Source organism: Embleya sp. NPDC050154 (assembly GCF_044460165.1).
Taxonomy (GTDB): Bacteria; Actinomycetota; Actinomycetes; order Streptomycetales; family Streptomycetaceae; genus Embleya.
This window is the reverse complement of sequence record NZ_JBITJP010000029.1, coordinates 57,245-151,883: the sequence shown is the minus strand read 5'-3', so window position 1 is coordinate 151,883 and position 94,639 is coordinate 57,245. Positions and strand designations below refer to the sequence as shown.

Below are 94,639 nucleotides of genomic sequence, written 5' to 3'. Positions count from 1 at the left end.
CCACGAACTTCCTGGCCGGCCTCAAGAGCGTGGACATGTACGACTGGGCACCGACCATGGACGTCCTGTCCCTGGACAGCTACCCGGACCCGAACCTGGACCACGCCCACATCGACGCGGCGATGAGCTACGACACCATCCGCTCCGCCGGCGGCGGCAAGCCGTGGCTGCTCACCGAACAGGCGCCGTCCGCCGTCAACTGGCGCTCCCGCAACGCGGCCAAGGCCCCCGGCCGGATGCGGCTGTGGAGCTGGCAGGCCGTCGCACAGGGCGCCGACGCGATCATGTACTTCCAATGGCGCCAGTCCCGGGGCGGCGCGGAGAAGTTCCACTCGGGGATGGTCCCGCACGCCGGCGTCGACACCCGCGTATTCCGCGAAGTGTCCTCACTCGGAAACGAGTTGGCCCGCGTACCGGAACTGGTCGGCACCCGGATCCACAACCGGGTCGCGTTGTTGTCCGACTGGCACAGCTGGTGGGCCCTCGAACTCGACTCGCACCCCTCCGAAGCAGTCCGCCACCCGGACCGCGCACTCGACCACTACGCACCGCTGTTCGACCTGGGCGTGGGGGTGGACGTCGTGCATCCGAGCGCCGACCTCTCCGACTACCGCCTGGTGATCGTGCCGAGCCTGTATCTGCTGTCCACCGAACACGCCGACCGGCTGGCTCGCTTCGTCGCCGACGGCGGTTCGCTGGTCGTGTCGTTCTTCAGCGGCATCGTCGACGAATGCGATCGGGTGCACCTGGGGGGCTACCCGGGGCCGCTGCGCGAGGTACTGGGCATATCGGTCGAGGAGTTCTGGCCGGCCGACGCGGGCGCGGTGTTCCCCGTACAGGGGGTTTCCGGGTCGGGTGACGCGCCGCCGACGGGTACCGGCGACCTGTGGCGCGAGGACGTCACGCTCAAGGGCGCGCGGGCCGAGTTGGAGTTCGCCGGCGCCGAGTGGGCCGGCCGGCCCGCCGCGACCGTGCACACGCACGGCGCGGGCATCGCGCGCTACATCGCGACCCGCCCGGACTCCGCGACCATGCGCGGCCTGATCGTCCGAGCCTGCGCGGACGCGGGCGTCGAGCCGGTACTGCCGGTGCTCCCGCGCGGCGTCCAGGCAAGCATTCGCACCGGCGACGGGTACGACGTACTCGTCCTGCTCAACCACACCGGCCACGCACACGAGGTCGAACTCCCCACCCCACGCCGGGATCTGCTCGCGGATGGCCAACCGACGACGCGCCGCGTCACCCTCGCCCCCCAAGCCGTGGCCGTCCTGGGCTCGCACCCCACCGAGCCCGCACCCACCACCGCCCCCGAATCCGCCTGACCACCCCACAGCCGAACCACACCGGACTGCCGCGCACCGCAACAACCGCACGGCTGCACCACACCGCATCACCGCGCACCGCACCAGTCGCGCTGCCGCACCGCACACAACCCTCATCCCTCAATCGAGGCAGGTACCGATGCATCGCACCAGGCACCGACTACTCACCCGCCCCGCCCTCGCCCTGACCGCGCTGACCGCCATGGCCGCCGGCCTCCTGATCGGCCCCCAAGCCGACGCGGCCGCCCCCACCGCACAGGCAACCGCGCCGACCACCTCCCCGGCGTCCGCCCTCGCCGCCTCCTGGACAGCTCCCCTGTCCGCGAGCGGCCGCTGGATCGTCGACGCGAACGGCAACCGATTCAAGCTGCGTTCGGCGAACTGGGCCGGCGCCCAGGGCACCTGGAACGGCTCGGGCGACATCGCCGACCCCGCGAACCACCACAGCGGCGAGAACGCGAACGGCATGCCGCTCGGGCTGGATCGGGCGAGCCTGCCCGCGATCCTGGCGGGCTTCCACGCGGTCGGCGTCAACAGCATCCGGCTGCCCTTCTCGAACGAGATGCTGCACGCCACCGCGACCGTGCCCGACGCGGCCGTCGCCGCCAACCCGCAACTGCGCGGCAAGACCCCGCTCCAGGTGTTCGACGCCGTGGTCGCCGCGCTGACCGCGGACGGCTTCGCGGTCGTGCTGAACAACCACACCGGCACCACTCGTTGGTGCTGCGGTGTGGACGGCAACGAGCGCTGGAACACCTCACGAAGCACCGCCGAATGGGTGACCGACTGGATCACCATGGCGAACCGCTACAAGACCAACAAGCGTGTGGTCGGCGCCGATCTGTACAACGAGGTCCGGCGCAACATCACCGACGACCCGAACTGGGGCTGGGGCAACGACAAGGACTGGCAGGCCGCGTCGCTGGAGGCGGGCAATCGCATCCTGACCGAGGCCAACCCGGATCTGCTGATCATCGTCGAGGGCATCAACTGGACGGGCGTTCCGGTCGACTTCCTGCCGCACGGCCGCCCCACGTTGACGCCGGTGCGCACGCTGTCACACACCCTGGTCGACCCGAGGAAGCTGGTCTACTCGGCGCACTTCTACGGGTACACCGGCCCCAACCACAGCGGTGCGTACGGCCTGGGCGAAACCCACGACGCCCGCTACCAGGACCTGACGCGTGATCAACTGTTCGCCGAGATAGACCGATCGGCGCAGTACGTGACCACCGACGGGCAGCACCACACCGCCCCGGTGTGGATCAGCGAATTCGGCACCGGCGCCGAGGAGAGCGATCCGGTCGCCCGTGCCTGGTTCACCAACTTCACGGACTACCTGATCGCCCGTGACCTCGACTTCGCCTACTGGCCGCTGGTCGGCTGGAAGGGCAACGGCCAGGGTGACTCGTGGGCCCTGCTGCGCTTCGACCCGAACGGCGTGCGCAGCGGCATCGCGGACGACCCGACCGACTGGCGTACCGCCGCCTGGACCAGGCTGGTCGGCGCGACCGGGCGCACCGGCACGATCGCCGCCTCCGCGCGCTGGAACATGCTCAATCTGGACCACGCCGACGCCCAGCCCTCGCTGCGGATGCGGACCCGGCCGGACTGGGACTCCGGCGCCCGCAAGGGCGTCTGCCCCGACGGCGAACGCGTCATCGGCCTGGCGCACACCGGCAACCGAGGATTGTGCACCGACACCGGCGGCCCGGACCTGTCCCCGATCGGCGCCGGCTACACGGTCGTTCGCGACGAGTCGTACGTGCAGAACGACTGGGCCACCGGCTACACCAAGCTCGAATGCCCCACCGGCCGGATGATCACCGGATACAGCGTGCGCGGCGCGGCCGTCTCCGCGATCCTGTGCACCCAACCGACTACAACGCTCGGCTCCTCGTCCCGCACGCTGTGGTTCGACCGGGGCGACAACCGACCGGCGGGCAACCCCGGCGGCGAGTTCGCCCCCGGCGCGTACAAGGGCCAGTGCGGAGCCGACGAATACGCGGCCGGCGTCGCGTACACCGGCCGGATCGGCTCGACCAGGACCCCCGACGCCCTCCTGTGCAAGCGCCTGACCTGACCCGACCGACCCACCCCGGCCGCGTCGCCCCGTCTCAGGGGCGGCGCGGCTGTGTCCGGGCGGGCAGCCTCCGGTCCGGGCGCCCGGGCCCTCGGCAGGCATCAGGTGGCCCCTCCCGGCACCCGCCCGCTCAGCGGGTCGGGGTCGGCGGCTGTGGCGGACCGGCGGGCGGCAACGTGGACGTCACCGGCGGCTCCCGCGTCCAGATCATGTCGGGATCGAACGTCACCGGCACCTCCTTGAAACCGGTCACCTTCCCCCGCGCGGCCAGATTGACCTCGGGGTCCACCCAGAGCTGCCAGAACGGCTTCAGGGTGAGCTCCTTGAGCCGAGAGAGCGGCAACGGCGGCTTCTCCGACGTCGCGACGGCACTGTTCCCCACGTACTCGGTCGTCTCCGTGATGGAGACCTCCACTCCGTCCGGACGCACCACCCGCACGGAGCGGGTGATCTGTCCGCCCAACCCATCCTTCCCGTTCCCGCCCAGGTAGGTCGGGATCGTTTCCACGGCGTATCCACGCGTGCCGTCCGGTTCGACGATGGCCGTACAGCGGCCGGCCACGCTGTCCGTGTCGGGGCAATCGGGTCCAGTGGTCTTCGGGGTACTCGCCCACACCGACACTCGAAGCAGCGTCGTTCCCTTGCCGTTTTCCAGCGTCACGCCGGCAAAGGCGCCCACCCGGATCCCCGCACCGCCCGACTTCGGGGAAAGCACGCTTCCGACCGGAACCCGCTGCACGGCGCCGAACTCCGGCTGTTGCAGCAGTATCCGCGCGAGTTCCTGTGCCGAGACCGGCTCCTTCCCGGCCGGTGCGGAGATCCCGGATCCCGGATCCGAGGTCACACTCGGCGTCGGCGAACCTGTGGGCACCCCCGCCGCTCCCGACGCCACCCGGCTCCTCGGCGCGTCCTCCGTGCCGGTCGCCACCACCACGCCGGTGCCCGCCACGGCCAGCACCGCCGCGACGGCGGCGCCCATCCGGAGCCGACGGGCCCGCCGCATCCGCCGACCCCGAGCGATCCCTCCCGCGACCAACCCGGCCGGCAGCGCCAGTTCCGACGCCGCCGTCCGCATCGCGGCGGCCAGTTCCTTCTCCTCAGATCTCGGGGTTCCCATCGGCCTGCTGTCTCCTAGACGTCCGTTCGACCACATGTCCTACCCCACCCGGAGGCCGTGTCGGCAGGCCACCCGATGCCCTCTCGGATCGCGCGCCCGCACCGTTCCCGCCCGGCACGCCGCGATGCCCGCACCGCCCCACTCGGCGCGGTGTCCGACCCGGCGAGCGTCCCATCGAAGCCCGCCCCGCGTCGCACGCATACCCACTAACTACAACGCAGTGGACCCCCCGGCCCGTCACGTGATTTCGCCCGGAATATCAAGTACGGCTCATATCCTGGCGATCGCACGAGACAACCGTGACCTGCCGGCCCGACCCGGCGCCACGCCCCACCGGCTCCGGCGTCCACCAGGACGGTCGGCTCCCACCGCCTTGCCCCGAGGCAACGGGATTCGGCCGCTCGGGACCGATGACGGCGCGCCACCGCGGGAGTCTTACCTGCGGACCCTCGACCGCGTTCCCGCACGAGAAGGTGGCCCGATGACCAGCCCGGCAGGCAATCTGCACGAACTCCTGAAGTCCCACGTCGACACCGGAGCGCTACCGGGCGCGGTGGCCCTGATCGCACACCACGACCGCGTCGACGTCCAGGCGGTCGGTTCGCTCGACGCCGCCGGCACCCTCCCGATGGGCCGGGACACCATCTTCCGCGTCGCGTCGCTCACCAAGCCGGTCGTCGCCGCCGCGATCATGACCCTGGTCGAGGACGGTCGATTCGCCCTGGGCGACCCGATCGGCCGCTGGTTGCCGGAGTTGACCGCGCCGAACGTGGTGCGTACGCCGGGCGGGCCGATCGACGACGTGATCCCGGTGACCCGTCCGATCACCGTGTTCGACCTGCTCACCTTCCGAGCCGGATACGGCTTCCCCTCCGACTTCTCGCTGCCGGCGCTCGCGCCATTGTTCACCGAGTTGGGCCAGGGACCGCCGCGGCCGCAAGCGGTCCCGGACCCCGACGAGTGGTTGGCCAGGCTGTCCCGGATCCCGCTGCTGCACCAGCCGGGCGTGGCCTGGCTCTACAACACGTGCTCGGACATCCTGGGCGTGCTGATCGCCCGGATCTCCGGTCGGTCGTTGGCCGATTTCCTGGCCGAGCGACTGTTCGAGCCCCTGGGCATGGTGGACACCGGCTTCTCGGTGCCGGCCGCCGATCTCGATCGATTCGCGTACTGCTACCGCACCTCGCCGACCGGCGGCCTCGATCTGATCGACGCCCCCGAGGGCCAATGGAGCAGCCCGCCCGCCTTCCCCTCCGGCGCCGGCGGCCTGGTGTCCACCATCGACGACCTGCACGCCTTCACCCGGATGTTGCTCGCCGAGGGCGGCGCCGCCGGCCGGCAGCTGCTGACCCCGGCGTCGGTGCGCCGGATGACCACCGACCACCTGACCGCGCCGCAGCGGGACGCGTCCCGGCTCTTCCTTCAGGGCCAGGGCTGGGGCTTCGGCGGGTCGGTCGACGTCGAGCCCATCGACCCCTGGAACGTCCCGGGCCGCTTCGGTTGGGTGGGCGGCACCGGTACGGCGGCACACGTCGTCCCGTCCACCGGCACGGCGACCGTCCTGCTCACCCAGGTCGAACTCTCCGGTCCCACACCCCCCACCCTGATGCGCGACTTCTGGCGCCTCGCCTCCGGCTGAGCCGACGCCCGCCGGCTCGCCGGGTACCGGTCATCCGCGGGCGGCGACCGGCCGTCGGCGTGCACCCGACGCCCGACGGCCGGTTGCCGGCGCATCGTGCCGCCCCGGCCCGCGCCGAACGTCGCCCACCCCAGGAATGTCTCGTCGACACCACGCGTTGGGCCACGACATGACGACACCGGACGCCGGAAAACCCCTCCGCTACACCGCCTTCTCCGCCGACCCGGCCGGCGGCAACCCCGCCGGCGTCGTCTTGGCCGCCGACGGTCTCACCGATTCGGCGATGCTCGCGATCGCCGCCGAACTCGGCTACTCCGAGACCGCGTTCCTCACCCGGTCCACGGCGACCGACCCCGCCGCGCCGGCCGCCGACGCCTCCCGCGTCTTCGACGTGCGCTATTTCAGCCCGCTGGCCGAGGTCCCGTTCTGCGGGCACGCCACCGTCGCCGCCGCGGTCGCCGTCGCCGAGCGGATCGGCCCCGGCGCACTCGTCTTCGCCACCCGCGCGGGCGTCGTCCCCGTCGACGTGATCGCCGAAGCCGACGGCACCCTGCGCGCCACGCTGACCAGCGTCGAGCCGCGGCATTCCGCGGTCCCGGCCACCGACGTCGCCGAGGCGCTGGCCCTGCTCGGCTGGGCCGTCGACGACCTCGACCCGGCCATCCCGCCGGCCTACGCGTACGCCGGCGCCCACCACCTGGTCCTGGCCGCCGCCGGCCGGGCCCGGCTGGCCGATCTGCGCTACGACTTCGACGGCCTGGCCGACTTCATGCGGGCCCGCGACCTGACCACCCTGCAACTGGTCTGGCGCGAGAGCGCGGACACCTTCCACGTCCGCGACCCGTTCCCGATCGGCGGCGTCGTCGAGGACCCGGCCACCGGCGCCGCGGCGGCCGCCCTCGGCCACTATCTGCGGGCCCTGGACCTGGTCCCCGCGTCGACCACACTCACCCTGCATCAGGGCGACGACCTGGGCCGGCCCGGCGTACTGACCGTCGACCTCCGGGCCGACGACCCCCGGGTCCGCGTCTCCGGCGTGGCCGTCCCGATCCCGGACTCGCTCGGCTGAGGTCACCGACCGTGACCGGCCGCGGGGTTCGCCAATTTGTGCCGGCACAGGTCCAGACCATTGACCGCCTCGAAGCGGGCCTCCTAGCGTGATCGAGCGCACCCCGGTAACGAAGGCACGCGACTCGCGCAGGTCGCACCGATGCGGTCCGCACCCGGACCGTGTGGCTGCACGTTCGGATGCGGATTCGACGGTCCCATCGACTCGACGACCACGTCCCGCGGTACCCGGGCGGGTCGGTTCGAGGCCGCACCGAGCGGGTCGGCCAGTCCCGGCACGACTTCGTTCACGAGGAGAAGTTCCATGCGCAAGAGGACCATCCTGGCCACGCTGAGCGCGGCGGCGGTCGCGCTGCCCTTCATGATGCTGCCGTCCTCGGCCTCCGCCCACGGGTTCGTCTCCAGCCCCAAGAGTCGCTCCGCGCTGTGCGGCGAGGGCAAGGTCAAGAGGTGCGGCCAGATCCAGTGGGAGCCGCAGAGCGTCGAGGGCCCCAAGGGCTACCCGGCGGGCGGACCCGCCGACGGGAAGTTGTGTGCCGGCGCGGACGGCCGATGGGCCCCGCTCGACGACCCGCGCGGCGGCGCCTGGCCGACCACCACGCTCACCTCCGGCGCCACGTTCAGCTTCACCTGGGAGATCGAGGCCAGGCACTCGACCAGCACGTTCCGCTACTACATCACCAAGCCGAGCTGGAATCCCACCCAGCCGATCAGCCGCGCGCAGATCGAGAGCACGCCGTTCCTGACCGTCCCGTACGGCGGCGCCCTGCCGGCCGCGCACACCGTGCACACCGGCACCCTCCCGGCCGGCCGCACCGGCCAGGCGCTGATCTTCGCGGTCTGGGACGTCGCGGACACCGACAACGCCTTCTACTCCTGCTCCGACGTCAAGTTCTGACCCGGATCCGCCGGTCCGGCGGCCACGCCACGCCATACTGCGCCGCGCCACGCCGCCGGGCCGGCCCCCGAGGGCCGACCCGAGATCCGCGCTCATCCCGGCTGCCCCACCACCCGTACCCCACCACCCGGGCACCCCACCGCCCCGACAACGGCGGATCGTGGCTCACCGCCGACAATCCCGCATCACCGGACGCGCGATACCGCTCCACCACACCCACCGGCGCGGCGATGGTCGACGCAGCCGACATCGAGCTCATCTCATCGCCCACCGGACACCTCGGCCGCAACACCAACGCCCTCGCCAGGCAAGCGCGTTGAAGCCGACCATCGCTCACCTGATCGCGGCGCGGCACGAACGCGCACCCGGCCCGCGGCGCACTCGGTTCCGGCGGCATGCCGGGAATCGGTACGAACTCCCGCTCGGGCAGCGCCGCGAGTAGCCCGCGCGTCCGGATGCCGAGGCCCGGCACGCCGAACGGCGCGTCGGCCGGCGCCGTCTCGACGGTCCTCCCCGCGTACATCACCGCCGCCCGATCCGTGATCCGCGCCGCCCCGGCCGGGTCGTGATCGACCGGCAACACCGCGCGCCCCGCGTCCGCGGGTCGAGGCAACCCGTTCGCGGTCCGCGCAGGCCCGCGGCGTGCGCGAGCCGGTTGTCGAAGAGCTCACCGTCGTTGCCGTGGCCCGAGATCGGGCCGAGCGATTCGCGCTCCCGGCCCACCCCGATCACGATCGCGTGCGGACCCTTCGCCTCGCCCGTCGAGGGCACCGCACCCGCGCGGCCCGCCGCCGCGAGGGTCGCGCCGACGAGCCCGGCGGCGAGTACACCGCGTCGACGGTCGGTAAAGGAGAGGTAGCGCACATTTCGTCCTCGGTCGTCGCCGGTGGCTGACGATGGTTGTGGTCGAGCCCGGGTGGTTACACATGGTTCGCACCTTGCGAGGGGTTCGTAATGGGCGAACCCGGCGCAGCCCATCCGTCCGGCCGGACACGCCCCGGGGGACGGTTGGTGGACCTCCATCGGACAGCACCTGGAAGGATGGGCAGGATGGAGTGGGCACGGTTCGCACGGTGACGGGAGCAGGCGTGGTGGTCGGATCCGCACGACGATCCCTGGGGGTCGGCCTTCCGCTGTCGATCACGCTCGCGCCGCTGCTCCTGGCCGTGCTCCCGGCCGCGTTCGCCGGCGGCGAGACGCGCCCGTGGCGTCGCCGCAAGGACGCCGCCCGCTCGGCCGCGCTGGCCGCACGCGAGGCGGCGGGCGAGGCGTTCCTCCAGCTCGACACCGCGCAGCGGGACATGATGCTCTCGCTGGAGACGGTCCGGGCGGTCCGCGGCGCGCGCGGCACCGAGGACGCGCTGCGCGCCTTCGCCGCGGTGAGCCTGCGCATCGACGAGGCCAGCGCCGCGTACATCGCGCTGATGGACCGTCATCCGCTGGACGTCGAACTGGAGACCGACGAATACGAGGCGGCTCGCCGGGAGTTGACCGAGACCGCACGCAAGCTCGACGCGGTCCGCCAGGACCTGGACCGGTTCGCCGGTTCGCTCGGCCCACTGCTCGCCGACGCCGAGCACGCACTGGGCCAGTTGCCGCCGGCCGTGGATCGGGCCCGCCGCGCCGCCGCCGAGGCCGCCCAGGCGGTCGCCGACACCGAGCGGGCGGGACTGGGCACGAGCACGCTCACCACCCGCCTGGCCGCGATCCGTAGCGACCTCGCCGAACTGGACAAGGGCCCGGCCGCGCTCGGCATCCCGGGCACGCTGGAGGTGGCGGGTCGGATCGAGACCTCGGCCGGCGAACTGCGCGCCGAGGCGGAGCGGCTGCCCCGGCAGCGCGAGGAGGTGACCAACCGGCTGTCCTCGCTGCGCACCCGCGCGCAGGCCCTGGAGTCGCGACTGGCCGGCGTGGAACCCGCCCTGCATCGGCTGCGCCGCGACTACGTGCAGTCCTGCTGGACCGACCTCGAACAGGTGCCGGCCAAGGCCCGACAGTCACTGGGCGTAGCGCACGCCCGCCTGGAAGAGGCAGGCGCCTCGGCCGGACGCGGGGAGTACGCCGACGCGGTGAGCCGGTTGGCCACCGCGCGGGCCACCCTCAAGGAGGCCGACGAGGCGATGGCCTCGGTCTCCGACCGCCTGCGCGCGCTGGAGGAGGTGGCCCGCGACCCCGAGGCCGAGTTGGAGCGCACCCGGTTCGCGCTGCGCGACGCCCAGCGGCTCGCGCTCGGCGGTCGGGCCAATGCCGAGGAGCGCTACGCCCGCCGCCTGGACGCGTTGGTCTTCCGCCTGGAGGCGATCGCCGCCGAGCCGGAGCAGCCGCGCCCGAACTGGTGGCGCTTCCTCAGCGAGACCCGCGCCATCCGGGCCGAGGTCGCGGCCACGGTGCAGGTCATCCGTGAGGACCGAGCCGGCCCCGGACCGCACTGACATCACTCGACATCACGTCGCGTCAGCAATGAAAATCAGAAAAGCGACATTAGCCGCATATACCACACTTTACGCAACTCAGCGTAGTGAAATCGTTGCGATGTTCGACCAGTCGGGTAAAGAATCGGCACCATCACCCACCTTCCCGAAATTTAAGGTTTAAAGTCGTCGGACCGGCCGACTTCGGGACCTTGATCCCGATTCACGGGTCCGACACCCCCGTGTGCCGCGCCGTCGACCACGATGCTGACACCGGGAAGTCGCACATGCCCGTGCTCTTGATGCTCTTGTTCGCGCTTCTCCTCGTCGTTCTCGCGCTGCCGAACCTGCGCGCGCTGCGGCGGGAGCCGCGTACCGCCCCCACGCTGCCGCTGCACACGAACGACATGACCGACATGCATCGCATGATGGTCCTCGCCTACGAGGAGGAGCGCGCGGTATTGCATCGCCAGGCGGTCACCTGGCTGCACTCGCTCGGCCGCGGTCCGCTGCGGGTGACCGACGCGCAGGCGGCGAGCGGCAATCGGGGCTGCGACCTGGTGACCCTCGGTGACGGAACGGTGCTCGGCCTGTCCTCGACCGGGCTGGTGATGCACGAGCTGTGCGGCGCGCTCGACCGGTTCACCGAGGTGGCGCTGACCCGGGTGCGGGCCGCGCGGGACGGCTTCGAGCTGACCTTCGACATGGAGTGCGGCCGGCAATTGCACGCTCGGGCCGAACTACTGACCGTCCGCGGCGCCTGCGTCTGACCCGGCCGGCGAGCCCCGCTCCGAGCCTCGCTCCGGGTCCGGGTGGACGCCCTGCTCCGAGCCCGTCTCCCGGGTCGGCGACACCCCCGCCCACCGCTCCACCACCGCGTACCGCCCGAGCCCACGCAGCGCCACGGTCGCGGCATAGCCCACCCCCGGCGTCAGGTCGTACATCCGCACCGCCTCCTGCTCGCGGTGCGGATGTCGGCTTTCCGGGTCGGCCCACGCACCGCCCGAATCCCCCGCGGCCGGCACGGTCGACGGCGGATCCGGCCAGTCCAGCAGCCGAGGCGGCTCACCCGCTCCGGACACCGTCAGCGTGCGCGGATCCACCGTCAGGCCCAGCCCGTACACCTTCAGCAGCGCTTCCTTGCGGGTCCACCGGGTGATCGCGTCCACGGCCCGCGACCGGGTCGGAAGCCGGGCCTGCGCGGCCAGTTCGGTCGCCGACAAGGTGCCTTCGACGGTGGCGATCCGCTCCACGTCCACGCCGACCTCGGCGCCCTCGATCACCGCGAGCACCACCCGCTCGCCCGCGTGCGAGATGGAGAAGTCCAGGTCGGCCGGGCCGCCGAGGACCCGCGGCTTGCCCCGGTCGCACCCGCACAACCGACACGTGGTGTCGAAGCGCACGTCGCCCGGGGCCACCTCCAGCCGAGCCGCGAGCACACCCCGGGCCAGCGCTCGGGCGGTGGCGAACCTGGCCTGATCGGCGGGCCGCCGATAACGCTCGTACCTGGCCCGCTCGGCGCCGTCCAGCCAGGCCCGCGCGACCGCGTCCGGATCCGGCTCCGCCCACCACACCACACACTCGGCAGGATCCACGGCGCTTCCTCTCCCTCGTCGCGGCCCATTCAACCGCGCCGGACCCGAGGCCGTGCCTTCAATCCCCGCCAAAACCACCGACACCACCGAGCGCACCGACCACCGACGACCGACAACCACCGATCACGGAGACCACCGCGATCATCGACCGCCGGCGCGGTGACCACTGGTCACCGGTCACCGACCACCCGTCACCGCACCGGCGACCGGCTCCGCTCCAGCAGCCAGGCCGCGATCCGCTCGCCCGCCGACACCCCCTGCTCGGTGAGCGCCTCGACGTGCGGCGCACCCCAGTTCGTCTCGGCCAGCTCGCCGTGCCCCGGGCGCACCCCGGCGTCCGCCGCGCGCAGCAGTTCGATGTCCAGGAGCGAGTCGCCCGCCGCGAACACCGCGTCCGCGCCCGCCCGCCGGGCGACCTCGCGCACCGCATCGCCCTTGGTCAGGGCCTCCGGGACGAAGTAGAGCTTGCGGCCCTGGAGCGAGACGCCGTAGCCGCGCTCGGCCGCCCACGCGGTCGTCTCGGGTACGAACTCGGGCGGCAGGTCCGCGCGTTCCACCACCAGATAGGTGAACAGGTCCTCGGCCACCCGGAGTTTGTGCGTCCACTCGGGACGGGCGACCCGTTCCAGGTGGGCGACCACCTCGGGCAGCGGTGCGGCGTTCGCGGCCAGCGTCTTGCGCACACCCGCCTGCCAGTCCGGGTCGCTCTCGCCGTGCACGAGCAGGTGGCCGCCGTTCGCACAGATCGCGAACTCCGGCGCCCGGCCCGGCAGGACGATCCGCGCGTACTGCTCGCGGGTGCGGGTCGTGGTGGGCACGAAGGTGGTGTGCTCGGCCAACTCGGCGAGCAGCACGGCCGCGCCGCCGGTGACGAACGACATGGGCGCGCCGTCGTACACCTCCACGCACACCAACTCGGGCGTCGGGTCCGCGGCCGCCAGGCCCAGTCGGGCGGCGGCCTTCGAATAAATGAGGGTGCGGTCCAGGTCGCTGGCAACCACGATGCTCACGCGTTGCCCCCGTCCCGACGAAAGCCCGGTTTGACCAGGCCCACGCACGAGTACGGCAGGTCGTCCACGTCGACCACCGGCACTTCGCGCTGGGCGGCGAGCATCCGCACGTGGTCCAACTCCGCGCCGACACCCTTGCGGGCCAGGATCTGCCACGGAACCCGGCGCAGCAGCACCCGCGTGGTCTCGCCGACGCCGGGCTTGATCAGGTTGATGTTGTCGATCTCGTACTCGGCACCGATCCGCTCCACCGCGCGCCATCCCTCCCAGGTAGGCGACCGGTCGCTCGCGGCCAGCAGCGGCTGGTCGCGCGCCACGTCCTGGGCCACCGCGCCGAACCGCGCCGTGACGGCGTCCAGGAACAGACCGGAAACGTCGACATCGGCCAGTTCGGCGTAGAACTTCGCGCCGTGGAAATCGTCCGGACCGATCAGGTCCTCCCGCAGCACGGTGCGTGAAACCAGCCCGGACACTGTCGAGTTCAAGCACGCGGAGGGGATCAGGAAGTCGTCGCGGGTGCCGTAGGTGCGCACGCACGAGCCCGGGTCGGCGAGCACCGCCAGTTCCGGGTCGAAGCGCATGCCGGTGGTCTGGGCGGTCAGTTCCAACGCGTCGGACAGTTCCCGGGTGATCGCGCCCTTGCCGGTCCAGCCGTCCACGAAGACGATCCGCGACGGGTCGAACTCGCGACCCAGCCAACGCAGCGCGGTGGTGTCGATGCCGCGTCCGCGCACGATCGACACGGCGAAGTGCGGCAGCGTCAGGCCGTGCGCGCGCTCGGCCCAGCGGCGCATCAGCACACCCACCGGGGTGCCCGCCCGGGCCAGCGAGACCAGCACCGCGTCCCGGCCGCGCTCGGCCAGGATGGTCTCGGTGACCACGCCGACCGCGTGCGCGATCCGGTCCGCCGAAGCGTCCAACGCGGCGTGGAACAACGCCTGGTACTCGGGCGAGGGCTGGTATTCGATCGGCAGCGACTCGGCGTAGTGCGCGCCCGCGTGCTGGATCGCCTCCTCGCGCTCCTCCAGCGGCGCCTCCAACTCGACCGCGGACAGGTCCTTGAGCAGCCACGCGACCTCGTCGGCGGCGTACGAGGAGAACGCGGGCCCGTACAGCGGGTCCGGCAGCTTGCCGGTGTCGTGCCCGTGCGGGCTCGGCTGGTGGTTCATGACCTGCGCACCTCGGGGGTGAAGGAGGGGACAACGAGCAGACCGACGTGGTCGGTGACCCGGGACAGCGCGTCCAGCAGGCCACCGGGCGCGTGCAGTTCGGGGGTGTCGGCGACCGAGTCGACGACGATCAGCACCTCGTCGAACCGCCGCGCGGGGTCGGTGCCGGCCGCGACGTTGTACGCGTAGCGGGCGCCGGGACCGTCGGCGGGGTCGTCGTGGGACGGGAATTGCAGCCGGGTGCGGATCGCGTAGCCGGGATCGTCGACCGCGAGCACCGGCGAGCGGGTCGTGGTCGAGTAGCGCACCTCGACGTCCGCACCCACGTGTTCGGCCAGCGCGCGGGCCAACCGCAGCGGCGTGTACATCAGTTCCTCGAAGCCGAGCACCAGGATCCGCCGACCGAGCACCCGCTCGGCCAGCGCCGCGCCCAGCGCCGGCAACGCCGCCTCCAGCGCGTCCTGGTCGGCCTGGGTGAACCCGTGCCGGCCGCCGTCGGGCAGGTCGGCGGGCCAGTCCAGGTCGAGCGTGCGCACGCGACCCGCCCCGCCGCTCTCGGACCGCTCGTCGTCGTGCGCGGCCACCAGTTCGGTACCGCGCACGAGCACGTCCTCGGGCAGCGCGACGGTGCCCGCGGCCAGGGCCACCACATCCACCCGGGCGCCGAGTTCGGCCGCGAAGACCTCGAACTCGGCCCGGTCGGCCGGGCCGCGCACGTCGATCAGCGCGGCGATCACGTAGTGCGCGCGCGGCGCGACCGCGTGCAGCGCCCGGATGGTGTTGGCGACCGTTCGCCCGGTGGACAGTTCGTCGTCCACCAGGACCAACGGCCCACTTTCGGTCAGCAGTTGCGGATCACTCGGCAGGATCAGGTGCGAGGTGGCGTGCGAGTGCTCCTCCTCGAACGCACCGAACTGCGCCACCCCGGCCACCGGGCGCCGGGTCGAGTGCAGGTAGGTCGCCCCGGGCAGCACCTCGGCCACGCAGTGCCCCAGCCCTGTGGCGGTCTCCGCGTACCCGAGCACCACCGGCGTCGGCTCGCCGGCCAGTACCGCCGCCACGCGCGCGCCCAAGTCGCGACCCGCGTCGTGGACCACCTCGGGTCGTTGCGGGATGTGCTTGCCGAGCACGGTGGACACCAACAGGTGGGCCCGGCGCGGGTTCCGCCGCAGCGCGAGCCCGACCAAAGCGTCGAGTCCGTCCCCCGCGAGCGTCACGTCGAGCCGCTCGGCGACCCAACTCCCCGACCAGGTTTCCATCCGATGTTCCCTCAACCCACGAACCCGCTTCCCTGATACCCGATCGAATCCCACCGCCCCGAGACGCCAGGCCCCGGCGGCCGGTTCACTCCATGCCGGCCGCGAGCAGGTCGACGAAGGTGACCTCCTCGCGCGCGACGCCGAAGGCGTGCGCCCGGCGCAATATCGCCTGGGCCCAGGCCCGGTGCGGCTTCACCTCGTTCATCTTGTTCGTGTACGCCGAGCGCAGCACCCCGCCGCCGGCCGCGCTCTCGGCCAGGATGTCGGTGGCGTCGCAGTACTCCTCGTGGGTCACCACGGACATCGCGTGGATCACCGCCACATGGCTGGGGTGGATCGCGGTCTTGCCGAGCAGGCCGTTGGCCTTGTCCAGTTCGAGTTCGCGGATCAGCCCGTCCAGGTCGGCCGAGATCAGCCGGGTACGCAGTTCGACCGCCTCGTCCGGGTCCTCGGCCTCGGCGAACGGGGTGCGCCGCAGTTGCGGTTTGAACAGCCGCTCGCCCTGCGGGAAGTACTCCCACACCGGTCCACTGATCACGTGTCCGGTGCCGTCCGCGCGGCCGAACACGTTGACGATGTCGCCGATCAGACCGGCCACCAGGTGCACGTCGTACGCGGTCAGATCGCGCGAGCGACGCAGCGCGTACGCCGACTGGAAGTCGGTGGCGCCGATCCGCACCGCCAGGATCCGGTCCCGGTGCGCGCCGATCAGTTCGGCGAGTTCGGCGAGCACGGCGCGCCGGTGTTCGATGTAGGCGATGGACGGCGATTCCAGCACCGGCATCGCGTACAGCGGGCGCCCGCTCATCGCGATCGCCTCGTCCAGAGCCTTGAGGTAGCGCGCGCCGCTGTCCGGCTCGAACTTGGGCAGCACGAACCCGGACAACACGCGCAGGGTGTCACCGAGCCGCTCGGTCAGGTCGGTGATCTGCTCGGGGTGCCGAACCCGGATGAACAGCAGCGGGCCCTCGACTCCGGAGCCTGCGAATTCGGCCAGTTGCTCGACCAGGTTCTGCTCGGCGCCGACCACCTCGCGGTCGTCGATCGAGTCCTCGAGGCACAACACCATCGAGGTCACACCGCGGGCTGCCTGCTTGACGATGTCCGCCGCGAGCGTGCCACGCGTAGCGGGGCTGTAGAGCGTCGCACCGAGCGCGGAGGCCAACACGGCGGGGTCGCTGTCCCGGTCGAAGGCCCCCGGCGGGCGGTGGAACAGATGATCGCGGACCGCATCGTCCAAGTAGCCGAAATGCCGCATCGTGTTCTGATCCCCCTCGACTGACGGTGGTGGTGGCAAAGGCGCGACGGGGCGGGAACCCGTACGCGCCCTGGTTTGTTCCGAAGGCGCATTCGCGCCGAGCCGGTGAGCCGCCGGCAGGCGCTGCCTACGGTAACCGAAAAGCAAAATCGAAGACGTACGATCCGGTTATAGGACCATGTGTTCACACAATCGTCACGAGCACGCCCCACGTTGAGCGCACCTCCTTCGGGACGGCAGGATGGGCGCATGACCCAGGTGATGTCCAAGGGAGCGAATACGGCCCTCCCTGCCCGGTCCGTGCGCGTGGTCCTCGAATGGCGGCCGGGAGCCGGTGTTCCGGACATGGACGCCTCGGCTCTGCTGCTCGGCGCGGACAACAAGGTGCGCGGCGACCACGACTTCGTCTTCTACAACCAGCCCCGGCACCCGTCCGGCATGGTGGTGCACGAGGGCAAGAAAACCGGGCCCGACCGCTGCACGGACGGTGTCCGGGTGGACGTCGCCGCCCTCGGCGCCGATGTGCAACATGTGATCGTGGCCGCGTCCGCGGACGGTGGCACCATCGGTTCGGTGCCCGGCCTCGTCCTTCGACTGTACGACGCAGACGGCGGCGGCGAGCTGCTCAACTTCCCGATCGCCGGAGCCACCAGCGAGACGGCCTTCGTATTCGGCGAGATCTACCGGCGCGGCGACCAGTGGAAATTCCGCGCGGTCGGGCAGGGCTACGCGAGCGGTCTCGCGGGCCTGGCGACCGATTACGGGATCAGCGTCGACGACGAGCCGAGCGCCTCGACACCGGCTCCCGTGCCGACGCCGCTGCCGCCGGTGCACCAGTCCCCGCCGAGCGCGCCCGCCCCGCCGCCGCCCCCGACGTACCGCGACGGCCCGCCCGCGCCGCCCTCGTACCAGGAGCCGGCTCCCACCGCCGTGTTGCCGCAGCCGCACTACGGCCAGGGCACGCTGCCCGCCCCGCCCGCGCACCGGCAGGCCCCACCGCAGGGCGTGCTGCCCCTCTCCGGCAACACGCCGTACGGCGGCGCGCCCGTGCCGCCTCCGCCGCCGCGCCACGACGGCCCGATGATCCCGCCGCCACCGGCCCCGCACACGATCGGCGGGCCGCCCCCCGGCTACCCGCACACCCCCTCCGGCGGCGCGTCGGTCCCGCCGCCCCCCGCACACGGCGGCACGCCGCCCCAGGGCTTCCCGCCGCAGGGCACGCCGGCGCACGGGATGTCCTTCCAGACCCCGCCGGGCGTGATGCACATGCCTCCGGGCGGCCCGCAGCTACCCGCGCCGGGCCAGTACCCGCCCGCCCCCGGCGGGCCGGGGCAGCCCGGACCGTACACGCCCTCGCACGGCGCTCCCATGCCGCCCGGGATGACCCCGCCGCAGGGCATGGGCATGCCGCCCCAGCAGCAGTACCCGGGCACGCCACCGCAGGGTCAGGGCGGTCCGCCCCAAATGCGCCGCCTGGACACCCCGCCGCAGGGCCCGCAGTTCCAGGGCTGAGCAAACGACGCCCGGACGTGAAGGCCGCCGCACACGCGGCGGCGTTCACGCCCGGGGCCGCCACCGGCAGGCGGTCACCAAGCGGTAACCGGTCGGGCGATCACTTGTAGCCGCGCGCCCACAGCAGCCCCCACCCGTACTCACGGTCCAGCTCGGCCTGGTATCCGTGCACGTAGCGCACCTCGCGCCGCACCACGATCTCGTCGCCGTGGTTCTCCACCACCGCGACCGCGCAGGTGTGCGCCTCGCGCGCGTGCTCGTCCAACCGCACCTCGATCGGCAGCCCGGAGTTCGGGAACAGCGTGACCACCCCGTTGACCTGGTCGAACGCCGGGATGCCCTCGTAGATGTAGACGAAGATCAACAACCGGCGCACGTTCCGCGCCTGGTCGATGTTGATGAACAACGTCTCGCCCGAGGCCGAGCCGGACCGGTCGTCGGTGTCCAGCCGCACGTACGGCGGCTGGCTGAAGGCCCCGTAGAGGTTGCCCAGGGCCTGCACGACGCCCTTCGAGCCGTCGCTCATTTCCCACATGCAGCCGAGGTCGAGGTCGATCTTCTGCGGCAGCGGCGGCGACTGCACCGCCAGCGGGCGGAACAACCCGCCGCTGCGCTGGCGCGGCGGCGCCTCCTCGACCTGTGGGTTCCAGTGCAGATTGACCCGCAGCGTCCCGGTCGCGGAACCCGCCTGGGTCAGCGAGACCTCGGGCGTCGAGCGGGTCAGCGCGACCTTGTGCCCGCCGTGCTCGGGCTCGCGCTCCATCAATCCCCGACGCCAGTCGAAAAGCGGCATCAAGCCCTCCCTGATCCCCCGGCCGGTGCGCGTACGCGTAGTGGCGGCTTCAGTACACAACATAACGGGGCCGGAAAAAACCGGTACCGCGCCCGAAGCGGTGCTCGGGCGCGGTACCGGTCGTGATCCCGCGGCGGGACGCGGGGTGCGGTCGAAGGCTAGGCGTCGACCTTCACACCGCTGTTGCTCTGCCCCGGAACATGGCCGATCCGCTTGTTGCGCATGATCGAGGAAACCAGCGCGACGCCGATGAAGCCGACCCCGACCAGGCCGGTGATCACCTCGTGGATCTCCCACTTGATCGACACCAGCAGGATGGTCGCCAGCGCGCCGATCGCGTACATCGCGCCGTGCTCCAGGTACACGTAGTCGTCCAGCGTGCCCTGGCGCACCAGGTAGACGGTGAGCGACCGGATGTACATCGCGCCGATGCCCAGACCCAGCGTGATCATCAGCAGGTCCTGGGTGATCGCGAACGCGCCGACCACACCGTCGAAGGAGAACGACGCGTCGAGCACCTCAAGGTAGAGGAACATGAAGAACGCGGCCTTGCCGGCGGCGAGCTGCACGGGCTTGGGACCGCTGCGACCCTCGGCCTTGGCCGGCTCCGCACCCTCCTCGGCCTCGTCCTCGCCCTCCTCCTCGTCGTTGATGTGCGCCAGCGTGCCGTGCGTCTCGAAGTAGTCCGAGAGCCCGCCGACGCCCAGGTACGCGATCAGGCCGAGCACGCCGGCCACCATGACCGTGCCCTCCTTGTGCGCGGGCGAGAGCGTCTGCGCGGTCACCACGAGCGCGATCAGCGCGATCAGCGTGGACAGCACGTCGAAGTTGCCGAGCTTGCCGGTGACGCGCTCCAGCGGGCCGATCCACTTGTGTTCACGCTCGTCGTCGAACATGAAGTCCAGAAAGATCATCAACAGGAACAGGCCACCGAACGCGGCGATCGCCGGGTGCGCCTCGTCCAAGTGCTCCGCGTAGGTCATCCCGTCGATCATCTTGTCGTCGTGGAACGCGAGGTCCACCACATCCACCGGACCGATTCCGGCGGTAAGACTGACGATCAGCAGCGGGAAGACAAGCCGCATGCCGAAGACGGCGATCAGAATACCGATCGTCAAGAACATCTTCTGCCAGAAGGCATTCATTTTCTTGAGGATCGTGGCATTTACTACAGCGTTGTCGAAAGACAACGAGATCTCGAGGATCGACAGGATCAGCACGATGCCGAATCCGGTCGCCCCCCAGAAATACGCGGCGACGGCGAGACCGGCCACCGTCACGCCGAACGACCAGCCGAACGTACGGATTACCACGGATGAGGTCCTTATCTACCTGGGGATTGCATCTCCGGGTGGGTCATCAGGAAGACCGGCCCTCACTCCCCCACCCGAGAGACTCGGAAAAGGCGTCAGGGCCGGCCCCACCGGGTGACCGACCCTGACACACACCGTCAGTACGTACTCATTGCACGCTGACGCCGAAGTCGAGTGCGATCCCCCGCAGGCCCGAAGCGTACCCCTGCCCTACCGCGCGGAACTTCCACTCCCCCTGGTAACGGTAAAGTTCTCCAAAGATCATGGCTGTCTCGCTTGACGCATCCTCGGTAAGGTCATATCGCGCGAGTTCGTTGTTGTCCGCCTGGTTCACAATCCGGATGTAGGCGTTGCGGACCTGTCCGAAGGTCTGCCCACGCATCTCGGCATCGTAGATCGAAACCGGGAAAACCACCTTCTCGACCTGGTCGGGAACGGCCATCAGATCGACGAGGATCACCTCGTCGTCACCGTCACCGTCACCCGTGAGGTTGTCGCCGGTGTGCTCGACCGAAGCCTCGGGGCTCTTGAGGTTGTTGTAGAAGACGAAATAGTCGTCGCCGAGCACCTTGCCCGCACCACCGCACAGCAGCGCACTCGCGTCCAGGTCGAACGAGGCGCCCGTGGTGGCGCGCGCGTCCCAGCCCAGACCCACCAAGACATTGGTGAGATTGGGTGCGGCCTTGCTCAACGAGACGTTTCCGCCCTTGGCGAGGGTGACCCCCATCGATTCCTCCTGATCGTCGTACATTCGCTTCAACCTTGCCATGCCCCCGACCCGGCGGGACCCCCTTTTCGCACAGCTCACAGCGTGCGGAAGGGGGCGTTCCGACGGCGGCGCGCACGACCCCACCCCGGTCCGGGACGACGAACGCCCGCCGACCGCGGGTGCGGTCGGCGGGCGTTCGTGATGTCTCGCCTATCAGACGTTGACCCCGAAGTCCTTGGCGATGCCGCGCAGGCCCGAGGCGTAGCCCTGGCCCACCGCGCGGAACTTCCACTCCGCGCCGTTGCGGTAGAGCTCGCCGAAGACCATCGCGGTCTCCGTGGACGCGTCCTCGGTGAGGTCGTACCGGGCGAGTTCCTTGTTGTCGGCCTGGTTCACGATGCGGATGAACGCGTTGCGGACCTGGCCGAAGCTCTGCTGGCGCGTCTCGGCGTCGTAGATCGAGACCGGGAAGACGACCCGCTCGACATCCGCCGGGACACCCGCCAGGTTGACCTTGATCGCCTCGTCGTCCCCCTCGCCCTCACCGGTGAGGTTGTCACCGGTGTGCTCGACGGAGCCGTCGGGGCTCTTGAGGTTGTTGAAGAAGACGAAGTGGCCGTCGGACGGCGCCTGACCACTTCCGTTGAGCAGGATCGCGCTCGCGTCGAGGTCGAAGTCCGTGCCGGTGGTCGTACGCACGTCCCAGCCCAGGCCGACCAGAACAGCGGTGAGGCCCGGAGCCTCCTTCGAGAGCGAGACGTTGCCGCCCTTGCTCAGGCTGACGCCCACGAGTCCTCCAAAGGTTCATGGAGCAACTGGTGCCCCGGAATTTTCGCCTACAGACGAGACAACGCGCCGATCCTAGTCATGAGTTCCTGACCGCCGGGAGTCTCGCCGCGGCATGGGTACCCCGACCCGGCCCGACCTACGCCCGAACCCGCCGGAGAACCCCCGACCGCGCCGAATCAGACGCTCGCGAGCGCCTTCAGGTACTCCGCCTGGTCCCGCGCGTCCGGGATCGCGTTGACCACGCTCCACTTGACCACGCCCTCCTTGTCGATGACGAAGGTCGCGCGCACGGCGCAGCCCTTGTCCTCGGCGAAGACGCCGTACGCCTGCGCGACCCCGCCGTGCGGCCAGAAGTCCGACAGCAGCGGGTACTCGTAGCCCTCCTGCTCGGCGAACACGCGCAGCGAGAACGGCGCGTCGCAGGACACGGCCAGGACCTGCACGTCGTCGTTCTGGAAGTTGGGCAGGTCGTCGCGCAGCGCGCACAGCTCGCCGGTGCACACACCGGTGAACGCGAACGGGTAGAAGACGAGCAGGACGTTCTTCTCACCGCGGAAGTCCGCGAGTCGAACGACCTCGCCGTGCTGGTTCTTGAGCTCGAACTCGGGGGCCTTGCTACCGATCTCGACGGCCATGATGCGCATCTCCTTGTCCCGGGCGGCGACGTCCGCCTCTCGGCGCGAGCCTAGCCGGGGGCTTCGGACGGGCTCGGGGCGGCCGGGGTGCGGCGTTCGGGCACCGGGCGAGCGGGCAGTATGCGGGCATGTCCTCGATCGAGATCGTGAGCGGCCCCTGGGGCACCGCCTCCATGCCCGCCCGAACGCAGCGCGAGCGGGCCCTCGCCGCGTGGGACGCCTTCCGTGACCTGGCCGCCCGGGTCGACCCGAACGCGCCGTCCCGGCTGCCGGGCTGGGACGGCCGCGCCGTGATCAGCCACCTCGCGTCCTGGCCGGACGCCCCGCTGCTGGCCCGCCTGCTCGCCGAGGCGAGCGGCCGACGGGCTCCCGACGCCGCCCCGATGAACCAGGACGACGTCAACGCGCACCTGGTCCGGGCACACCGCGACGCCGGTCTCGAGGACCTGTTGGCCGCGCTCGACGACGGCCGCCGGCGGCTGGCCGCCGCGTTCGACGCCACCGCCGCGGACCCGGAGTTGGCGCTCGCCCGCACCGGCTCACAGGTCGGCCCGGTTCCACTGCTCACCCAGTTCGGCGCGATCGCCTACGAACTGGCCGTACACGCGCTGGACCTGGCCCCGTGCGGCGCCGGCGAGCCCGCCCCCGAACTGCTCGACGCCGGGGTGCTGGCTCTGGCCGACATCACCGGCGCGCTGGCCGCCCGGCACGGAGTCCGGACCCGAACCGGCCTGGCGGTGCCCGGCGGCGGCTGGGGCTTCGCCGCGCCCGGCACCGACGGCATCGGCTGGGAGGTCTTCCCGCTCCCGCCCGGCCGGCCGAACCTGCCCGCCGTCGAGGCCCGCACCGCCGCCCTGCTCCTGGACGCCTCCGCCGGCCGCCGCGCCGCCCCCGCCCTGCTCGCCCGCCGCGACCTCAAGCCCCACAACCTGCCCGGCCTGCTCGCCCTGGCCCCGCTCCTGGACCACGTCCCCGGCCTCCCCGGCGGCCCCGCCCTACGCCTGACCGCCGGCGCCCTCACCAACGTCGCCAAAATAACCTCCCTACTCCCCACCCTGACCCGCCCCCGCCCCTAACCCAGCCCAGCCCACACACCCCCACACCTCACCCCGACCCCGACCCATCAACGCCCCGACCCAGCCCACCACCCCCGCCCCACCCCCGGCGCGTCAGCGCCCCCGACCCCGCCCCATCCCAGTGATCGACGCGCGAAGCGCGGAGAGCGGCGGAGCCGCAAGCGTGGGCTTCGTGCCCCGGAGCGAAGCGGAGGGACACGAAGCCCCGAGCGAGGCACCGCTTTTTCTTGGAGGAGCGAAGCGGGGGAAAGAAAAAGCGGTGCCTCGCGAGCCGGCGACGAAGTCGCCCAACAAAGCGGTGCCTCGCGAGCCGGCGACGAAGTCGCCCAACAAAACAGCAAGCCCCGCCCGGTGACCTTCATCACCGGCCGGGGCCGCATTCGTCTGCTTACCGCAGTGGCATCGGGTTACTTCTTGCCGCTGCGCACCGCCTTGGGCGACACCAGACGGGTCGCCGACCAATCCTTGACGGCGCCGAAGCTCGTCGTGCGGGCCAAGCCCGCCGTCGGCGCGGCCTCACCGATGTCCGAGGGTTCTACATATCCGTCACGGCCGGTCTTGGGGGTCAGCAGCCAGATATGGCCACCATCCGTGAGCGTGGCGAGGGCATCCACGAGGGTGTCGACGAGGTCGCCGTCGTCCTCGCGGAACCACAACAGGACGACGTCCGCGACGTCTTCCTCGTAGTCCTCATCGACGAGTTCGTTTCCGGTGAGCTCCGCGATCTCCTCGCGCAGCTCCTCGTCCACGTCGTCGTCGTAACCGAGCTCCTGGACCACCTGTCCGGGCTGGAACCCAAGTCGAACGGCCGAGTTGGCCCGCTCTTCCGCGTGGTCCGCGGTCGCGCTCACGAATTAACCTCCCTTGTCCGGCCCCACAACGCTTCGGGGCTCACGCGCGTAAGTCCACACGCGCCAGGCTGTTCGCGCAAGTACCCAGGTCACGTACTCGCGCAAACGCCACACCGCGCCCTGTGCGGAAGCTACCCCCGCCAGGTGTGGATCACGCAACGTATTCGAGGGTCCAGCGTGACAGACGAATGCTCACCAGGTCCGCCGGGGCCGTCCCGCGGCCGGGTCGGCGCCGCCTGCGGTCTCGATCACCGCGTCCGCGCCGGGGATCACCAACCCGGTGTGTCCGTCCTCGAACCGCACCACATACGGCGGTGCCCCGTCCGGCCCCCTGACCTCGACGATCTCCCCGAATCGGTCGCCTCGACCGACCGTCTTCCCGTGCACGTGGAGCCGGTCGCCAATTCGTGCCCGCATCGGCTGTGACCTCCTTCTCGAACGGGTGCGAAACCACTCACACCCCCAGGGAACTACGCCAGTGCGCCGCGCGTAAGACAGTCGGCGTAAGGTCTTGGAGGTTCACGGTTGCATCACCCCGCAATCGCGAACCGCCGCGTGGAGCGTCCGGCGACAGTCGGACGATCAGGGCAGCTCCGCTCCTTTCGCGGTAACCGAACACGGATCGAGCTCGGTACATGTGGCGCAGGCGGGCACCCCGCCGGTCCATTACCGGTCGGTAGAGATGACGGATCCAACGTCCGGGTACCACGATGGGGACGGCGCGACACCGCTCAGGGTGGTCGACCCCGCTCTCGCGGGGAGGGTCCCCATCTACCGATAAGGCGAAGGAACAGCGTGGCTTCCGGACGAGAGCGCTTCTCGATCATCAGCGACGGCCTCCCGAGCCAGCTCCCCGACATCGATCCGAACGAGACCGGGGAATGGCTGGAGTCGCTGGACGCAGTCATCAACGAGCAGGGCCGCCAGCGAGCCCGCTACATCATGCTCAAGCTGCTCGAACGGGCCCGTGAACGACAGGTCGGCGTGCCGGGCCTGCGCAGCACGGACTACATCAACACGATTGCCCCGGAGAGCGAGCCCTGGTTCCCCGGCGACGAGAACATCGAGCGGCGCATCCGTGCGTTCGTCCGGTGGAATGCCGCGATCATGGTGTCGCGGGCGAACCGCCCGGGGCTGGGGGTCGGCGGACACATCGCCACCTACGCGTCCTCGGCGAGCCTGTACGAGGTCGGCTTCAACCACTTCTTCCGCGGCAAGGACCACGGGGAGTCGGGCGACCAGATCTACTTCCAGGGACACGCGTCTCCGGGCATCTACGCACGTGCCTTCCTGGAGGGACGCCTCACCCAGGCCCAGCTCGACGGCTTCCGCCAGGAGAAGTCGGCCGCCCCGAACGGGCTGCCGAGCTACCCGCACCCGCGGATGATGCCGGAGTTCTGGGAATTCCCGACCGTCTCGATGGGCCTGGGCCCGCTCGGGGCGATCTACCAGGCCCGGTTCAACCGGTACCTGCACAACCGGAACATCAAGGACACCTCGCGCAGCCACGTCTGGGCCTTCCTCGGCGACGGCGAGATGGACGAGCCGGAGTCGCTCGGCAACATCGGCCTGGCCGCCCGTGAGGAGCTGGACAACCTCACCTTCGTGATCAACTGCAACCTGCAGCGACTCGACGGTCCGGTGCGCGGCAACGGCAAGATCATCCAGGAGCTGGAGTCGTACTTCCGCGGCGCCGGCTGGAACGTGATCAAGGTCGTCTGGGGTCGCGACTGGGACCCGCTGCTGGCCCAGGACACCGACGGCGCGCTCGTGAACAAGATGAACACGACGCCCGACGGCCAGTTCCAGACCTATGCGGTGGAGTCCGGCGCGTACGTGCGCGAGCACTTCTTCGGCGACGACGCGCGGCTGCGTCGGATGGTGCAGGACCTGACCGACGAGGACATCCAAAAGCTCGGTCGCGGCGGGCACGACTACCGCAAGGTCTACGCGGCCTTCAAGTCGGCACGTGAGCACGTCGGTCAGCCGACGGTGATCCTGGCGCAGACGGTGAAGGGGTGGACGCTCGGCCCGAACTTCGAGTCGCGCAACGCCACGCACCAGATGAAGAAGCTCACCAAGTCGGACCTGAAGGCGTTCCGCGACCGGCTCTACCTGCCGATCTCGGACGAGCAGCTCGAAGGCGACGTCCCCCCGTACTTCCACCCCGGTGAGAAGTCCGAGGAGATGGAGTACATGCGCGAGCGGCGTGCCGCGCTCGGTGGTTCGCTGCCGCAGCGGCTGGACCGCTCCAAGCCGCTCAAGCTGCCCGGCGACCCGGTCTACAGCGTGCTGAAGAAGGGCTCGAAGCAGCCGGTCGCCACGACGCAGGCGTTCGTGCGCCTGCTCAAGGACCTGATGCGCGACTCCGAGATCGGCAAGCGCTTCGTGCCGATCGCGCCGGACGAGTACCGCACCTTCGGCATGGACGCGATGTTCCCGACCGCCAAGGTCTACAACCCGCACGGGCAGACCTACGACTCGGTGGACCGTGAGCTGCTCCTGTCGTACAAGGAGTCGGCGCAGGGTCAGATGTTGCACGACGGCATCTCCGAGGCCGGCTGTGTGGCGTCGCTGATCGCCGCGGGCTCGACGTACTCGACGCACGGCGAGCAGATGATCCCCGTGTACGTCTTCTACTCGATGTTCGGGTTCCAGCGCACCGGCGACCAGTTCTGGCAGATGGCCGACCAGCTCAGCCGCGGCTTCGTGCTCGGCGCCACGGCCGGTCGCACCACACTGACCGGCGAGGGCACCCAGCACGCGGACGGGCACTCGCAGCTGCTGGCCTCGACGAACCCGGCCTGTGTCGCCTACGACCCGGCCTTCTCGTACGAGATCGCGCACATCGTCAAGGACGGTCTGCGGCGGATGTACGGCGAGAACGCCGAGGACGTCTTCTACTACATGACGGTCTACAACGAGCCCATCGCGCAGCCGGCGGAGCCCGCGAACGTCGACGTGGACGGCATCCTCAAGGGCCTGTACCTCTACCAGGACGGTCCCGCCAAGGAGGGCGCGCTGCGTGCCCAGATCCTCGCCTCCGGTGTCGGTATGCCGTGGGCGCTGGACGCGCAGAAGCTGCTCGCCGAGGACTGGAACGTGGTCGCCGACGTGTGGTCGGTCACGTCCTGGAACGAGCTGCGGCGCGACGCGGTCGCGGCGGAGGAGCACAACCTGCTCCACCCCGAGGCCGAGCCGCACATCCCGTACGTGACCCGAGTACTCGACGGCCGGCCCGGCCCGGTGGTGGCGGTCAGCGACTGGATGCGGGCCGTACCGGACCAGATCTCGCGTTGGGTCCCGGCGGACTTCGCGTCGCTGGGCACCGACGGCTTCGGCTTCGCCGACACGCGCGGCGCGGCCCGGCGCTTCTTCCACGTGGACACCGAGTCCGTCGTGGTGGGTGTGCTGTCCGAGCTCGCCCGCCGCGGCGAGATCGAGCCCGGCGTGGTCGCGGACGCGATCAAGCGCTACGAACTCCTGGACGTCAAGGCGGCCGGAGTGGGCACGGTCGGCGGCGACGCCTGATCGGCACGTAGTCCGGCCGCGGCCCCGATCCTTGCCCGGGATCGGGGCCGCGGCCGTTATTGCCGAGCCTTCGGGATCGCCCCGGGTCTAGACTCGCGGGGCCGGCCGCGGGACTTCGGCTGCGACTTTCGGAATCGCCTCTTAAGCGTCACTTCGCTGTTCGCGCCTCCATTCCCCGGCCGGCGTCAGCTTTCGTCCGGCCGAGGGGACGCGTGGTGGATCGCCGGGAAGTGGCGGCGTGCGAAGACGTGGTGATGTTCGTCAACGCCGCGGTGACCGCCACCGGCCAGCGCGAGTTCCGCGACGACGCGGACGCGCAACGGCTGTCGGTCGGGTTCCTGCACGAGTACATCGCGGGCAACTACCGCGAGCTGTACGCCGCCACCCTCGCGCTGGGCATCAACGACTTCAACGCCGCCCTGATCGTCCGGAACCTGCTCGAGAGCAGCCGCGACCTAACTCCCGAGGTGCGTCGCCGCGAGGGCGAACTGATCGCGCGCCGGCTGGAACTGATGGCCCCTCAGCGAGTCTGGAAGCTCTTTCGCGAGTTGGCCCGACGCGGCGTCAACAACCGCCGCACGCGCGCGATCATGCGCGAGTGGACGGCGGGCCGCCGTGATCCGGTCTTCGACGCCGTGAAGTACCGGACCGGGGTCAAGGCCACGCTTCGGCACGCACACCTGCGCACGCCCGCCGAGACCGGCACGTTCCTGTTCACCGCGCCCCGCAAGGTGGCGGCCTTCGAAACCCCGCTGTTCGAGACCTGGCGCCAGGCGCACTACGCGCAGAGCGCGCTGTACGAACTGCCGTACACCGTCGCCGAGGGGCTCGCGTCCAAGCACGGCATCAAGCGCGCGACGTTCCTGGAGCGGATCGCCCCGCAACTGACCCGGCTGGAGCGGTTGCGGTTGCAGGGCGCCGGCGAGCGGGCCGAGGTCGGCGCGGTGCGGGCCGACCTCTCCCGGATGCCGCTGACCCGGCTGGCGTCCTACGTGTTGTCCCTGCCGCGCGCCGATCGCACCGCCCGATACGACGAGTTGCGGCACGCGCTGACCGAATCCGCGCGGCGGGCGGCGGGAGACGCCGCGGGAACCTGGGGCCGGGTCGTCGCGGTGCTCGACGACAGCTTCTCCTCGTTCGGGTCGACCGCGAAGCGGCAACGGCCGCTGGCGGTTGCGCTGGCCTGCCGGTTCCTGTTGAAGGCGCTCGCCCGGGAGTTCACCGGCCTGTGGACCTCGGGGCTGCACGACCCGCTGCTGGTGCGACCGAGCGGGCCCACGCCGCTGGGCGAGCGGCTGATCGACGCGCTCGAACTGGCCCCGGACCGGCTGGTCGTGGTCTCCGACGGCTGGGACAACAGCCCGCCGGGGCTGGCCGCCGAGGTGTTGCGGGTGTGGCGCGAAAGGCTGGATCCGGGCGGGGCGACCACCGTGGTGCATCTCAATCCCGTGTACGACGCGGACGGCTTCGACGTCAAGCGGCTGTCGGCGAGCGTGCCGACGGTGGGTGTGCGCGACGCGGAGGACGTGCCGGCGCTGGTCGAGTTGGCCCGGTTCGCCGAGGGGCGGGCCGGGTTCGAGGAACTGCGGCACTACCTGACGGATCGTCAGGACCGATTCCGGGCCCGGAAGGCGGCGGTATGAGCGACACGTTCGCAACGACCGGCCTGACCGCCCGACCCGCACAGGTGTGGGGCGCGATCCGACTGGTGCCGCTGGTGCGCGAGGAGCCGCTGGTGGGCCTGCGGCTGGATCGGCGGGTGTACGGGGCCGGTGACCCCTCGATCGTCGACGTCGGCGACGGCACCTGCTACCAGGCCTTCATCCCGCACGCGTTCGTGGCGTCCTGGGGCACCGACGCCGACCCGTCGGCGGCGTTCGGCACCCAGCTCCAGGAACGGCCGGCCACGCCCTCGAGCGCGCGAATGCGGGCGCCTCGGCGGGCGTTGCGCCGGATGGCTCACCGGGAGAGCAGCAACCGGCTGCGTTTCCTCCCGATGCACCTGGCCATGGAGGGGTATCTCTCGTTGCACTTCGGCGGGCCGTCGATCGTGTGGGAGGAATGGACCGACCGGGCCGTGCGCAAGGGGTTGTCGCCGCGCACGGAGGAGGCGTTCTGCGGCTGTGTCGTGCGCGGTCTGGCCGACGCGCTCAAGGTGTTCGAGATCCATCGCGGGCAGTGCGGGGTCGCGCTGTACGTCGCGGACACGCTCGCGAGCGTGTTCGTGGTGCCGCACCCCGCCGACTACCGGGCCCTGCACACCACGCTGCTCGAGGATCTGTACGGCGAGGTGCTGTTCCACTACGCCAACTACGTCGAGGCGGTACCGGACTTCGTCGTGGCGATCGACGGCGAGCGGGTGTCCTCGCTCGCGAACCTGCGCCGCGAGGCGGCGGAACAGTCCCGCGCGTGGGAGCGGTTCCATCACCTGATGCTGGCCGGCCTCACCGGCGAAGGTGCCTACACGAGTGAATCGGTGTACCGGATGGGCTCGTTCGAGCTCACCCGGTTCCTGCCCTCGTTCCGACTCGACGAGGAGAACCACATCGGCGAGCGCATCACCCACGAGGACGGCCGGCTCGCGTACTGCAAGACGTTTCGGCTGTCCCCCGCGCAGACCCGCAGGGGCCACCTGCTCGCCAACCTGCGCGCGCACGAGTGGGATCTGGTCGCGACGGCGACCGCGTTGCACACCACGCCGTCCGAGTTGACCCGTCGGATCCGCGACTCGGGCTTCGAGGGGCTGCTCCGGCAACACGTGGTGGATCGCCTCGATCGCGACGGACGCCGCCGCGGCTGAGACCGCCCCGCGTCGGCGAGGCGGCCTCGGGCGTGTCTAGTCGCGGTCGTTGAAGGTGGCCGCCATGTCCGGGTACCGCGCGCCGGTGACCTGCCCGGCGATCGGCTCCAGCGCGGCCAGTTCGGCCTCGGTGAGCACCAGGTCGACCGCGGCCACGTTCTCCTCCAGGCGGTGCCGCTTGGTGGTGCCCGGAATCGGCACCACCGACAGGCCCCACGCTTGGGTGCGCGACTGCACCCACGCCAACGCGACCTGCGCAGGCGTCGCGCCGTGCGCCCGCGCGATCGCCCGCACCGGCTCCAGGATCGCCGCGTTCGCGGCGGCGTTGTCGCCGGTGAAGCGCGGCTGGAAGCGGCGGAAGTCGCCCTCGGGCAGCGTCTCCGCCGCGGCCCAGGCACCGGTCAGGAAGCCCCGGCCGAGCGGCGAGTAGGCGACCAGCGCCGCGCCCGCCTCGCGGGTGGCGGGCACCACGGAGTCCTCGATGTCGCGGGTGAACAGGCTCCACTCCGACTGCACGGCGGCGATCGGGTGCACGGCCGCCGCCGCGTGCAGCTCCTTCGCGGTCACCTCGGACAGGCCCAGGTGCCGGACCTTGCCCTCGCGCACCAGCTCCGCCATCGCGCCGACGGTCTCCTCGATCGGCACCCGCACGTCGCGACGGTGCATGTAGTACAGGTCGATCACATCGGTGCGCAGCCGGCGCAGGCTCGCCTCGGCGGCCCGCTTGACGTAGGCCGCGTCGCCGCGGATCTCGCGCACGCCCTCGGGCGAGATGTCGATCGCGAACTTGGTCGCGAGGGTGACCCGCTCGCGCCGGCCGCCCTCGGCGAGGAAGGCCCCGAGCAGTTCCTCGTTGGTGTGCGGGCCGTAGACGTCCGAGGTGTCGAACAGGGTGACGCCCAGGTCGAGCGCGCGTTCCAGGGTCGCCACCGACTCGCCGTGTTCGGCGCCCACGTAGAAGGCGCTCATGCCCATGCAGCCCAGCCCCTGGGCGAAGACCTCGGGACCGTCGTCACCCAGCCTGAGAGTGCTCGTCCTGTGAGTGCTCATCATCGTTACTCCGCTCCGCGTCCGCGTACATCTCGATCTTGTGGTCGATGACGAGCAGGCAGCTCTGGAGATCGCTGATCCGGTTGCGGACCTCCTCGCGGTGGTCCTGCAACAGCTCTCGGCGCGCGGCCCGGGTCTCGTCGCCCAGGCGGACCAGCTCCGCGTACCGGAGCATGTCCGCCACCGGCATCCCGGTCAGCCGCATCTTGCCGACGAACTCCAGCCAGTCGAGATCGTGGTCGCTGTAGCGACGCCGACTCCCCCGCCCGTTCCCGTCTCGTCCCGTCCCGGGGCCCTGCCGGCTCACGTGCCGCATCAGGCCGATCCGCTCGTACCAGCGCAGGGTGTGCGCGGTCAGACCGGTGCGGGCGACCACTTCGCCGATCGAGTACTTGCCGACCTCGTAGTCCTGCGGTGCGGTGACCTGCTGCGTGGCCGACATCGTTGAGCCTCCGGTGGGGAGCCCGCCCCGGTGGGGCGGGCACGACATGAACGCTACGGAGTTGGAGCGCACTCCAAGCAAGCACGAATCCTCACGCGTCGGTCAACCCGGCGTGCATCTCCCACACCAGCACCTCGGCCGGGCCGTCCGGGAAGGCGGTGATCCGCTGCCCCTGGGCGGCCGCCAGACGCACCGCGTCACCCGCCGCGAGCACACCGGCGCCCTCCAGCTCGACGATGCCGCGCGCGACGAACACGTGCGCGAACGGCGCGTCCGGCAGCGTCGCGGTGCCGCCCGCGGGCAGTCGCGCCACGTGCAGCGCGGCGTCCTTCTGGTGGATGCGGATCGCCGCGTCGTGCCCGGGCCGCCCGGACGCGATCGGCACCAACCCGCCGCGCTCGAGCTCGGCCCGCACGTCGCGCTGCTGGTAACCCGGCGTGATCCCGGTCTCGTCCGGCACCACCCACATCTGTACGAAGTGCACCGGCTCGGCCGAGCCGGCCGCGTCGTTCTTCTCCGAGTGCAGGATGCCCCGGCCCGCGCTCATCCGCTGGGCCAGCCCCGGATGGATGATCCCGTTGTGGCCCTCGGAGTCCTGGTGCACCAGGGAGCCGGAGAGCACCCACGTGACGATCTCCATGTCCCGGTGCGGATGCGTGTCGAAGCCGGTACCGGGCGCCACCACGTCGTCGTTGCTGACCAGGAGCAGTCCGAAGTGTGTGTTGTCCGGCGCGTAGTGCCGGCTGAAGGAGAAGCTGTGGTGCGAGTCGAGCCAGCCCGCGCGCGTATGGAAGCGGTCGCCGGCCCGGCGCACGTCGAAGGTGGTCATGCCGCTTTCAACCGCGGACCCGGCGCGTGCTGTTCCCGCGCCCGGTCCGGCCCGGGCCCCTCGGGTGCGGGCGGATCACCCGCAAACCGGCCCCAATCACCGAGGGTGAACAGCCCCGTTGATATCGTTCGCGCGTCGGCGGCCGGTTTGTCGCCGACGGCGTCGAACGCAGCGAAGTCCGGTGGGATCCCGGCGCTGTCCCGCAACTGTGATGCCCCGCCCCTCTCCAGGGTGCTCGGGGACAAGCCAGGTCGCCTCGTCCGCGCCGACGACATCGGCCTCGCAGGAGGGGCGATCCGTCTCCACGGGTCCCGACACCTGCCGTGTCCCGGGACCTGGAGTTTTCGTTGAGATCCGTACCCCTGCTTCGTTCCGCCGCCGCGCTGCTGCTCGGCGCGCTCGTCCTCACCGGGTGCGGTGACTCGGACGACTCGAAGGACGGGAAGCCCCAGGACACACCCGCGGCGGCCGGCGGCTCCACCGGGGCGGGTCCCGACGCCAAGGCCTTCCCGGCGACGGTGGACTCCGGCGGCACCAAGGTCACCATCGCGAGCGCGCCGAAGAAGATCGTCTCGCTGACCCCCACCGCCACCGAGATGTTGTTCGCGATCGGTGCCGGCAGTCAGGTCACCGCGGTCGACGACCAGTCGAACTTCCCGGCGAGCGCGCCCAAGACCAAGTTGTCCGGCTTCAAGCCGAACATCGAGGCGATCACCAACTACACCCCGGACCTGGTGGTCGCCTCGGACGACATCGACGGCCTGGTCGCGGCGCTGAACAAGCTCAGGATCCCGGTCGTGCTGACCCCCGCGGCCAAGACCTTCGACGACTCGTACGCGCAGCTCACCACGCTGGGCACGGCCACCGGCCACAGCCGGGAGGCCGGCGAGGTCGCGGCGAGGATGCGGACCGACATCGCGGGCATCGTCGCCGCGACGCCCAAGCCCGCGAGGCAGCTGAGCTACTTCCACGAGTTGGACAACACGCTCTACACCTCGACCTCCAAGACCTTCATCGGCCAGGTGTACGCGCAGTTCGGCCTGAAGAACATCGCCGACGAGGCGGACAAGGCCGGCACCGGCTACCCGCAGCTCTCCGCCGAGTACCTCGTGCAGGCCAACCCCGACCTGGTCTTCCTCGCCGACACCAAGTGCTGCGGCCAAAACGCCGACGTGGTGGCCAAGCGACCGGGCTGGGACACGGTGAACGCCGTGCGCAACGGCGGCGTGGTCGGGCTCGACGACGACATCGCCTCGCGCTGGGGGCCGCGCGTGGTGGACCTGGTCCGGGCCGTCTCCGGCGCGGTCACCAAGGCCGGCGCGACGCAGGGCTGACGGCCGGCTCGTGCGGGACCTCCTGCCCCACCGATCCCGACCGGCGGTACTGCCCCTGTTCTGCGCGGGCGTACTGCTGGTCGGCGTCGTCGTACTCGCGCTGACCGTCGGTGCGGCAGATCTGCCCGCGAGCGGGGTGGTGCTCGCACTGCTGGACAAGCTGCCGTTCGTGGACCTCGACCACGGCCTGTCCCCGGTCCAGTACGCGGTCCTGATGGACCTGCGGCTGCCCCGGGTGCTGGCCGCGGTGACCGTGGGCGGGCTGCTGGCCATGGCCGGCGCCGGCTACCAGGGCGTCTTCCGCAACCCGCTGGCCGACCCGTACCTGCTCGGCGCCGCCTCCGGCGCGGGCCTGGGCGCGACGCTGGTGATCGTGTACGCGGACGGCAACAGCGTGGGCGGGATCCCGGTGGTGCCGCTCGCCTCGTTCGTCGGCGCGATGGGCGGGGTGCTGCTCGCCTACGGACTCGGCACGAGCACGGGGCGCTCGGACGGCACCGCGAACCTGGTCCTGGCGGGGGTCGCGGTCGCCCAGTTCCTGGCCGCCGCGCAGACCTACGTGCAGTCCGCCAACACCGACGAACTGCGCCGGATCTACTCGTGGATCTTCGGCCGACTGTCCGGGATCGGCTGGGCCGACCTGCGGATGATCCTGCCGTACGCGCTGGTGAGCACCGCGGTGCTGCTCGTACACGGACGCCTGCTCGACGTCATGTCGGTCGGCGACGAGGAGGCCGCGGGCCTGGGCGTACGGGCCGGCCGAGTGCGCCTGGTGGTGCTGCTCGCCGCCTCCCTGGCCACCGCGTCGGCGGTCGCGATCAGCGGCCTGATCGGCTTCGTCGGCATCGTGGTGCCGCACATCGTGCGCCGCTTCGTGGGCGGCAGCTACCGCCGGGTCCTGCCCATGTCGCTGCTGTGCGGCGCGGCCTTCCTGGTGCTCACCGACCTGCTCGCGCGCACCCTCACCGCACCCGGCGAACTGCCGATCGGCGTGGTCACCGCGTTCGTCGGCGCGCCGTTCTTCGTCTTCGTGCTGCGCGGCACCCGCAAGGTGGACGTATGAGCGCCCGGTTGCTGCTGTGCGACACCGGCGTGGACCGCGACCGGGTCCCGGTCCTGCGCGGCGTGCACGCCGACGTCGAGCCGGGCGAGTGGCTCGCGGTGATCGGCCCCAACGGCGCGGGCAAGTCCACGCTGCTCAAGGCGGTCGCGGGACTGCTGCCCTATCTGGGCTCGATCAGCGTGGCCGGGCGCCCGGTCCGCGAAATGTCCCAGCGCGAACTCGGCCGCGGCATCGCCTACACCGCGCAGAGCCCGGTGGTGCCGGCGCAGATGCCGGTGCACGAGTACGTCCTGCTCGGCCGCACCCCGCACCTGGGCTATCTGGCCCGTCCCGGACGGCGCGACCGGGCGATCACCGACGAGGTGATCGAGCGGCTGGACCTGGGCCCGTTCGCCGGGCGGGACGTGGGCCGGCTCTCCGGCGGCGAGCGGCAACGGGTGGTGCTGGCCCGGGCGCTCGCCCAGCAGGCACCGGTGCTGCTCCTGGACGAGCCGACCACCGCGCTCGACCTGGGTCATCAGCAGCAGGTGCTGGAGATCGTGGACGGGCTGCGCCGCGACGACGGCCTGACCGTGCTCACCACGCTGCACGATCTGGGCGTGGCCGCGCAGTACGCGGATCGGCTGCTGATGCTGGTCGATGGGCGGCCGGTGGCGTCGGGGTCGGCCACCGAGGTGCTCACCCCCGAGTCGATCGCCGAGCACTACCAGGCTCGGGTGTCGGTCGACACCGGTCCGGACGGCCGCCCGCGGGTGCACCCGGTCCGCCCCGGGCACCTGGGCCGGGACACCGCCGAGGAGTCTCCGTGAGCACCCTGCCCCGCCCACGCGAGACGCCGGCCGCCTTGCTCTGCCCGCGAATCGTGTGGCGCGACGAGGACACCACCCGTCGCCCGGCCCTGCTGTGGCGGGCCGGCCCCGGTTGGCGCATGGCCTCCTCCGCACTGCTGGGCGGCGGCATCGGCGAACGCGCGTGGGTCCTCAACCTCCAGGTCCGCGCCGGCTACGACCGCATGGACCCGGTGACCCACCTGGAGGAGGTGGCCGCCCCACTGGATCTGACCGGCCCGGGCGTGGGCCTGATGACCGCCGCCGACGTCACCGCGTGGACACACGGCGCGGACGAGGGCGTCGAGGCGGCGGTGACCACCGGCATCGGCATCCCGACCTGGGCCGCCGACCCGGCCCCGGGCCGCCCCGGCGCACCCCCACCCGGCACGATCAACATCCTCGCCGCCATCCCCGCCCCCCTCTCCGACGCGGCCCTGATCAACGCGGTGGCCACCGCCACGGAAGCGAAGGTGCAGGCCCTGCTGGACGCCGGCTACGCCTGCACCGGAACCCCCTCGGACGCGGTATGCGTCGCGTCCCGCACCCCCACCCCCAACACCCCCACCGAACCCTTCGGCGGCCCCCGCTCCCTATGGGGCGCCCGCCTCGCCCGAGCGGTCTACACCGCCGTACTCCACGGCGCCCACACCGACCGCCACCGCAGACACCAAAATCCCCACGCCACGCCCACGCCCACATAACCGCCGCCCACCCCCCGGCGCGTCAGCACCCCCGACCCACCCCCACCCCAGCGATCGACGCGCGAAGCGCGGAGACCGGCGAAGCCGCAAGCTTCGACCCCCTGCCCCAGAGCAAAGCCCAAACCCCCGGCACGTCAGCGCCCCACCCCAGCGATCGACGCGCGAAGCGCGGAGACCGGCGAAGCCGCAAGCTTCGACCCCCTGCCCCGGACCAAAGCCCAAACCCCCGGCGCGTCAGCGCCCCCGACCCACCCCCACCCCAGTGATCGACGCGCGAAGCGCGGAGAGCGGCGGAGCCGCAGAACTTTGACTTCGTGCCCCGGAGCGAAGCGCAGGGACACGAAGTCACGAGCGAGGGGCCGCTTTTTCGCGGAGGAGCGAAGCGGGGGAGCGAAAAAGTGGTCCCTCGCGAGCCGGCGACGAAGTCGCCCAACAAACAGCAACGCCGCGGAACACGACTCCGGCCCACCACCCCGCGCCCCCACGACCCAGGCCCACCCCCCACGCCCCGCGCCCCCACCCCCACCCACGACACCCGCCCCGCCACCCCGCGCCCCGCCCCCACCCCCGCCCCCACCCCCACCCCCGAGCCGGCGACGAAGTCGCCCGACAAGCAGAGGATGATAGGCAGGTGAGTTCCAAGCCCGATTTGCGCGCCGCGACCGTCCGCCGGCTCGAGAAGTCCGCCGGCGCACTGGCCGGCGCCGCCCTGGCGAGGATGGACGAGGCGCTCCCCTGGTACCGGAACATGCCCGCCGACAACCGCTCTTGGATCGGCCTGGTCGCGCAGGCCGGCATCTCCGCGTTCACCGAGTGGTTCCGGCATCCGGAGACCCCGCAGAAGGTGAGCGCCGACGTGTTCGGCACCGCGCCGCGCGAACTGACCCGCACCATCACCCTGCCGCACACCGTGGAGTTGATCCGCACCACGATCGAGGTGGTCGAGGCCGAGATCGCCACCCTGGCCGCGCCCGGCTACGAGCAGGCGCTGCGCGAGGCGCTGCTGTTGTACTCCCGGGAGATCGCCTTCGCGACCGCGCAGGTGTACGCGCACGCCGCCGAGACGCGCGGCGCGTGGGATGCCCGACTGGAGGCGTTGGTCGTGCACTCGCTGCTGCGCGGCGAGGCCGACGAGGGCATCCTCTCCCGCGCCTCGGCCCTGGGCTGGGGCTCGCCGGACTCGGTCATGGTCGTGGTGGGCAACGCCCCGGACGCGGACACCCAGGCGGTCGTGGACGGCATCCATCGGGCCGGCCGACACGCCCGACTGAACGTGCTCACCGGCGTCCAGGGCGAGCGGCTCGTGGTGATCCTGGGCGGCACCGACGACCCGATCCGGGCCACCCGTTCGCTGATCGGCCAGTTCGGCCCGGGCCCGGTGGTGGTCGGCCCCGAGGTACCGGATCTGCTGGCCGCCGTCCGCTCCGCGCAGGCCGCGATGTCCGGACACCGCGCGTGCGTCGCGTGGCCGGACGCCCCGCGCCCGGTGTCCGCCGACGATCTCCTGCCCGAGCGCGCGCTCGCGGGCGACGAGGAGGCCAGGGACCAGTTGGTGGAGGAGATCTACATACCTCTGCACGCGGCCGGCTCCGCGCTGCTGGAGACACTCTCCGTGTACCTGGAGCAGGCGGCGAGTCTCGAGGGGGCCGCCCGGATGCTCTTCGTACACCCGAATACCGTGCGCTACCGGCTGCGACGTGTCGTTGACGTTACCGGACTCGTACCGACCGAGACGCGTTCCGCGTTCACCCTCCAGGTCTCGCTGATCCTCGGCCGGCTCGCCGCAATCGAGAGCTAGCCCGAACACCATTTGTAGGAAACCCACAAAGTCGCCATCGGATCTTCGTCCCTGCCGATAAGGGGCTCACACCCCTGGCAGGAGAGAGGCTTGACCTCGTGCTCGTACTCGTCGCTCCCGGACAGGGTGCCCAGACGCCCGGATTCCTCGCCCCTTGGCTCGACCTCGACGGTGTGGCCGATCGGCTGCGCTGGTGGTCCGCCGTCACGGGCCTCGACCTGATCCATTACGGCACCAAGGCCGACGCGGACGAGATCCGGGACACGGCGGTGGCCCAGCCGCTGCTCGTCGCCTCGGGTCTGGTGGCCGCCCTCGCGCTCTTCCCGCACCCCTCCGACGCCTATCGCGTGGTCGGCGCCGCCGCCGGTCACAGCGTCGGCGAGCTGACCGCCGCCGCCGGCACCGGGGTGATCACCGCCGAGTCGGCGATGACCCTCGTCCGCGAGCGCGGCAAGGCCATGGCCGCCGCGGCCGCCGTGACGCAGACCGGCATGAGCGCGGTGCTCGGCGGCACCCCGGAGGCGGTGCTCGCCAAGATCGCCGAGCACGGCCTGACCCCGGCGAACATGAACGGCGCGGGCCAGATCGTCGCGGCCGGCACCCTGGAGCAGCTCGCCGCGTTCGCCGCCGACCCGCCGGAGCGGGCGAAGGTGCGACCGCTCGCGGTGGCCGGCGCCTTCCACACCGAGCACATGGCGTCCGCGGTGAGCCGGCTCGCCGAGTTGGTCCCGGGTGTGACCGTGCGCGACCCGCGCACGCCGTTCATCTCCAACTCCGACGGCGCCGTGCTGCACGACGGCCGCGACGTGGTCAAGCGGCTGGTCACCCAGGTCTCCAACCCGGTGCGCTGGGACCTGTGCATGGAGACCATGAAGGACCTGGGCGTCACCGGGCTGATCGAGGTGGCCCCGGCCGGCACCCTGACCGGTCTGGCCAAGCGCGCCCTGCCGGACGTGGAGAGGGTCGCGCTCAAGACCCCGGACGACCTGGAGGCGGCCCGCAAGCTGGTCGAGCGGCACGGCAGCCCCAGCACGATCGACGCCTCGCCCACGTGGCGCCTGGTGGTCGCGCCGTTCAAGGGCATCGTCGAACTCACCGACGTCAAGGCGGGCGACTCGCTGATGCCCGGCTCCCGCGTCGCCACGGTGCGCTCGCACCGTGACGAGCAGACCATCACCGTCCCGCACGGCGGCACCGTGGTCGAGTGGCTCGTCGAGGACGGCGACCCGGTCGCGCCCGGCATGCCGCTGCTGCGCATCCACCCGCAGAGCTCGCTGTGACGTACGTCGTGACAGTCGCTCCGCACCCGGCCGCGAACCCACCCGGCCTCGAACCCGTACGGGAGGACCACGCGTGACCGCTACCATCACCCCCCGCGCCGGTGCCGCGCACGCGCGCATCCTCGGCGTCGGCGGTTACCGCCCGGCTCGGATCGTGCCCAACTCCGAGCTGGTGGACCGGATCGACTCGTCCGACGAGTGGATCCAGAGCCGGTCCGGGATCAAGACCCGGCGCTGGGCCTCCCCCGAGGAGACCGTCGCCGAGATGTCCATCGCGGCGGCCGGCAAGGCCCTCGCGCACGCCGGCCTGGACGCCTCGCAGGTGGGCTGCGTGATCGTCTCGACGGTCACCCACCTCAAGCAGACCCCGGCCATCGCGACCGAGATCGCGCACCGCCTGGGCGCGGGCGGCGGGCGGGCGGCGGCATTCGACGTCTCCGCGGCCTGCGCGGGCTTCTGCTACGGCGTCTCGCTGGGCAGCGACATGGTCCGCGGCGGCAGCGCCGAGTACGTCCTGGTGATCGGGGTCGAGCGACTCAGCGACCTGACCAACCTGTCGGACCGCGGCACCGCGTTCATCTTCGGCGACGGCGCGGGCGCCGTCGTGATCGGTCCCTCGGCCACGCCGGGCATCGGCCCGGTCGTGTGGGGTTCGGACGGTGCGCAGTCCGAGGCGATCACCCAGACCGTCGACTGGAACGACCTGCGCGAGGATCGCGAACAGGAATTCCCCACGCTCAAGATGGAGGGCCAGAAGGTCTTCCGCTGGGCCGTGTGGGAGATGGCCAAGGTCTGCGAGCAGGCCTTGGACGCCGCCGGGATCAAGGCCGAGGACCTGGACGCGTTCATCCCGCACCAGGCCAACATGCGGATCACCGATGCCATGATCAAGGCACTGAAGCTGCCCGCCGAAGTGCCGGTCGCCCGCGACATCGCCGAGAACGGCAACACCTCCGCCGCGTCCATCCCGCTCGCGATGGAGCGCATGCTCGAAAGCGGCGAAGCGGTCAGCGGAGGCACCGCCCTGATCATGGGATTCGGGGCCGGCCTCGTCTACGCGGGGCAGGTCATTACGCTTCCGTAGTCCCCCGTCGGTCGCCGCCGACCGGACGAGCAACATCAGCAGTACCCGTCACCGCAGAAGATTCGAATCAAGGAGCAACATGGCTGCCAGCCAGGAGCAGGTCCTCGAGGGCCTCGCCGACATCGTCAACGAGATCGCCGGCGTCCCGCAGGACGAGGTCGAGCTGGACAAGTCCTTCATCGACGACCTGGACGTGGACTCGCTGTCGATGGTCGAGGTCGTCGTGGCGGCCGAGGAGAAGTTCGAGGTCAAGATCCCGGACGACGACGTCAAGGGCCTCAAGACCGTCCGCGACGCGGTGGACTACATCGTCAAGGCCGCCGCCTAGGTCGAAAGCAGCGCCGGCCGTACCCCGGGCCGGACCCGCACCCGCGAGTCCGGCCCGGGCGGTCGCAGCACCACCGGCACCGGCACCCCAGCCGCCGGATCGCCCGAAACAACAGCGTGGGAGTGAGAAGACAGTGAAGTCGACCGAGCGCAACGACGCCGCGCGAACCGTGGTCGTCACCGGTCTGGGCGCGACCACGCCGGTCGGCGGGGATGTCGCGAGCACGTGGTCCGCGCTGCTCGCGGGCACGTCCGGCGCGCGGGCGCTGACCGAGGAATGGGCCGCGCAGTTGTCGGTCACCTTCGCCGCGCGCATCGCGGTCGAGCCGCTGGAGGTCATGCCGAAGGTCGAGGCGCGTCGCCTGGACCGCTCCGGCCAGTTCGCGATGATCGCCGCGCGCGAGGCCTGGCTGGACGCCGGCTACGCGGCGAAGAACACCGCGCCCGAGGACGCCCCGGACGCGCTCGTCGTGGACCCGATCCGCCTCGGTGTGGTCATCGCCTCCGGCATCGGCGGCGTCACCACCCTGCTCGACGCGTGGGACATCTTCAACGACAAGGGTCCGCGTCGCGTGGGCCCGCTCACCGTCCCGATGCTCATGCCCAACAGCCCGGCCGCCAACGTCGGCATCGAGTTGGGCGCGCGAGCGGGTGTGCACACTCCCGTCAGCGCGTGCGCCTCGGGCGCCGAGGCGGTCGCCTACGGCCTGGAGATGATCCGCTCGGGCCGCGCCGACGTGGTGGTATGCGGCGGTACCGAGGCCGCGATCCACCCGCTGCCGATGGCCGCCTTCGCGAACATGATGGCGATGTCCAAGCGCAACGACGAGCCGCAGCGCGCATCGCGCCCGTACGACAAGGGTCGCGACGGCTTCGTGATGGGCGAGGGCGCGGGCGTCCTGGTCCTGGAGAGCGCCGAGCACGCGGCGGCCCGCGGGGCCCGCGTGTACGCCGAGGTCGCGGGCGCCGGACTCAGCTCCGACGGCCACCACATCGCCCAGCCCGAGCCGACCGGCCGCGACATCGCCCGCGCGATGGCACTGGCCCTGGAGGACGGCGGCCTCGCGCCGGAGGAGATCGTGCACGTCAACGCGCACGGCACCTCGACCCCGGCGGGCGACGTCACCGAACTCAGGGCGATCCGCGCCACGTTGGGCGACGCGGCGGCCGACAAGGTCACCGTCACCAGCACCAAGTCGATGACCGGGCACCTGCTCGGCGGCACCGGCGCCGTCGAGTCGGTCGCCACCGTGCTCGCCCTCTACCACCGCACGGCGCCGCCCACGATCAACGTGGACGACCTCGACGACGAGGTGGACCTGGACATCATCCGGGGCGAGCCGCGCACGCTGCCCGACGGCGACATCGCCGCGCTCAACAACTCGTTCGGCTTCGGCGGGCACAACGTCGTCGTCGCCTTCCGCCGGTTCGGGTGACCCCCGGGCTTCTCGCGCTCGTCCGCGACGCGCGCCGCCGGGCGGCACCATGCCCGACGCGCGCGACGCGGCGGGCAGGACGGACCGTATACACGTGACCGTGATGGACAACCGACCCGGTGGCAAGGCCGCATCCGCGCCCGCCGCCAGGCCCACCCGTCCGCACCGCGACGACGACCCGCGCAACCCGAGGCTGCGGCTGCGCAACCTGGTGGATCCGGGCTCGTACGAGGAGATCTCCGCCTACGAGACCACCTCCGGCACCCTCGCGTGCGTCGGCACGATCAACGGCGCCCGGGTGGTCGCCTACGCCTCGGACCCCACCGTCCAGGGTGGCGCGATGGGCGAAGAGGGCTGCGCCATCGTGGTCGAGGCGTACGAGCGGGCGATGGCCGAGCAGGCGCCGATCATCGCGCTGTTCCACTCCGGCGGCGCCCGACTCCAGGAGGGCGTGGCCAGCCTGCACGCGGTGGGCCGGATCTTCCACGCGATGACCATGGCCTCGGGCCGGATCCCGCAGATCTCGGTCGTGCTCGGCGCGGCCGCCGGCGGCGCGGCCTACGGACCCGCGCTGACCGACATCGTGATCCTGGCGCCCGAGGGCCGAATCTTCGTCACCGGCCCGGACGTGGTCCGCTCGGTCACCGGCGAGGACGTCGACGCGCTGCGCCTGGGCGGCCCCGAGCCGCACGGCCGACGCAGCGGTGTGGTGCACGTGGTCGCCGATTCCGAGCAGGACGCGATCGACCGGGCCCGCGGCCTGGCCGATCTGCTGGCCAACCAGGGCGAGATCGACCCGACCGGCCTGGACTGCCGCGAACTGGGCGCGCTGCTGCCCGAGTCCGCCAAGCGGGCTTACGACGTGCACCCGGTGGTCGAGGGCCTGCTGGACGAGCCCGGCCAGGAACTGCACCCCAAGTGGGCGCCGAACATCGTCACCACGCTCGGCCGGCTCGGCGGGCGCACCGTGGGCCTGGTCGCGAACAACCCGCTGCGCCTGGGTGGTTGCCTGGACTCGGCGTCGGCCGAGAAGGCGTCCCGCTTCGTACGTATGTGCGATGCGTTCGGGGTGCCGCTCGTGGTGGTCGTGGACGTGCCCGGCTACCTGCCCGGCGTGGGCCAGGAGTGGGACGGCGTGGTGCGCCGCGGCGCGAAGCTGCTGCACGCGTTCGGCGAGTGCGTCGTGCCGCGCGTGACGATGGTCACGCGCAAGGCGTACGGCGGCGCGTACATCGCGATGAACTCGCGCTCGCTGGGGGCGACCCGGGTACTGGCCTGGCCGACCGCCGAGGTCGCGGTGATGGGCGCGGTCGCCGCCGTGCGCATCCTGCACCGACGCCGGCTCGCCGAAGTCCCGGACGAACTGAAGCCGCAGGTGGAGCTGGAGCTGGCGGCCGAGCACGAGAAGGTCGCCGGAGGTCTGGAGCGGGCGATCGAACTCGGCGTCGTGGACGAGGTGATCGACCCGGACGAGAGCCGGATCGCGATCGCGAAGGCGATCGCCGCCGCGCCGCGCACCCGCGGCGCGCACGGCAACATCCCGCTGTAGGTCCGAAGGCGGAGACGCGTGGGGCCCTTCCGGATGATTCGGAAGGGCCCCACGCGTCGGTATGTCTATACGTATGTCTTCTCCCCGGCTGCTCCGGCCGCCGCCCCGGGTCCACCGCCCGGGCTCAGACCACCTGGTGCAGCCAGCGCACCGGCGTGCCCTCCCCCGCGTAGCGGAAGGGCTCCAGTTCGTCGTCCCACGGCTTGCCGAGCAGCTTCTCCACCTCGGAGCGCAGATCGACCTCGCCGCGGGCGGCCCGACCCAGAACCGCGCGCAGCCGATCCTCGGGGATCAGGATGTCGCCGTGCGCCCCCGTGACGGCGTGGAAGATGCCGAGATCGGGGGTGTTGCTGTAGCGCTCCCCCTCGGCGTTGGCCGAGGGTTCCTCGGTGGCCTCGAAGCGCAGCAGGTGCCACCCGCGCAGCGCCGAGGCAAGGCGCGACGCGGTACCGGGCGCGCCCTGCCAGGACAGCTCGGCCCGCAACATACCGGGCGCCACCGGCTGGCGGACCCAGTCAAGACTCACGCGCACGCCAAGAACGCCCGCTGCGGCCCACTCGACGTGCGGGCACAGCGCACGCGGCGCGGAGTGCACGTACAGAACTCCACGTGTCGTCACCGGGACCTCCAGGCTTCAAGGACGAGGTTCGCCTTCCCCAGCGGCCTCAACCCTTGTCTCGGACTGCCTGTTCGAATCCCGGTCTTCCATTGTGCCCCACAGACCACGGATGTACCACAGGCACCAGTTGCTGTCCGTAATCACATGTGGGCAATTGTCCGATGTGAAGGAACAATTCGTTACTCACCGTCTCGGAATGGTGAGCCACTGCACTCAACGTGCCCGGCCGTCGACAACGCCACTCCCGGCTTTGTCGGCCTTCACACGAAGGAGTGACGTACCGTCGATGGACATCGTCGTGTCGATGCTAGGGGTCGGGAGGGGCGGCGTGGGCGGGAAACGACGAGTAGGGGTGGTCACCGCGACGATGGTCGCGACGCTGTTGGCAGTGTCCTCGTGCAACGACTCGGGTGGCGGCGACGCCGCCGCCCCGGCCGCGGTCGGCGGTAAGCCGGCGGCCGAGCCGAGCGGAAGGCAAACCGGGAAACCGGGCAACCCGACCTCGGCCGAACAGCCCAACGGGAAGGCGATCACCCCGACACCGGACGCGCCGGCGACCGCGACCGCACCACCCCGACCGCGCTCGATGGCGGCCCTGGGCGACTCGATCACGCGCGGCTTCGACACGTGCTCACCGCTCCAGGACTGCCCGGAGAAGTCGTGGGCCACCGGCACCTCGGCCGACGTGAACAGTCACGCCAAGCGGCTGGGACTGCCCGCGGACGCCGTCTTCAACAACGCCGAGACCGGTGCCCGGATGTCGGATCTGGCCGGCCAGGCCCGCAAGGCGGTCCAGGAGCGGGCCGAGTACGTCACGATCCTGATGGGCGCCAACGACGCGTGCCGGCGCTCCGAGGCCGAGATGACCTCGCCGGGCACGTTCGAGAGCCAGTTCCGCGACGCGCTGGACGTACTGCGCGAGGGGCTGCCGCGCACGCGCGTCCTGGTGGTCAGCGTGCCGGACCTGGGTCGCATGTGGGAGACCGGTCACGACGAGATGATGGCCCGCGCGGTGTGGTCGATGGCGAACGTGTGCCAGTCGATGCTGGAGGATCCGCAATCGGCCAAGCCCGCCGCACTGGACCGCCGGCAGCGGGTGCGCGACCGGGTGACCGCCTTCAACGCCAAGCTGCGCGAGGTGTGTTCGACCTGGTCCAACTGCCGCTACGACGGCGGTGTGGTGAACACCCAGCGGTTCGGGAAGAACGACGTCAGCCACTGGGACTGGTTCCACCCGAGCGTGGCGGGTCAGCGCACGCTGGCCGAGGTCACGTCACGCCAGGGATATACATGGGGATAGCCCGTACGAGTGATTTCCCTCCCGGAATCCCCGGTGGGCCCGCTAAGCTCTCACTCGACTACGGAAAAGAGTCGCTCGACGACACACAGCGACGAAGCCAAGCGACGAAAGCTTACGATCGAGACATACGACGTGGGACACGCACAACGGGACGCCGACCTGAACGGGTGGGGCGGGTGGGACTCGAACCCACGGCCAAGGGATTATGAGTCCCCTGCTCTAACCAGCTGAGCTACCGCCCCCGTGCCGTCCGCTGCCGGACAGCCTGACGCAGCATAACCGGTCAGGCACGACCAACGCTTGGGGGGATCCTCACGAGCGTTGTCTCATCCTGCCCGAAAGTGTTCGCATCCCATCGCTCGATCGGGTCGAGGCCGCGTGCGCCGCATCGCACCGTCGGGTCCGGGCCGCCCTTGCCCGCCGGTCGTTTACGACGCGCCGCGCGCGGTCACTCGGGTGATCCCGGTCATCGTTGGAGTTCGTGCGAGGAGAGAACCACCATGCGCGCTGTCGCCGTGAACGAGTTCGGAGGCGACCCGAAGGTCGTCGACGTCTCGAAACCCACCCCCGCCAGGGGTGAGCTGTTGGTCGAGGTCGCGGCGGCGGCCGTCAACCCGTTCGACTGGAAGGTCGCGGACGGCATGCTCGCCGAGTCGATGAAGCACGCGTTCCCCCTCGTGCTCGGGGTGGACTTCGCGGGCACGGTCGTGGACGCGGGTTCGGACGCGGTCCGGTTCTCGGTCGGCGACAAGGTGTTCGGCTCGGCGCTGCGCGCGCCGGTCGGCGCGGTCGGCGCGTACGCCGAGTTCCTGACCGTGCCCTCGACCGGTCTGATCGCCTCCGCCGCCGATCTGGACCCGGCCCAGGCCGCCACGCTGCCCACCGCCGCGGGCACCGCGCTGGGCCTGCTGGAGGCCGGTGGCGTGCGCGCCGATCAGACCCTCCTGTTGGTCGGCGCGGCAGGCGGCGTCGGCACCTTCCTGACCCAGCTCGCGGCGGCGCGCGACGTCCGGGTGCTCGCGGTGACCCGGGGCGTCGGCGCGTCGAAGATGGGCGCGCTCGGCGCCGCCCAGACCTACGACGCGACCGGCGGGATCGTCGCGGACAAGGTGCGCTCGGACTATCCCGACGGCGTGGACGCGCTGGTCGACCTGGTCTCCGACGCGACCGACTTCGCCGCCTACGCCCGGCTGATCCGGGACGGTGGAGTGGCGCTGACCACCCAGTTCGTGGCCGACGCGCGGGAGTTGGCCGAGCGCGGGATCGAGGCGATCAACCACGACCAGAAGTCCACCGCGGAGTTGTACGACCGGCTCGCCGACGAACTTCGCGGACACCGGATCACCGTGCCGATCGAGGCCCGCCTGCCGCTGAGCGACGCTCCCACCGCCATCGCCCGCAGCCGCCTCGGCGGCGCCCGGGGCAAGACGGTGATCATCCCGTAGTCCCGGCGGGGCGCCTCCCGCCGACCTCGCCCGACCGCCGCCCGACCCGCGCCCGCGCGCCCGGGCGGCGGTCGGGAGCGCCGGCGCCGCGCCGTCCCGGCCGGCCCCGAGGGTCGGTGCCCGGGTCACGCCACCAGTGGCGCCAGTCGCGAACACAGCGTCGTCACGTGTGCGCGCGCCATCTCCTCGTCCATGCCGCTCAACGACGCGAAGAACCACACCGTCTCGATCGGCGTATCGGCCACGTACGCCCGGATCTCCCGGGCCGCGTCCTCGGGCGTCGCGTGCAGGAAGTGGCCCGGCGCGGCGGACAGTCCGCGCGCCCGCCACCGGTACGGGTCGATCGGACGCGGCGGTGCGGCGTCGGTGCCCTCGACCGCGTACCGGTGGTAGCCGTCCCACTGGTGCGCCAGGTGTCGGGAGACCACCGGCCAGTCCCGCTCGGGGTCCTCGGTGATCCATCCGTTCAGCAGCCCGGCCATCCGGGCGCCGGCCGGGTCGTGACCCGCCTCGCGCAGTCCATCCAGGTACGGGGCTGCCATCGCCGGATTCGCGGTCAGCAGCGATTCGCCCAGCAGCCCGGCCCGCCGCGCACCCTGCGGCCCCTGGTAGCCGAGCCAGATCCGCGGCCGGCGCTGGACCGGCCCCGGCGTGATCGTCCCGCTCTCCCACAGTCTGCGGATCTCGCGCGCGCTCGCGTCGGTGGCCGAGAACCGGGTCCCGATCAGGTCGGACCGGTCGAACAGGTCGTATTCGGGCTTCCGGTAACCGGTGCCGATGCCCAGTTCCAGCCGACCGCCGCTGACCAGGTCCACGATCGCCGCCTCCTCGGCCAGGTGCGCCGGGTGCCGCAGCGGCGCGATCGTGACGCCGGTGCCGATCCGGGCCCGCTTCGTGCGGGCGGCGATCGCGGCGGCCAGGGTGAGCGGCTGGCTGAGGTAGCCGTCGTCGAAGCCGTGATGCTCGGTGGTCCAGATCGAGTGCACTCCGAGCCGGTCCGCCTCCTCGCACAACTCCAGCGTGAACGCGTACAACCGGGACCAGTCCTGCCGCCACTCGACCGGGTTGCGCAGGTCCAGGTAGATGCCGACGTCGACCATGCGACCGCTCCCCACGGGTGGGTGCCGAACGCGCGGACCCGGGGCATCGTCCCGGCCGGGCATCTGACACGGTGATATCTGACTGACCGTCAGCTTACGGAGGCAGCATGTCGGACCCGATCACCACCCGGCTCGATCGCCTGGAGGCGCACGAGCAGATCCGCCAACTCGCCGCCCGCTACGCGCTCGCCCTGGACGGTCGGGACGTGCCGGCGCTGGCCGCGCTGTTCGTGGACGACGTGCGCACGGGTGACGGCGGGGTCGGCCGGGACGCCCTGGCCCGGTGGTTCGACCCGGTGCTGCGCCCGTACGGGATCACCTTTCACCTGATCGGGAACCACGTGATCGACCTGGTGGACCAGGACCACGCCACGGGCGTCGTGTACTGCCGCCCGGAGCACGAGGTGGGCGACCTGTGGGTGGTGATGCCGATGATCTACCGGGACCGCTACGAACGGCGGGACGGGCGGTGGTACTTCCGCAGCCGCAAGCCGAGCGTCTTCTACGCGGCCGACGTGCTGGAGCACCCGTTGGCCGTGCCCGACCGCTTCCACTTCCCGAACAACCCGATGATCACCGAGGCGGAGCTGCCCCAGGCGTGGGCGTCGTGGCGCGAGTTCTGGGCCCGCACCGGGAGCGAGTAGCCCGGCCGGGCAACGCGGAAGCGCCCACCAGGTGAACCTGGTGGGCGCTTCCGGTGGCTCCCGCAATTGGACTCGAACCAATAACCTGCCGGTTAACAGCCGGCTGCTCTGCCAATTGAGCTATGCGGGATTGCGTCGGACCGTTCGGCGGTCGCTGCGTGGAATACATTAGCGCATTCCGAGGGGTGGCCCGCACCAGGGTTTTTCCGGTAGGACCTCACAGGTTGCCTACGCACCGCGCCCGGGTAGGCGCTGACGTGCACGGGCGGGACACACGACCGCGGAGGACACCATGATCAACAAGCTCACCTTCGTCACCGGCCTCGCCATCGGCTACGTGCTGGGGGCGAAGGCCGGGCGTGAGCGGTACGAGCAGATCCGGAAATTGTCCGGCACGGTGGCGGGCAGCCCGCCCGCCCAGAAGGCCGGGCACGCGGCGGCCGAACTCGGCCGCGGGGCCGGCGTCAAGGCCGGTCGGGCGATCGGCGAGCACCTGCCCGAGCGGGTGGGTCGGCACCTGCCGGACCGGTTCGGCCGGCACGGCACGAACGGCACGTCGGTGACGCCGCCGCGCTACGGACAGGGGCTGTAGTACCCGTAGGCGCCCGATGCGGGCAAGCACCCGCGTCGCCGCAGTACCCGCGGCACCCGCGACGGCCGGTGGCATCGGTCGGGCGGGGCCGCGGATCGGGCCTGTCCGGCGCCGGCCGACCATCCGTCGGTCGGCGCCCCGGCCGATCACCCCCTGCGGTGGCGCCCACCCGCGTCCGCACCCTCGCGCGGCGGCGCCACCGCGCCCGGGTGCAGCCGATCACGCACCTCGCGATACTGCGCCCGGACCGCGTCGCCGAGCGCCAGTTCCTCCTCGCCCGGTTCCGGGAACACACCCACCCCCGAGGGCCACGCCGGGAGCACGCCGAACAGCGCCCACGCGGCCTGCCGGGCCGCGCCCTGGGCCACGTAGCGCCCGGCGAGCGCCGCCGCGGGCACCGCCGTCGGCAACCCGAGCAGCGCCGGCGCGATCGTGGCCACCGCGGCCGAGCGCGCGCCCGGGCCGACCAGAATCACCCGATCCACCGCCACGTCCCGATCACGCAGCACGTCCAGCGCGTCCGAGATGCCGCACAACATGCCCTCCACCGACGCCCGGGCGAGCGACGCCGGCGTCATGCTCTCCCGGCGCAGCCCGGTCAGCGTGCCCGCCGCGTGCGGCAGGTCGGGGATCTGCTCGCCTTCGAGGTAGGGCAGCAGCACCAGTCCGGCGGCGCCCGGGGTGGACTCCAGCGCGACCCGGTCGAACTCCTCGGCGTCCAGTCCCAGCATCGACGCGGTGCCGCGCAGCACCCGGGCCGCGTTGAGGGTGCGCACCAGTGGCAGGTATCGCCCGGTGGCGTCCGCGTAGGAAGCGACCACCCCGGTCGGGTCGGCCACCGACACCGGGTGCGGTGCGAAGGCGGTGCCGGTGGTGCCGATCGCCACCACCACGTCGCCGTCGGACAGCCCCGCGCCCAGCGCCAGGGCCGCCTCGGCGCCGGTGCCGGCGGAGACCAGCACGCCTTCGGGGGTGCGCCCGGCGGCGCCGCCCGGCGGCAGCACGAGCGGCGTGCGCGGGACCCGGCCGATGGCCAGGTGCAACAGGTCCTCACGCCACTCGCCGGTGGTGGCGTAGTAGCCGGTCGTCGAGGCGTCCGCGCGGTCGGTGACCGGCTCCGGCGGGCAGCCGAGCAGTTGCCAGGTGACCCAGTCGTGCGGGAGCAGGACGGAGGCGATCCGGGTGACCGCGTCGGGTTCGAACCGGGCGAATCGCCGCAGTTGGGCGATTGCCGACGACGAACCGGGCACCGATCCGGTCGCGACCGTCCACGCCCCCGGCCCGCCCAGCGCGTCCACGAGGTCCGCGGCGGCCCCGGAGGCCCCGAGGTCGTCCCCGGGCAGCGGATGCCCGAGTACCACGCCCTGCGCGTCCAGCGGGACGGCGCCGTGGTTCTGGGCGGCCACCCCGATCGCCGCCACGCCGTCGAGGAGGCCGCCCGCCGCGGCCTCGCCGAAGGCCCGCAGCCACGCGCCGGGCGTGGTCGCGGCGCCCTCGGCGTACGCGGCGCGCCCCTGGCGCAGGGGCGTACCGCTCGCGGCGTCGCAGACGAGGATGCGCAACTGGCGCGCTGAGCAGTGCACCCCGGCGACGAGGGTGGGTGTCGGGCTTGTCGGCATGGGCGAATTCTGACAGCAGACGAACCTCGGAACAGTAGGGATCAGTCGAGATAGCCTCGCAGTTGCTCCGAGTACGACCGTTCGCGAAGTCGGGACAGTGTGCGCGACTCGATCTGGCGTATTCGCTCACGGGTCACCCCGAAGACCCGGCCGATCTCCTCCAGGGTGTGCGGTTCGCCGTCGGCGAGCCCGTAGCGCAGTTGCACCACCTGGCGTTCCCGGTCGCCCAGGGTGGACAGCAGCGCCTCCAGGTGCTCGCGCAGCATCAGGTATGCCGCGGCCTCGGCCGGGGAGGTCGCGTCGGTGTCCTCGACGATGTCGCCCAGGAGCACCTCGTCCTCGCCGACGGGTGTGTGCAACGACACCGGCTCCTGGGCCAGCCGCAGGATCTCGGTGACCCGCTCGGCGGTCAGGTCGAGGACCTCGCCGACGTCCTCCGCGGTGGGCTCCTCGCCGCGCTCCTGCAACAGCCGGCGCTGCACCCGGATGACCCGGTTGATCAACTCGACCACGTGCACCGGGACCCGGATGGTCCGGGCCTGGTCGGCCAGCGCCCGGCTCATCGCCTGGCGAATCCACCAGGTCGCGTAGGTGGAGAACTTGTAGCCGCGGGTGTAGTCGAACTTCTCCACCGCCCGGATCAGGCCCAGGTTGCCCTCCTGGACCAGGTCGAGCAGGCCCAGGCCGCGGCCGACATAGCGCTTGGCGATGGAGACCACCAGGCGCAGGTTGGCCTCGATCAGGCGGCGTTTGGCCCGCTCGCCGTCGCGGACCAGGGTGGCCAGCGCGTCGCGGGCGGCGGGGTCGGCGGGCGGGTCGTCGAGCAGGCGTTCCTCGGCGAACAGGCCGGCCTCGACCCGGCGTGCCAGATCGACCTCGTCCGCGGCGCTCAGCAACGGCACTCGGCCGATCTCGCGCAGGTACTGGCGCAGCAGGTCGGCGGACGAGCCGCCGGACTCGGCCGGCCGCGGAGTGTCGTCCGACTCGGCGTCGGTGTCCGCTCCCGCGGTCTGCTCGGCCGTGTGCGACACGGCGGCCGCGGTCGGTGCGGGTGCCGCGTCCGGCACGGGTGGCGCGGTTCCTGGGGTGGCGTGCTGGGTGAGGACGGTGGCCGGGCCCGGTTCAGGCTCATCCGTCCGATCCGTGTGGGCGGGGTCGCCGCCGGGCGTTTTCCCCCGTCTGGTGTGCCGATGCACCTTCCCCAGTCTGCTGTACGAGGGGGCCTGTAGCCGAGAGCCAGGCGCGGAAATCTCGCCCGGCGCACGGGCGATCGCGGCGATCGACGTGGCGTGCCGGCCCCGCCGGGGCGGTTTCGGGCCGGCGGGCGGGCGAATCAGCCGCCGGGGGCGTACAGCGCCTCGGCGCCTCGGTCGACCAGCGCGCGCTTGTACGTCTCCAGCGTGGTCAGTTCCTGCCAGACCAGCGCGTACGCGTCGGCGTCGCGGACCGGATCGATGCGCAGCAGGCGGGACTTGGCGTCCGCGATCCGGCGTTCGGCGGAGAACACCCGCAGTCGGACCAGGTTGCCGTCGGCGTAGGCGCGGTCCGGTTCGGCGGTGCGGTGCAGGCTCTCCACCGCCAACTCGGTGACCATGTGCCGGATGGTGTCGTCGGGTGCGGCGGCGCGCACCTCGGCGACCCAGTTCGGGGTCGGCGCGAGGTCGCAGGAGACGCCGCCGGCGGCCGCGATCGCGGCCCGGACGGCCGCGTACGACGGGGCGGTGAACTCGTCGGCCTCGTAGTGGTCGAACGCCGGGGCCACCAGCTCGGGAGCCTGTAGCGCGAGCTTGAGCACCTCGCGCTGCACGGCCTGACACATGTCTCGCGGGTCCGGCCGGAAGCCGGCGGGTCGTTGCGGGGTCTGGGCCGGTCGGCCGGACTGCGGGGGCGCCTGGCCCGGGCCCGTGCCGCGTTCGCCGCGCGCGGCGCGCTCGCGCTGCCACCGGTTGATCTGGGCGACCCGGCCGACCACGAACCGCTCGTCCAGGAAGCCGAGCATCGAGTCGAGCCGGACCGCGTAGGTGTGCCGCAGGGCCTGGTCCTTGATGCCCGCGATGACCGGCGCGGCGGCGTCCAGCGCGGCCACCCGGCCCTCGGCGGTGGACAGGTCGTGGCCCTCGATCCGGCTCTTGATGGCGAACTCGAAGAGTGGGACGCGCGCGTCGATCAGGCCGAGCACGGCCTCGTCGCCCTTCTCCAGGCGCAGGTCGCACGGATCCAGACCGCCCGGCTCGACCGCGACGAAGGTGCGGGTGACGAACTTCTGGTCCTCCTCGAACGCGCGCAGCGCGGCCTTTTGGCCCGCCGCGTCGCCGTCGAAGGTGAAGATCACCTCGCCGCGGAACTCGCCGGAGTCCATCAGCAGCCGGCGCAGCACCTTGATGTGCTCGTCGCCGAAGGACGTGCCGCATGTGGCGATCGCGGTTCCGGCGCCGGCGAGGTGGCAGGCCATCACGTCGGTGTAGCCCTCGACGATGACCGCCCGGCCGGACTTGGCGATCTCCTTCTTGGCCAGGTCGAGTCCGTAGAGCACCTGGGACTTCTTGTAGATCGGCGTCTCGGGGGTGTTCAGGTATTTGGGACCGTTGTCGTCGTCGTAGAGCTTGCGCGCTCCGAAGCCGATCACGTCGCCGGTGATGTCGCGGATCGGCCAGATCAGCCGGCCCCGGAAGCGGTCCATCGGACCGTTGCGACCCTCGCTGGCCAGGCCACCCTCCAGCATCTCCTGCGGGGTGAAGCCCTTGCCGCGCAGGAATCGCACCAGGTTCTCCCAGCCCTTGGGCGCGTACCCGAGCGAGAAGTGTTCGGCGGCGTCCTGTTCGAAGCCGCGGTCGGCGAGGAAGCGGCGGGCGGTCTCCGCCTCGGGGCCGGCGAGTTGGTCGGCGAACCAGCGCGCGGCGATCTTGTGCGCCTCGACCAGGCGGGTGCGCCGGCCCTGCTGACGGCCGGGGGTGTAGCCCCCCTCCTCGTAGCGAAGCTCGATGCCGTACTGCTGCGCGAGTCGCTCCACGGTCTCCGAGAACGTGGTGTGGTCCAGGCGCATGACGAAGTCGAGCACGTCGCCGCCCTCGCCGCAGCCGAAGCAGTACCAGAGGTTCTTCGCCGGGCTGACCTGGAAGGACGGGGACTTCTCGTCGTGGAAGGGGCACAGCCCCTTGAAGTTTCCTCCGCCCGCGTTGCGGAGTTGCAGGTGTTGTTCGGCGATCTCCGCGATGCGTGCCGTCTCGCGGACCCGCCTGACGTCTTCCTCACGGATACGGCCGGCCACGATCGTCGAGTCTACGGGTCGACCGGACGGGCGTGGGCGGCGACCGGCGCGGTCACCGCGCGCTCAGCGCCGCGTGCAGGGTGATCGCGGCGCGGTCGGTGAGCGAGGCCACCTGGTCGATCACCACGCGCAGCCGGGCCGCGTCGTCTACGGCCTCGACCCAGTCCTCGCGCAGCGACGCGTCCAGGCTCTCCGGCGCGTCGGCGGACAGCAGTTCGACCAGTTCGGTGAGCACCGCGCGCTGTCGTTCGCGCAGCCGCTCGGCACCCTCGCGGGCCATCACGTAGCGCGCGGTGACCGCCTTGAGCACCGCGCATTCGAGCCGGATCGCGCGCGGGACGATCAGGTCGGCGGCGTAGCGGGTGACCGGCTCGGTGCCGTACAACTCGCGCGTGGCGTGCTCGGCGGCCAGGCAGAAGCGGCCGATCAGGCCGCTGGTGGCGTTCTTGAGCCGGGCCTGGGCTCGGCGCGAGCCGTCGTAGCCCGCCGGCCAGAAGTCGAGCGCGAGCAGCCGGTCCAGCGCCTCGCCGAGTTCGTCGGCCTCGCAGTCGGGGCGGTAGCGGCGCACGGTGAGGTCGAGCAACTCGCGCCGCTCGCCCGGGTCGCGCAGCCGGACCAGGTCCAGTCGATGCGACTGGACCGCGTCCTCGAGGTCGTGCACCGAGTAGGCGACATCGTCCGACCAGTCCATCACCTGGGCCTCCAGGCAGCGGCGGCTCGGGTCGGCGTTCCCGCGCACCCAGTCGAACACGGCGCGGTCGTCGTCGTAGGCGCCGTAGGAGTGGGTGTCCGAGCGGCGCGGCCACGGGTACTTGAGCACCGCGTCCAGTCCGGCGCGGGTCAGGTTCAGGCCCACGCTGCGGCCGTCGGGGCCGAACGTCTTGGGTTCCAGCCGGGTGAGCAGGCGCAGGCTCTGCGCGTTGCCCTCGAAGCCGCCGCAACTCTTGGCCGCCTCGTCCAGGGCGCGCTCGCCGTTGTGCCCGAACGGCGGGTGGCCCAGGTCGTGCGCCAGGCACGCGGTCTCCACCAGGTCGGGATCGCAGCCCAGCGCCTGGCCCAGCTCACGGCCGATCTGGGCGCATTCGAGCGAGTGCGTCAGCCGGGTCCGCGGGCTGTCCTGGCCCGCGGCGGCGGTCTCGCCGGGGACCACCACCTGGGTCTTGCCCGCGAGCCGGCGCAGCGCGGCCGAGTGCAGCACCCGGGCCCGATCGCGTTCGAACGCGGTGCGCCCGGGCCGCTTGTTGGGCTCGGGGACCCATCGGGCCAGGTCCTCGGGTTCGTAGTGACCGCGGATCGATCGATCCGCGGTCACCGGTCGTCCCGCTCGAGATGCCGCCGTGCGTGCCGATTTGCTGTCCACTTGTCCACATTAAGGAATCGCACCGACATCCGACGACGGCCGGACCGCGAACAACGCGCGAAACCTTCATCGCGCGTCGGACAACTTGCCGCGCAGTTGCAGCACCGCCTTGGTGTGGATCTGGCAGGTGCGGCTCTCGGTGACCCCGAGCACCTGGCCGATCTGGGACAGGGTCAGGCCCTCGAAGTAGTAGAGCGTCACCACGGTCTTCTCCCGTTCCGGCAGCGCGTTGACCGCCCGGGCGAGCAAGTGCCGCATCTCGCGGCTCTCGGCCACCTCGACCGGGTCGTCGGCGGTGGTGTCCTCCAGCGTGTCCACCAGGCTGAGCCGGTCGCCGCCGTCCTGGCCGGTGTGCAGGAGTTCGTCCAGGGCCATCACGTTGATCAGCGAGAGCTGGCTGAAGATCGCGTGCAGGTCCTCCAGCGCGATGCCCATCTCGCGGGCGACCTCGACCTCCGAGGGCGTGCGGTTGAGCTTGGCCTCCAGGCCCGCGTAGGCCAGTTCGACCGCGCGGGCCTTCTGCCGCACGGACCGGGGAATCCAGTCCAGCGCGCGCAGTTCGTCGATGATCGCGCCTCGGATGCGGCTGATCGCGTAGGTCTCGAACTTGATCGCGCGGTCGAGGTCGAACTTCTCGATCGCGTCGATCAGGCCGAACATCCCGTACGAGACGAAGTCGGCCTGGTCCACGTTGGCCGGAAGTCCGACGCCGACCCGCCCGGCGACGTACTTCACGAGCGGCGAGTAATTCAGGATGAGGCGTTCCCGCAGGGTGGGATCCCCCGAGCGCTTGAAGTCGCTCCAGAGGTTCTCGAGCGCGCGGTTGGAAGCGCCACCGTCCTCGACGGTGACGGCCGGTCCGTCCTGGGAGCCGGCCGCGGTGGCGCTCTTACGCCCTGGGGTTTGCTTGGGCATGCGTGGCCTTGTGTCGTTCCACGGAGACGTGCGTGCAAATCTGGGTATTCGCGAGCGTAGCGTGACCTGGCGAGTGCCGAGCGCTACGAAGATCGGGTCCGGCCCCGATCGGCCGGCTCACGGCGGTGCGGCCGAGCTCGCGCGGATCGTGGTGCGCGGTCTCGGGCGGGGTCGCGGGAGCGGCTGCCCGGCGCCTTCGCGGCTTCGGGCGGGGCGCACGCGGCCCGGGGGCGATCCGCCGGGCGGCGGGCCCCGCGATCGAGCCCGCGTGCCGCCGCCCACCGGCGGTGATCCACCGCCCGAGGGCGCGCGCGAGGCGCCGGTCCCGGGGCAGCGCGCGTGCCCGCCCGCGTGTGCCGGGCGGGTGCGCCATGGCGCACCCGGGGCCGGCGCCGAACGCGCCGGCCCGGACGGGCGCACCCGCCGCGCCGTGGCGCTGTCCGGGAGCCGGCGAATCCGCGAGGTCGTGGGCCGGTACGGGCGTGTCGTCGCACGCCGGGCCGGTACCGGTCGGGTACGCGCGTTCGAGCCGGCCGGTTGTGGCGGCGTGCCGGGCGCGCGGCCGGCGGGCGAGCCGGTGGGCCGGATCACGCTCCGTCCTTCGGGCGGGTCCGACCGGCGGCGGGGCGATCCGGTCGGGGCCGCTCTCCTCGGCCGCGCTCTCGTCGGTCACGGGGTATGGCACCTCCTCGATTGGGCCTCCCCTCACGGTGATGATCACTGCCGCCCCAGGTCAAGCACCGCCACGGCGACGCCACCCCTTCGAGGTGCGATCGACCAGTTCCCGGCCCGCCAGGACGTCGAGGTGGCGGCGGGTGGCGGCGGGCGCGACGCCGGCCTCGCGGGCGATCAGCGCCGTGGACAGCGTGTCGTGGGTCGGCACCGTCTCCAGGATCCGACGCGTCTCGGGCGCCAGGTCGTCCCCCGGCCGGGCCGGACCGGCCAACACCGGTGCGAGGTCGTCGCCGATCAGCCCCACCTCCTCGATCACCTCGGCCGCCCGGGTCACCAGCACCGATCCCGGCTCGCGCAGCAGCGCGTGCACCCCGGCCGAACTCGGCGAGCCGATCGGCCCCGGCACGCCCATCACCCGGCGCCCCAGCCGCGCCGCCCGACGCGCGCTGATCAGCGCACCGCTGCGCAGCGCCGCCTCGACCACCACGGTGCCCCTGGTCAGCGCGGCGATCACCCGGTTGCGCTCGACGAAGCGGTACCGGGTCGGGTGCGCGCCCGGCGGCAGCTCGGTGACCAGCGTGCCCTCCTCGGCGATCCGCGCGAGCAGCCGCTCGTGGCCGCGCGGATAGTTCACGTCGATCCCGCACGCGAGCACCGCGACGGTACGCCCGGCCACCACCAGCGCGCCCCGGTGCGCGGCGGCGTCCACGCCGTAGGCGCCGCCGGAGACCACCGTCCAGCCCGCCTCGGCCAGGTCGGCGGCCAGGGTCGCGGCCACGTGCGCGCCGTAGTCGGTGCACGCCCGCGCGCCCACGACCGCCACCGAGCGCAGCGCGGCGAGCCGCAGCGGTGCCGCGCCGCGGACCCACAGGCCCAGCGGCCGGGCGTCCCCGAGGTCGTCGAGCTGGCTGGGCCAGCCCGGATCGCCCGGAGCCACGAAGGCGCCGCCGAGCCCGGCGATCCGGGCCAGGTCCGCCCGCGGGTCGTGGCCGCCCAGCCGGACCCGGTAGCCCGCCGGATCCCGCCGGGCCAGCTCCACCGGCAGCGGTCCGGGCCCGCACAGGTCGCGCAGCAGCCGTGCGGCGCCGTGCACGCGCACCGCGCGGCCGAACGCCGCGTCACCCGGCTCCACCAGGCGGGTCAACGCGGCCCGGGCCACCCGCTCGTCCTCGCCGTCCGCCACGTCCGCGCCGACCGGGACCGCCTGGGCTGCCTGGGCTGCCTGGGCTGCCTCGGCTCGGGCCGCCCGGACCGCCGGGTCCGCGTCGCCCCACGGCAGCGGGTCCGGCCCGGTCACCGGGCGGGCCCGTCGTCGCCGGCCGAGTCGCCCCGGACGATCCCGGTCCGCAGCTCCAGCGCCGCGTCCACGTCGTCCCGGCCCGGCCGCTCGTGCCCGCGCAGGTCGGCGACGGTCCAGGCGACCCGCAGGACCCGATCCAGGCCCCGGGCGGTGAGCAGGCCGCGCTCCATGTCCCGGGCGGCCCGGTCCAGCGCGTCCGGCTCGATGCTCCAGCGGGTGCGCAGCTCGCGTCCGGGCACCTCGGCGTTGACCGCCCACCCGGTCCCGGCCAGCCGCCGCGCGGCCCGCTCCCGGGCCGCGAGCACCCGCGCGGCCACCACCTCGGACCGCTCCCCCGTCCCCTCCGGCGCGAACAGCTCGGCCCGGGAGACCGCGTCCACGGTCACCCGTACGTCGATCCGGTCCATCAGCGGCCCGGACAGCCGGGACAGGTACTTGTGCCGCATCAGCACCGAGCACGTGCAGTCCAGGCCGCGCCCGGAGAACCGCCCGCACGGGCACGGGTTGGCGGCCATCACCAGCAGGAACCGCGCCGGGAAGCACAACATCCCGCCGCTGCGCGCCACGGTGACCGTGCCGGACTCCAGCGGCTGGCGCAGCGCGTCCAACACCCGCCCGCTGAACTCCGGGCTCTCGTCCAGAAAGAGCACGCCGCGATGGGCCAGGGACACCGCGCCCGGGCGCGGCAGGCCGTTGCCGCCGCCCACGATGGCGGGCATCGTGGCGCTGTGGTGCGGCGCGCAGAACGGCGGCACGGTCACCAGCGGCAGGTCCGGGCGCAGGGTGCCGGCGATCGAGTGCACCGCGCTGACCTCGAGCGAGGCCGGACCATCCAGCGCGGGCAGGATCCCGGGCAGCCGTTCGGCCAGCATCGTCTTGCCCGCTCCCGGGCTGCCGAGCAGGAACAGGTGGTGTCCGCCCGCCGCGCACACCTCCAGGGCCCGGCGGGCCCGGCCCTGTCCGGCGACGTCGGCCAGGTCGGCCGGCTGCGCACCGGCCGGCGCGGGACCGGCGGCCAGGGTGCCGACCACGGCCAACGGGTCCGGGCCAAGGCCGATGTCGGCCACCGCCCGCTCCTCGACCGGCACCGGCTCGCCCCGCAGCAGCGCGAGCAGGTGCCGCAGCGAGGTCACCCCGCACACGGTGATCCCGGGCACCAATTCGGCCTCGCAGGCCACCACGGCGGGCACCACGACCCGCCCGCAGCCGGCCGCGGCGGCGGCCATCACCGCCGGCAGCACCCCGCGCACCGGCCGCAGGCGCCCGTCCAGGCCCAGTTCGCCGACCATCACCAGGTCCTCGATCGCGCGGGGGTCGAGCACGCCCGCCGCGGCCAGCACGGCGGCCGCGATCGGCAGGTCGAACCCGGAGCCGGTCTTGGGCACGGTCGCGGGCGACAGGCCCACCGTGAGCCGCCGCTGCGGCCACTCCTCACCGCTGTTGACGAGCGCGGCGCGGACCCGCTCCTTCGACTCCACCAGGGTCTTGTCGGGCAGGCCCACCAGCGTGAAGGTGGTCACCCCCGGCTCCAGGTCGGCCTGAACCTCCACCACCACGCCGTCCACACCGAGCAGGGTGACCGAGCGTGTGCGTGCGAAGCCCATGCTCAGCCCACCCCTCGGATGTGCTCGACCAGGGCCGCCCCGCGCTCGGCCGGGACCACCGCGACCAGGTCGATGCGCACCTCGCGCCCCGGCGGGCCGCCGAGCGGATGGGCGAGCAGCCAGCGCTCCGCGAGCACCCGCAGTCGCCGCGCCTTGACCGCGCCGACCGCCTCCAAGGGATGCTCGAAGCCGCCCGCGCGCCGGGTCTTGACCTCGCACACCACGAGCGTGGGCCCGTCCCGCGCGACGATGTCGATCTCGCCGTCACGACAGCGCCAGTTCCGGTCCAGGACGGCCATCCCGGCCTCGGCCAGAAACCGGGCGGCGACCCGTTCGCCGTACCGCCCCACGGCGGTGTTCCGCGACTGCCGGCCCGGCGCACCCCGGCTCCGCGCGCCCCGGCCATCCGCGCCCGGATCTCCCGCACTCGGGGTCCCGGCGTCCGGGTGTCCCGCACCCCGGGGCTGTTCGCCCCGGTCCTCGCCGCCGGCCGCATCGGTCCGCACAACGACCACCTCCGGCCCCGACGGTGCCGGAACCGGAGGTGGTCGAGAGTCGTTCCGCGTCCGCCTGTGCACAACTCGGCCGCTGTGGACGCCGCCCTCGCGGGTGTGCGGGTTCGCTCAGTTGCCGAACCCTTCGTTGCCCGCGGGCATCTCGAACTCGCTCTTGGTCAGTTCCTCGACGTTGACGTCCTTGAAGGTAAGGACGCGGACATTCTTCACGAATCGCGCAGGTCGATACATGTCCCACACCCACGCGTCCGCCATGGACAACTCGAAGAAGACCTCCCCGTCGGCCGACCTCACGTGCAGTTCGTACTGGTTGGTGAGGTAGAAGCGCCTTTCCGTCTCGATGACGTACTTGAAGAGACCCACGACGTCGCGGTACTCGCGGTAGAGCTGCAGCTCCATCTCGGTCTCGTACTTTTCGAGATCTTCCGCACTCATGCGCGCCCCTCGCTCCTGCGCTTCGCTGACGTCTCCCATTGTGTACCGGCGACCCACGTGGCCACCGGCGCACCATGGCACAACCGTCCGGGAGCAGCCGTTCGGCCCGGATCCGCAGATCCCGGCCGCCCGGCGCGGCTCAGCCGTTCCAGCGCTCGAACGGCTCGTCGATCAATTCGCCGGCCAGGAAGGCGGGCAACAACTCGGGCAGTCGTCCCGGATAAAACCGTGCCGGAGCCGCCGCGATCTCGGCCGGCGTCCACCACACCGCCTCCTGGTACTCGGCCAATTCGTCGGCCGTCCAGAGCGACCGATCCTCGCAGACCTTCGGCGTACGCTCGGCGATCCGCACCAGCACCACGAACTCGTGCTGCACCCGCCGATGCCCCGGTCGCACCCAGGTCACACTCCGCCGCCAGGTGGGCGGGCCCACATCCGCGGGCGCGATCCGCAGGCCGGTCTCCTCCAGGATCTCCCGGACCGCCGCGTCCACGTAGCTCTCGCCGGGGTCCAGGCCGCCGCCCGGCAGGTCGTACCAGTGCTGCGGATCGGATTCGGGGACGTGGGTGCGAAAGAGCAGCACCCGATCGTCGGGGTCGAGCAGCACCACACGCACGGCGCGGCGTTCCAGGTCGGGAGCCAGGTCGGCGGGGTAGTCCGGAACCGGCTCGGGCACATCTCCGGGCCATGACACGGGTTGAGTCGTCATCCACGGATTGTGCCCCGAACGCGTACGGCCGGGTCGCCCGGGAGAAGGATTCCCGAGCGACCCGGCCGTGCGCGAGGGCCCACGCTCAGGTGGGCGGCGCTCCCGAGGGATCGCGCGTGCTCACCCGCGCGTCCGACGCGTCGTCCGCCCCGGCCCGACGGTGCCGCCGCCACAACACCAGCGGCACGGCCCCGATCAGCCCGGCCGCCATCGGCGTACCGCCGATCACGTCGAGCCCGAGACCGGGCTGATCGAACGTGCCCGGCACCCCGAGTCCGTGGATCCGGTTCAACGGCCACACCACGGTGAACGCGCGCCCGATCACCTGGTCCTTGTCGACCGTCCCGTTGCCCGGCTGGTCCATGTGATAGCGCGAGTCGGAGGAGTTGTCGCGGTTGTCGCCCATCAGCCAGATCCGGCCCTTGGGCACGGTCACGTCGAACACCTTCGTCGACGGGGCCACGCCCTTCTTGAGGTACGAGCTCTCGTCCAAGGGTTTGCCGTTGACCATCAGGCGGCCCTGCGCGTCACAACACTGCACGCGGTCGCCGCCGACTCCGATCACCCGCTTGATCAGGTCCTTCTCGTCCGCGGACGGCATCAGGCCGACCCAGGACATGCCCTTCTGCAGTCCGCGCACCACCGCGTTGTCGGACTGCTTCGGGGCCTCCTGGAGCCAATTGCCCGGGTCGTGGAAGACCACGACCTGACCGCGCTCGGGCTCCGCGCCGAACCACGGCGAGAACTTGTTCACCAGCACCCGGTCGCCGACCTTGATGGTGTTCTCCATCGACTCCGAGGGAATCGAGAACGCCTGGACCAGGAAGGTCTTGATGAGCAGCGCCAACACGATGGCGATCAGCAGCAGCAGCGGCAGTTCCCGCCAGAACGACCCCTTCTTCTTCCGCCGCTCGCCCGAGTCCGAGGCACCCTCGCCGTCGCCGGAATCCTGCGGCTCGTCCGATCCACCGGAGCCGCCGGGCCCGCCGGGACCGTCCGTGTCGGGCGGCGAACCGTCGCCCGGGCCGCCGCCGGGGGTGGGGGTCGGGCCCGCCGGCGGGAAGATCGGCGCCGCGTCGGGGGCGGCGCCGTTTGCTGGTCGTTTCACCAGATCGGGCGACTGCGTGGGCCCGTCCCCGCTCGTTGGTTGGGTCGGTGGCGCTCCGGGATCGTGCGGCGCGTCGGTCGGATGCCGCTCGTGCGGCTCCCGCCCACGATCGTCGTCTCCACCAGCGGATCGCGCTCCGATCACGACTTCCCCCACGGCGCCTCCTCGTACCCGTGCAGGCCGGACGGCACCCGGTCGGGGCTGTCCACCGGCTGCCCACAGCTCTGTCTTGATGATTTCCGACCCGTGCCGCGCACGTCGCCGGGTCGATGTCGACCCCAAGGGTCCGGCATGCGCCGGCGCGAGCGTACACGTCGGCGTAGCAGGACCAGCGGAACCGCACCCACCATTCCCATAACGACCGGGGTGGGCGGGAGAATCGCAACCGACAGGGCTTTGTTCCCGAACGTCTCCGGAACGGGCAGTCGATGCGCCCGACCGAACGGCCAGGCCACCACGAATGCCCGACCGACCACATCACCCTCCGGGATCGTGCCCTGATAGGGCCGATCCATATGTGCCCGCGAGTCGGCGGAATCACCGCGATGGTCGCCCATCACCCACAACCGACCCTTGGGCACGGTCACGCTGAACCTCTTCTCGGAGGGTGCGTTGCCCTTGTACAGGTAGGGCTCGTCCAGCGGGACGCCGTTGACGGTGATCCGACCGGAGGGGTCACAGCAGGCAACCGTGTCGCCGCCGACCCCGATCACCCGCTTGATCAGGTCCTGTTCGTCGTCCGAGGGGAGCATCCCCACGAACACCAGGCCCTGCTTGACCTGCTTGAGTCCCGGCGGCGGATCGTCCGAGTTCTTCTTGCCCAACCACCCGCCCGGGTCCCGGAAGACCACCACCTCGCCGCGTTCGGGAGTCCACCCGAACCACGGCGAGAACTTGTCCACCAGCACCCGGTCGCCGACGTTGATGGTGTGCTCCATCGAACCGGACGGAATGTAGAACGCCTGCACGAGGAACGTCTTGATGAGCAGCGCGAGCGCGAGCGCGATCACCGCCAGCATCGGCAACTCGCGCCACAGCGGCACCACCTTGTCCTTGCGCCGCGAACGCCTGCCGCGGCGGCGGCGCTTGGGCCTGCCCGTCTCCACCGACGGTGCCGCGGGTGCCGGGGGCCTCGCGGGCGCCACGGGTGCCGGTTCGGCCTCGCCGAGCACCACCGCGCCGGCCGACCCCGGGAGCGGGACGGCGGCGCCGGTGACGTCCCGGCCCGCGCTCGGCCCGGAGGGGCCGGCGGCGCGGGCGCCGCCCTTGGGTTTGCCGCGCTTACCCACGACGGTCGAAGTCCGACCGCTCGAACGTCTTCGGCCGGTCCGTGCCCTGGATCCGGCCGAACGGCCAGATGATCCACTGCGCGCGCCCGATCACCCGGCTCTCGGGCACCATGCCGCCGCCGGGCTCGCCGAGGTGATCGCGCGAGTCGGCCGAGTTGCTGCGGTGGTCGCCCATGACCCACAGCTTGCCCTTGGGCACCTCGGCTTCGAAGGGGAAGTCCGAGGGCTTGTCGCCCGGATGCAGGTAGTCGCCCTCGTCCAGCGGCACCCCGTTGACGGTGATCCGACCCTGCGCGTCGCAACACTTGACCACGTCGCCGCCGATCCCGATCACCCGCTTCACGAAGTCGTTGTCGTCCGGGTTCGTGAAGCCGAACACCCCGCCGAGCTTGCGCAGCGCGCCGGTCACCGGGTTGGGCTTGTCGGTGTCCTCGGGAGTGAACGAGCCGCGCCCGTCGAAGACGATCATGTCGCCGCGCCGGATGTCGCCGAACTCGTAGGCCAGCTTGTTGACCAGGACCCGGTCGCCGACCTGAAGGGTGTTCTCCATCGAACCGCTGGGGATCACAAACGGCTGGGCCACCCACGAGTTCACCGCGAGCACCACCACCATCGCGACCGCGACCAGCAGCGGCAGTTCGACCCACGCGGGCATCCGTCGCCGGCCCGGCGCGGGCGGCGCCTCCTCGTCCTCGTCCTCCGAGTCGGCATCGGCATCGGCATCGGCATCCGCGGACTCGTCCCGCTGCACCGCCGGATCGGCGTCGGAGTCGGCTTCCGCGACCGGATCCGCGCCGAGGTCGGCGGCCGCCGCGGGCTCCGGGTCCGCGGCCGGCACCCGAGTCGGCTCCGCGGGCGAATCCTTCGCCGGATGCGGGGAGTTGACCGCCTCCGCGACCGTGGCGACCGCCCCTTCGGGCCCGCTCCCGTCGCCGTCCGCGCTCCGTGCCCGATCCGAGACACGCGAAGGCCGCGCCTCCACGACCTCGGTGGACGAGGTACCGGCGGATTCCTCCGCCGTGGAGGCACGGCCTTTGCTCTGCTCTGCGTCGTCCATCACGAACGAGCCTAGCGTCCGGGTCGTCTCGACACGGTCGAGGCACCCCGGGTGGAACGTACGGGTCAGCGGCTCGGACGGTCCGTGCGCTTCTCCTTGATCTTCGCGGCCTTGCCGCGCAGGTCGCGCATGTAGTACAGCTTCGCGCGACGGACCGCGCCGCGGGTGACCAGCTCGATCTTCTCGATCACCGGGGTGTGCACCGGGAAGGTGCGCTCCACGCCGACGCCGTAGCTGACCTTGCGGACCGTGAAGGTCTCGCGGATGCCGTCACCCTGGCGACGCAGCACGAAGCCCTGGAAGACCTGGACGCGGGACTTGTTGCCTTCGATGACTCGCACGTGCACCTTGAGGGTGTCACCGGGACGGAAGTCCGGGACGTCGTCCCGCAGGGATGCGGCATCGATGTGGTCGAGCTTGTTCATCTCGCGTCGCTTTCTCGTGGGTGCCACAGGTCACCCACGGGTTTCGTGGTCACAGGTGTGGGGTCGCCGCTCCCGAGTGGCGCTCCCCCTGTGGCAGGGGTGCCGTCCGACTCCCGGGGAACCCGGTCCGGATCGGGACATGGCAACAGCGTCTCAGTCTGCCACAGGTGCCTCGGCCGGCTGAAACCGGCCGTCCCGCTCGACCCAGCCGAGCTCGGCGAGGGTGGCCCGGTCCTTCTTGTCCACCGCTCCCGGATCGATCCTGGCGATCAGGTCGGGCCGGTGTGCGGCGGTCCGGCGCAGCGCCTCGTCCCGCCGCCACCGGGCGATCGCGCCGTGGTTCCCGGACACCGTGATCGGCGGCACCTCGCGACCGCGCCACTGCGCGGGCTTGGTGTACACCGGCCCCTCGAGCAGGTTGGCCATCGCGCCGGGCGCGAACGAGTCGTCCCGGTGCGACTCGGCGTTGCCGAGCACGCCGGGCAGCAGTCGGGCCACCGCCTCGACCATGACCAGTACGGCGACCTCGCCGCCGGCGAGCACGTAGTCGCCGATGGACACCTCGTCCACCCGCATCCGGGTGGCCGCCTCGTCCAACACCCGCCGGTCGATGCCCTCGTACCGGGCGGGCGCGAACAACAGCCAGGGCTCGTCGGCCAATTCGACCGCGAGGTCCTGGGTGAACGGGCGCCCGGACGGGGTCGGCACGATCATCCGCGGCACGGCGGCGGCCTCGCCGCGGCCCTGCTCCAGCACCGCGTCCAGCGCGAGCCCCCACGGCTCGGGCTTCATCACCATGCCGGGGCCGCCGCCGTACGGGCTGTCGTCGACGGTCTTGTGCACGTCGAACGTCCAGTCCCGCAACTGGTGCAGGTGTACGTCGATGAGCCCCTTGGCGCACGCCTTGCCGACCAGGGAGACGTCCAGCGGCGCGAGGTACTCGGGGAAGATCGTGACGACGTCGATCCTCACGAGGGGTCCTGCCCCGACTCCGACGCGGCCCCCGGCTCCGGCTTCGGGCCGGGCGCCGGCTTCGCCGCGGCCCGGGCCGCCTTCGCCTCGGCCCGCTCGGAGGCCGTGAGTTTCCTCGGCTTGCTCTTCCTCGGCTTGCGCTCGCCCGGCTCGGCCTCGCCCGCCTCCGGGTCCGGCACCGCGAGCACCGCGTTCTCCGCGTCCAGCAGACCCGGCGGCGGGGTGATCACCGCGCGCTGGTTCTCCAGGTCGATCTCCGGGACGATCTGGTGCACGAACGGGATCATCACCTCGCGCCCGTCCGAGCGGCGGACCATGAGCAGGTCCTGCGACGGCAGGTGCACGACCTCGGTCAGCTCGCCCACCGCCTCGCCGTCGGCGGTGAACACGTCGAGTCCGACGAGCTGGTGGTCGTAGTACTCCTCGGGATCCTCGGGGAGTTCCTCGGGGTCGACCTCGGCGATCAGCAGGGTGTTGCGCAGCGCCTCGGCGTCGCTGCGGGTGGTCACGCCCTCGATGGTGAGCAGCAGCCGGCCGCTGTGCACCCGGCCGTCGGCGATGGTCAGCGGGCCGACCGAGGGAGGGTCCGTCATCAGCACCGCACCCGGCGCGAGCCGCAGTTCCGGCTCGTCGGTACGGACCTCGACGGTCACCTGGCCCTTGATGCCGTGTGCCTTGCCGATACGGCCGACCACAAGCTGCACCTGCGACTCCTCAATCTCTGCCCGATGGGACCGATGGGACCTCATGCCCGGGGCAGGAGGGGAAAACGCCGGGAAGGCGGAAATGCCAAGAAGCCGCCCGGCGGAGGATTCCGCCGGGCAGCTCCCGGTTGGACGTGATGTCCGGGTACGTCAGCGAACCTGGTCGACGTCGACGAGGTCGACGCGGACTCCTCGGCCGCCGAGCGCGGTCACGACGGTGCGCAGCGCACGCGCGGTGCGACCACCTCGACCGATGACCTTCCCGAGGTCTTCGGGATGTACCCGAACCTCGAGAATGCGGCCGCGGCGAAGATTACGCGCCCGTACCTTGACCTCGTCCGGATGCTCGACGATGCCCTTGACCAAATGTTCGAGGGCTTCCTCGAGCATGGTCAGCCCTCGTCAGCGGCGGTCTCGGCGGCGGCTTCGCCCTCGGCGGCCGGAGTCTCGGTCTCGGCGGCAGCCTCGACCTTCTTCTCCTTCTTGGCCTTCGGCGTGGTGGCGCCGTCCTTGGGCTCGTCCATCGCCTCACGGGCGGCGGCCTCGAAGAGCGACTTCTTGTCGGCCTTCTCCGCGGCGACGAGCAGCGGGGCCGGGGCCGGCAGACCCTTGTGCTTCTGCCAGTCGCCGGTGAGCTTGAGGATGTGCGCGACCGGCTCGGTCGGCTGCGCGCCGACACCCAGCCAGTAGAGCGCCCGCTCGGAGTCGACCTCGATGCGCGAGGGGTTCTCCATCGGGTGGTAGATACCGATCTCCTCGATCGCCCGACCGTCACGCTTGGTGCGGGCGTCGGCGACGACGATGCGGTAGTGGGGCGAACGGATCTTGCCCAGGCGCTTCAGCTTGATCTTGACTGCCACGAGAGTGGTGTCTCCTGCATCTTGACGTGGGTGAACAGCCGGCATTCACGTGGGGACATGAGGCTCGGCTGATCGTGGACACGGTAAGCATGCGGAGAGAGGGTCCGGCAATGCCCCGGGTACTCAGCTCGCCATTCTGCCAGACATCCCGGCCCCGACCAAAGCCGGGCACCGATTCGACCGGCCGAGGGCCGCGCGGCTTTTAGAATGCAAGCCGCATCGCCCTTCTCCCTCTTCTTCTAGTCGTTAGGTCGCCACGGTCTCATGCGTTGGTCCGAACTGTACGTACCCACCCTCCGCCAGGACCCCGCCGACGCCGACGCGGTCAGCCACCGTCTGCTCGTGCGCGCGGGGTACATCCGCCAGCTCATGGCCGGCCACTACTCGCTGCTGCCGCTCGCGGTGCGGGTGCGGGCGAAGGTGATCACGATCATCCGCGAGGAGATGAGCCGGATCGGCTCGCAGGAGATGGTCCTGCCGACCATGCACCCGGCCGAGATCTGGCAGAAGAGCGGGCGCTGGGAGGTCATGGGCGACGAGATGTTCCGGCTCAAGGACCGCAAGGGCTCGGACCTGGCGCTGGGCATGACGCACGAGGAGATCTTCACCACGCTCGCGCACGAGCTCAGCTCCTACCGCGACCTGCCGCAGACCTGGTACCAATTCCAGACCAAGTTCCGCGACGAGCCGCGACCCAAGAGCGGGCTGATCCGGGTGCGCGAGTTCACCATGAAGGACTCGTACAGCTTCGACCTGGACGCCGAGGGGCTGGACCGCTCGTTCGAGGCGCACCGGCAGGCGTACGTGCGGATCTTCCAGCGGCTGGGCATCCCGGCGATCGCGGTGCAGGCGTCCAGCGGCACCATGGGCGGCAGCGGCTCGACCGAGTTCATGTGCCCGTCGACGGCCGGCGAGGACCTCGTCGTGCACTGTCCGAACTGCGACTACGCGGCCAACGTCGAGAAGGCGACCTCGCGGCTCGCGGAGATCGAGGACGGTGCCGGGCTCGACGTGCCGGAGCGGTTCGACACCCCCGGCATCAAGACCATCGAGAACCTGACCAAGGCGCACGGCGTGCCGGCCGACCGGCAGATCAAGACGCTGGTCTACATGGTCGGCGGGCGGCTGACCCTGGCCCTGTTGCGCGGCGACCACGCGCTGGTCGAGCAGAAGCTGATCGACACCACCGGCTCCACCGACGTGCGCCCGGCCACCGCGGACGAGATCAAGGCCGCGCTCGGCGCGTACCCGGGCAGCCTGGGCGGGGTCGGCGTGAGCGACCTGCCGATCCTGGCCGACGAGGCGCTGCGCGGTCGTCGGGACATGGTGACCGGCGCCAACGTCGACAAGGTGCACGTGCGCGGCGTGGACGTCGAGCGGGACATCGCCGTGGGCACCTGGGCCGACCTGCGCGAGGTGGTGGCCGGCGAGCCGTGCCCCGCGTGCGGCACCGGCCTGGAGGTCGAGCAGACCGTCGAGATCGGCCACATCTTCAAGCTCGGCTACAAGTACACCGAGGCGCTGGGCGTGAACGTGCTGGGCGCGGACGGCGAGCGGGTCACCCCGATCATGGGCAGCTACGGCATCGGCGTCGAGCGGGCGATGGCCGCGGTCGTGGAGACGCACCACGACAAGAACGGCATCGTCTGGCCGGTCGCGGTGGCACCGTTCGAGGTCGCGGTCGCGCTCCTCGACGTGGACGACGAGAAGTCGCGCGTCACCGCCGAGGAGATCTACACCGAGTTGGTCCGGCAGCGGGTGGACACGATCCTGGACGACCGCGCCGAGCGTCCCGGGGTGAAGTTCAAGGACATCGAGCTGGTCGGTATCCCGTTCCGGGTCACCGTCGGCGCGCGCAGCCTGGCCGAGGGCAACGTGGAGATCGTCTCGCGCGCGAGCGGTGAGAAGGCGCTGGTCCCGGTCGCCGAGGCGGTCGAGTACGTCCGCAAGCTGGTCCTCGACGCGAGCTGACCCCGTTCCCGATCGTGCGAGCGCCCCCGCCGGGTCGACCGGCGGGGGCGCTCGCGCATGCGGGTGCCGCCTCGCGCGCGGATCTCATCGCGGTGCCGGAATGCCCCTGCCGACCGCGTGGGTCGGCCTCTCGTCGATCGGGATGGCCCAGCGGGCGATCTCCTCGACGTGCACCGTGTTGGTGCCGAACGTGCCCGGGGTGAGCGCGTAGGTGAGTTCGCCGATGTCCACCGCGCCGGCCACCGACACCGGACCGCCCGGGCAGGTGCCGGTGACCGCGAAGCTGGTCGGGCTCGCGGGGGCGTCCAGGACGTGCCCGGACCACATCGCGGTGCCCTCGTCGTCGATCTCCACGGCGTCCTCCACGACCTCGACGATCACGTCGGGGAACAGCCGCAGGGTGATCTGTCGAGGTGCCGGGGCGGTCACCCGACACAGGAAGTCGAAGTCCTTCGGCGACACGGCCATCGGCCCCTCGCGCAACACCCACGGTCGGGCCGGGTCCGGCCCGACCGCCGACTCGCCGAGCAGCGTCGCCCCGGCCGGCCACGCGCCGCTCGGCAACGCGATCGCGCAGAAACCCGCCATCAGGGCACCGAGCAACCGTCGAGAAGTAGTCATGCACCGATCAACGACCGACCCCGGCCGTCGTTATCGTCCGGCGCGGGCGGCCGTGCTCGTCGTTCCGCCGACCGCGCCGCGCGCCTCAGCCGATCCCGAGGCGGGCGCACTCCGCCGCGAGTTCGGCCGTGCACACCTCGCGCGGATCCACCGTGCCGGCCAGTAGGGGCAACATCTCCTTGAGGTTGGCCCGGGTCAGCGCGACCGGCGCGAGGGCCACCGTCGGCACCTGGGTCGTGCCGTTGTCGCGGGTGGCGTCCACGCGCGACAACGCTTCGCCCCGGCCCAGCGTGATCGCCATCTCGGCGGCGGCCTCGGCCTCCGGCCCGCCGGGCTTGAGCACCGAGACGGTCTGGGTGCCCGCGATGATCCGGCGCAGCGTGGCCGGGTCCGGATCCTGTCCGGTCAGCGGCACGGGTGCGGCGACACCGGCGGCGGTCAGGCCGCGGAGCACGCCCGCGGCCATCGTGTCGTCCACCGCGTAGACCCCGATCACCTGGGTCGGCCCGCCGAGCGCGGTCAGCGCGTCCGCGATCACCTGCTGGGCCCGGTTCCCGCCGGGGTCCTCGAGGTCGTACTCGCGCCCGATCGTCACCTCGCCGTCGAGTACGGCGTGTGCGCCACGCTTGATCTCGCTCCCGGCCCGGTCCCCCGCGCGACCGTTGAGCATCACGATCGAGCCGCGTCGCGGTCCGCCCGCCGCGCGCACCGCGTCGAGCAGCGCCTGCGCCTGGAGTCTGCCCACCTCTCGGAAGTCGAACGAGACGTGCCCGGCCACGGGACCCGCGGCCAGCTTGTCGAAGGCGACCACCGGAATGTCGTGTTCCCGGGCCCTGGTCACCGCCGACGCCGTGTCCTTGGGGTCCACCGGGCCCAGCACCAGCACCCGGACACCGGCCGAGATCATCGCGTCGATCTGCGCGCGCTGCACGTCCGGCCGCCGGCGGGCGTGCTCGAACCGCACCGAGCAGCGGGGGCACAGTTGCCGGATCCGCGCCTCGAACGCCGGTCGCACGCTCGCCTCGGCCCGATCGTCGGGCAGCAGCAGGCCGATCCGGAAGGCGGTGGGCGGGTTCGCGGTGCTCTGCGCGCCGCCGCCGAACCCGCGCCACACCAGCAGCCCGGCCGTCAACGCGACCGCGACGGCCACCGCGACCGCCACCGCGTAGCGCGGGCGGGTCGGTGGCAGTCGATGGCTTCCGCCCCGTGCCGCACCGAGCGCACGCGGAGCGCGCGGGGCGGCCGGCCCGGCCACGCCCGGCACCTCGCCCACCGCCTCGCCGAGCGCCTCGTTCGTCGCGTCCCGCGGCACCGCGTCCCGAGCCGGCTCGGCGCCGAGTCGGCTCGGCCCGAAGCCGACCGAGTCGCCGGTGTCCTCGACCGCCGGGCCGACGAGCCCCGCGCCCGCCGGGTCCGCGGTCGCCTCGGCCGCCGGGCCGGCCGTCTCCCGGCCCACCGAGTCGGCGAAGTCCTCGGCGGGCGGCGGATCCGGTGTGCCCTCGGCGTCCAGCGCGCGCCCCGCGATCCGCAGCAGCGCGTGCGCGAGCGGCGCCGGCAACCAGCCGCCCGGCAGGTCCTCGTCGGTCTCGGTCGGCACCAGCGCGCGGGCCCGGGCCGGCGTCGGTCGGCGGTTCGGATCCTTGTCCAGGCAGGCTTGCAACAGCGGCAGGAACGCCTCCGGGGCGTCCTCCAGATCCGGATCGCGGCCGGTCAGGTTGGCCAACAGGACCGGCCACGGCCCGGATCCGAACGGCAGTCGTCCGGTGGCCGCGTAGGCGAGCACCGCCCCGTAGGAGAAGACGTCGCTGGCCGGCCCGACATCGGCCCGCTCGAACTGCTCCGGCGACATGAACCCGAGCGTGCCGAGTGTGTGCCCGGTGCGGGTCAGCGCGGTCGCCCCGTCCAGCAGCGCGATGCCGAAGTCGATCACGATCGGGCCGTCGACCGCGAGCAGCACGTTGGCCGGCTTCAGGTCCCGGTGCACCAGGCCCACCGCGTGCATCGCGACCAGCGCGTCGGCCAGACCGCGGGCCACCGCGGCGAGCGTGTGCGCGGGCAGCGGGCCGAACGTGCCGACCGCCTCGCCGAGCGCCATCCCGGGGATGTACGCGGTGGCCAGCCACGGCACCTCGGCGTACGCGTCGGCGGCCACGACCGGTGCGGTGAACGCGCCCCGCACCCGGCCCGCGGCCTCCACCTCGCGGGCGAATCGCTGCCGGAACGCGTCCTCGTCGTCCAGGAGTTCGACCCGCACCCGCTTGACCGCCACGGTCCGCCCGGCGGGCCCCCGGCCGAGGTACACCTGTCCCATGCCGCCGCTCCCGAGCCGGCCGAGCAGTCGAAACGGTCCCACCCGACGCGGATCGTCGGTGCGTAATGCGTCCACTGGGGTTCCCCCGTCATCGACTCCGGCCGCCGATCCCACCCGACGGCCGCGGGCACGATCCCACGCACGCCACACCCCGCGTGCACGGCTGCACCCCATCGTTGCCGAACCCGACCCCGCCACGCAGGCACACCGCACGGATGAGGGCGCCCGCGTACTCGACGCGCATCGCGCGTACACCCGCGCGCCGAGAATCGGCCGGGTTCAGCGCAGCGTGAGCTCGGTGGGCTTCTTCGGTTGGGCCGGGTCGAAGAGGTCGAGCAGGGCGGCCGCCCGCTCGGGCGTGCCGGTGGTGGTCGTGGCGTCCCCGCCGGCCAGCGCGCCGCGCAGGTCGGTGCGACCCAGGTGCAGGGACTCCACGGTCTCGCGCGGGAGTTCGAGGACCACGTCGGCGTCCGCCGGGATCTCGCGCAGGAAGCGGGCGACGCCCCGGTGGATGTGCAGCGCGACCGCCTCCTCGCCGTGCACGCCGCCGCGGACCCGCCAGCCCAGCACGGCGTCCACCTCCAGCGCCTCCTCGGCCCGCAGCCGGGTCGTGTACAACTCGATCAGCCACGCCGCCGGGATCCGGGCGACCAGGTCCCGGGGCGCGAAGATCGCCGCGAAGTTGATCAGCGGCAGGATCGGCTGGATCCGGTCCTCCAGTTCGTCCGCGCTGGTCAGGTACCAGTTCCGCCAGTTGACGTTGAGCTGCGCGTAGCCCAGCCGGCGAAACGCGGCGGCCTTGACCGAGCGCGCGTCCGCGTCCTCGCGGTCGATCCGGGTCAGGTGCGTGGCCAACTCGGCCGCCCACTGGTACTCGCCCGCCGTGTACGCCTGCCCCGCCGCCGCCAGCACCCGCTCCCTTCCGCCCATCAACTCCACCGTCCGGCGCGCGTATTCCGCCCGGGGCAGCGGATCCAGGTCCACCGGGTCGCCGCCGAACCAGCCCAGATAGCCGAAGAAGATCTGCCGCACGGTGTGCTTGACCGTGCCGTAGTACTCCCGCGCGTACGGCGCGTACGAGGCCAGGTGCTCGGGCAGTTCGACGGTCTCGGCCAACTCGTCCGGGGTCAGCCCCTCGTTCATCCGGCGCACGGTCTGGTCGTGGATGTACTGGATGCAGTCCCGCTCCACGCCCAGCACCTCGGCGACCTTCGCCGCGCCGGACACCGGCTGCCCGTGGCTGGGGATCAGGTGCGCGGCCCGGTGGGCGCGCAGCGCGTCGATGCTGCGCACCCACTGCATCGGGTCGCGGTAGCGGCAACCGCGCAGGGTGTGGATGTTCGGCAGGGTCGGCCCCTGGATGGTGTCTCCGCACAGCAGGACGTCGCTGTCCGGGAGGTACACGCTGATCGCGTCGTCGGTCTCGCCGGGGTTGTGGAACAACCGCAGCCGCACGCCCGCGACCTCGGTCTCCAACTCGTCTCCCACCAGCACCGTGGGCATCACGAACGACGGTGTGCCGACCCCCGCGTGCGGGCCGACGGCGTCGTTGACGCCCTCGGTGTCCGAGGGGCCGAGCAGATTGCCCAGCGAGTACACCGAGCGCAGGCCCATGATGTGCAGCGCGGGTCCGGACTGGTCGGTCAGCGCGGCCAGGAAGGTCCGGTGCGCGTACACGTCCACGTCCGGCGTCGCGGCCCAGTGGCTCAGCCCGTTGACGTGATCGGGGTGGTGGTGGGTGACCACCACGGCCCGGACCGGAGCCCGCGGATCGTCCAGGTGCGGGCGTACCTCCGCCTCGATCACCGCGGCCAGGTCCGCGCCGCTGCCGGTGTCGACCACCACCAGGCCGTCGGGGCCCTCGATCACCGTCGCGTTGGCCGAGGACCAGCCCACGGCGACGTGCACATGCTCGGCCACGGTGTACACGCGCTTGGCGAAGTGCGCGGTGTGGGCGGCGAGTTCGGGATGAACGGCAGGCTCGACCTCGTACGTCATGGCCGGGCAGCCTGCCACGTCCGGCCCTACGAGGGAAGAATGGTCTTCTCCGCCCCGGGCCATTCCTCCGCGGTCAGCGCGAACCGTTCGTGGTCGCGCCACGCGTCGTTGAGAAAGAGCATGCGCGGCGTGAAGCCCTCGTAGCGAAAGCCCATCCGCCGCGCCAGCGCGATCGAATTCTCGTTCCCCGGCTGCACGTTGATCTCCAACCGGTGCAGCCCGAAGCCGTCCGCGGCGAACACCCGATCGATCACCAGGGCGAGCGCCTCGGTCATCCGCCCGGTGCCCGCGTACGGCGTGTAGGCGTCGTAGCCGAGCGAGGCGTTGCAAAACCGCGAGCGCACGATGTTCGACACGTTGATCCGGCCGGCGAGCGCCCGGTCGGCGATGTCCACCGCGAGGAAGGTGCGGAAGGTGTCGCTCTGCCGGCGGATCAGGTCCGGCAGGTCGTCCGGGTCGGACGGGTTCCAGCGCGCGATGTGCTCGGAGCGGCGGATCGCCTCGGCGGACGCCGCCGCGTCCGACACCCGCGGCGCCCGGATGCCCACCCGGCAGCCGGGCACGGTGTACAACTCCGGCGTCCCGACCATCCACATCCTCTTCTCGTCCTCGCCGACCGTTTCCCCGGAGGGCACCCCCGGGGCACGGTCGGCCCGCGTCGCCTCCGAGCCTACTTCTGGCCCGGAGGAAGGAAGTTCTTGAACTCCTCGGGCAGTTCGAAGTCGGCCGCGCCGCCCGCGCCGCCGGCCGGCAGACCGAACGGGTTCGCCGCGCGCTCCTCGCGCCGGGCCGCCTCGGCCGCCGCCTCCTGCTTGCGCTTCATCGGGTTGCCCGACTGGCGCTTGCCCTTGGCCTGCTTGGGCGCCTTGCCCTTCTTCTTGCCGGCGCCCCCGCCCATGCCCGGCATCCCGGGCATGCCCGGCATGCCGCCGCCCTTGGCCATCTGGCCCATCATCTTGCGGGCCTCGACGAACCGCTCGATCAGGTTGTTGACCGCGTTGACCTCGGTACCGGCACCCTTGGCGATCCGGGCCCGACGCGAGCCGTTGAGGATCTTCACGTCGGCCCGCTCGGCCGGCGTCATCGACTTGATGATCGCCGCGACCCGGTCCAGGTCGCGGTCGTCGATGTTGTCGATCTGGTCCTTCATCGCGCCCATGCCGGGCAGCATGCCGAGCAGCTTGGAGATCGAGCCGAGCTTCTTGACCTGCTCCATCTGCTGGAGGAAGTCCTCCAGCGTGAAGTTGTTGCCGCCGCCGTGCAGCTTCTCGGCGGCCTTGAGCGCGAGGTCCTGGTCGTACTTGGCCTCGGCCATCTCGATCAGGCTGAGCATGTCGCCCATGCCCAGGATGCGCGAGGCCATCCGGTCCGGGTGGAAGGCGTCGAACTCGTCGAGCTTCTCGCCGCTGGAGGCGAACATGATCTGCCGGCCGGTCACCGACGCGACCGACAGGGCCGCGCCACCGCGCGCGTCGCCGTCGAGCTTGGAGAGCACCACGCCGTCGAAGCCGACGCCGTCGAGGAAGGCCTGCGCGGTGACCACCGCGTCCTGGCCGATCATCGCGTCGACGACGAACAGGATCTCGTCCGGCTTGACCGCGTCCCGGATGTCCGCGGCCTGCCGCATCATCTCGGCGTCGATACCCAGGCGACCGGCGGTGTCGACCACGACCACGTCGTACTGCTTGGTCTTGGCGAACTCGATCGAGTCGCGGGCGACCTCGACCGGGTCGCCGACGCCGTTGCCGGGCTCGGGCGCGTAGACCGCGACACCGGCCCGCTGGGCGACCACGGAGAGCTGGTTGACCGCGTTCGGGCGCTGCAGGTCGCAGGCCACCAGGAGCGGCTGGTGCTTCTGCTCCTTGAGCCACTTGCCGAGCTTGCCCGCCAGGGTGGTCTTGCCCGCGCCCTGGAGGCCGGCGAGCATGATCACCGTGGGGCCGGTCTTGGCGAAGCGCAGTCGCCGGGTCTCGCCGCCGAGGATCCCGACGAGCTCCTCGTTGACGATCTTGACGATCTGCTGGGCCGGGTTGAGCGCACCCGACACCTCGGCGCCCCGGGCGCGCTCCTTGACGCGTCCGATGAACTCGCGGACCACCGGGAGGGCCACGTCGGCCTCGAGGAGGGCGACGCGGATCTCGCGCGCGGTGGCGTCGATGTCGGCTTCGGAGAGCCGCCCCTTGCCGCGAAGGTTCTTGAAGGTCGCTGCGAGGCGGTCGGAGAGAGTGTCGAACACGTCGGCAGAGGTCCTTCGTCAGATACGGGTGGTGTCGGGCCCAGCCTAACCGCCCGCCGAGCGGTCGTGGCGGGGGCACGCGCCCCGGCTTGGCCCGCCGGCCCCGGATGCGGCGCCCCGCGCCGCCTCGCCGCTCACCCGGCCAACGCCTTCTCCAACGTCCTGGCCAGGCTTCGGGCCTCGCCGGCGGACAGCGGCCGGCCGTTCGGGGCGACGACGTAGAAGGCGTCCACGGCTTCCGCGCCGTGGGTGCCCACCCGGGCCTGACGCACACTCACCCGGGCGTCGGCGAGCGCCTTGCCGATCCGGTGCAGCAGTCCGGGGCTGTCGTGCGCGCGCACCTCCAGGACGGTCGCGCTCTCGGACGCGTCCGCGATCACCTCCACCCGGGCGGGCGCCCGGGTGGTGCCGCGCCGAGGCGGGTACGCCGCCTCGCGCTTGGCCAGCCGGGCGGCCACGTCCAAGCCGCCGGCCAGGGCCTTGCGCACGTCCTCGCGCAGCGCGGCCGGGTCGGGCAGCCGGCCGAACTCGGTCTCCACCGTCCACACCGTGATGCCCAGCTCGTCGACCACGTCGATCGCGGCCGAGCGCACGGTGAGCCGGTGCAGGGCCAGCACGCCGGCGGCGAGCGCCATCAGGCCGACCCGGTCGGCCGCCGCGATGGTCACCTCCGCGCCGAAGGGCAGCGGTTCCAGGCGAACCACCGGGAGTTCGCCCGGTACATCGGCGGTGACGCTCCGCTCGGGCACCGCCGGGGCCGGTCGGCCGGCGAACACCGCCCTGGTCCGGGCGACGAGGTCCCGGACCAGGGCGTCCCGCCACTCGCTCCACGCGGCGGGTCCGGTGGCGGCGGCGTCGGCCTCGGTGAGCGCGTGGAGCAGTTCGAGGGTTTCCACGCCGCCCACCGCCTCGGCGAACGCCGCCACCGTGGTCGGATCGTCCAGGTCGCGCCGGGTCGCGGTGTCCACCAGCAGCAGGTGGTGGCGCACCAGGGTGCCCAGTACGTCCACGTCGTCCTTGGCGAAGCCCATCCGCGCGGCCGCCTCCCGCGCGATCACCTCGCCGCTCACGCTGTGGTCGCCCGGCCAGCCCTTGCCGATGTCGTGCAGCAGCGCGGCCACCAGCAGCAGGTCGGGCCGGGCCACCCGCCGGGTGTGCGCGGCGGCCTCGACCGCGGTCTCGATCAGGTGCCGGTCGACGGTGAAGCGGTGCACCGCGTTGCGCTGCGGGCGACAGCGCACCCGTTCCCAGTCCGGCAGCAATCGGGTGATCAGCCGCTTGGACTCCAGCGCCTCCCAGACCGGCAACACGTCGCGCCCGGCGCCGAGCAGCGCCACGAACGCCTCACGCGCGGCGGGCGGCCACGGATCGGCCAGCGGCGGGCACTCCAGCTCCAGCCGGTCCACGGTGTGCCGGGACAGCGGCAGGCCGGCCTGCGCGGCGGCCCCGGCGGCGCGCAGCAGCAGCACCGGGTCCCGGGCCGGCTGCGCGGCCTGGGCCAGCACCGCCTCGCCGGCGTACTCGACCACGCCCTCGGCCAGTGGCGTACGCGCGGACACCCCGGCCCGGGCCCGGCGCAACCGACGCACCCCCGAGCCGGCCTCGCGCGCCGCGAGCACCCGGGAGACCTCGCGCCAGGTCACGTCGCCCGCGTAGGTCAGCGCCCGCGCCGCCTCGGAGACCCGGCGCAGCAGGGTGTCCGCGTCCAGCAGCCCCAGCCGCCGGGCGACCGCGTCCTGCTCCTGGAGCAGCAGCCGGTCCGAGCCGCGTCCGGTGACCAGGTGCAGCGCGTCCCGCACGTCCAGGAGCGTGGCCCGCGCGGTGTCCACCTCCTCGTGCGGCGCGTCCGCGATCCACGAGGCCGAGATCGCCCGCAGCGCGGTGGCGTCGCGCAGGCCGCCCCGGGCCTCCTTGAGGTCGGGTTCGAGCAGGAAGGCGACCTCGCCGTGCCGCTCCGCGCGTTCTCGGCAGGCCGCGAGCAGTTCGGGCAGCCGCTTGACCGCGGCCGCGCGCCACGCGGTGAACATCGAGGTGCGCAGCGCGGCGGTCAGGTCGGCGTCGCCCGCGATGTGCCGGATGTCGAGCAGGCCGGTCTGCACCCGCAGGTCCTCGGCGGCGGCCCGGCGGGCCTCGTCGGGGGTGCGCACCGAGTGGTCCAGCGCGATGCCGGCGTCCCACACCGGGTACCAGATCGCGTCGGCGAGTTCGCCGACCCCGCGCCGGCCCTCGTGCAGCAGCACCACGTCCAGGTCGCTGCCGGGGGACAACTCGCGCCGGCCGTAGCCGCCGACCGCGACCAGCGAGACGCCCTGTGCGGGCGCGCCCGCGCCGGTGAACAGCTCGGTCAGCCAGCGATCCGACAGCGCGCCCAGCGCCTGTCGGCGGGCCGCCCCGGTGGGGCCGGCGGGATCGGCCAGGAGGTCGTCCCTGGCCCGGGTGTAGCGCGAAGTGGGGGTCGGTTGCATGGGGCCTGCTCCCTCGTTCACACGCGCCGGCCGAAGTGTGCCGCGACGTGGGTCGGGGCAAGGTGGCCGAGCACCGCGAGCGGTCGACGCGAAGGCCGATGGCCGGACCCGTCCCCGAAGACTCGCTTCGGGGCGGGACCGGCCATCGGGGGTCCTACAGGGCTTCCGGGCCGCGTTCGCCGGTACGCACCCTGACCACACTGTCCACCGGGACGATCCAGGCCTTGCCGTCCCCGATCTTGCCGGTGCGCGCGGCCTTGACCAGCACGTCCAGCAGTTCCTCGGCGTCCTCGTCGTCCGCGACGACCTCGATCCGGACCTTGGGCACGAGGTCGACCTGGTACTCGGCGCCTCGGTAGACCTCGGTGTGGCCGCGCTGCCGGCCGTAGCCGCTCGCCTCGGTCACGGTGAGGCCGTGCACGCCGAACGCCTGGAGGGCGTTCTTGACGTCGTCGAGCCGGTGCGGCTTGATCACCGCCGTGATGAGCTTCACGCATCCACCTTCGTGTCGGCGGGCGCCGCGGCGCCCGCGCCCGTAGAGGTGCCGATGCCCGCCGACGGTCGGGTGGAACCGCCGAGTGCGGCGAAGTCGTACCCGGTCTCGGCGTGCTCGACCCGGTCGATGCCGGCCACCTCGTCGTCCTCGGACACCCGGAAGCCGATGGTCTTGTGAATGACCGTGCCCAGGATGAAGGTGACGACGAAGGAGTAGGCGAGGACGGCACCGACGCCGATCAGCTGCTTGCCCAGCTGGTCGAAGCCCCCACCGTAGAACAGGCCCTCGACATCGTTTTGGATGTGGCCGGTGGCCAGGAAGCCGGGGGCGAGCGAGCCTATGATGCCGCCGACCAGGTGCACGCCGACCACGTCGAGCGAATCGTCGTAGCCCAGCTTGTACTTCAGGCCCACCGCCCAGGCGCAGACCGCGCCCGCGACCAGACCCAGCGCGATCGAACCGAGCGGGCTGAGCGCACCGCACGCGGGGGTGATCGCGACCAGGCCGGCCACCGCGCCGGACGCGGCGCCCAGGGTGGTCAGGTGTCCGTCGCGGATCTTCTCCAGGAACAGCCAGCCGAGCATGGCCGCGGCGGTGGCGATCTGGGTGTTGATCAGCGCCCGGCCGGTGACGCCGTCCGCGGCGAGCCAGGAGCCGGCGTTGAAGCCGAACCAGCCGAACCACAGGAGGCCGGCGCCGATCATCACCAGCGGCAGGTTGTGCGGGCGCATCGGGTCACGCTTGAAGCCGACCCGCTTGCCGATCACCAGGACCAGGGCCAGTGCGGCGATACCGGCGTTGATGTGCACCGCCGTACCGCCGGCGAAGTCGATCACGCCCTTCTCGAACAGCCAGCCGTCCGCGGCCCAGACCCAGTGCGCGATGGGGAAGTAGACCAGGGTGACCCAGAACGCCACGAACACGGCCCAGGCGGTGAACTTGGTGCGGTCCGCGACTGCGCCGCTGATCAGCGCCGGGGTGATGATCGCAAACATCAACTGGAAGGCCGCGAACACCGTCACCGGGATCGTGTAGCCGTCCCACAACTCCGCGACCCCGATGTCGCGCATGCCGTACCAGTCGAGGTTGCCGACCAACCCGCCGAAGGCGTCCGTACTGAACGTCATCGAAAACCCGTAGAGCACCCACAGCACCGTCACGACAGCCAGGCAGATGAAGCTCATCATCAGCATGTTCAGGACGCTCTTCACGCGGACCATGCCGCCGTAGAAGAACGCCAGCCCGGGCGTCATGAGCATGACCAGTGCGGCGCTCAGGAGTACGAATGCGGTGTTACCCGTGTCCATACTCTGCCTCTCTTCTCCGTGGCCCCGGCCGACCTCCGGGAGCTCATGGGAAGGAGCTTCGGGGTGTGAGGTTTCACGCCGTGGCGCGACGTGTTTCGCCGACGTGACGCTTGGCGCACATGTGTTTCCGGCGGATGAACGTCCGCTCACGCGCCGAGCCGGCCGGATCGCGCCGCTCGCGCGGAGCTACGGGTGGCACGGCCCGGGCGGCTCGGGGTCGCGCGCGCGACGCGTGTGTGGGTGTCCGGCGGATGAGCGGCGGGCGACCCACACACAGCCCGTCGACGACATCTGACGCACCGTCAGTTAGTTGGCCTCCGCACCTTATTCGCGCAGGTCGACACGTGCGGACGGAGGGCAACCCTCCGGTTCGGGACCGACGTTTTCGACCCGCTAACGGTTGCCGTGAATCCATTGACATTGATCGCGCCCACTGCCGTAATTAATCACCGCGCTTAACTGACGACCCGTCAAGGCACGTGTCACCACAGGTGAACGGCCCTGTCCGGGATTCGGCGGTTTCGCGCGAACGCACCACCGCACGGAATGTTCAACAGACCTCGTCAACCGACCAGACCAGCGAGAGGGGGTGACACCGTCGTGTTGCGCCTGCTCGGTCGCAAGTTGCTGGCCCTGATTCCGGTGCTGTTCCTGGTCACGTTCGCGACCACGGCCCTGCCCGACCTGGTGGACGGCTCACCGGTCGCCCAGATGCTCGGCCCCGGCTCCACACCGCAGGACCTCAAGGACCTGGAGCACGAGTTCGGGTACGACAAGTCGCTGCCCGTCCGATACGTGACCTGGGTGGGCAACGCGCTCACCGGCGACCTCGGGGAGTCCCTGAAGACCCGGACCTCCGTCATGGACGGCATCAGCGAGCGGTTCCCGGTGACCCTGGAACTCGCCGTCTTCGCCCTGCTCATGGCCCTGATCGTGGCCGTGCCGCTGGGCGTGTGGACGGCCGCGAAGGCGGGCGGTCGCGTCGACCGCGTGATCGGCGGGCTCTCCTCGGGCCTGCTGTCGATCCCCACCTTCGTCAGCGTGTTCATCCTCGTCTACTTCTTCGCGAACCCGAACATGATGCTCGCGTTCAAGCCGACGGGCTGGGAGTACATCTCGGTCGACTTCGCCAAGAACATCGAGTTCGCGTTCCTGCCCGCCCTTGCCCTGGCACTCGCGGAGATCCCGCAGTTCCAACGCCTGTTGCGCAGCGACATGCTCGCCACGCTCCAGGAGGACTTCATCCTGACCGCGCGGTCCAAGGGTCTGTCCACGCCGTACGTGCTCTTCCGGCACGCGCTGCGACCCTCGTCCTTCTCGCTGCTGACCGTCTCCGGCCTGACCCTGGGTCGATTGATCGGCGGTACGGTCATCGTCGAGTCCTACTTCGCCATCCCCGGCTTGGGACAGGGCATGTACCAGGCGATCAACGGCAAGGACATCCCCGTCGTGCAGGGCACGGTCGTGGTGATCGCGATCATCTACGTGCTGCTCAACACGCTCGTGGACATCGGCTACTCCCTCATCGACCCGAGAGTGAGGGCCCGATGAGCACACTCGAAACCGCGCCCGAGCCCGCCCTGGGCGCCGCCGAACCCACCGGACTGCGCCCCTCGCAGGTCAAGCGGGCCAAGAGCGGCAAGGCCCGCAAGCGCCCCAGCATCCTGCTCTGGTTCGCCATCGCGTGGATGAGCATCGTGCTGCTCGGCGCGCTGCTGAGCCTGATCGCCCCCGGCGTCTTCCCGCACGAGTACGGCAAGGCGTTCGGCGAGGCGAAGCAGAAGCCCTTCGCGGCCTGGCCGGAGTTCCTCGGCACCGACGGCCTCGGCCGCAGCCACCTGACCCGGCTCGCCTTCGGCGCACGCGTGTCGATGATCGTCGCGCTGGTGTCGGTCGTGGTCGGCGTGGTGATCGGCGGCCTGCTCGGTCTGGTCGCGGCCTACTTCCGCGGCGTCACCGAGATGATCATCGACCTGTGCTCCGACGCGCTGCTCGCCTTTCCGCCGCTGATCCTGCTGCTCGCGCTGTCCTCGGTGTACGAGCCGTCGCAGACCAGCATCACCGCCGGTCTCGCCGTGTTGACCATCCCCGGCTTCACCCGGCTGACCAAGGCGAGCGCGATCGCCCAGTCCAACCGCGAGTACGTCACGGTGGCCAAGGCGATGGGAGCGGGTCCGGGTCGGATCATCTTCAAGGAACTGTTGCCCAACACGTTCCCGGCGGTGATGTCGTACTCGGTGATCGTGATGGCGGTGCTGATCGTCGCGGAGGGCTCGCTGTCCTTCCTCGGCCTGAGCATCCCGCCGCCGATGCCCAGTTGGGGCGGCATGATCAACGCCGCCAAGGACGACCTCTCGCTGTATCCGTCCCAGGTGTTCGTGCCGTGCGGCGTGCTCTTCCTGACCGTCTTCTCGCTCAACGTCATCGGCGACCGGCTGCGCGCGAAGTTCGACGTCCGCGACACCAAGCTGTAGCCGAGGGATCGGCGCCGGCCCTCGCCCCGAGGGCCGCCGTCGATCCCGTTCTTCGACCCCCTCACACAGACGGGACCGCTCTCATGGACGGGATCCAACAGCCGCGCGGCGCGAAGGTGGCGTGGTGACCATGGCGGAGCCGAAGACGACCGGCTCGCCCACGCCGGACGCACCACTGCTGCGGGCCACCGACCTGCGGGTCCACCTGGACACCCCGCGCGGGTTGCTCAAGGCGGTGGACGGGGTCTCCTTCAGCATCGAACGCGGCGAGACGCTCGGCCTGGTCGGCGAGTCCGGCTCGGGCAAGTCGATGCTGGTGCGCTCGCTGATGGGCATCTGCCCCTCGATCGCCGACATCCACGGCAGCGTGCGCCTGGACGGCCGCGAACTGGTCGGCGTACCGCGCAAGGAGGCCCGCACTATCTGGGGCAACCGGATCGCGATGGTCTTCCAGGACCCGATGACCTCGCTCAACCCGGTGCTGCGGATCGACCGCCAGCTCACCGAATCGATGCGGCTGCACCTGGGCATGGGCAAGAAGGAGGCCGGCGAGCGCGCGATCGAACTGCTCACGCTGGTCGGCATCCCCGAGCCGGTCAAGCGCGCCCGGCAGTATCCGCACCAGCTCTCCGGCGGTATGCGCCAGCGGGTGACCATCGCGATGGCGCTCGCGTGCGACCCCGACGTGCTGATCGCGGACGAGGCGACCACCGCGCTGGACGTGACCGTGCAGCGGCAGATCCTCGACCTGCTCCAGGAGATCCAGGCCGAACGCGGCATGGGCATGATCCTGGTCAGCCACGACCTGGGCGTGGTGGCCGGGCGGACCGACCAGATCGCCGTGATGTACGCCGGCCGCATGGTCGAACACTCGCCCACCGCCGACCTGTTCGCCCACCGCCGGCACCGCTACACCGAGGCCCTGCTGGGCGCCGTGCCGCGCCTGGACGTGCCCCGCGAGCAGCGCCCGCGGGCGATCCCGGGCGCGCCGCCCGACCTGGTCACGCTCAAGTCCGGCTGCGCGTTCGCGGCCCGGTGCACGGCGGCGGACGACCTGTGTCGGACCGAGCGGCCGGAGTTGGGCGACGAACTGGGCACGCACCGGTTCGCCTGCCACCACCCCGTCGGCGAGGACGTCGCCGTCGCCGCGGACGACGCGACCGGGCCGCCGTCCCTGATCAAGGAGACCTCCGCATGACCGCCGACGGCACCGCGCCGGGCGCGCTCGCCCTGGACACCAAGCCCGCCGCCGAGCCCGCGACCGGCACCGACCCGCTGCTCACGGTCACCGACCTGGTCCAGCGCTTCCGGGTGCCCGGCGGGATGATGAACGCCGTCGCGGGCGTGAGCTTCGAACTCGGGCGCGGCCGTACGCTCGGTCTGGTCGGTGAGTCCGGCTGCGGCAAGTCCACGCTGGCCCGGGCCATCCTGCAGTTGACCAAGCCGTCCGAGGGCTCGGTCCGGTTCGACGGGCAGGAACTGACCACGCTGCCCAAGGCCGGCCTGCGCACCATGCGCCGGCGGATCCAGATGGTGTTCCAGGACCCCATCTCGGCGCTGAACCCGCGTCGCAAGATTTTCGACATCGTCGCCGAGGGGCTGGTCATCTCCGGCCTGTCCGCCGAGGAGATCCGCCCGCGGGTGGAGGCGGTGCTGCGCCAGGTGGGCCTGGACCCGGAACTGGTCGCCGATCGGCGTCCGCATCAGTTCTCCGGCGGACAGTGCCAGCGGATCGCCATCGCCCGGGCCATGGTGGTCGACCCCGACCTGTTGATCTGCGACGAGCCGGTGGCGTCCCTGGACGTGTCGGTGCAGGCGCAGGTGCTGGACCTGCTCGACGAGATGAAGACCCGCACCGGCGTGTCGATGATCTTCGTCGCGCACGACCTCGCGGTGGTGCGCAACATCAGCGACGACGTCGCGGTGATGTACCTGGGCACCATCGCCGAGACCGGCGACACCGCGGCGATCTACGACTCGCCCGCGCACCCCTACACGCGCGCCCTGCTCGACGCGGTGCCCGCGCCCGACCCCGCGGCGGCGCCGGCCGGTCCCGCGCTCAAGGGCGAGATCCCCTCGCCGATGAACCCGCCCAGCGGCTGCCGGTTCCGGACCCGCTGCCCGATCGCGCGCGACGAGTGCGCGGCGCACGTACCGATGCTGCGCGAGATCGCGCCGGGGCACCGGGTCGCGTGTCACTTCCCGCTGGTGGGCGAGGCGGCCGTGTTCGACCGCGCCGTCTCGGCCGCGGAGCCCGACCCCGAGGCCGAGGCACGTTCCGAGGCACCGGCAGAGGCCGCGTCGAAGGCCGAGGTCACGTCGAAGTCCGGGAGCGAGGTCGAGCCGGCGCCCGAGACGAAGACCGGGACCGAGGCCGCGTCGAAGTCCGAGCCGGTCACCGAGGCCGCGGTCGAATCCGACCCGGAGGCGGAGGCAGCGGCGGAGCCGGCGGCCGACGCCGGGGCCAAGCCCACGACCAAGGCCGAGGCGACCGAGCGGGACTGAGCACCGACACCCGACGCGGTACGGCCGACCCGGCCGTACCGCGTCGCTGTCCGTACATGGGCGTGTCCGGGCCGAACGATCGGGGGCCGAATCGGGCATCCCGTCGACGATGCGACACGTGTCGACCTATAGCCTCACGGCGCTGACCGCGCTGACCGCGCGGCAGCCGGCCTTCGGCCGGCCTGCTCCATGCTTGAGGACGTTTCCAGTGGCACACGCACGAACCTTCGCCCTTCGGGCACGCCGTCGCACCGCCGCCGTGATCGCGGCGATCGGCCTCCTGGCCGCAGCCGGCTGTGGTGCCGAGTCCGGTGAGATCCCCAGCGCGGCGGGCACGCCCAAGGCCGGCGGCTCGCTGGACGTCCTGGCCACCGCCGACGCCCGCAGCCTCGACCCCTTCCTGCCCTCGTACGCCGCGCAGGCGGACGGAAACCGGATGGCGGCGCTGTACGACAGCCTGGTCTGGACGAACCCGGTCACCGGCTCGGTGCAGCCGCAGCTCGCCGAGAGCCTGGCCCCGGTGGAGGGCGGCGGCAACAAGATCTGGAGCCTGCGGATCCGGCCCAACCTCAGGTTCACCGACGGCACGGTCTTCGACGCCGCGTCCGTCAAGATCAACTGGGACACGCACGCGGTGCCCACCACCAAATCCCGGCAGCGGGACGCCACCGTGGGCATGAAGAGCCAGATCGGCGCCGACGCGCTCGAACTGCGGATCATCCTGGACAAGCCGAACGGCAACTTCGACCGCCTGGTCGCACGCAGCCTGTCCTTCATCGCCTCGCCCAAGGCGATCGCCGAGGGCGTCGACAAGCTGGCCGAACACCCGGTCGGCGCGGGCCCGTTCATGCTCCCCCCGGGCGGCTGGGTCAAGGGTGACCACCTGACCCTGGTGAAGAACCCGACCTACTGGCAGGGCCCGGCGAAGCCGTTCCTGGACAGCCTCACCTTCCGCTTCGAGGGCTCCGGCAGCGCGGCGGTGGACAAGGTGAAGAAGGGCAAGGCCGACGTCGCCAACGTCAGCGACGCGTTCACCCTCAAGGCCGCGCGCGACGCGGGCATCGGCGTCGAGTCGCTCGCGCTCTCCGGTGGCCAACTGCTGAGCTTCGACACCTCCGGCGGCCCCACCGCCAACCCCGAGGTGCGCCGCGCGATCGTGCTGGCGCTGAGCAGCGAGGAAATCAACAAGCGCGTGTACGGCGGCGCGGGCACCCCCGCGCGTGGCATCTTCAACCAGGCCACCGCGCTGGCCAACCCGCAGTTGTCCGCGCCGGAGAACAAGCCGCAGCAGGCCGCCGAGTTGTTCGACAGGGTGACCGAGCACGGCGCCAAGCCGATGCGGATCAAGTTCTTCGCGCCCAAGAGCGGCGCGATCGACGAACTGGGCCGCTACATGAAGGAGACGCTGGAGCGGTACCCCGGCGTCGCGCTCGACGTGGAGACCGCCGACCTCTCCGAGTTCGTCAAGCGCTCCAACCTGGCCGAGGCGTTCGACGTCAAGGTCAGCCAGTTGCTCGCCGACGACCCCGAGCCGGTGGTCTACCAGTACCTGCACCGGGGCAGCCCGAGCAACTGCTGCTTCTACGGCGACGACGTGGTGGACCGGGCACTCGACGACGCCCGCAACACCACCGACCCGTCCCGGCGTCGCGCCGCCTACACGCAGCTCCAGCTCCAGTTGGACCGGGACATGCCGCTGTGGGTCTATCAGGAGGCGGTGGTGGCGGGGGTGTTCCGTTCCGGGGTGACCGGCGTGCAACTGTCCAACGACGGCATCTTCCTCTTCGATCGCATCGGCAAAAAGGACTGACTGGTCATCAGAAGTACAACAGTGACCCGATCTTGATGGACCAGATCGCCGGAAGGCAGTAGAAAGGGACGGCACCCTTACCAGTCGGTTCGTGGAGGCCGGGAATCACCTTCGTGATTCCCGGCCTTCACGTGTCTCGACTCCGGGCCGCAGACATCCGAGTAGCACGCACCGCCGCACGACAGCACAGCCGCACGGACGCACCACCATGCTCCACCCGGGGCGCCGTCGCCCTCTCCCCCCGAGTCGGCCGACGTACCCGGCACCAAGCACGTCCGCCGCCCGGCCACGGAAGCCCGGGCGGTCCGTCAGGTGAAGGTTGGCCCTGCAGTGACTCGTACTTCCCCGTTGTCCCTTCGATCCACGCGCCGTTCCCGTCCCCGGCGCCGAATAACCGTGCTGGTCGTCGCGACCGCACTGGCCACCGTCCTCGCCGGTTGCGGGGGCGACGACGAGACCAAGCCGTCGGCCGCGGGCACGCCCAAGCAGGGCGGCTCGCTCACGATGAGCCTCCCGGGCGACTCCACCAGCCTGGACCCCTTCTCCACGTCGTACGTCAACGTCGCCGACGGCAGTCGCATGCAGGCGCTCTACGACTCGCTGGTGTGGGCGGACCCCACCACCGGCAGTGTGCGCCCGCAGATCGCCGAGTCGCTGGCGATCAACGGCCCCAAGGCCGACACGTGGCGACTCAAGCTCAAGCCCAACGTGAAGTTCAGCGACGGCACGGTGTTCGACGCCGAGGCCGTCCGGTTCAACTGGGACCGCCACAAGGACCCCAAGGTCGGTTCCTTCCAGCGCGGCGCGGCGAGTGCGATCCTCTCGCTCGCCGTCAGCGACCCGCTCACCCTCGACATCAAGCTGGTCACCGAGAACGCGAACTTCGACCACCTGGTGACCCGCAACCTCTCCTACATCGCCTCGCCCACCGCGCTTCGGGCCAGTCCCACCGGAATCGGTGACAAGCCGGTCGGCGCGGGTCCGTACAAGCTGGTGAAGTGGGATCGCGGGGTCAAGCAGACCTTCACCCGAAACCCCGACTACTGGCAACTCGACAAGGGTCTGCCACACCTGGACAACCTGACCATCACGGTGGACACCGACGTCAACCACTCGGTGACCGCGGTCGACGAGGGCAAGACCGACCTGACCGTCGCGGTGGACCCGCTCGCCACCGCACAGGCCGAGGAGAAGAAGCTGGGCGTGACGCGGATCGGGCTGAACGGCGGCCAGATGGTCGTGTTCAACCTCAGCGTCGCACCGTTCAAGGATCTGCGGGCCCGCCGCGCGTTCGTCTACGCGTTCAACGGGATCGAGATCAACCAGAAGTTCTTCGGCGGCAAGGGTACGCCCGCCAAGGGCATCTTCGCGGCGTCCTCCCCCGTGGCCAACATCCAACTCGCGGCCTCGGAGAACGACCCGAAGCGGGCCAAGGAGCTCTTCGACGACGTGACGGCGGGCGGCACCAAGCCGCTCAAGTTCACCTACTGGGTGCCGCAGGCTCCCGCGTCGATCCGGGTCGCCGAGTACATGAAGCAGGTCCTGAACACCTACCCCGGCGTCGAGATGGAGGTCAAGGTCGTCGACATCGCGACCTACGTCAAGACCGTCCGCAGCGGCAACACGGAGTGGGCCGCCGCTCTCGGTCAGCAATGGATCGACGACCCGGAGCCGGGCATCTACGATCTGCTGCACAGCAAGAGCATGCCGAACAACAGCAATTACGAGAACCAGGCGGTCGACACCGCGCTCGAGGACGCGCGCAGGACGACCGACCCCGCCCAGCGACGCGACGCGTACACGCGTGTACAGCTGCAGGTGAACAAGGACATGCCGTTCTGGGTCTACCAGGAAGCGGTCACCGCCGCGGTCTACAGCCCCAGGATCACCGGCATCCAGTTGGCCAACGACGGCGCCATCCTGTGGGACCGGATCGGCACCACCGGCTAGTGGATCCACCCGTCCCGCCCGGGCCCGTGTGCCCGGGCGGGACGTCCCTCCGTACCCCCGGGCCGAATCACGCCCGCCATGCGGACGCACCCGGTTCCGCCGCGACTCGGGCGCGAACCGCCGCACCACAGCGCTACCGCACTTCCGGAACGACTGCACGACTGCACCGACGCACGAGGCACGTTCGAACCCCACAGTGATAGGTAGGTAGGCCGGCAGTGGTAACCCACCCGAAAACACCCTTGCGACGACCACCGTGCCGCGGCCTGCGCCGCCGACTGGCCCTCGCTCTCGCGGCGGCGACGGTGCTGGCGACGGCGGGCTGCGGTCTGGACTCCTCCGACTCCGGGAGTTCCTCCGGTGAGCCCGAGCACGGCGGTTCGGTCACGATCCTGATGCCCGGCGAGGAGCGCGGACTCGACCCGTTCACCGCCTCCTACTCCAGCGTCGCCGACTCGAACCGGTTGGCCGCGCTGTACGACGTCCTGGTGTGGACCGATCCGAGCACGGGCGGGGTGCGCCCCAAGCTGGCCGAATCGCTGGTCTCCGATCAGAGCGCGCGGATCTGGACCCTGACCCTGCGTCCGGACGTGCGGTTCAGCGACGGCAGTTCGCTCGACGCCGGCACGGTCAAGGCGAACTGGGAGGCGCACCGCGACCCCACGGTGCGCTCGCTGGTCGGCGGTCCGCTGCGCGGGGTGCTGCTGACCGAGGTCTCCACGCTCCAGTTGCGGATCGAACTGCCCTCCTCGAACGCCAACTTCGACCACACCATCGCGCGCAACCTCTCCTTCGTCGCGCCCCGACGCCTGGTCGCCACCGCCGACGGCCGCTACGAGCTCAAGCACGCGCCGGTGGGCGCCGGCCCGTTCAAGGTGAAGAGCTGGGAGCCGGGCAAGGAGTTGCGGCTGGAGCGCAATCCCCAGTACTGGCAACGGAATCGGCCCTACCTCGACGAGGTGGTCTTCCGGGTGGACAAGGATGTCGAGGGCGCGAACAAGTCGATCCGGGCAAAGCGGGCCGACCTCACCCTGACCATCGATCCGCAGAGTGTGGCGCAGGCCCGCGCGGACGGACTGGTCGCCGAGGACGCCCGTCTCAACGGCGGACTGATGGTCGCCTTCAACGTGCGCAAGGGAGTCTTCCAGGATCCGGCCGCCCGCCGAGCGGTGGCGCTGGCGCTCAGCAGCGCCGAGATCAACCGGCGTTTCTACGGCGGCCGGGGCGAATCGGCGCGTGGCATCTTCGACGCCACGTCGCCGCTGGCGAACGTCAACCTGGCCGCGCCGGAGAATCGGCCCGACGAGGCCCGCGCGCTGTTCGCGCAGCTCACCAACAACGGGAAGAAACCGTTCGTCTTCCGCTACCTGGTGCCCGACAACGTCAAGATGCGCGGCACCGCCGAGTACATCCGGCAGACCCTGGAGGGCTATCCGGGCGTCACCGTGATCGTCGAGATCACCGACATGGCCTCGCTGGTGACCCGGTTGGCGGGCAGCGACTTCGACGCCACCGTATGTCAGCTCTGGGCCGACGACGTCGAGCCGACGATCTATCAATTCCTGTACAGCAAGGCCGGTTTGAGCAACATCACCGGCTACGCGAACGACGTCGTGGACGCCGCTCTGGAGGACGGTCGGCGATCCACCGACGCGTCCTCGCGGCGGGACGCCTACACCCGGTTGCAGAACCAGGTCAATCGCGATCTCCCGTTCTGGGTCTACTCGTCGGCGGTCATCGGCGCGGTACACCGGGCCGACCTGGTCGGGATCCAGTTGTTCAACGACGGCCTGATCCACTTCGACGCCATCGGGCGGCGCTGATGAGCGGCTGACCCCCACAGACCCGGCCGGGTGGCCGGCGCGACCCGGTGTTCTCGGTGTCGCGCACACCACCCGGCCGTGCACCACAGCACCACAGCACCCGATCCGAACGGGGATCGGATGTGCCTTGTGACAACGGAGGAGTCACATGAGCAGCAACCTCGGCAACAACGCACGAAAGCGCTCGGCGGCCATCGCCGGCGTTTCCGCACTCGCCCTGACCCTCGCCGCGTGTGGCGGCGGGGACGACGCCGCCGGCGGCAAGGCCGACCCGAACGCGTCCGCGGGTGCCAAGAAGGGCGGCAACCTGACCCTGCTCACCGTGTCCGACGCGCGCAGCATGACGCCGTTCAACGCGTCGTACGCGGCGGTCACCGACCTCAACCGCATGCTCGCCGTCTACGACGCACTGTTCTACGTGGACAACACGCAGAACAAGGTGGTCCCGCAGATCGGCGAGAGCCTCAAGAGCGACGACGGCGGCAAGGTCTGGACGCTCAAGGTCAAGCCGAACGTCAAGTTCAGCGACGGCACCCCGCTGGACGCCGCCGCCGTCAAGTTCAACTGGGAGATGCACGCCAAGCCGGAGGTGCTCAGCCAGCACCGCCCGGCCGCGAGCGGCCTGGGGCTGGAGGTGGCCGACCCGCTGACGCTCAGGATCACGCTGCCGATGCTGAACGCGAACTTCGACCGCACGGTGGCCTCGGAGCTGTCCTACATCGAGTCGCCCAAGCAGTACGCGGCCGACCCCAAGGGCGAAAAGCCGGTCGGAGCCGGTCCGTTCGTCCTCAAATCCTGGACCCGGGACAGCCAGATGGTGTTCGAGAAGAACCCGAACTACTGGCAGGGGCCGGACAAACCTTACCTGGACACGCTGACCATCAAGGTGGTCAACGACGTCAAGCAGCAGGTCGACACGATCAAGGCCGGTGGCGCGGACATCACCTTCACCATCGACCCGCAGAAGACCAAGGCAGCGCAGGAAGGCGGCCTGGGCGTCACGCCGTTCACCCTCGACGGCGGCCAGATGATCGTCTTCAACACCTCGACGGCGCCGTTCGACGACGCTCGCGCGCGCCGTGCGGTCGCGCTCGCGCTCGACCCGGTCGACCTGAACCAGAAGATGTACGCGGGCACGGCGACCCCGGCCAAGAGCATCTTCCACAGCGGCAAGACCTTCACCGACGCCACCGCCGCGCAGCCGAGTCCGAACAAGGTCGAGGCGCAGAAGCTCTTCGACGAACTCGCGGCCGAGGGCAAGCCGGTCAAGTTCAACTACCTGGTCCCGGAGAACCCGACCTCCAACGCGACCTCCGAGTACACCATGACCGCGCTCAACGCCTTCAAGAACGTCGAGGTCAAGCTCGACAAGGCCGAGGTGGCCAGCTACTACCTGCGCCTGACGGTGCAGAAGAACTACACCGCGGCGCTCTACCAGATCTGGTCCAGCGACCCGGAACCGGTGCTGTTCAACAGCCTGTTCTCGCAGACCCCGTTGAACTTCACCGGGTACAAGAGCCCCGAGGCGGACGCGGCGCTGATCAAGGGCCGCTCCACCACCGACGAGGCGGCGCGCAAGGCCGCCTACTCCGACCT

At 71.5% G+C, this 94,639-nt stretch carries 78 protein-coding genes, 2 tRNA genes and 1 pseudogene (1 of these 81 only partly in view); 35 read left to right on the top strand and 46 right to left on the bottom strand.

Translation table 11 applies throughout. The features are described from left to right. Together ACIBSV_RS41985 and ACIBSV_RS41980 are read left to right on the top strand one after the other, a co-directional pair. A partial coding sequence (locus ACIBSV_RS41985) for a beta-galactosidase trimerization domain-containing protein (protein ID WP_395872754.1) occupies window positions 1–1,322 on the top strand: 1,322 nt, incomplete at its 5' end. Window positions 1,323–1,461: 139 nt separating this feature from the next. Further along, on the top strand, window positions 1,462–3,405 hold the full coding sequence (locus ACIBSV_RS41980) for a glycoside hydrolase family 5 protein (protein WP_395872753.1): 1,944 nt from the start codon (window positions 1,462–1,464) through the stop codon (window positions 3,403–3,405). A gap of 130 nt (window positions 3,406–3,535) precedes the next feature. On the opposite strand, the gene ACIBSV_RS41975 is transcribed toward ACIBSV_RS41980, so the two are convergent. Then, on the bottom strand, window positions 3,536–4,522 hold the full coding sequence (locus ACIBSV_RS41975) for a hypothetical protein (RefSeq protein ID WP_395872752.1): 987 nt from the start codon (window positions 4,520–4,522) through the stop codon (window positions 3,536–3,538). A 481-nt stretch (window positions 4,523–5,003) separates the two neighbouring features. Between ACIBSV_RS41975 and ACIBSV_RS41970 the strand changes: the two genes are divergently transcribed. From ACIBSV_RS41970 to ACIBSV_RS41960, 3 genes are all read left to right on the top strand, one after another. Continuing rightward, window positions 5,004–6,161: a serine hydrolase domain-containing protein gene (locus ACIBSV_RS41970; RefSeq protein ID WP_395872751.1), complete on the top strand. Its 1,158-nt coding sequence runs from the start codon at window positions 5,004–5,006 to the stop codon at window positions 6,159–6,161. A gap of 169 nt (window positions 6,162–6,330) precedes the next feature. Beyond that, window positions 6,331–7,230, top strand: a complete 900-nt coding sequence (locus ACIBSV_RS41965; RefSeq protein ID WP_395872750.1) for a PhzF family phenazine biosynthesis protein — start codon at window positions 6,331–6,333, stop codon at window positions 7,228–7,230. Window positions 7,231–7,533: 303 nt separating this feature from the next. Next, window positions 7,534–8,127, top strand: coding sequence for a lytic polysaccharide monooxygenase (locus tag ACIBSV_RS41960; protein WP_395872749.1), 594 nt, complete (start codon window positions 7,534–7,536; stop codon window positions 8,125–8,127). Window positions 8,128–8,649: 522 nt separating this feature from the next. On the opposite strand, the gene ACIBSV_RS41955 is transcribed toward ACIBSV_RS41960, so the two are convergent. Continuing rightward, entirely contained in the window at window positions 8,650–8,991 is a 342-nt protein-coding gene (locus ACIBSV_RS41955) for a hypothetical protein (protein WP_395872748.1), read from the bottom strand. A 209-nt stretch (window positions 8,992–9,200) separates the two neighbouring features. Between ACIBSV_RS41955 and ACIBSV_RS41950 the strand changes: the two genes are divergently transcribed. Together ACIBSV_RS41950 and ACIBSV_RS41945 are read left to right on the top strand one after the other, a co-directional pair. Continuing rightward, window positions 9,201–10,559: a hypothetical protein gene (locus ACIBSV_RS41950; RefSeq protein ID WP_395872747.1), complete on the top strand. Its 1,359-nt coding sequence runs from the start codon at window positions 9,201–9,203 to the stop codon at window positions 10,557–10,559. A gap of 266 nt (window positions 10,560–10,825) precedes the next feature. Continuing rightward, window positions 10,826–11,308: a hypothetical protein gene (locus ACIBSV_RS41945; protein ID WP_395872746.1), complete on the top strand. Its 483-nt coding sequence runs from the start codon at window positions 10,826–10,828 to the stop codon at window positions 11,306–11,308. On the opposite strand, the gene ACIBSV_RS41940 is transcribed toward ACIBSV_RS41945, so the two are convergent. The 4 genes and pseudogenes from ACIBSV_RS41940 to ACIBSV_RS41925 all read right to left on the bottom strand — a co-directional run bounded on the left by ACIBSV_RS41940 (window position 11,279) and on the right by ACIBSV_RS41925 (window position 16,829). Next, window positions 11,279–12,133, bottom strand: a complete 855-nt coding sequence (locus ACIBSV_RS41940) for a 4'-phosphopantetheinyl transferase family protein (protein ID WP_395872745.1) — start codon at window positions 12,131–12,133, stop codon at window positions 11,279–11,281. The two genes, ACIBSV_RS41945 and ACIBSV_RS41940, sit on opposite strands and share 30 nt — an antisense overlap. 191 nt (window positions 12,134–12,324) lie before the next feature. Continuing rightward, a complete protein-coding gene (locus ACIBSV_RS41935) occupies window positions 12,325–13,143 on the bottom strand; it encodes an HAD family hydrolase (protein WP_395872744.1) in 819 nt (272 codons plus the stop codon). Continuing rightward, window positions 13,140–15,571: pseudogene (locus tag ACIBSV_RS41930) on the bottom strand (phosphoribosyltransferase). Before ACIBSV_RS41930 ends, ACIBSV_RS41935 begins: the two are co-directional and overlap by 4 nt. Window positions 15,572–15,656: 85 nt before the next feature. Continuing rightward, a complete protein-coding gene (locus ACIBSV_RS41925; RefSeq protein ID WP_395872743.1) occupies window positions 15,657–16,829 on the bottom strand; it encodes an HpcH/HpaI aldolase/citrate lyase family protein in 1,173 nt (390 codons plus the stop codon). 249 nt (window positions 16,830–17,078) lie between these two features. Between ACIBSV_RS41925 and ACIBSV_RS41920 the strand changes: the two genes are divergently transcribed. After that, window positions 17,079–18,341 carry a TerD family protein gene (locus ACIBSV_RS41920; protein ID WP_395872742.1) on the top strand — a complete coding sequence of 421 codons (1,263 nt, stop codon included), beginning with the start codon at window positions 17,079–17,081 and terminating at the stop codon, window positions 18,339–18,341. Between the two features lie 100 nt (window positions 18,342–18,441). On the opposite strand, the gene ACIBSV_RS41915 is transcribed toward ACIBSV_RS41920, so the two are convergent. The 5 genes from ACIBSV_RS41915 to ACIBSV_RS41895 form a co-directional block, all read right to left on the bottom strand. After that, the gene (locus ACIBSV_RS41915; protein ID WP_395872741.1) at window positions 18,442–19,134 is read right to left on the bottom strand and encodes a Tellurium resistance; all 693 of its coding nucleotides are present in this window, start codon (window positions 19,132–19,134) and stop codon (window positions 18,442–18,444) included. A gap of 158 nt (window positions 19,135–19,292) precedes the next feature. Further along, on the bottom strand, window positions 19,293–20,447 hold the full coding sequence (locus ACIBSV_RS41910) for a DUF475 domain-containing protein (RefSeq protein ID WP_395872740.1): 1,155 nt from the start codon (window positions 20,445–20,447) through the stop codon (window positions 19,293–19,295). A gap of 148 nt (window positions 20,448–20,595) precedes the next feature. Beyond that, entirely contained in the window at window positions 20,596–21,174 is a 579-nt protein-coding gene (locus ACIBSV_RS41905) for a TerD family protein (RefSeq protein ID WP_395872759.1), read from the bottom strand. A 195-nt stretch (window positions 21,175–21,369) separates the two neighbouring features. Then, window positions 21,370–21,945 carry a TerD family protein gene (locus ACIBSV_RS41900; RefSeq protein WP_395872739.1) on the bottom strand — a complete coding sequence of 192 codons (576 nt, stop codon included), beginning with the start codon at window positions 21,943–21,945 and terminating at the stop codon, window positions 21,370–21,372. 176 nt (window positions 21,946–22,121) lie between these two features. Further along, window positions 22,122–22,580 (bottom strand): peroxiredoxin, encoded by a 459-nt coding sequence (locus ACIBSV_RS41895; RefSeq protein ID WP_395872738.1) that lies wholly within the window; start codon window positions 22,578–22,580, stop codon window positions 22,122–22,124. A gap of 128 nt (window positions 22,581–22,708) precedes the next feature. On the opposite strand from ACIBSV_RS41895, the gene ACIBSV_RS41890 reads away from it, so the two are divergent. After that, on the top strand, window positions 22,709–23,656 hold the full coding sequence (locus ACIBSV_RS41890; protein WP_395872737.1) for a maleylpyruvate isomerase N-terminal domain-containing protein: 948 nt from the start codon (window positions 22,709–22,711) through the stop codon (window positions 23,654–23,656). Between the two features lie 407 nt (window positions 23,657–24,063). Here ACIBSV_RS41890 and ACIBSV_RS41885 read toward each other — a convergent pair whose 3' ends face one another. Beyond that, window positions 24,064–24,507 (bottom strand): DUF3052 domain-containing protein, encoded by a 444-nt coding sequence (locus ACIBSV_RS41885; protein WP_026217985.1) that lies wholly within the window; start codon window positions 24,505–24,507, stop codon window positions 24,064–24,066. 192 nt (window positions 24,508–24,699) lie between these two features. Then, complete coding sequence (locus ACIBSV_RS41880) at window positions 24,700–24,924, bottom strand: DUF1918 domain-containing protein (protein ID WP_395872736.1); 225 nt, start codon at window positions 24,922–24,924, stop codon at window positions 24,700–24,702. Between the two features lie 378 nt (window positions 24,925–25,302). Here ACIBSV_RS41880 and aceE point away from each other — a divergent pair, with 378 nt between their 5' ends. The 3 genes from aceE to ACIBSV_RS41865 all read left to right on the top strand — a co-directional run bounded on the left by aceE (window position 25,303) and on the right by ACIBSV_RS41865 (window position 30,838). Next, window positions 25,303–28,038 carry a pyruvate dehydrogenase (acetyl-transferring), homodimeric type gene (gene aceE / locus ACIBSV_RS41875; RefSeq protein WP_395872735.1) on the top strand — a complete coding sequence of 912 codons (2,736 nt, stop codon included), beginning with the start codon at window positions 25,303–25,305 and terminating at the stop codon, window positions 28,036–28,038. A gap of 254 nt (window positions 28,039–28,292) precedes the next feature. After that, window positions 28,293–29,681 (top strand): hypothetical protein, encoded by a 1,389-nt coding sequence (locus tag ACIBSV_RS41870; RefSeq protein ID WP_395872758.1) that lies wholly within the window; start codon window positions 28,293–28,295, stop codon window positions 29,679–29,681. Next, window positions 29,678–30,838, top strand: a complete 1,161-nt coding sequence (locus ACIBSV_RS41865) for an ARPP-2 domain-containing protein (protein ID WP_395872734.1) — start codon at window positions 29,678–29,680, stop codon at window positions 30,836–30,838. The genes ACIBSV_RS41870 and ACIBSV_RS41865 overlap by 4 nt, the downstream gene beginning before the upstream one ends. A gap of 36 nt (window positions 30,839–30,874) precedes the next feature. On the opposite strand, the gene ACIBSV_RS41860 is transcribed toward ACIBSV_RS41865, so the two are convergent. The 3 genes from ACIBSV_RS41860 to ACIBSV_RS41850 all read right to left on the bottom strand — a co-directional run bounded on the left by ACIBSV_RS41860 (window position 30,875) and on the right by ACIBSV_RS41850 (window position 33,159). Beyond that, window positions 30,875–31,888: an aldo/keto reductase gene (locus tag ACIBSV_RS41860; RefSeq protein ID WP_395872733.1), complete on the bottom strand. Its 1,014-nt coding sequence runs from the start codon at window positions 31,886–31,888 to the stop codon at window positions 30,875–30,877. Next, a complete protein-coding gene (locus ACIBSV_RS41855) occupies window positions 31,851–32,330 on the bottom strand; it encodes a MerR family transcriptional regulator (RefSeq protein WP_395872732.1) in 480 nt (159 codons plus the stop codon). Before ACIBSV_RS41855 ends, ACIBSV_RS41860 begins: the two co-directional genes overlap by 38 nt. A gap of 91 nt (window positions 32,331–32,421) precedes the next feature. Beyond that, the gene (locus ACIBSV_RS41850; protein ID WP_395872731.1) at window positions 32,422–33,159 is read right to left on the bottom strand and encodes a pirin family protein; all 738 of its coding nucleotides are present in this window, start codon (window positions 33,157–33,159) and stop codon (window positions 32,422–32,424) included. Window positions 33,160–33,506: 347 nt separating this feature from the next. Here ACIBSV_RS41850 and ACIBSV_RS41845 point away from each other — a divergent pair, with 347 nt between their 5' ends. The 10 genes from ACIBSV_RS41845 to ACIBSV_RS41800 all read left to right on the top strand — a co-directional run bounded on the left by ACIBSV_RS41845 (window position 33,507) and on the right by ACIBSV_RS41800 (window position 44,561). Then, window positions 33,507–34,493, top strand: a complete 987-nt coding sequence (locus ACIBSV_RS41845) for an ABC transporter substrate-binding protein (protein WP_395872730.1) — start codon at window positions 33,507–33,509, stop codon at window positions 34,491–34,493. Window positions 34,494–34,503: 10 nt separating this feature from the next. Continuing rightward, window positions 34,504–35,556: a FecCD family ABC transporter permease gene (locus ACIBSV_RS41840; RefSeq protein ID WP_395872729.1), complete on the top strand. Its 1,053-nt coding sequence runs from the start codon at window positions 34,504–34,506 to the stop codon at window positions 35,554–35,556. Beyond that, on the top strand, window positions 35,553–36,365 hold the full coding sequence (locus ACIBSV_RS41835; protein WP_395872728.1) for an ABC transporter ATP-binding protein: 813 nt from the start codon (window positions 35,553–35,555) through the stop codon (window positions 36,363–36,365). Before ACIBSV_RS41840 ends, ACIBSV_RS41835 begins: the two co-directional genes overlap by 4 nt. After that, window positions 36,362–37,087, top strand: coding sequence for an adenosylcobinamide amidohydrolase (locus tag ACIBSV_RS41830; RefSeq protein ID WP_395872727.1), 726 nt, complete (start codon window positions 36,362–36,364; stop codon window positions 37,085–37,087). Before ACIBSV_RS41835 ends, ACIBSV_RS41830 begins: the two co-directional genes overlap by 4 nt. Before the next feature lie 631 nt (window positions 37,088–37,718). Continuing rightward, complete coding sequence (locus ACIBSV_RS41825; RefSeq protein ID WP_395872725.1) at window positions 37,719–38,885, top strand: PucR family transcriptional regulator; 1,167 nt, start codon at window positions 37,719–37,721, stop codon at window positions 38,883–38,885. Between the two features lie 98 nt (window positions 38,886–38,983). Further along, window positions 38,984–40,165 carry an acyltransferase domain-containing protein gene (locus tag ACIBSV_RS41820; RefSeq protein ID WP_395872723.1) on the top strand — a complete coding sequence of 394 codons (1,182 nt, stop codon included), beginning with the start codon at window positions 38,984–38,986 and terminating at the stop codon, window positions 40,163–40,165. A 73-nt stretch (window positions 40,166–40,238) separates the two neighbouring features. Continuing rightward, the gene (locus ACIBSV_RS41815) at window positions 40,239–41,249 is read left to right on the top strand and encodes a beta-ketoacyl-ACP synthase III (protein ID WP_395872721.1); all 1,011 of its coding nucleotides are present in this window, start codon (window positions 40,239–40,241) and stop codon (window positions 41,247–41,249) included. Window positions 41,250–41,328: 79 nt separating this feature from the next. Continuing rightward, a complete protein-coding gene (locus tag ACIBSV_RS41810) occupies window positions 41,329–41,577 on the top strand; it encodes an acyl carrier protein (protein ID WP_395872719.1) in 249 nt (82 codons plus the stop codon). A 133-nt stretch (window positions 41,578–41,710) separates the two neighbouring features. After that, entirely contained in the window at window positions 41,711–43,012 is a 1,302-nt protein-coding gene (fabF, locus tag ACIBSV_RS41805; RefSeq protein ID WP_395872717.1) for a beta-ketoacyl-ACP synthase II, read from the top strand. Window positions 43,013–43,115: 103 nt separating this feature from the next. Further along, window positions 43,116–44,561: an acyl-CoA carboxylase subunit beta gene (locus tag ACIBSV_RS41800; RefSeq protein WP_395872757.1), complete on the top strand. Its 1,446-nt coding sequence runs from the start codon at window positions 43,116–43,118 to the stop codon at window positions 44,559–44,561. Between the two features lie 124 nt (window positions 44,562–44,685). Here ACIBSV_RS41800 and ACIBSV_RS41795 read toward each other — a convergent pair whose 3' ends face one another. Continuing rightward, window positions 44,686–45,180, bottom strand: a complete 495-nt coding sequence (locus ACIBSV_RS41795; RefSeq protein ID WP_026218798.1) for a DUF3145 domain-containing protein — start codon at window positions 45,178–45,180, stop codon at window positions 44,686–44,688. Between the two features lie 328 nt (window positions 45,181–45,508). Between ACIBSV_RS41795 and ACIBSV_RS41790 the strand changes: the two genes are divergently transcribed. Continuing rightward, complete coding sequence (locus ACIBSV_RS41790; RefSeq protein ID WP_395872715.1) at window positions 45,509–46,480, top strand: SGNH/GDSL hydrolase family protein; 972 nt, start codon at window positions 45,509–45,511, stop codon at window positions 46,478–46,480. A gap of 168 nt (window positions 46,481–46,648) precedes the next feature. Here ACIBSV_RS41790 and ACIBSV_RS41785 read toward each other — a convergent pair. After that, window positions 46,649–46,722 (bottom strand) — tRNA-Ile (locus tag ACIBSV_RS41785). A 258-nt stretch (window positions 46,723–46,980) separates the two neighbouring features. Here ACIBSV_RS41785 and ACIBSV_RS41780 point away from each other — a divergent pair. Beyond that, window positions 46,981–47,925 (top strand): NADP-dependent oxidoreductase, encoded by a 945-nt coding sequence (locus tag ACIBSV_RS41780; RefSeq protein ID WP_395872713.1) that lies wholly within the window; start codon window positions 46,981–46,983, stop codon window positions 47,923–47,925. Window positions 47,926–48,050: 125 nt separating this feature from the next. Here ACIBSV_RS41780 and ACIBSV_RS41775 read toward each other — a convergent pair whose 3' ends face one another. Then, window positions 48,051–49,025 carry an LLM class flavin-dependent oxidoreductase gene (locus ACIBSV_RS41775; protein ID WP_395872711.1) on the bottom strand — a complete coding sequence of 325 codons (975 nt, stop codon included), beginning with the start codon at window positions 49,023–49,025 and terminating at the stop codon, window positions 48,051–48,053. 107 nt (window positions 49,026–49,132) lie between these two features. On the opposite strand from ACIBSV_RS41775, the gene ACIBSV_RS41770 reads away from it, so the two are divergent. Beyond that, window positions 49,133–49,669 carry a nuclear transport factor 2 family protein gene (locus tag ACIBSV_RS41770; RefSeq protein WP_395872709.1) on the top strand — a complete coding sequence of 179 codons (537 nt, stop codon included), beginning with the start codon at window positions 49,133–49,135 and terminating at the stop codon, window positions 49,667–49,669. Between the two features lie 54 nt (window positions 49,670–49,723). Here ACIBSV_RS41770 and ACIBSV_RS41765 read toward each other — a convergent pair. Continuing rightward, window positions 49,724–49,799, bottom strand: a tRNA-Asn gene (locus tag ACIBSV_RS41765). 162 nt (window positions 49,800–49,961) lie between these two features. Here ACIBSV_RS41765 and ACIBSV_RS41760 point away from each other — a divergent pair. Continuing rightward, a complete protein-coding gene (locus tag ACIBSV_RS41760) occupies window positions 49,962–50,261 on the top strand; it encodes a YtxH domain-containing protein (protein WP_395872707.1) in 300 nt (99 codons plus the stop codon). Between the two features lie 146 nt (window positions 50,262–50,407). Here the strand turns inward: ACIBSV_RS41760 and ACIBSV_RS41755 are convergent, their stop codons facing one another. The 18 genes from ACIBSV_RS41755 to rpsP all read right to left on the bottom strand — a co-directional run bounded on the left by ACIBSV_RS41755 (window position 50,408) and on the right by rpsP (window position 69,076). Next, a complete protein-coding gene (locus ACIBSV_RS41755) occupies window positions 50,408–51,880 on the bottom strand; it encodes an FGGY-family carbohydrate kinase (protein ID WP_395872705.1) in 1,473 nt (490 codons plus the stop codon). A gap of 41 nt (window positions 51,881–51,921) precedes the next feature. Further along, the gene (locus ACIBSV_RS41750) at window positions 51,922–53,076 is read right to left on the bottom strand and encodes an RNA polymerase sigma factor (protein ID WP_395872704.1); all 1,155 of its coding nucleotides are present in this window, start codon (window positions 53,074–53,076) and stop codon (window positions 51,922–51,924) included. A gap of 137 nt (window positions 53,077–53,213) precedes the next feature. After that, on the bottom strand, window positions 53,214–55,148 hold the full coding sequence (gene dnaG / locus ACIBSV_RS41745) for a DNA primase (RefSeq protein WP_395872702.1): 1,935 nt from the start codon (window positions 55,146–55,148) through the stop codon (window positions 53,214–53,216). A gap of 52 nt (window positions 55,149–55,200) precedes the next feature. Continuing rightward, window positions 55,201–56,460, bottom strand: coding sequence for a deoxyguanosinetriphosphate triphosphohydrolase (locus ACIBSV_RS41740; RefSeq protein ID WP_395872700.1), 1,260 nt, complete (start codon window positions 56,458–56,460; stop codon window positions 55,201–55,203). Between the two features lie 114 nt (window positions 56,461–56,574). After that, the gene (gene whiG / locus ACIBSV_RS41735; protein WP_395872698.1) at window positions 56,575–57,423 is read right to left on the bottom strand and encodes an RNA polymerase sigma factor WhiG; all 849 of its coding nucleotides are present in this window, start codon (window positions 57,421–57,423) and stop codon (window positions 56,575–56,577) included. 733 nt (window positions 57,424–58,156) lie between these two features. Beyond that, complete coding sequence (dprA, locus tag ACIBSV_RS41730) at window positions 58,157–59,395, bottom strand: DNA-processing protein DprA (protein ID WP_395872696.1); 1,239 nt, start codon at window positions 59,393–59,395, stop codon at window positions 58,157–58,159. After that, window positions 59,392–61,002: a YifB family Mg chelatase-like AAA ATPase gene (locus ACIBSV_RS41725; RefSeq protein ID WP_395872695.1), complete on the bottom strand. Its 1,611-nt coding sequence runs from the start codon at window positions 61,000–61,002 to the stop codon at window positions 59,392–59,394. Before ACIBSV_RS41725 ends, dprA begins: the two co-directional genes overlap by 4 nt. A 2-nt stretch (window positions 61,003–61,004) precedes the next feature. Beyond that, window positions 61,005–61,508 (bottom strand): YraN family protein, encoded by a 504-nt coding sequence (locus ACIBSV_RS41720; protein WP_395872693.1) that lies wholly within the window; start codon window positions 61,506–61,508, stop codon window positions 61,005–61,007. A 117-nt stretch (window positions 61,509–61,625) separates the two neighbouring features. Next, a complete protein-coding gene (locus ACIBSV_RS41715; RefSeq protein ID WP_395872691.1) occupies window positions 61,626–61,952 on the bottom strand; it encodes a DUF2469 domain-containing protein in 327 nt (108 codons plus the stop codon). A 139-nt stretch (window positions 61,953–62,091) separates the two neighbouring features. Then, window positions 62,092–62,661, bottom strand: coding sequence for an NUDIX hydrolase (locus ACIBSV_RS41710; RefSeq protein ID WP_395872690.1), 570 nt, complete (start codon window positions 62,659–62,661; stop codon window positions 62,092–62,094). A gap of 85 nt (window positions 62,662–62,746) precedes the next feature. Next, window positions 62,747–63,769 (bottom strand): signal peptidase I, encoded by a 1,023-nt coding sequence (lepB, locus tag ACIBSV_RS41705; RefSeq protein ID WP_395872688.1) that lies wholly within the window; start codon window positions 63,767–63,769, stop codon window positions 62,747–62,749. A gap of 140 nt (window positions 63,770–63,909) precedes the next feature. Further along, window positions 63,910–65,058, bottom strand: a complete 1,149-nt coding sequence (gene lepB, locus ACIBSV_RS41700; RefSeq protein WP_395872686.1) for a signal peptidase I — start codon at window positions 65,056–65,058, stop codon at window positions 63,910–63,912. Continuing rightward, window positions 65,051–66,115: a signal peptidase I gene (gene lepB, locus ACIBSV_RS41695; protein WP_395872684.1), complete on the bottom strand. Its 1,065-nt coding sequence runs from the start codon at window positions 66,113–66,115 to the stop codon at window positions 65,051–65,053. Before lepB (ACIBSV_RS41695) ends, lepB (ACIBSV_RS41700) begins: the two co-directional genes overlap by 8 nt. Before the next feature lie 65 nt (window positions 66,116–66,180). Further along, a complete protein-coding gene (gene rplS / locus ACIBSV_RS41690) occupies window positions 66,181–66,540 on the bottom strand; it encodes a 50S ribosomal protein L19 (RefSeq protein ID WP_395872682.1) in 360 nt (119 codons plus the stop codon). A 153-nt stretch (window positions 66,541–66,693) separates the two neighbouring features. Further along, window positions 66,694–67,512, bottom strand: coding sequence for a tRNA (guanosine(37)-N1)-methyltransferase TrmD (gene trmD / locus ACIBSV_RS41685; protein WP_395872680.1), 819 nt, complete (start codon window positions 67,510–67,512; stop codon window positions 66,694–66,696). Next, on the bottom strand, window positions 67,509–68,216 hold the full coding sequence (rimM, locus tag ACIBSV_RS41680) for a ribosome maturation factor RimM (RefSeq protein WP_395872678.1): 708 nt from the start codon (window positions 68,214–68,216) through the stop codon (window positions 67,509–67,511). Before rimM ends, trmD begins: the two co-directional genes overlap by 4 nt. A gap of 150 nt (window positions 68,217–68,366) precedes the next feature. Then, entirely contained in the window at window positions 68,367–68,606 is a 240-nt protein-coding gene (locus ACIBSV_RS41675) for an RNA-binding protein (protein ID WP_020553237.1), read from the bottom strand. A gap of 2 nt (window positions 68,607–68,608) precedes the next feature. Next, window positions 68,609–69,076: a 30S ribosomal protein S16 gene (gene rpsP / locus ACIBSV_RS41670; protein WP_360310613.1), complete on the bottom strand. Its 468-nt coding sequence runs from the start codon at window positions 69,074–69,076 to the stop codon at window positions 68,609–68,611. Window positions 69,077–69,340: 264 nt separating this feature from the next. Here rpsP and ACIBSV_RS41665 point away from each other — a divergent pair, with 264 nt between their 5' ends. Then, a complete protein-coding gene (locus ACIBSV_RS41665) occupies window positions 69,341–71,047 on the top strand; it encodes a proline--tRNA ligase (RefSeq protein ID WP_395872676.1) in 1,707 nt (568 codons plus the stop codon). 84 nt (window positions 71,048–71,131) lie between these two features. Here the strand turns inward: ACIBSV_RS41665 and ACIBSV_RS41660 are convergent, their stop codons facing one another. From ACIBSV_RS41660 to ACIBSV_RS41625, 8 genes are all read right to left on the bottom strand, one after another. Then, window positions 71,132–71,668, bottom strand: a complete 537-nt coding sequence (locus ACIBSV_RS41660) for a hypothetical protein (protein ID WP_395872674.1) — start codon at window positions 71,666–71,668, stop codon at window positions 71,132–71,134. A gap of 85 nt (window positions 71,669–71,753) precedes the next feature. Then, window positions 71,754–74,054: a substrate-binding domain-containing protein gene (locus ACIBSV_RS41655; protein WP_395872672.1), complete on the bottom strand. Its 2,301-nt coding sequence runs from the start codon at window positions 74,052–74,054 to the stop codon at window positions 71,754–71,756. A 204-nt stretch (window positions 74,055–74,258) separates the two neighbouring features. Next, window positions 74,259–75,977: an alkyl sulfatase dimerization domain-containing protein gene (locus ACIBSV_RS41650; RefSeq protein ID WP_395872670.1), complete on the bottom strand. Its 1,719-nt coding sequence runs from the start codon at window positions 75,975–75,977 to the stop codon at window positions 74,259–74,261. Between the two features lie 26 nt (window positions 75,978–76,003). After that, window positions 76,004–76,567 (bottom strand): GNAT family N-acetyltransferase, encoded by a 564-nt coding sequence (locus tag ACIBSV_RS41645; RefSeq protein ID WP_395872668.1) that lies wholly within the window; start codon window positions 76,565–76,567, stop codon window positions 76,004–76,006. A gap of 80 nt (window positions 76,568–76,647) precedes the next feature. Beyond that, window positions 76,648–78,213 carry a signal recognition particle protein gene (gene ffh, locus ACIBSV_RS41640; protein ID WP_395872666.1) on the bottom strand — a complete coding sequence of 522 codons (1,566 nt, stop codon included), beginning with the start codon at window positions 78,211–78,213 and terminating at the stop codon, window positions 76,648–76,650. 134 nt (window positions 78,214–78,347) lie between these two features. Beyond that, on the bottom strand, window positions 78,348–80,678 hold the full coding sequence (locus ACIBSV_RS41635) for a [protein-PII] uridylyltransferase (RefSeq protein WP_395872664.1): 2,331 nt from the start codon (window positions 80,676–80,678) through the stop codon (window positions 78,348–78,350). Between the two features lie 154 nt (window positions 80,679–80,832). After that, window positions 80,833–81,171: a P-II family nitrogen regulator gene (locus ACIBSV_RS41630; RefSeq protein WP_360310627.1), complete on the bottom strand. Its 339-nt coding sequence runs from the start codon at window positions 81,169–81,171 to the stop codon at window positions 80,833–80,835. Further along, window positions 81,168–82,481 carry an ammonium transporter gene (locus ACIBSV_RS41625; RefSeq protein WP_395872663.1) on the bottom strand — a complete coding sequence of 438 codons (1,314 nt, stop codon included), beginning with the start codon at window positions 82,479–82,481 and terminating at the stop codon, window positions 81,168–81,170. Before ACIBSV_RS41625 ends, ACIBSV_RS41630 begins: the two co-directional genes overlap by 4 nt. 600 nt (window positions 82,482–83,081) lie before the next feature. Between ACIBSV_RS41625 and ACIBSV_RS41620 the strand changes: the two genes are divergently transcribed. The 8 genes from ACIBSV_RS41620 to ACIBSV_RS41585 all read left to right on the top strand — a co-directional run. Then, window positions 83,082–84,032, top strand: a complete 951-nt coding sequence (locus ACIBSV_RS41620; protein WP_395872661.1) for an ABC transporter permease — start codon at window positions 83,082–83,084, stop codon at window positions 84,030–84,032. Further along, a complete protein-coding gene (locus ACIBSV_RS41615; protein ID WP_395872659.1) occupies window positions 84,029–84,955 on the top strand; it encodes an ABC transporter permease in 927 nt (308 codons plus the stop codon). Before ACIBSV_RS41620 ends, ACIBSV_RS41615 begins: the two co-directional genes overlap by 4 nt. A 130-nt stretch (window positions 84,956–85,085) precedes the next feature. Then, the gene (locus tag ACIBSV_RS41610) at window positions 85,086–86,153 is read left to right on the top strand and encodes an ABC transporter ATP-binding protein (RefSeq protein WP_395872657.1); all 1,068 of its coding nucleotides are present in this window, start codon (window positions 85,086–85,088) and stop codon (window positions 86,151–86,153) included. Further along, a complete protein-coding gene (locus tag ACIBSV_RS41605; protein WP_395872655.1) occupies window positions 86,150–87,460 on the top strand; it encodes an ABC transporter ATP-binding protein in 1,311 nt (436 codons plus the stop codon). The genes ACIBSV_RS41610 and ACIBSV_RS41605 overlap by 4 nt, the downstream gene beginning before the upstream one ends. 208 nt (window positions 87,461–87,668) lie before the next feature. Further along, a complete protein-coding gene (locus tag ACIBSV_RS41600) occupies window positions 87,669–89,270 on the top strand; it encodes an ABC transporter substrate-binding protein (RefSeq protein ID WP_395872653.1) in 1,602 nt (533 codons plus the stop codon). A gap of 396 nt (window positions 89,271–89,666) precedes the next feature. Next, a complete protein-coding gene (locus ACIBSV_RS41595) occupies window positions 89,667–91,220 on the top strand; it encodes an ABC transporter substrate-binding protein (RefSeq protein ID WP_395872651.1) in 1,554 nt (517 codons plus the stop codon). 242 nt (window positions 91,221–91,462) lie between these two features. Beyond that, on the top strand, window positions 91,463–93,043 hold the full coding sequence (locus ACIBSV_RS41590; protein WP_395872650.1) for an ABC transporter substrate-binding protein: 1,581 nt from the start codon (window positions 91,463–91,465) through the stop codon (window positions 93,041–93,043). Window positions 93,044–93,191: 148 nt separating this feature from the next. Beyond that, on the top strand, window positions 93,192–94,639 hold the 5' portion of the coding sequence (locus ACIBSV_RS41585; RefSeq protein WP_395872648.1) for an ABC transporter substrate-binding protein. 139 nt of this gene lie beyond the right edge of the window; the window shows 1,448 of its 1,587 coding nt (coding positions 1–1,448); the start codon lies at window positions 93,192–93,194; the stop codon falls past the right edge of the window.

What these genes read in the sequence shown, in the direction of transcription:
- ACIBSV_RS41650 (WP_395872670.1), bottom strand. Translation starts at nt 75,977, where the DNA reads ATGACGTACGAGGTCGAGCCTGCCGTTCATCCCGAACTCGCCGCCCAC.
- ACIBSV_RS41635 (WP_395872664.1), bottom strand. Translation starts at nt 80,678, where the DNA reads ATGCAACCGACCCCCACTTCGCGCTACACCCGGGCCAGGGACGACCTC.
- ACIBSV_RS41850 (WP_395872731.1), bottom strand. Translation starts at nt 33,159, where the DNA reads ATGACCACCTTCGACGTGCGCCGGGCCGGCGACCGCTTCCATACGCGC.
- ACIBSV_RS41920 (WP_395872742.1), top strand. Translation starts at nt 17,079, where the DNA reads ATGACCCAGGTGATGTCCAAGGGAGCGAATACGGCCCTCCCTGCCCGG.
- whiG (WP_395872698.1), bottom strand. Translation starts at nt 57,423, where the DNA reads ATGCCCAAGCAAACCCCAGGGCGTAAGAGCGCCACCGCGGCCGGCTCC.
- ACIBSV_RS41960 (WP_395872749.1), top strand. Translation starts at nt 7,534, where the DNA reads ATGCGCAAGAGGACCATCCTGGCCACGCTGAGCGCGGCGGCGGTCGCG.
- ACIBSV_RS41675 (WP_020553237.1), bottom strand. Translation starts at nt 68,606, where the DNA reads ATGCTCGAGGAAGCCCTCGAACATTTGGTCAAGGGCATCGTCGAGCAT.
- ACIBSV_RS41890 (WP_395872737.1), top strand. Translation starts at nt 22,709, where the DNA reads ATGTCCTCGATCGAGATCGTGAGCGGCCCCTGGGGCACCGCCTCCATG.
- lepB (WP_395872684.1), bottom strand. Translation starts at nt 66,115, where the DNA reads ATGGACGACGCAGAGCAGAGCAAAGGCCGTGCCTCCACGGCGGAGGAA.
- ACIBSV_RS41860 (WP_395872733.1), bottom strand. Translation starts at nt 31,888, where the DNA reads ATGAGCACTCACAGGACGAGCACTCTCAGGCTGGGTGACGACGGTCCC.
- ACIBSV_RS41865 (WP_395872734.1), top strand. Translation starts at nt 29,678, where the DNA reads ATGAGCGACACGTTCGCAACGACCGGCCTGACCGCCCGACCCGCACAG.
- ACIBSV_RS41780 (WP_395872713.1), top strand. Translation starts at nt 46,981, where the DNA reads ATGCGCGCTGTCGCCGTGAACGAGTTCGGAGGCGACCCGAAGGTCGTC.
- ACIBSV_RS41975 (WP_395872752.1), bottom strand. Translation starts at nt 4,522, where the DNA reads ATGGGAACCCCGAGATCTGAGGAGAAGGAACTGGCCGCCGCGATGCGG.
- ACIBSV_RS41710 (WP_395872690.1), bottom strand. Translation starts at nt 62,661, where the DNA reads ATGACGACTCAACCCGTGTCATGGCCCGGAGATGTGCCCGAGCCGGTT.
- ACIBSV_RS41800 (WP_395872757.1), top strand. Translation starts at nt 43,116, where the DNA reads ATGGACAACCGACCCGGTGGCAAGGCCGCATCCGCGCCCGCCGCCAGG.
- ACIBSV_RS41855 (WP_395872732.1), bottom strand. Translation starts at nt 32,330, where the DNA reads ATGTCGGCCACGCAGCAGGTCACCGCACCGCAGGACTACGAGGTCGGC.
- ACIBSV_RS41605 (WP_395872655.1), top strand. Translation starts at nt 86,150, where the DNA reads ATGACCGCCGACGGCACCGCGCCGGGCGCGCTCGCCCTGGACACCAAG.
- ACIBSV_RS41810 (WP_395872719.1), top strand. Translation starts at nt 41,329, where the DNA reads ATGGCTGCCAGCCAGGAGCAGGTCCTCGAGGGCCTCGCCGACATCGTC.
- ACIBSV_RS41970 (WP_395872751.1), top strand. Translation starts at nt 5,004, where the DNA reads ATGACCAGCCCGGCAGGCAATCTGCACGAACTCCTGAAGTCCCACGTC.
- ACIBSV_RS41925 (WP_395872743.1), bottom strand. Translation starts at nt 16,829, where the DNA reads ATGCGGCATTTCGGCTACTTGGACGATGCGGTCCGCGATCATCTGTTC.
- ACIBSV_RS41870 (WP_395872758.1), top strand. Translation starts at nt 28,293, where the DNA reads ATGTTCGTCAACGCCGCGGTGACCGCCACCGGCCAGCGCGAGTTCCGC.
- ACIBSV_RS41880 (WP_395872736.1), bottom strand. Translation starts at nt 24,924, where the DNA reads ATGCGGGCACGAATTGGCGACCGGCTCCACGTGCACGGGAAGACGGTC.
- ACIBSV_RS41760 (WP_395872707.1), top strand. Translation starts at nt 49,962, where the DNA reads ATGATCAACAAGCTCACCTTCGTCACCGGCCTCGCCATCGGCTACGTG.
- ACIBSV_RS41835 (WP_395872728.1), top strand. Translation starts at nt 35,553, where the DNA reads ATGAGCGCCCGGTTGCTGCTGTGCGACACCGGCGTGGACCGCGACCGG.
- ACIBSV_RS41945 (WP_395872746.1), top strand. Translation starts at nt 10,826, where the DNA reads ATGCCCGTGCTCTTGATGCTCTTGTTCGCGCTTCTCCTCGTCGTTCTC.
- ACIBSV_RS41660 (WP_395872674.1), bottom strand. Translation starts at nt 71,668, where the DNA reads ATGACTACTTCTCGACGGTTGCTCGGTGCCCTGATGGCGGGTTTCTGC.
- ACIBSV_RS41965 (WP_395872750.1), top strand. Translation starts at nt 6,331, where the DNA reads ATGACGACACCGGACGCCGGAAAACCCCTCCGCTACACCGCCTTCTCC.
- ACIBSV_RS41915 (WP_395872741.1), bottom strand. Translation starts at nt 19,134, where the DNA reads ATGCCGCTTTTCGACTGGCGTCGGGGATTGATGGAGCGCGAGCCCGAG.
- ACIBSV_RS41665 (WP_395872676.1), top strand. Translation starts at nt 69,341, where the DNA reads ATGCGTTGGTCCGAACTGTACGTACCCACCCTCCGCCAGGACCCCGCC.
- ACIBSV_RS41770 (WP_395872709.1), top strand. Translation starts at nt 49,133, where the DNA reads ATGTCGGACCCGATCACCACCCGGCTCGATCGCCTGGAGGCGCACGAG.
- ACIBSV_RS41755 (WP_395872705.1), bottom strand. Translation starts at nt 51,880, where the DNA reads ATGCCGACAAGCCCGACACCCACCCTCGTCGCCGGGGTGCACTGCTCA.
- ACIBSV_RS41715 (WP_395872691.1), bottom strand. Translation starts at nt 61,952, where the DNA reads ATGAGTGCGGAAGATCTCGAAAAGTACGAGACCGAGATGGAGCTGCAG.
- rplS (WP_395872682.1), bottom strand. Translation starts at nt 66,540, where the DNA reads ATGAACAAGCTCGACCACATCGATGCCGCATCCCTGCGGGACGACGTC.
- ACIBSV_RS41645 (WP_395872668.1), bottom strand. Translation starts at nt 76,567, where the DNA reads ATGGTCGGGACGCCGGAGTTGTACACCGTGCCCGGCTGCCGGGTGGGC.
- ACIBSV_RS41625 (WP_395872663.1), bottom strand. Translation starts at nt 82,481, where the DNA reads ATGGACACGGGTAACACCGCATTCGTACTCCTGAGCGCCGCACTGGTC.
- ACIBSV_RS41905 (WP_395872759.1), bottom strand. Translation starts at nt 21,174, where the DNA reads ATGGGGGTCACCCTCGCCAAGGGCGGAAACGTCTCGTTGAGCAAGGCC.
- ACIBSV_RS41615 (WP_395872659.1), top strand. Translation starts at nt 84,029, where the DNA reads ATGAGCACACTCGAAACCGCGCCCGAGCCCGCCCTGGGCGCCGCCGAA.
- ACIBSV_RS41725 (WP_395872695.1), bottom strand. Translation starts at nt 61,002, where the DNA reads ATGGGCTTCGCACGCACACGCTCGGTCACCCTGCTCGGTGTGGACGGC.
- ACIBSV_RS41980 (WP_395872753.1), top strand. Translation starts at nt 1,462, where the DNA reads ATGCATCGCACCAGGCACCGACTACTCACCCGCCCCGCCCTCGCCCTG.
- ACIBSV_RS41895 (WP_395872738.1), bottom strand. Translation starts at nt 22,580, where the DNA reads ATGGCCGTCGAGATCGGTAGCAAGGCCCCCGAGTTCGAGCTCAAGAAC.
- ACIBSV_RS41775 (WP_395872711.1), bottom strand. Translation starts at nt 49,025, where the DNA reads ATGGTCGACGTCGGCATCTACCTGGACCTGCGCAACCCGGTCGAGTGG.
- ACIBSV_RS41610 (WP_395872657.1), top strand. Translation starts at nt 85,086, where the DNA reads ATGGCGGAGCCGAAGACGACCGGCTCGCCCACGCCGGACGCACCACTG.